The following is a 113,147-nucleotide window of genomic DNA, read 5'->3' on the forward strand; positions in this document are numbered from 1 at the left end:
CTCAGTTGGTTAGAGCACCACCTTGACATGGTGGGGGTCGTTGGTTCGAGTCCAATCGCGCCTACCAAACAAAATCCGCTCTGCTGGGCGGTCTGGAAGGGCTCACCGAAAGGTGGGCCCTTTTTTGTTGTCTGGAATTTGGGCAATAGCCATCCCTACACGGCTCAAGGCGTGTATTCAGGGGTTTGAACGCTCGATCAGCAGAACAGCGTAGCCACCGACAGCAGGCAAATTATCTGGACGAACACCTGGCAGCGTATTTCGCCAAACGTGGTCGCCATATCACTCATTTGTCCGGCATACATAGCGCGAGCCCTCATTGTCGGTATAACACCGTGAACGAACTGCAGGTACACACAGCTGCATGATGGAGTATAGGTTCTGATTGAGAATCTACACGGTTGAACGATTTTGAGCTCCTCATCAGGTTGGCTGCGCGACTTTCCCCTTGAGGCCTGGACGCTTTCTCCTGATAGCGCCCGACCGTCGGCGCCATCCCCCCACAAAATTTATTGGTGTGCAGCAACAATTTTTCTTGTTGGACACTCCCGGTCTCCAGACAGCAAAGTTGCCGCCACTGACGCTCGACCTTCCGGGTCAACAATAAAAAAACCGAGCCGACTGCACGCCACTTCCAAGCTGTGAGCCCTTTGCCCACATCCTGCTGTTATGGCGCCGCAGCGCGCACTAAAGGACCTCTGTGCCATGCAAACAGTTGTGAACCTATGGCCGCTGATCGGCGTGCTTGTCATCGTGGTCGGCTTTGTATTGCGCTTCAATCCGCTGTTGGTGGTCACCGCCGCCGCCATCGCCACCGGGCTTGCCGCCCAGTTCCCGCTGGAAAAAATTCTCGCCACCATGGGCGATGGTTTCCTTCAGACTCGTGCCCTGCAATTGATTCTTTTATTGCCGCTGGCGGTGATTGGCCTGTTGGAGCGCCATGGCCTGCGCCTGCACGCGCAGAACTGGATCGCGCGCTTTGAGCGGGCAACGGTCGGGCGCTTGTTGATCATTTATCTGTTTGTGCGTGAGTCCACGGCGGCCATGGGGCTGACCAGCCTGGGTGGGCATCCGCAAATGGTGCGGCCACTGTTGGCGCCGATGGCCGAAGGTGCAGCGGAAAAACGCTACGGCAAGCTGCCAGACAAGCTGCGCCACAAGGTCTTGGCCATGTGTGCGGCCACCGATAACGTCGGGCTGTTTTTTGGTGAGGATATTTTTGTCGCCTTCGGTGCGATTGCGTTGATGCACACCTTCCTGTTGGGCTCGGGGATTGATGTGGAGCCGCTGCACATCGCGGTGTGGGGCATTCCGACGGCGATTTGTGCGTTCATCATTCATGCGATCCGGCTGCATCGCTTTGATCGACGATTGACCCGCGAAATGAGTCCGGCCAACACGTCCGTGGAGGCTGCTCAATGATCATTTCCATTCAATACCTTTATTGGCTCGCCGGTGTTCTGTTGCTGATCACTGCGGGCATGATCCTGCTCGATCGCACCCATCCCAAACGCTGGTCCAGCGCGCTGTTCTGGTTGTTGTTCGCCATTCCGTTCCTGGTGGGGGAGCGTCTGCCCTCGGTGGCCATCGGCATCGGTGTGGTGGTGATGGCGTTGATCGCCGGCTTGGGTGGCGTTGGTCGCGGCCAGCACGCCGAATTGCACGTAAAGGCGTCCCGCGCCAGCGCCGGGCGCCTGGGCCACAAGTTGTTTATCCCGGCCTTGGCGATTCCGTTGACTACGGTGATTGGCTCGGTATTGCTCAAGCACACCGAAATTGGCGGTGTACCGTTGTTGGACCCGAAGAACACCACCTTCGTCTCGCTCGGCATCGGCTGCCTGATTGCTCTGGGCCTGGCCTGCTGGCTGACCCGCGATACGCCGGTACAAGCCCTGCGCGAATCCCGTCGCCTGACTGAAGCCCTGGGCTGGGCCATGGTGTTGCCGCAGATGCTGGCGATGCTCGGATTGTTGTTCAACGAGGCCGGGGTGGGCACGGCAGTCGCCCACGTCACCACCACCTACATCAACCTGGACTACAAGCTGGTGGCGGTGATGGTCTATGTACTGGGCATGGCCCTGTTTACGGTGATCATGGGCAATGGTTTTGCGGCTTTCCCTGTGATGACTGGCGGCGTCGGCGTGCCGGTGCTGGTAGGGATTTATGGCGGCAACCCTGCGGTGATGGCGGCGATCGGTATGTTTTCCGGTTACTGCGGCACGTTGATGACGCCGATGGCGGCCAACTTCAATATCGTGCCGGCGGCGTTGCTGGAGTTGCCCGACAAGAACGCGGTGATCAAGGCGCAGATACCCACGGCGCTGATGATGCTGGTGGTCAATATCGTGCTGCTTTATCTGTTGATGTGAGGTCACTATGCAAACCGTACTGTTGACGGGTTTCGAGCCCTTTGATAACGACCTTGTGAACCCGTCATGGGAAGCTGCACGCCAGTTGGATGGCGTGCAACTGGGCGAGGGTGTACGCATTGTCGCGCATTGCCTGCCCTGTGCATTTGCCACGGCGGGTGAACACCTGAGCCGATTGATCAGCGAGTTGAACCCGGCAATGGTGATTGCCACCGGCCTGGCGCCCGGGCGCAGCGAGATGTCTATCGAGCGTGTAGCGATCAATATCAATGACGCACGCATCCCCGACAACCTCGGGCAGCAACCGATTGATACGCCAGTGGTAGCCGGTGGCCCGGCTGCATACTTCTCGACATTGCCGATCAAGGCCATGGTCAAGGCACTGCGTGACGTGGGGGTGGCGGCTGCCGTTTCGCAAACGGCGGGCACGTTCGTGTGCAATCAGGTGTTCTACCTTTTGCAGCACCGGCTGGTCGAGGCCGGGGTGCGCAGTGGGTTTATCCATGTGCCGAGCGCGCCGCCGGCCGACCAGCCGCCTTTGGTTGAGGCCTTGCGACTGGCGGTCTCGACGGCCTGGCTAACCGAAACGGATGTGCGGGAAACAGGCGGGCAGGTGAGCTGACGGTCGGGCTGTGAATGGAGTCATTCGTGGGGCAACTTCGACTATAGTTCACAGGCGTATCCACCTTGGAAAACCATCATGATCAAGTACCCGAAGTTCGTATCTGTCGTGTTGTCCCTCGCGCTGTTTGCGGGTAGCGGTCTTGCCTTTGCCGATCCCGGTAACGGCAAGGGGCAGGGTAATAACCAAGGGGGGCAGGGCCAGGGTAACAAGGGCGGTCAGGGGCAGGGCAATAACAAAGGCAATAACCCCGCAGGGCAGGCCTACGACAAGCCCAAGGGCAAGGGCGGCTCAGGTGGTCACGGCCCCAGCGTTGACCGAGGGAGCGTATTGAATGTGCTCGTCGGTTATCGCGATTACTGGAGCCCGGGGCCTGCATTGCCGCCGGGGATCCAGAAGAACCTGGCGCGCGGCAAGCGGCTGCCGCCCGGTATCGCCAAGAAACTCGATGGTCGCCTGCTGGGGCGGCTGCCTCACTACGACGGTTATGAATGGCAGCAAGCGGGAACCGATTTGATTCTGGTCGCCATCGCCAGCGGCATCATCTACGAAGTACTCAATGGCGCCTTTGATTGAGCGGGATAACCCTCACGTCTCCTGTGCGGGGAAAAACAATTCAAAGCACGTCACGCCGTCTTCACTGCTGACGCCATACCGACCGTTATGCAGCTGCATGATGGTCGCCACAATCGACAATCCCAGTCCATTGGACTGGGATGAACATTCACGGGATTCATCCACCCGGTAAAAGCGTTCGAACAGCCTGGTCAAATGCTCCGCGGCAATGGTTGCACCCTGGTTGCTGACCTTGATGCAAGTGCCCTCGACCGTCGGGATGGCCTGGATATTCAGTTCGGTGTTCGGCGCGCCATACTTGATGGCATTGGCACACAGGTTCGCCAGGGCACGGCGCAGCAGCATCGGCTCCGCCCAGATCACACCTTTGCCCACGCCAACGATGTGCATACCCACATCACCGGCCAAGCCCTCGAAATAATCGGCGATGCGCTCCACTTCATCGGCTGCGTCCAGCGCCTGGCGCTGACGCAGGGCGCTGGCGGGGTCGGTGCGGGCCAGGAACAGCATGTTGTCGAGCATCCGTGCCAGGCGCTCAAGCTCTTCAACGTTAGAGGCCAGCAACTGCTGATAGTCTTCAATAGTGCGGCTCTGTTGCAGCGCGACCTGGGTTTCACCGAGCAAGTTATTGATGGGGGTGCGCAGTTCATGGGCCATATCGGTGGACACCTGGCCCAGTTGAATAAAACCTTTGGCCAGCCGTTCAAGCATGGTGTTGAAGGCGTCAATCATCGGCAGCAGCTCCTTGGGCGCGCCTTGGCTGCCCAGGCGCTCGGCCAGGTTGTTCACGCCGATGCCCTGTGCATGTCCGGCCAGGCGCCGCAAGGGCACCAGCCCACGGTGTACCAGCACATAACCAACCAAGGCGAGAATGACCGCCGCGATGCTGGCCAGGATAAAAACACTCAAGCGATAACTGGCAAGCATGGCTGTGCGTTCAGCCATCAGGCGCCCGACGGTGACTTGCAGGCTCCCCAGGTCACCGGTGTCGATGAAAGCCGCCACGGTGGCGAAGGGCACGCCATCTACGCCGGGCAAATGGTGTACGTCGGCGAGTCCAAGGGCGTGGTCTTTTGCCACGGCCGGCACGGCCGGTATTTGAATGTTGCCCGGGTTGACGAGCAATAACGGAGTCTGCCCAGGTGCAGCGATGCTCAGTACCGACTCACTGTTGCCCAGCATGTTCTGGAACAGCTGGGGCTTGGTCTTGATCAGCTCGCGGGTATTGCCGTCATTGAGCACGTTGCGCAGTTGGTTGGCGCGCGAGATCAGCGCGGCGTCGTCACGCTTGATCAGCTCACGCTCCAGCTCGTGGTATAGCGTCACGCCCAGGGTGGCCAGCAGGGCGAAGGCGAGCAGGGCAAAGATCAATGCCAGGCGCAGGGTCAGGGAATAATGGCGATCGCGCTTCATGGTTGGGTATCGAAGCGGTAGCCAATGCCCCGCACGCTGTGGATCAGTTTGAGCTGGAACGGGTCATCGATCTTCAGGCGCAGGCGGCGTACGGCAACATCGACCACATTGGTGTCGCTGTCGAAGTTCATGTCCCATACGCGTGAAGCGATCAGCGAGCGCGACAGCACCTGGTCCTGGTGGGTGGCGAACAGGTGCAGCAAGGCGAATTCCTTGTTGGTCAGGGTAATGCGCGTACCGGCGCGGGTCACACGGCGCTTGAGCACGTCAATGTGCAGGTCGGCGATGTGCAGCTGTTCTTCTTCGCGGCTCGGGCCACGTCGGTTGAGGGTGCGCAGGCGTGCAACCAGTTCGGCGAAGGAGAAGGGTTTGATCAGGTAGTCGTCGGCACCCAGTTCAAGGCCTTTGATGCGGTCGGCGATGTCATCGCGAGCGGTGAGGAACAGCACCGGTGTATCGGCCTCTTTGCGCAGGCGACGCAGCACTTCCCAACCATCCATTTTCGGCATCATCACGTCCAGCACGATCACGTCGAATGGTGTTTCCAGGGCCAAGTGCAAACCCTCTACGCCGTCGCGCGCCAGGCTCACCGAGTGGCCCAGCTCCTGCAAGCCATTGAGCAGGTAATTGCCGGCCTTGGGTTCGTCTTCGACTACGAGGATGTTCATGGAAAGTGTCCTGCTTCAATAAGTGGCGCAAGTGTAGCCCGATCAATTGTCACTGGCGCAACCGACGCCCTGGACCTGGTAATCGAGTAGGTGTTCGCGGCCCTGATGGTCCAGGTAGCGCAAGTGCGCCGGGACAATCCCGCATTGGCCAGAGATGTCGGTGCTCGATAGCACCTTGTCGACATCCAGGTGTAGGAAGAAGCCGGTTTTGTCGTGGATGACATCGCTGGCAGACGTTACGTCGGCAGCGAAGGCAGTACCGGTGGCGAGCAAGGCGGCAAAGCCCAGGGCGAACAGTTTCATGGCGGTCTCTCTCGTGGCTGGGGGCTGCCGGGTTGGCAGTGAGTTCACAGTAACCAGGCGACCCCAACAGCCAACCAACAGGATCATGACAAGTTCGTCATTCTTGGTTCGAGCCTGGCGCGTGGGCAATGAGTGTCCGGTCGAGGAGGCTCTACGTTTACAAGCGCCGAGGTGATCCGTAGATTGCAGGGGTCCAGCTCATGAGGAAGCCGCGCAGTGTCCATCCCAACTTCATCCGTGTTCAACCGGCGTTACCGCGCTTTCCTGTTCGATATGGATGGGACCCTGCTCAACTCCATCGCTGCGGCCGAACGTGTATGGAGCATCTGGGCCGAGCGCCATGGTCTGGATGTGGAAGCGTTTCTGCCTACCATTCATGGCGCGCGCGCGATTGATACGATCACCCGCCAGGCGTTGCCGGGTGTCGATCCAGAAGTTGAAGCCCAGTGGATTACCGACGCGGAGCTCAACGATGTCGACGGCGTTGTAGCGATTCCCGGCGCAGTGGCGTTTTTGAAAGGCGTGCCCGCGGATCAATGGGCACTGGTCACGTCTGCCCCCAAGGCGCTGGCGTTACGTCGACTGCAAGCGGCAGGCATTCCCGTGCCGGCCGTGTGGGTGACGGCCGAAGATGTGGCCAACGGTAAACCCGACCCTGCGTGCTATTTATTGGGCGCGAAACGCCTGGGGGTGTCGGTTGAGGACAGCCTGGTGTTCGAAGACGCCGCGGTGGGCATTCGAGCGGGTGAAGCAGCGGGGGCGGATGTTGTGGTTGTCACCTCGGCACACTTGGAGCCCATGGTGACTGCACACGCTTGCATCAACGACTACGGCGATTTATGCACCGAGCATGGCGCTGATGGCTTGTTGTCTTTGCGCAAGCTGGCGCCGTGATACGCAGCAGGTCCTCAGCGTGTGGTTTTCTGATGGGCACGATGCGCTGCGCGCTGGCATAGCTTGCGCAAGATAACTTTTTGGATGGGTTTGAGGCAGAACACCAGCAGGTAGCCGCAGAGAAGGAGCGCCAGGTCCAGCCAGGAATGGGCGTCGGGATCGGCGCCCTCGACTTCGACTCTCACCCCATACCCAAGCGCCAGGAAGGCCACCCCGATCAGCAGGGCGATCATCCAGGATCTGGAAACAAGAGGTGGCGTCGCGACTGGCCTCATCGACGTATTCCTGAATGCACACGGATGGCAGGATAAAATGTCAGAAATTGGGCTGCGAATACTTCAACAAGTTCCAGATGCCCAGATAGTTTCATCTTGCAGCGAAGGGGCATGCTCAAAGCGCACTGGTCAGGCTGGAAGACGCGAGCAGGCCGATTGGGTTTTCGCCAGCCATTACAGGGAACGAAAGGGCTGGCTACTGGAGGCGTTTCAAGGCGTCTGGTTTTTGTCGGGTGCAGTCAGGCCGGCCTGGATGCGCTGGTAAATCTCCTCGCGATGCACGGCAACGTCCTTGGGTGCGTTGATGCCGATTCGTACTTGCTGGCCGCTAACGCCCAGAATGGTGATCGTAATGTCATCACCGATGTTTATGCTTTCACCAACTTTGCGGGTGAGTATAAGCATGGACTTCTCCTTGATTACTTTTAAGGACACATGTGTCAGACAGGGCAGGTGTCGGATGTGTGTAGCTTACTGCGAAGCGCTTCCCTGTGGCTGCCTCTTTTAGGACGCATAGAGGCGACATTAATTCCCATGGCGGCATCATACAGGTCGCGATACATCATTCGCATTGTTTAAGCCAACGTTTATGACGGCCAGAATAGACAGTGAATGGTAAAGTCGCCTCTTTATCCTCAAAGGAGCAGGGCAGTGCGTAAAGTAGCGATGGCAATTGTGGTGTTGGCGTTGGCCGGATGCGGTGAAGGTAAATCGGTCGATGCGCCCAAGGCCAAACCTGCCGTGACCGAAAGCCTGCCACAAACCGGCGCGATTGCCGCTCAGGAATGGGATGTGCGCGTCGGCCCGCCAGACCACAAGCTGCAGGCGATCACCGACCTGACCGCCTGGTTGCTGGAGCATGGTTTCAATTTTTATATCGTGAAGGTCGACGGCAAGGATGAGGTGCTGTTGGGTCCGTTCGCAACCAAGGCCGAGGCCGAGGCCAAACAAGCCTTGCTCAACGAAAAGATGGCCCGCGCGAAGAAAACCGACACCGTGTCTGAAATTATCGAACACAACGCCGCGCAGTGACGTGCCAAGTGGGCGGCAACCCCGCCCACGTTCAACCGCAGGCTTTGAGATTCACCGGGCCGACAAACTCGTTGCCCCGTCCCATCACGCAAGCCACGGTCTGGTTGCGCTGGCGCTCCCAGGTTTGCACCGGGTAAGTCTTGTTCCAGGCTTCATACAGCTGGCGATCCTGCTTCGACAGGCGCAGGCCGTATTGCTTGCTCATATAAAAATACGTGCGTGCGATCATGCCGCGAATGGACGGGCGTGGCATGACCTTCTTGGCCTTGAAATCCACTTGGGTCAGGCACGAGCCGTACTGCCCACTTTGCACGGGCAGCCAGCCAAAGCTGAAGTTGTTACGGTCGCCATTCACTTCGCCGATGCTCGGCACCAGATTGTGCAGGTCCGCCTCGGCGCGCTTGAACACATCGTCGTGGCGCGTGCAGTTCTTTCGCCCGCCGTTTTGCCAGCATTGGCGCTGATGCCCGATTTGCCAGGCCGGCACGATGTGTTCCCACTCGATGCGCGCGGCGCGATTGGCGTTTTTGCGCGGGATGTAACCGCAGGCTTTCAAATTCACGCGGTTACCGGTGTATTTGCAGCCGCAATAGAATTCGGTCGATTGGGGGGCGTAAAGCTTCCAGGCGATTTTCTTGGCTTCGCTAAAGGTCCGAGGGGCTTGGGCGTTGGCGGTTACGCTTAAAAACAGACAGCACACAGCAATAAAACGGGCACTCACAATCAATCTTCCTTCGGCACAACCCAAAAAATCTGCACGCCACCGTCATCCCGATAGGCGAGGGTGACGTTGTCGTTTTCTGCAATTTCTTCCAGTAGACGTTGCCACACGTCTTCCGGCTCATCGGGTAAACGGAAGAGCAAGGCTGCCTTGGCTTTCTGTGCGTTGGTCGAATTGATGATCTTTTGCACGCGAATAGCCAGGCGCTGATAGGCATCAGGCGCTGCAGGTGCTGCGGAAGAGGGCTTTGCCACGGAGCATTCCTTAATTTGCTGTACGCACATACAGTATTTAACTGTAGGCGATTTCGCAACTGCTTAAATTTCAAGAAGTTCGTCTGACAGCGATTCGGGAAGTTTGTTGAGAAGGGGGAGCAATTGTGGGAGCGAGCAAGCTCGCTCCCACAGGTCGATCAGCAGTAATCAGTATTCCCAGAACATGCGTTGCAGTTCTTTGCTGTCCTGGGTCTTGGTCAGGGCTACCATGGCCAGGATGCGAGCTTTCTGCGGGTTCAGGTCCAGAGCCGCAACCCAGTCGTATTTGTCGTCTGGTTGTTCAGCGTTACGCAGAACCATACCGCCGGCGTTGACGTGGGAGGAGCGAATGATTTGTACGCCTTGCTTGCGCAATTCGACCAGCGCGGGAACGACTTTAGAGGATACCGAACCGTTACCGGTACCGGCGTGGATGATGGCCTTGGCGCCAGCTTGGGCCAGTGCTTTGTAGGCAGTGTCGCTCACGTTGCCATAGCCGTAGGCAATTTCAACGTCAGGCAGGCTCTTGATGGTCTTGATGTCGAATTCCGAATCCATGGTGTGACGCTTGGCCGGCAGGCGGAACCAGTAGGATTTGCCTTCAACGACCATGCCCAGCGGGCCCCACGGGCTCTTGAATGCCTCGGTCTTGATGTTGATCATCTTGCTGACGTCGCGACCCGATTGGATTTCGTCGTTCATGGTCACCAGCACGCCTTTGCCCCGCGCATCCTTGCTACCTGCGACAGCGACTGCGTTATACAGGTTGAGCATACCGTCAGCCGACATGGCGGTACCTGGACGCATGGAGCCGACCACGACGATAGGCTTGTCGGTTTTTTCTACCAGGTTCAGGAAGTAGGCAGTTTCTTCAAGGGTATCGGTGCCGTGAGTGATCACGATGCCATCCACGTCCTTGCTGTCAGCCAGTTCTGCGACGCGGCGACCCAGTTGCAGCAGGTTTTCGTTGTTGATGCTTTCCGAAGCAATTTGCATCACTTGTTCGCCGCGTACGTTGGCGATCTGGCTAAGCTCAGGAACGCCGGCGATCAGTTGTTCGATGCCGACTTTGGCTGCCTGGTACGTAGCACTGTTGGCCGCACTGGCACCGGCGCCAGCAATGGTGCCGCCTGTGGCAAGGATCACTACGTTGGACAGTTTGGTTTTGTTTTCGACTTCTTTTGCCTGTGCGGCAAGGGGGAACAGCAGCAGCAGGGCCATGGCGCCCGGGACAAAGTTCTTCAATGCAGATTTCATTATTTTTCTCTCTGGTTTTTGATGAGTGCTGTAGCCGGTTCATCTAGAACACCCGGGCGGTTCTGAACGCCGCGAGGTGCAGGGGAAAAGCAGGATTTGTACCAGGCCGAGTGTGTGGTTCTTCTTAAATTAACGTATTGATTTAAAACAACTTATGAGATTTTTTAAACTTGTTTTGAGTGAGTGGCGTCCGGCTTTCCGAACGGTTGAGGGGTAGTTTGTTCGGTTGTCCGACAGCCCTGTCACAAAATTCGAGTGCGATTAGCGTCAAAACCTGTCGTTTTAGAGAGTGCGAGAAAGAGGTGGCCTTAAACGTTTCAGTCCCCAAGGTTGGTTGGACCAGGCCGAGGGCATGGGATTGAAAGGCCAGTTTCTACCGTTGACAAATCCCGACAAGGTTCTCATAGTTTGCTCAACGCAAACGTTTGCGAGATGTTTCACGAGCGCTCCAGGAGTATCGTGACAGCTCGCATCAGCCGCCCGGGTGGGAAGGCCGCCGAAGAGGTCTTCGGTGCAAGCGTTGCTCACAATAATCATAAGATCGGAGTGAACCCATGAAGCTGCCATTCGCTGGACGTCTTCTTGCTGTCGCTGTGCTTGCCGCATCCGCTGCTTTGCCTCTCTCTTCTGCACTTGCTGATGACGCTGCCAAAACACCTACTGTTGGTTTGGTCATGAAGTCCCTGGCCAATGAGTTCTTCGTCACCATGACCGACGGTGCCAAGGACTACCAGAAAGCGCACCCAGCAGAGTTCAAGCTGATCTCCAACGGGATCAAGAACGAAACAGACACCAGTGCGCAGATCGCCATCGTCAACGAGATGATCAACTCCAAGGTAGACGCGCTTGTCATTGCTCCCGCCGACTCCAAGGCGCTCGCCAGTGTGCTGAAGAAGGCTGCTGATGCCGGTATCAAGGTCGTCAACATCGACAATCGCCTGGACCCGGAGGTACTCAAAAGCAAAAACCTCGATATCCCGTTCGTAGGTCCGGACAACCGCAAAGGCTCCAAGCTGGTGGGCGACTACCTGGCCAAGCAACTGGCCGCGGGTGACAAGGTTGGCATCATCGAAGGCGTACCCACCACGACTAACGCCCAGCAGCGCACCGCAGGCTTCAAGGATGCGATGGACGCAGCAGGCATGAAGATTGTTTCCACCCAATCCGGCAACTGGGAAATCGACCAGGGCAACAAGATTGCTGCAGCGATGCTGAGCGAAACGCCGGATATCAAGGCTCTGCTGGCCGGTAACGACAACATGGCCCTGGGCGCTGTCTCCGCCGTGCGTGCGGCAGGCAAGGCCGGCAAGGTATTGGTGGTGGGCTACGACAACATTGATGCGATCAAGCCAATGCTCAAGGATGGTCGTGTGTTGGCCACCGCTGACCAGGCTGCCGCGCAACAAGCGGTATTCGGTATCCAGAACGCACTGAAGCTGGTCAAGGGTGAGAAGGTCGATGCCAAAGATGGCGTGATCGAAACCCCGGTCGAACTCGTCATCAAGCAGTAATCCCGGCAGTACCCAACAGCGCTCGCTCGTCCTGAGCGGGCGCCTGGAGATTTTCCTATGTCATCTTCCGCCCCGAACGCTGTCCTCTCGGTCAGCGGTATCGGCAAGACCTATGCTCAGCCGGTTCTGTCCGACATCACCCTGACGCTCAATCGCGGGGAAGTGCTCGCGCTGACCGGTGAGAACGGCGCAGGCAAAAGTACCTTGTCGAAGATCATCGGCGGCCTGGTCACACCGACTACCGGGCACATGCAGTTCAACGGTCAGGAGTACTGCCCCGCCAGCCGCACCCAGGCCGAAGCCTTGGGCGTGCGCATGGTCATGCAGGAACTCAACCTGCTGCCGACCCTGACGGTGGCTGAAAACCTGTTTCTGGATAACCTGCCGAGCAACTGTGGCTGGATCAGCCGCAAGCAACTGCGCAAAGCCGCGATCGAGGCCATGGCTCAAGTTGGCCTGGATGCGATCGACCCCGACACCTTGGTTGGCAGCCTGGGCATTGGCCACCAGCAAATGGTCGAGATTGCGCGCAACCTGATCGGCGACTGCCACGTCCTGATTCTCGACGAACCCACGGCCATGCTCACCGCCCGTGAAGTCGAGATGCTGTTTGAGCAAATCACCCGTCTGCAGGCCCGGGGCGTGGCGATCATTTATATTTCACACCGGCTGGAAGAGCTGGCCCGTGTCGCCCAGCGCATTGCGGTACTGCGCGACGGCAAGCTGGTCTGCGTCGAGCCGATGGCCAATTACAACAGTGAGCAACTGGTGACCTTGATGGTCGGTCGCGAGCTGGGCGAACACATTGACCTGGGCCCGCGCACCATCGGCGAACCGGCCCTGACGGTGAAGGGCCTGAGCCGTTCGGACAAGGTTCGCGACGTGTCCTTTGAAGTGCGCGCCGGTGAGATCTACGGTATTTCCGGACTGATCGGCGCCGGCCGCACTGAGTTGCTGCGCCTGATCTTCGGTGCCGACCAGGCCGACAGCGGCACCGTGGCCCTGGGATCGCCGGCCAGGGTGGTCAGTATTCGCTCGCCAGTGGATGCGGTTGGTCATGGTATCGCCCTGATCACCGAGGACCGCAAGGGCGAGGGCCTGCTGCTGACCCAATCGATCAGCGCCAATATAGCCTTGGGCAACATGCCGGAAATTTCCGGCGGTGGCGTCGTCAATAGCCGCAACGAAACCGCCCTGGCCAAACGCCAGATCGACGCCATGCGTATCCGCAGTTCCAGCCCGGGGCAATTGGTGTCCGAGCTGTCGGGTGGCAACCAGCAAAAAGTAGTGATTGGCCGCTGGCTGGAGCGCGATTGCGCGGTGATGCTGTTCGATGAGCCCACCCGAGGCATCGACGTCGGCGCCAAGTTCGACATCTATGCGTTGCTTGGCGAACTGACTCGCCAGGGCAAAGCCTTGGTGGTGGTGTCCAGCGACCTGCGTGAACTGATGCTGATCTGTGATCGCATCGGGGTGTTGTCCGCGGGGCGCCTGATCGAGACCTTCGAGCGTGACAGCTGGACCCAGGACGAATTGCTCGCCGCCGCCTTTGCCGGCTATCAGAAACGTGATGCGCTGCTCAATGAGGCAGCGCCTAGGAATACCCCATGAAAACAAGCATTTCCTCCGGTAAAACTGGCGGCAACTTCTATGGCCTGGGTACTTACCTGGGGCTGGCGGGTGCCTTGCTGGCGATGATTGCGCTGTTCTCGGTACTCAGCGACCACTTCCTGTCCTACGACACCTTCAGCACCCTGGCCAACCAGATTCCGGACCTGATGGTGCTGGCGGTGGGCATGACCTTCATCCTGATCATCGGCGGTATCGACCTGTCGGTAGGTTCGGTGCTGGCATTGGCGGCATCGGCGGTCAGCGTGGCAATCCTGGGCTGGGGCTGGAGCGTGTTACCGGCTGCGCTACTGGGCATGGGCTGCGCTGCATTGGCCGGGACCATCACCGGCTCCATCACCGTGGCCTGGCGTATCCCGTCATTTATCGTGTCTTTGGGTGTGCTGGAGATGGCCCGGGGCGTGGCCTATCAAATGACGGGCTCGCGCACCGCTTATATCGGTGACTCGTTTGCCTGGCTGTCCAACCCGATTGCTTTCGGTATTTCCCCGTCGTTCATCATTGCGCTGCTGGTGATCATTGCGGCTCAGTTGGTGCTGACCCGCACTGTCTTCGGGCGCTACCTGATCGGCATCGGCACTAACGAAGAAGCAGTGCGCCTGGCTGGCATTAATCCCAAGCCATACAAGATTCTGGTGTTCAGCCTGATGGGCCTGTTGGCCGGTGTAGCTGCGCTGTTCCAGATCTCGCGCCTGGAGGCGGCAGACCCGAATGCTGGTTCAGGCCTGGAGCTGCAGGTAATCGCCGCGGTGGTAATCGGCGGCACCAGTCTGATGGGCGGGCGCGGTTCGGTCATCAGTACGTTCTTCGGTGTATTGATCATTTCGGTATTGGCGGCGGGGCTTGCGCAGATCGGCGCTACGGAACCCACCAAACGCATCATTACCGGTGCTGTGATCGTGATCGCCGTGGTCCTCGATACTTACCGCAGCCAGCGCGCCAGTCGGCGGGGCTGAGTCATGGCAACGATCAAGGATGTGGCAGCGCTTGCAGGTATTTCCTACACCACCGTGTCCCATGTGGTGAACAAGACGCGTCCGGTCAGCGAGCCGGTCCGCATCAAGGTCGAGGCGGCGATCAAACAGCTGGACTACGTGCCCAGCGCCGTGGCGCGTTCGCTCAAGGCCAAGACCACGGCCACCATTGGCCTGTTGGTGCCCAATAGCCTCAACCCGTATTTTGCCGAGCTTGCGCGGGGCATCGAGGATTATTGCGAGCGTAATGGCTACTGCGTGATCCTCTGCAACTCCGACGACGACGCGGAAAAACAGCGCAGTTATTTGCGCGTGTTGCTCGAAAAACGCGTCGACGGCTTGATCGTGACGTCGGTGGGCGGCGATGACAGCGGCTTGGCGGCGGGCTTGAGTGCAGTGCGCACGCCCATGGTGATTGTCGACAGGGCCCTGGATGGAATCGATGTCGACCTGGTGCGTATCGACCACGAACAGGGCGCCTACCTCGCGACCCGGCACTTGCTGGAGTTGGGCCATCGGGATATCGCCTGTATCGGCGGCCCGGGGCATACCCGCGTGGCACAAATGCGCCTGGCGGGTTACCAGCGTGCATTGCGCGAGGCGGGTGTCGAGGTGTTGGCCAGCCGGATCCTGGAAAGCGATTTCACCAGCACGGGGGGGCATGCCGCAGCCGTGCAATTGTTAGCGCAAAACCCGCCCAGCGCGATTTTCGCCAGCAACGATATGATTGGTTTCGGCGTGCTGCGCGCAGCCGCAGAACGCAGCATCCGCGTGCCGGCCGAGTTGTCGGTGATCGGTTTCGATGACATTCAGATGGGACGCTACGTCTATCCTGCGCTGACCACGGTTGGGCAGTCGATCCTGCAATTGGGCGAGACGGCGGCCGAATTATTATTGCAACGAATAGCAACACCCCAACGGTCGATCGATCAACGCATCGTGACGCCAAGTATCGTTTTGCGTGAGTCGACGGCGCCATTGGCCGGTGTGTTCGCCCAATACCGCTGAACCGAATTGATGAGTACTGATGTATGCCAGCAAAAGTAGTGGTAGTAGGCAGCTTGAACATGGACCTGGTCACCCGGGCCAGTCGCTTGCCGCGTGCCGGTGAGACCTTGATCGGCCAGAGCTTTTCCACCGTTGCGGGTGGCAAGGGCGCCAACCAGGCGGTGGCATCGGCGCGGCTGGGGGCCAGTGTTGCGATGATCGGATGCGTGGGCACCGATGCCTATGGCAGTCAATTGCGTGATGCACTGCTGGTGGAAGGGATCGATTGCCAGGCGGTCAGCACCGTAGAGGGCTCCAGTGGTGTGGCATTGATCGTGGTGGATGACAGCAGCCAGAATGCGATTGTCATTGTGGCCGGCAGCAACGGTGAGTTGACGCCCGCGTCTCTGCAAGCGTGCGACGCTGTGCTGCAGGCGGCAGACGTGATCATCTGCCAGCTTGAAGTGCCGATGGACACCGTTGGTCATGCGCTCAAGCGCGGCCGCGAACTGGGCAAGACAGTCATCCTCAATCCGGCGCCCGCGAGTGGGCCTTTGCCCGCTCAGTGGTATGCCTCGATCGATTACCTGATCCCCAATGAAAGTGAAGCCACCGCCCTGAGCGGCGTCACCGTCGACTCGCTCGACAGCGCCAAGGTCGCCGCAACAGCGCTGATCAAGGCGGGGGCGGGTAAAGTCATCATTACGCTTGGCGCCCAGGGGGCACTGTTTGCCGACGGTAGCAGCTTCGAGCATCTGTTGGCGCCGAAGGTCAAGGCGGTGGACACCACAGCCGCTGGCGATACCTTCGTCGGTGGCTTTGCCGCTGCACTGGCCGCTGGCAAGAGCGAAGCCGAGGCGATCCGTTTTGGCCAGGTAGCGGCGGCGTTGTCTGTGACCCGCGCCGGCGCTCAGCCTTCCATTCCTACGCTGCACGACGTACAAGGTTTTGTGCCCTCATGAAAAAGACACCTTTGCTCAATATCGCCCTGTCACGCGTGATCGCGTCCCTGGGTCATGGTGACGTGCTGGTCATCGGCGATGCCGGTTTGCCGGTGCCGCCCGGCGTGGAATTGATCGACCTGGCACTGACCCAGGGCATTCCGGATTTCATCAGCACGTTGCGCATTGTGCTCAGTGAGATGCAGGTTGAAAGCCACGTGCTCGCGGAGGAAATCCTGCTCAAGCAACCGCCGGCGCTGAGCGAGCTCAATGCGCTGACAGAGCAGGCAGCGCTGGGTGAGCGGCGGCTGCTCAGCCATGAAGAATTCAAGCAACTGAGCCGCACAGCACGCGCGGTTGTGCGTACCGGCGAGTGCCAGCCTTACTGCAATATCGCGCTGGTATCCGGCGTAACGTTTTAGCGTCCCCCCAATGACAAGGAGTGCTTTATGCAACGTGGTCTACCCATCCTGAAAAACCTGTTCCGGAGTGTTCTGCTTTTGTCCGCACTCACAGCTGCAAGCGCCCAGGCGGCGGAAAAAATCGACCTGATCATCGATACCGACCCTGGGGCCGATGACGTGGTGGCGCTGCTGTTCGCCATGGCCTCGCCGGAGGAGCTGAGCATTCGTGCGCTGACCACCGTCGCCGGTAATGTGCGCCTGGACAAGACCTCCCGCAATGCGCGTCTGGCGCGCGAGTGGGCAGGGCGTGAGGACATTCCGGTGTACGCAGGTGCGCCGGCGCCTCTGTTGCGCAAGCCGATCTACGCCGAGAATATCCATGGCAAAGAGGGCATCTCCGGCGTCACCGTGCACGAGCCGAAAAAAGGCCTGGCCGAAGGTAATGCCGTTGACTACCTGATCAAGACGCTGAGCACCGCCAAACCGCACAGCATCACCATCGCCATGCTCGGTCCGCAGACCAACCTCGCGCTGGCACTGACCCAGGCGCCGGAAATCACCCAGGGCATCAAGGAAGTGGTGGTGATGGGTGGTGCGCACTTCAATGGCGGTAATATCACGCCCGTGGCCGAGTTCAACCTGTTCGCCGATCCGGTGGCCGCTGAGATTGTGCTCAAAAGTGGAGTGAAGTTGACCTACCTGCCGTTGGACGTGACCCATAAAGTCCTCACCAGCGACGCCCGCCTGAAGAAGATTGCGGACCTGAACAACAACGCGAGCAAGGTCGTCAGCAGTATTCTGAATGAGTACGTCAAAGGCGACATGGAGCATTACGGCATTCCGGGTGGCCCGGTCCACGACGCTACCGTGGTTGCCTACCTGCTCAAACCATCGCTGTTCAGCGGTCGTCAGGCCAATATGGTCGTCGACAGCCGCGAAGGCCCAACCTTTGGCCAGACCATCGTCGATTGGTACGACGGCCTCAAGCAGGAGAAGAATGTGTTCTGGGTCGAGAACGGCGATGCCCAGGGCTTCTTCGATCTGCTGACCGAGCGTCTGGCGCGTTTGAAGTAATACGTTTTACCGGTCGGCGTTCGTCGGCCGGTTCTTATTCTTGTGCGCCCATGTAGTCGGCCGGGTATTTCTCAAATACCTGGCCGATGAACGCTTGTGCCGCCTGGGTTCCCAGTTCCTTGACCAACAGGTCGATACCAATGATCGCCAGTTCTTCGGGGCTGCCGGGGCTATAGGAGCTTTGCCCCTGGGGCCACTTGGCTTTGATATCGGCTTGGAGCGTTACGGTGGTCATGGAAATCTCACGGCTGAAAGTACTGGGCAATGCGCTGGAGCGCGGTTCCAGCGGCGCAGTTAACCATTTTGCGCGGCTTTTGGCACTGCTACTTAGGCATGAAGGAGGGGGTATGCGACACTGTTGGCTTGTTTAACAGCCGGGAAACACCGCGTGCAGATCGATCTGAACAAGCCTGAGAACCTGACGCTGGATGCCGTGCGCCAACTGCTTGCCCACGCCAGTGACGACGTACATACCCAGCTTCGGGTAACCAGGGCTGGTATTGCCTATATTTCTTCCGGCGTAGTCGGTGGAGCTCAGATAGATGGCCTGCTGTTTCGTCTGGAGACCTGGGCCAAGGGTTCTGGCTATGTCGGTATTGTGGCGGCCAGCGATGAGGTCTGGGTCATGCAGATCTTCAACGCGCTGAAACAGAACTGGCCATACCCACCATCTGACTACATCGACATCTACTGAGTGCGTTCATATCTAGTCACGATTGACTGGGCGATTGCCCCGCGCGAGTCAGGCAGACTTGCGCGCAGGCGATTAACGTCTTGAAACCAATCGTTCATATCGCTGTCGCACGATCTCTGTCCATTTTTTATCATAGGAGGCTTCATGCCTTGGAAGCTCGCTTCATTCGGTACTTTGTTGGCAGCACTCGCATTGGCGGGTTGCAGCACCCCGGGTGCCTCTGAGCCAGGCAAAGACGCCACCGTGACCGATGCCGGTCATAGCCGCTGTGAGTCGAAGGCCGCCGAGTTCGCAATCGGCCAGAAAGCCTCGCCGCAGTTGCTGGAGCAGGCTCGTACCCGTGCTGGCGCGCAGAATGCACGCATCCTCAAGCCCAACGATATGATTACCCTGGAATATCGTTCTGACCGCCTGAACCTCAACACTGACAACAACCTGGTGATCACGCGGGTCAATTGCGGCTGACAGCTTCGGCTTTTGCATCGCCCATAAAAAACCCCGTCACATGGACGGGGTTTTTTTTAGCTCAGCGGAGAATTACTCGCCGCGAACCTGTGCAGCTTGCATACCCTTTTGGCCTTTCTCAGCCACGAAGGAAACGGTTTGGCCTTCTTTCAGGCTTTTGAAACCGTCGCTTTCGATAGCTTTGAAGTGTACGAACAGGTCGTCACCGCCACCTTGAGGAGTGATGAAGCCGAAGCCTTTTTCATCGTTGAACCATTTAACGGTGCCGGTTTGGCGATTAGACATGGTGTATCTCCAAGAAACATATATTTTCAGTAGTGCTGTGCTGCTCAGGCCAACTGGGCACACTGGGCTATCATAGTCGAAATGTTCGACTTGGGAGCCCCCCCAAGGCATTGTTTGCTAATCAATCGCGTTGCATCTGATCCCTGGCTCGGCGCAAAGCCCCGATCTACGGGGCTTTGCGCTGAAATATCAACTGTTAAAAAAAGCCGTAAAACCTGCATAATTTGTGTGAAATGGCAGTTTTCAGGCCATTTTTCCAGCGATATGGTCGTCAGATCAGTGGTCAATCTTACTTTTTCTTCACGACTTTGCAGGACGAAATAGCCGCTACCGCTTTGTTCTTAAGCTCAGGGCTGGCGTTCTGATTGGTCATCAGTTCCTTGATCTCGGCAGTGCTCAATTCGGCATTGATCTTGTCAGCACCACATTCGCAGTGAGCTTTGGCAGTTTTGGCGTCTACGTTCTGACTCGCGGCGGCACTGCAGTCGCTCACAAAGCTGTCACGGGCGCCGGCTGGCCAGTTGGAAGGGGCTGCAGCCTGCGCGCCAAGGGAAAGGAGGCTCAGGGTAGCGGCGACAGCGAGGGTAGAGGTGAAACGCATCATGGGATGCTCCTTTGGGTCGAGGACGAACGGCGATTCTCAGTGGGTTGGAGGCCCGACGTACAGCTCAAGTTCACTTTGCAGCTATAAAGCCTTGAATTGCGCTATACACAAAGCTTCGTCGGCGCGATGACCGTTCATCTGTGCTAGCATCGTGGGCTTGGCTAGTTTCAGGCGCGTCAATTACCGCCTTGCCATGTTTCTTTTTAGCTCAATCCAGTCACTCTGGTTCGATTATCGGTTGGCCGAAAGGCTCCTGCCGCTGTAAGGCAGGCGTTCATCACTGAACGGCCTGGTGTTGGATCTTGTACTGGCTCATCCCAACCCACGTGACCTTTGGTAGGGGTCACCACTAGGAGAGGAGGCGCCATGCCAACTATTACTCTACCCGACGGCAGTCAACGTTCATTCGATCATTCGGTTTCCGTAGCCGAAGTCGCCGCATCCATTGGTGCAGGCTTGGCCAAGGCCACCGTGGCCGGCAAGGTCGACGGCAAACTGGTCGACGCCAGTGACCTGATCACTTGCGATGCCAGCCTGCAAATCATCACGCCCAAGGATCAAGAGGGGCTGGAGATCATTCGCCACTCTTGCGCGCACCTGATTGGCCATGCGGTCAAGCAGCTGTACCCAACCGCCAAGATGGTGATCGGCCCGGTAATCGAAGAAGGCTTCTATTACGACATCGCCTATGAGCGTCCTTTTACACCGGACGACTTGGCGGCCATCGAGCAGCGCATGCACGCGCTGATTGAAAAAGATTACGACGTCATCAAGAAAGTCACCCCGCGTGCCGAAGTGATCGACGTGTTTACCGCGCGTGGTGAAGATTACAAGCTGCGCCTGGTGGAAGACATGCCGGACGAGCAGGCCATGGGCTTGTACTACCACGAAGAATACGTCGACATGTGCCGTGGCCCACACGTGCCGAACACGCGTTTCCTCAAGTCGTTCAAGCTGACCAAGCTGTCCGGTGCCTACTGGCGCGGTGATGCCAAGAACGAACAGCTGCAACGGATCTACGGCACGGCCTGGGCTGACAAGAAACAGCTGGCCGCCTACATCCAGCGCATTGAAGAAGCTGAAAAGCGCGACCACCGCAAGATCGGCAAGCGCCTGAACCTGTTCCACCTTCAGGAAGAAGCGCCGGGCATGGTGTTCTGGCACCCGAATGGCTGGACCCTGTACCAGGTGCTTGAGCAGTACATGCGCAAGGTTCAGCGCGACAACGGTTACCTGGAGATCAAGACCCCGCAGGTCGTTGATCGCAGCCTGTGGGAGAAATCCGGGCACTGGGCCAACTACGCCGACAACATGTTCACCACTCAGTCGGAAAACCGCGACTACGCCATCAAGCCGATGAACTGCCCATGCCACGTGCAGGTGTTCAATCAAGGCCTGAAGAGCTACCGCGAGTTGCCGATGCGCCTGGCCGAGTTCGGTGCCTGCCACCGCAACGAGCCATCCGGTGCACTGCACGGCATCATGCGTGTGCGCGGTTTTACTCAGGACGACGCCCACATCTTCTGCACCGAAGAGCAGATGCAGGCTGAATCCGCCGCGTTCATCAAGCTGACCATGGACGTTTATCGCGATTTCGGGTTTACCGAAGTTGAAATGAAGCTGTCCACTCGTCCGGAAAAACGCGTTGGTTCCGACGAGCTGTGGGATCGCGCCGAAGCGGCACTGGCCGCAGCACTCGACAGTGCGGGCCTTGCGTACGACCTGCAGCCGGGGGAGGGCGCGTTCTACGGTCCGAAGATCGAGTTCTCGCTCAAAGATTGCCTTGGCCGTGTCTGGCAGTGTGGTACCCTGCAGCTCGATTTTAACCTGCCGATCCGTCTGGGAGCCGAATACGTCTCCGAAGACAACAGCCGTAAACACCCGGTTATGCTGCACCGGGCGATCCTCGGTTCGTTCGAGCGGTTCGTCGGTATCCTGATCGAGCACTACGAGGGAGCGTTCCCTGCGTGGCTGGCTCCGACCCAGGCAGTGATCATGAATATCACTGATAAACAGGCAGATTTTGCCGCCGAAGTTGAAAAAACTCTCAACGAAAGCGGATTTCGTGCCAAGTCCGACTTGAGAAATGAAAAGATCGGCTTTAAAATCCGCGAGCATACTTTGCTCAAGGTTCCCTATCTTTTGGTTATCGGAGATCGGGAAGTCGAGATGCAGACTGTCGCTGTGCGTACTCGTGAAGGTGCTGACCTGGGCTCGATGCCCGTCGCCCAGTTCGCTGAGTTCCTCGCGCAAGCGGTTTCCCGGCGTGGTCGCCCAGATTCGGAGTAATTATTATTAAGCGTGAAATGAGACAAGATAAACGAGCTGCACCGAAAGCCCCGATCAACGAGAATATCTCGGCACGCGAGGTTCGGTTAATTGGGGCTGAGGGTGAGCAGCTTGGGATTGTGTCAATTGAAGACGCGCTTCTTAAGGCTGAAGAAGCCAAGCTCGATTTGGTGGAAATTTCCGCCGATGCTGTACCGCCTGTCTGCAAGCTGATGGACTACGGCAAATCGATCTTCGAGAAGAAGAAGCAGATTGCCGCAGCCAAGAAAAACCAGAAGCAGATCCAGGTTAAAGAAATCAAGTTTCGTCCAGGGACGGAGGAAGGGGATTACCAGGTAAAACTGCGCAACCTGGTACGTTTCCTGAGTGATGGGGACAGGGCCAAGGTATCCTTGCGATTCCGCGGCCGTGAGATGGCCCACCAGGAGCTGGGGATGGAACTCCTCAAGCGGGTTGAAGCTGACCTGCTCGAGTACGGTTCGGTCGAACAGCATCCTAAGATGGAAGGACGCCAACTGATCATGGTCATCGCCCCGAAAAAGAAGAAGTAATCAACAGGGCACGGCAGGCCTTCTGATTATGTTTATCAACTGAATGCGGAGTATCCGAACATGCCAAAGATGAAGACTAAAAGTGGTGCTGCTAAGCGGTTTCTGAAAACTGCTAACGGTATCAAGCACAAGCACGCTTTCAAGAGCCACATCCTGACCAAAATGTCGACCAAGCGTAAGCGTCAACTGCGCGGTAGCAGCTTGCTGCATCCGTCTGACGTGGCAAAAGTCGAGCGCATGCTGCGCCTTCGTTAATTTTTGGATCAAGACTAGAGGAAGTAACTCATGGCTCGTGTAAAGCGTGGCGTCATTGCCCGTAAACGTCACAAAAAAATTCTGAAACTTGCTAAAGGCTACTACGGCGCGCGTTCACGCGTATTCCGTGTTGCCAAGCAAGCGGTAATCAAGGCAGGCCAGTACGCCTACCGTGACCGTCGTCAGAAAAAACGTCAGTTCCGCGCTCTGTGGATCGCTCGTATCAACGCTGGTGCACGTGTTAACGGTCTGTCCTACAGCCGTTTCATCGCTGGCCTGAAGAAAGCGTCCATCGAAATCGACCGTAAGGTTCTGGCTGAACTGGCCGTGAACGAAAAAGCGGTGTTTGCTGCGATTGTCGAGAAAGCTAAAGCCTCCTTGGCTTAAGTACCCCCGACAGTCATCCTGGGTTACTCCTGTAGCCCAAGGTGGTAAACGTCATAAATAGGGGAAGAGCCTTCAAGCTCTTCCCCTATTTTGTATCTGGAGTCTGTACATGGAAAACCTGGACGCGCTCGTTGCCCAAGCCCTTGAGGCCGTGCAAAGCGCTGAAGATGTAAATGCCCTGGAGCAAATCCGGGTTCACTACCTTGGCAAGAAAGGTGAATTGACTCAGGTGATGAAGACCCTGGGAAATTTGCCCGCTGAAGAACGTCCGCAAGTCGGTGCGTTGATCAACGTTGCCAAGGAACGTGTCACAGAGGTGCTCAATGCGCGCAAGGCGTCGCTCGAGGAGGCCGATCTAGCGGCCAAGCTCGCCGCCGAGTCCATTGACGTGACCTTGCCTGGCCGTGGTCAGGCCTCGGGCGGCCTGCATCCGATTACCCGGACTCTGGAACGTATCGAGCAGTTCTTCACCCACATCGGCTACGGCATTGCCGAAGGCCCTGAGGTAGAAGACGATTATCACAACTTCGAGGCGCTCAACATCCCAGGCCATCACCCGGCCCGGTCGATGCACGACACCTTCTATTTCAACGCGAACATGCTGTTGCGCACCCATACCTCGCCGGTACAGGTCCGCACCATGGAAGCGAACAAGCCGCCGATCCGCATTGTCTGCCCAGGCCGTGTGTACCGTAGCGACTCGGATATCACCCACTCGCCGATGTTCCACCAGGTCGAAGGCCTGCTGGTGGATCGCGATATCAATTTTGCCGACCTCAAGGGCACCATCGAAGAATTCCTGCGGGTGTTCTTCGAGAAAGAGCTGGCCGTGCGTTTCCGTCCATCGTTCTTCCCGTTCACCGAGCCGTCCGCTGAAGTCGACATGGAATGCGTGATGTGTAGCGGTAAAGGTTGCCGCGTCTGCAAGCAGACCGGTTGGCTGGAAGTCATGGGTTGCGGCATGGTCCACCCTAACGTGCTGCGCATGTCCGGGATCGATCCGGAAGAGTTCTCGGGCTTTGCCTTCGGCATGGGCGTTGAGCGTCTGGCCATGCTGCGTTACGGCGTGAACGACTTGCGTCTGTTCTTCGACAACGACTTGCGGTTCCTCGCGCAATTTCGCTAGTCGTAACGAATCTTTAGGAGAGCAGGATGAAATTCAGTGAACAATGGCTGCGTGGCTGGGTAAGCCCGCAGGTAGATCGCGACGCGCTGGTTGCGCGTCTGTCGATGGCCGGTCTTGAGGTCGATAGCGTTACCCCGGCCGCCGGTGTTTTCAGCGGCGTGGTAGTGGGCGAGGTGCTGAGCACCGAGCAACACCCTGATGCCGATAAATTGCGTGTGTGCCAGGTCAGTAACGGTTCGGAAACCTTTCAGGTCGTGTGCGGAGCGCCTAATGTGCGCCCGGGCCTGAAGATCCCGTTTGCCATGATCGGTGCCCAACTGCCTGGCGACTTCAAGATCAAGAAGGCCAAGCTGCGTGGTGTCGAGTCCAACGGCATGTTGTGCTCTCAGGCTGAGTTGCAGGTAGGCGAGGGCAATGATGGCCTGATGGAGCTGCCGGCAGACGCGCCTGTGGGTCAGGACATCCGGGTTTACCTGGAACTGGAAGACGCCAGCATCGAGGTCGACCTGACCCCGAACCGCGGCGACTGCCTGTCCCTGGCCGGTCTGGCCCGTGAAGTGGGCGCGCTGTACAACGCTCCCGTCACCCGTCCTACGGTTGCTGTTGTGCCGCCGGTGCATGACGAAGTTCGCTCCATCGAAGTGCTCGCGCCGAACGCCTGCCCACGTTACCTGGGGCGTGTGGTCCGTAACGTCGACCTGTCCAAGCCGACCCCGCTGTGGATGGTCGAGCGCCTGCGTCGCGCCGACGTGCGCAGCATCGACGCCGCGGTCGACATCACCAACTATGTGATGTTGGAGCTGGGTCAGCCGCTGCACGCCTTCGATCTCGCCGAAATCAACGGTGGCATCCGCGTGCGCATGGCCGAGGAAGGCGAAAAGCTGGTGCTGCTCGACGGTCAGGAAGTCAGCCTGCGTGCCGACACCCTGGTTATCGCCGACCACTCTCGCGCCCTGGCAATTGCCGGCGTGATGGGGGGCGAGCACAGCGGTGTATCCGCGACCACTCGTGACGTATTCCTTGAAAGCGCGTTCTTCGACCAGATCGCCATCGCAGGCAAGGCCCGTTCCTATGGCCTGCACACCGATGCTTCGCACCGCTATGAGCGTGGCGTGGACTGGAATCTCGCCCGTGAAGCCATGGAGCGCGCCACCGGCCTGCTGCTGGAAATCACCGGTGGCGAAGCGGGTCCGATCACCGAAACCGTCAGCGAGCAGCACCTGCCGTCGATTGCGCCGATCACCCTGCGTGCCAAAAGCGTTGAGCAAATGCTCGGGCTGGTCATTGTGCCGGCTGAAATCGAGCAACTGCTGTCCGCCCTCGGCCTGGGTATTTCCTCGAATGGGGAAGGGCAGTGGCAGGTTGCAGTTCCTAGCCATCGCTTCGACATCAGCCTGGAAGTCGACCTGATCGAAGAGCTGGCACGTCTGTATGGCTACAACCGCCTGCCGGTTCGCTACCCGCAAGCGCGCCTCGCGCCGCAACCCAAGGCCGAAGCGCGTGCGCACCTGCCTGAGCTGCGCCGCCTGCTGGTTGCTCGTGGTTACCAGGAAGCCGTGACGTATAGCTTCATCGATCCAAAACAATTTGAGCTGTTCAACCCGGGTGTTGAGCCGCTGTTGTTGGCCAACCCGATCTCCAACGACATGGCCGCCATGCGTTCGTCGCTGTGGCCGGGCCTGGTGAAAGCGCTTTCCCACAACCTGAACCGCCAGCAAGACCGCGTGCGCCTGTTCGAAAGCGGCCTGCGTTTCGTGGGTCAGCTCGATGGCCTCAAGCAAGAGCCGATGCTGGCTGGCGTGGTCTGCGGTAGCCGCCTGCCGGAAGGCTGGGCGCAGGGCCGCGACGTCGTAGACTTCTTCGACGTCAAGGCTGACGTGGAAGCGGTACTGGGCTTTGCCGGCGCGCTGGATGCCTTTACGTTTGTGCCGGGCAGTCACCCAGCCTTGCATCCAGGCCAGACTGCGCGTATCGAGCGCGAAGGTCGCCTGGTAGGTTTTGTGGGCGCCATTCACCCGGAACTGTCGAAAACGTTGGGGCTGGACCGTCCAGTCTTCGTGTTTGAGCTAGTCTTGGCTGAAGTGGCGTCGGGCAAGATGCCTAAATTCAGCGAGTTGTCGCGCTTTCCTGAAGTGCGTCGCGACCTGGCGCTGATCGCCGACCGTGACGTCGCCGCCACTGCCGTTCTGGATGTAATCCGTGAAAATGCAGGGGAATGGCTGACAGACCTCAGGCTATTTGACGTCTATCAGGGTAAAGGCATTGATCCGCATAGAAAAAGCCTCGCAGTCGGCTTGACCTGGCAGCATCCATCGCGCACTCTTAATGATGATGAGGTGAATACCACGACGCAAAATATCCTCACCTCGCTCGAACAAAGGTTGAACGCCACGTTAAGGAAGTGACGTATGGGGGCTTTGACGAAAGCTGAGATGGCGGAACGTCTGTACGAAGAGTTGGGTCTGAACAAGCGCGAGGCCAAGGAATTGGTCGAGCTGTTTTTTGAAGAGATCCGCCACGCTCTGGAAGACAACGAACAGGTCAAATTGTCCGGTTTCGGCAATTTTGACCTGCGGGACAAACGCCAGCGGCCTGGCCGCAATCCAAAAACGGGAGAAGAAATCCCGATCACGGCTCGCCGTGTGGTCACCTTTCGTCCAGGGCAGAAGTTGAAGGCCCGAGTTGAGGCTTATGCTGGAACCAAGTCATAACGACGAACTACCCGTCATCCCAGGCAAACGCTACTTCACCATTGGTGAAGTCAGCGAGCTGTGTGCCGTAAAACCGCACGTGCTGCGCTATTGGGAGCAGGAGTTTCCTCAACTTAACCCCGTCAAACGCACCGGGAACCGTCGGTATTATCAGCGCCAGGACGTGCTGATGATCCGACAGATCCGTGCATTGCTGTACGACCAGGGGTTCACCATCAGCGGCGCACGCCAGCGTATGTCCGGTGATGAAGCCAAAGACGACACCACCCAATACAAGCAACTGATCCGCCAGATGATCTCCGAACTGGAAGATGTGCTGGTGGTGCTGAAGAAATGATTCAAGCTTTAAAAATACTTCCACATTTCAAAAGCTTGCGGTATATTCCGGTTCGCTTCGTTAAGAAGCGAACCCAGTAACACGCCTAGTCGGGGCGTAGCGCAGTCCGGTAGCGCACTAGCATGGGGTGCTAGGGGTCGAGTGTTCGAATCACTCCGTCCCGACCATATTATTCAATGACTTAGCCCAATCTGAAAAGATTGGGCTTTTTCATGTCTGAAAAATACCCCCTACCGCGCCGTGGGCCGTTATGGGCCCGAGAGCCTGTTTCACCTTTGTGATCTGCCGGTGGGGTACAGCGAACATGCAATCGCTACGACACTCCCCTGAAATGACTGGCGTGACGTCGATAGGCGTTGTCGCGTGCATGTCGATAAGCCACTAGCACACCTGCCCTAATTGATCCTTGCACGAACCCGGCAGTAGAGTTTGAAGCGCAAGCCAATGTATTAACGATGGGAAGGGGAGTGAAGATGACTATAAAAAAATACGTCTATATGACGGCTGCAGCCTGCCTGTTAGCGACCTCAAGTGCGCATGCGTCTTTCGCCACCAGTTGCCAGGATTCTCAGCCGTGGTACCACTTCAGCATGATTGAGGCAGCAACCTGTTTGCTCTCTGGTCAATGGTAATCGGGTCGCCCCCGCTGCGGTTCGGCGGGGGAGAGCCCCAGTGATCCCGCTCAAGTCGTGCCTTTCGGGCATTGCCCTCGATTGCGCTGACTTGACTCATCAACATTTGCTTAAAACAGCTCGCTGCCTCACCTGGCCTGACGCTGCGAGCGAACCGTTGCGCCTGTGATCATGTCTGTGCGAATGGCCGACGGTTGCCCGGCGTTGTTGCGTGCATAACTGCATAACGTGACCGGCAGCTCTGCTATATCAAGGAATATGCCGTCCATGGCCAAGGTGTAGCGATCGTCGTCAATATCGCCACAGATGGTGCTGATCGCCGAGTTCACGCTGTAGTAATAATGCTGGCTAAAACCGTCCTGCTGGTTTTCCCAGGCGATGTGATAGCGGTGCTTGAGCTGCGGTGCCGGTGCCGGGTTGGTCAGGAATACCGAATGGGTGAACGCATTGCGCAGCAGCGCTTCGGTCAGCGGCTGTTCGGCCGTTTGCACCCCGAGTATGCATAACACATGCGGCCCCAGCACTGGACCGATGGGCTGGTTGATGTAGGCCTCGTCAGAAGCGGCAGCGACTTGGTAGCCGTGTGTGCGTGCGCAATCGCTGATGTGATTCACGGCTTTGAATCGGTAGAACGGTTCCTGGATCGAGAACCTCAGGTTCCAAGTCGGACGGGTAATTTGGTCGGTGGCGTCACGTTTTAAATGCACATAGGGCTTCAGGTTCCACGGCTCATCCAGCGTGATTTCAACCGCCTTGAGCTGACAGGTTGGGGTGTCGTTACGGAAAACACCGTCTACAAAGCAGTAGTACAAGTCGTTGACGGGGTAGCTGTAGTTGAATTTGGCGGCTTCGCACGCCGAGTTGTTCTGGCAGCTATTGAGAATGTCTTTCTGAATGGCAGACGCGACCTTGCTGATGATGCTGGTGATTTCATTGGTGTTCCGGTCCAGCATCGGACTGCCGGAGCTGCCTGGGCGCAGACCGTTGCAGCGGTTGCGCAAGGCGCTGGGGAACACGCCGGGATGTTCGGCAAAACTGTTGAGGGTCGATTCCACGCAGGCGCTCATGCGTAGGCCCTTTTTCAGAAAGCCAGTCGGCGCTCCCACGTTGATCACCTCTCGATCCGATGTCTGACGCTGGGAGGCCAGCTTGAGTGGCATGATCGCCTTGGCCACCAGCACCGCCAGTGACGTATCCAGTTCGAGCACGGCCAGGTCAGTGCCCGCCATGCTGCTCCAATGCGCCGTCTTGACGGCGTAGGTGATACGCCGTTCGGGTGTGTCATGAAAGTAGTTGAAGGTCACGTCGGCGGTGAGCGCCTGGTGGACGCGCGCTGTACCGTAGCTGTAGAACACACAATGCCCGGCGGTCAGCACATAAGCCGGCCCGATGGCCTTACCTTGGCGATTGCGCGTGTCGAGCAGAACGGCATTGCAGGTCTGGCCTAAGGCGTTTTCCAGTGAACCGATGCCGGTCCATTGCGGATAACGGTGGTTTTTATTTTCAAGGGCCACAGACGGTGACTGCTCGGTAAGGCCCTCGGCCAGATCTCTGGCATGGCTCGGCCAGACAGTGCTGAGCAACAGGAAATACAGGAAGATGCAGGCGGTGTGAGGAAGTGCCATAAGGGGCCTCGACAAGGAAGTCATTGATTGGCTGAAACTACTCAATCAGGCCAAGGCGGATGACATACAGGGCTACTGCGTGAGCCCTTGGCGGGATCCTCAGTCGCCGTTATGGCTGCTGGTGCTGGCGTCCTTACGCCCAACACTGTCTCGGGATCTTCCGTTCGTCCAAAGTTCGGCACTCCCTGTTACACGCCTGCTCCAATGGTTAAGTGCGTATTTGTCGCGCTTTAGAGCGGAGAGACAGCATGGAAATCAACGAGAACGCCCCAGGCAATATTTCACAGCAGGCAGTAACGCGTGGAACGGACAATGAGGCCGGTCATGATCCAAAGCGCGATGAGGATCATATCCCGCTGCCACCGGACGACGAGGCACCCCTCGAGGAAGATATGTCGGACGTGGACGCTGCCGATTCAGTAGCCAGTGAGCATCCTGACAACTGAGCATCAACGGACCCGGCCAAGCGCCGGGTTTTCATTTAAATGTCAGCGCAAGATAATTACGTTATTGTCGGCGTGATGCCCTTTTCCGAAAGGCCGAGAAGTTAAAGCAACCCAACTGCGGAGACGGATATGCGTGCCGAAGACGTTCTTGCCGACGACACAAACGAAGCAACATTTGAGGGAGTGACCGTACGTAAAGGGACGGTGGGTGCCTTTTTGGCAAACGTACGAGTTTGGAGTAATCCAAGTGCGAGCATGGATGATCAACTGCTGGCTGAGCGAGAAATTATTCAATCTCTGCCCGCTCTTAAGGCGATCGGGCTCCTCGACGTGTTTGAGCCTAAGGATTCCCGATTGCGTGAGTTGATCGCCAAGGCGGGCGCGCTACGGTGAGGGTATCCAGAGGGGGGCACGCTGAGCAGCAAGAGGCCGGCTTTGTCTTGATGCGCCACTGTTGTTGCTGATTATGGCTTTCACAACGTCCGCCTGTATGGGGGCCAGGCGTCGAGTGTTCGAATCCCTGCGTCCCACTCTATTTCTGATCAAGCCCAACCTGAATAGGTTGGGCTTTTTCATGCCGGGAATAAATGCCTTCCGGCGTGAACCATCTTCATCGCGAATCACACCTGCTCATTAGTTACGCGCCAAGGAAATTTCCCACACCTGATCAGTATTCCCGTGAGCAATACATCGGTTAACCCGGCGCGCAGTACTGGTGTGGCGTTGTTGCAGGGCGATTGGGCGATGGAGCCTTTCTGGTAGTCGATGCGCAAGGTTAATAGATCGGCCGCCCAGGCTGTCTGGGTCAGCAGCAGGGCCAGCAGCAGGGTGGGGATTTTCATGCTCGGGTCTCCTTGAAATGGTTGGCCGGGCGCGCCAGGCCGAGGTTTTCTCGCAGTGTGGTGCCGGTGTATTCGCGCCGAAACAAGCCACGCCGCTGTAACTCGGGAACGACCAGGCGGGCGAAATCCTCCAGCCCGCCCGGCAGGTGTGGCACCAGAATATTGAAGCCATCCGCCGCGCCTTCTTCGAACCAGCGCTGCAGCTCATCGGCGATCTGCACAGGCGTGCCGATCAAGCTGTAATGACCGCGTCCGCCGGCAATGCGTCGGCCCAGTTGCGCCAGTGTCAGCTGTTCGCGCTGGGCCAGTTCGCTCCGCAGTTGCTGGCGGCCGCGCTGGTGCTGACCAGTCGCTTCCATAGCCCAGGCATCGAAAAGATGATCGCCGAGGTGGACATCCCGGTGGTGGAAACCTGGGACTACGTGCTGGAGCGCCGTGATGGTTTTACTGCGACCCTCAGCGAGCTGGGTGTGCAGCCGTGGGTCTTCGTCCCCGACGCCGACCGTGCGCCTTTCGAGGCGGGCAAGCAGGCCATGGAGGCGCTGATGGGGGCGGTGACCAGGCCCGACGCGATTTTCTTTGCCAACGACAACCTGGCTGCCGGTGGTTTGCTCGCCGGTCAACGAGCGGGGCTGAACATCCCGCAGGACTGTGCCGTCTTGGGCTTTGGTGATTACCCCTTCGCACAGATGTTGCTGCCCAGCCTCAGCACGATCCAGCCACCGGCCCTGCAGATTGGTATATTAGCCGCCACCCGCGTTCTGCAAAGTCTGGGTGTATTACCGATCGAGGGTGAAGTTGCACGCTTGAATCTTTTGCACTGTCAGTTAATTGAAAGGGAAAGTACCTAGTCATTGCGGGGTATGGCTAAGTGCAACTAGTGGCTATTGGCTGCTAACGCTCTAAATCAGTGCATTTGGCAATGTTTTGTATTTAATTTTCCGCCAGCCGGAACTAGAGCTATAACTTCCAGTCGATACCCCCGGCTAACTCCTGCATCGGCTGTGGCGAACTAATGGCATTGTTCGGTAGTTCCAAATAGCCATACTTTTCGCAACGTTAGATATTCCTCAATGATGTCTTCAGCCCCCATCGATGCTTGCAAGATGCACATCCCGCACACCGACCAGGTGTGTGCGTGGCTGATGCAGCACGCCGGGCTTAAAACGCTGGATCTGGAACGCGCCCGGCGCTTATCCGATGACCCTCGCGACCTGCTGGGTTTACTCACGCGCCTGGGTCTGGTGTCCGAAATCGAACTGGCCCGCGCCTGGGCCGATCTGCTGGCTGCGCCATTGCTGGCGGCCGACGCTGCGCCGCCGTTGCTCGACCCATTACCTGCCGTGACCGAGCGTTTCCTGCGTCACTACCACCTGGTGCCCATGGGCTGGGACGAGGGCGGCCTGCGCGTGCTGGCCGCCAACCCGACGCAGCGGTACCCGTTCCAGGCCCTGGCGTATGCCTGCCAAGTTCCTGTATGGCTGGCCATCGGCGCGCATACCGACGTAGAGGGCCTGATCGAGCGTTACTACGGCCAGGGCCGTTCGGCCATGGGCACGCTGATCGAAAACCTCGATGAGCAGGGTGGTGCCCTCGAAGATATCGAGCACCTCAAGGACATGGCTTCCGAAGCGCCGGTGATTCGCCTGGTCAACCTGATCCTGCAACGCGCCGTGGAACAACGGGCGTCGGATATCCATATCGAACCCTTCGAAAACCAGCTCAAGGTGCGCTACCGCATCGATGGCGTGCTGCACGACGCCGAAGCACCGCCCGCCAGTTCGTCGGCGGCGGTGATCTCGCGAGTGAAGATCATGGCGCGCCTGGACATCGCCGAGCGGCGCCTGCCCCAGGATGGGCGCATCATGCTGCGCATCCAGGGCAAGGCGTTGGATTTGCGCGTGTCCACGGTGCCCACCAGCTTCGGCGAGTCGGTGGTGATGCGCCTGTTGGACCGGCAAACCGTGCAGTTCGACTTTCCAAGCCTGGGTTTTGATGGCCAGCGCCTGGCAGCCTTCCTTGATTTGCTTGAGCGGCCCCACGGCATCCTGCTGGTCACCGGGCCCACAGGCTCGGGTAAAACCACCACGCTGTACACCGCCTTGGCGCGGCTCAACACCGCCGAACGCAAGATCATCACCGTGGAAGACCCGGTGGAGTACCAGCTTGAAGGCATCAACCAGATCCAGGTCAAGCCCGCCATCGGCCTGGACTTTGCCGGAGCGCTGCGCGCCATCGTGCGCCAGGACCCGGACGTGATCATGATCGGTGAAATCCGCGACCTGGAAACGTGCCGCATCGCCGTCCAATCCTCACTTACCGGCCATCTGGTGCTCTCAACCCTGCACACCAACAGCGCCGCCGCCAGCATCACACGCTTGCTGGACATGGGCGTGGAAAGCTACCTGATCGCCTCCACCGTCAGCGGCATTCTCGCCCAACGCCTGGTGCGGCGCCTGGACCCGGCCACACGGGTCGCGTTCCAGGCGCCGCCGGCGTTGATCAAGGAACACGGCCTGGATCGCCTCACCGAGCAGCGCCCGATTCTGCTGTATCACGGCGACTACCACGGCCGCAGCGCCCTCACCGAATTGCTGGTGATGAACGATGAGTTGCGTGGCCTGCTGATGGCCCACGCCGACGCCGCCACCCTTGAGCAAGCCGCCCGTCGCGGCGGTTTGCGCACCTTGTATGAAGACGGCCTGCGTCAGGCGCTGGCGGGCGTCACGTCCCTGGAAGAAGTGTTGCGCGTCACCCGTGGAGAGGATGCGTGAGCCTGTTCAAGTTCCGTGCCCTGGACAGCCAGGGCGCCGCCCAGAGAGGCACGCTGCAAGCTGCCGACCAGGCCGCCGCCGTCGCCATCTTGCACAAGCGTGGCTGGTTGCTGCTGCATATCGAAACGACGGGCAGTGCCTCGTTACGTCGTGTACGCGGGCCGTTGAAGGGGGCTGCGCTGGTGAGTTTCACCCAGCAACTGGCGACGCTGCTCGGCGCCGGTCAGCCCCTTGAACGCTCGTTGAACTTGCTGCTCAAGCAACCCGGCCAACCCCAGGTGCGGGCCTTGATCGAGCGCATCCGTGACCAGGTCAAGGCCGGCAAGCCGCTGTCGGCTGCGCTTGAGGAAGAGGGCGATACGTTTTCTGCGCTGTACCTGAGCATGGTGCGCGCGGGCGAAGCCGGTGGTGCGCTGGAAGACACCCTGCGCCAGCTCAGCGACTACCTGGAGCGCAGCCAGCGACTGCGTGGCGAGGTGATCAACGCGCTGATCTACCCGGCGTTCCTGGTGGTGGGCGTACTGGGTTCCCTGGCGCTGTTGCTGGCCTATGTGGTGCCGCAATTCGTGCCGATTTTTCAGGATCTGGGCGTGCCGATTCCGTTGATCACCCAAGTGATCCTGGGGCTTGGCGAGTTTTTGTCGGCCTATGGCCTGGTGCTGTTGGCCGGGTTGGCGATCAGTGTCGGGCTCCTGGCGACGCGCCTGCGCGACCCCAGCCGCCGCGAACGCTACGACCGTCACCTGCTGGGCATCCGTGTGGTCGGCCCGCTGCTGCAACGGGTGCAAGCCGCACGCCTGACTCGCACCCTCGGCACCTTGCTCTGCAATGGCGTGGCATTGCTGCCCGCGCTGGTGATCGCCCGGCAGGTCTGCAGCAACCGTGCATTGCAGGCGCAAGTGGCGCTGGCGGCGCAACAGGTCAAAGGCGGCGGCACCCTGGCCGAGGCGTTTGGCAGTCAACCGCTGTTGCCGCAGTTGGCCCTGCAAATGATCGAGGTGGGCGAACACGCCGGTGAACTGCCCGGCATGTTGCTCAAGGTCGCCGACATCTTCGACGTCGAGGCCAAGCGTGCGATCGACCGTCTGCTCGCTGCGCTGGTGCCCTCGCTGACCGTGATCATGGCGGTGCTGGTGGCGGTAATCATGCTCGCGATCATGCTGCCGCTGATGAGCCTCACCAGCCATATATGAACCTTCATGGAGTGGAATCAATGAGAACCCGGCACCGCCAAAACGGCTTCACCCTGCTGGAAATGCTCGCGGTGATCGTGCTGCTGGGCATCGTCGCAACCATTGTCGTGCGCCAGGTCGGCGGCAATGTGGACAAGGGCAAATACGGCGCAGGCAAGGCGCAGTTGGCGAGCTTGAGCATGAAGATCGACAGCTACGCCCTGGATGTGGGGGCGCCGCCCAACACCCTGCAACAGCTGCTCGACAAGCCCGCCAATGCCTCCAGCTGGGCGGGCCCCTATGCCAAGCCTTCGGAGTTGAAGGACCCGTTCGGCCACGGGTTCGGTTATCGCTTCCCCGGGCAGCATGGCGCCTTCGACCTGATCTTCTACGGCCAGGACGGTCAACCGGGCGGCGAGGGCTACAGTGCCGATTTGGGTAACTGGGAGTAACCCGCCCATGGCCCAGCGCGGCTTTACCTTGCTGGAGATGCTGGTGGTCATTGTATTGATCGGCATCGCCGCCGGGTTGTTGGGGCTGGGTGTGCGCCAGGGGCTGCAAGTGGCTCAGGAGCGGCGGGTGGTGGGGCAGATGGTCGAGGCACTGCGCGCCACGCGGGCGGGGGCGATCGTCAGCGGCCGGGCGGCGCGCACCGAATTCGACCTGCAACGCCTGACGTTCCGGGCTCCAGGGCGTGCGCTGCACCATTGGCAGGCACCGTTGCAGGTGACGCTGCACAGTGCCGAGCAGGCGGGCGCCGCCGTGGTGTTCTACCCCGATGGCAGTTCCACCGGCGGCAACCTGCTGCTGACCAGCGGCGCCCGGCGTTGGCGTATCGACATTGGCTGGCTCACCGGCAGCGTGCAGTCCAGGGCGCTGCCATGAAGCATCAGGCCGGTTTTACCCTGCTGGAAATGCTCGCGGCCCTGACGTTGATGGCGGTGTGCAGCAGTGTGTTGCTGGTTGCCTTCGGCCAGAGTGCGCGCTCGTTGGCCCAGGTTGCCCACAGCGACCGGCTAACCCAGGCCGCGCTCACGCTGCTGGACCAGGAAGCGGCCGGCCCGCTGAGCGAGGGCACCTTGCAAGGCGAACTTGATGGTATCCATTGGCACTTGACCAGTACCCGGCAACAGCCCCATCTGTTTCGTCTCGACCTGAACCTGCGCGAAGGCGCGCATCAGGCCCGCTTCAGCACCTTGAAGGCCCGCCTGTGAGGCGCCGCGAGCAGGGCTTCACCTTACTGGAGATCCTGGTGGTGCTCAGCCTGCTTTCGATATTGTTATTGCTGGTGGGCGCTGCGTTGCTGGGCGCCAATCGGGCGGTGGCCAAGGCCCAAAGTTACACCGTGAGCCTGGATGAAATGCGCACCGCCCAACAGTTTCTACGCACCGCGATCAGCGAGGCGTTGCCCTTGAATATCATTGAAGACGACAGCCAGGCCGACGGTTTTTTTATCGGTACGGCAGAGCGCTTGCAGTTTGTGGCGACCTTGCCCGGCGTGCTCGGCGGGGGCATCCAGCGCTTTACCTTGCAACGGGTAGAACAGGATTTTCAGGTGGCGTTTTCGCAGTTGCAATCCGCTGCCAACGCCCAGCGCGCTGAACCGCAAGTGCTGCTGCATAACGTCGAGGCGCTGCAATTGAGTTATCGCGGCGTATCGCCCTTGGGCCAGCCCACCGGCTGGTTGAGCGCGTGGCCCTGGCCCCGGCGCTTGCCCGTCGCAGTACGCATCGACGCCAGCGTCAACGGGCCGGTGCCGTGGCTGACGCAAGTGATTGCCCTGCGCCTGAACCTCGGCAGCGCGAGCAGTGAACAATGAAGCGCCAACGCGGAGCGGCGTTGCTGCTGGTGCTGTGGGTGCTGGCTTTACTCAGCCTATTGCTCGGCGGTTTGGCTGCCTGGGTGCAACTGCAAAGTCGCCAGGCGCTGTGGTACCGCCAGCACACCCAGACGCTGTTGGCCGCCGAAGCCGGTATTGCCCAGGTCATGGCTGATCGGCACTGGGTGGCGGACGGGCGTGCCATCGCGCTGACCTTCGACGACGCCCGCCTACAGGTCCGCCTGCGCAGTGAGCGCGGCAAGCTGTACCTGGTCAACGCCGACCCCGATGACTTGCTGCACCTGGCCCTGGCTTGCGGCGCTACCCCGGCCCAGGCCCATCAGCTGGTCCAGGCGCTTGAGGCTCGGCGCCATCAGGGCCTGGCGCCGTTTCGGGTGCTGGAAGAAGTGCGGCAACTGCCCGGTATGACCCAGGCGCTGTACAGCCAGTTACTGCCGGAAATGACCTTGTGGAGCGACCTGGATCGACCCGATCCGGCATTTGCCAGCCCCTTGATGCGCAAGGCATTGAACCTGCCACGCCAAAACGCCGAGGGCGCCGACCCCGGCCAGGTGCTGGAAATCGACAGCCGTGCCGAGCGCCCCGGGGGCTATCAGGCACGCCTGCAACTCACCGTCTTATTGAGCCCCGCGGAGGACCGTGCACAACCCTATCGGGTGGTGCGGTGGCAAGAATGAATCGACTTGAACCTATCGCCCGCCAGTGGCGCGGCAGCCTGTTGCAACAAGGCTGGCGCCTCTGGCTCACCGAGCTGCGCGGCTGTGTGCCGAGCTGGCTGGCCCCGCAAGAGCCGCCTGAACAGATCCATCACTGGCCGCTGACGGCGCCGGTTATCCCCGGCAGCGCCTGCCAGGTGCTGATGCTCGGCCCTGACGTGGTGCTGCAGCAACGCCTGCAATTGCCCCTGGCGGCCGCGCGCAATCTCACGGCGGTGGTCGGCTATGAACTGGACCGCTACACCCCGTTCGACGCCGAGCAGTTGTACTTCGTGGCGCGTCAGGAGCAGCGCACACCCACCCACCTTGAGGTCACGCTGGTGGCGATCCTGCGCGAGCGTCTGGATCGGATTCTCAGCGACTGCGCTGCCCTCGGTCTGCATCCCCATCGCGTCGATGTGGCGGGCCTGGGCATCGACCTGCTGCCGGCACCGTTACGCTCGCGCCAACGCCGAAGGGGCAAGGATTTGCAGCGCAGCCTGCCATGGCTGTGCGGTGCCTTGCTGATCGCCGCCATGTTGCTGTGGCTCAACGACCGCCAGCGTGTACTCGACGCCATGCACGCCACCGTGCAGCAGCAAAAAGCCCAGGTCGCCCAGGTGCACGCCCTGCGCCAGCAACTGCTCAATACCCGCGGCGCGGCGCAGTACCTCACCCAGCGCAAACTGGCGCAACCGCCGCTGGCTGCACTGCTCAATGACTTGACCACTTGCCTGCCCGCCGACACTTGGCTCGACCAATTGGACGTCAAGGACGCTGAGGTGACCTTCTCCGGGCAAAGTGCCAAGGCCAGTGGCCTGATCACCCGCATCAAAGGCTGCCGGCGGTTGGACAACGCCCAGTTCGAAGGGGTGATTCAACCCGATGCGCGCACCGGTAAGGACCAGTTTGCCTTGCGCGCCCACTTACGCCCGGAGGCCGCCGATGCGCCGACCCCTCACACCCCGTGAACGTCGTGGCGGGGCCTTGTTGCTCCTGGCCGTGGTACTCGGTGCGGCCTATTGGTTGCTGATCGACAGCTGGTTCGCCGGCCCGTTGCGCACCATGGGCGAGCAAGCCCAGCAGTTGCGTGAGCAGCAGCAACGCTACGCCGCCGTGTTGCACCAGGGCGAGGCATTGCGCGAGCAGCTTGAGCTGGCGCGGCAAGACCCGGCCAGCAGCGCCAGCCTGTTGCCAGGCGATGACCCCGATGTGGTCGCCGCCGATCTGATGCAGCGTCTGGCCGACCTGATCAACAGCCACGCCAACCTGGGCGGCGGCTGCAACCTCACCCAGCGCAAACCCATCACCACTGAACAGGACAGCAGCGAGCCCTATCGGCAGGTCAAGGTCAGCCTTACGCTGAACTGCGCCATCGAACCGCTGACCGCGATCCTGCACGCGCTGGAATACCAGCCGCCGTTTCTGTTTGTCGATGAGTTGCGCATTCGCCGCAGCAAACAGGCACCGGCCACTGGCGGGGCGGGCAAGCTGGCGGTGCAACTGCTGGTGCGTGGCTACCTGCAACCGGCGCAGGTGGCGCCATGATCGGTGCACTGCGCCCCCTGGAGTGGGGCTTGCTCGGCTTGGCCGGGCTATTGGGCGTACTGATGGCGGTGATCCTCAGCAGCATCGGTGATCAACCGCGATGGTTGCCGCAGGCGCCTGCACCTGCGCAGCCCTCCGTCACTGTGCAGGCCGCACCGGCGCCGGCGTTGCAAGAGCTCGCGAGCACCTGGCAGACGCCGCTGTTCAGCCCCGATCGCCGCCCGGACAGCGTGGTCGGCAAGACCCAGGTGGCGAGCCTGGCCAACCTGACCCTCAGCGGCATCATGATCACCGGCAACCTGCAAATGGCCATGCTCAAGCAAGCCGGCGGCCCACCCCTGACGGTGCGCCTGGGCCAGACGCTGCCCAACGGCTGGCGCCTGGAACACCTGACCCCGCAATACGCCCGTTTCGCCCTCAACGGGCGTACCCAGACCCTGAGCCTTTACGGCAAGCGGTTACCCCTGATTTCCCATCCCCGCGAGCCCCTCCCTTGATCGATATGCGCACTTCGCTGTTTTGCCTGGCCACTGCCGTCTCCCTGGGCGGTTGTGGATCCTTACCCGACCGCCTTGATCCGGACGAACAGCTGCTGAACGAGGCGCTGCAAGGCACCGGTTCGCAACGCCCGCCGAATGCGGCGCCTGCGATGCAAAGCGCTCTGCCCGAGGCGAAGTCGCCGCCGCAGCGCCAGCTGATTCGTGGCAATCAGACGTTCGTGCGTAAACCCACTGCGCCGGTAAAAGCCCAGGAGGAGGGCGGCGACATCGTCTTCAACTTTCAGGGCCAGCCCATCGAAGCGGTGATCAACAGCGTAATGGGCGACTTGCTGCACGAGAACTACAGCATCGCCGAGGGCGTGAAGGGCAATGTCAGCTTCTCCACGTCAAAACCGGTGGACAAGCAGCAGGCTCTGTCGATCCTCGAAACCCTGCTGTCCTGGACCGACAACGCCATGATCAAGCAGGGCAGCCGCTACGTGATCCTGCCGGCCAGCCAGGCGGTGGCGGGCAAGCTGGTGCCGCAGATGCGCGTGACGCAGCCCTCCAGCGGGCTCTCGGCGCGACTCTTCCCGCTGCGCTATATCTCGGCCACCGAGATGCAGAAACTGCTCAAGCCGTTCGCCCGAGAGAATGCGTTTCTGCTGGTCGACCCGGCGCGCAATGTACTGAGCCTGGCCGGCACCCCGGAAGAGCTGGCCAACTACCAGGACACCATCGACACTTTCGATGTGGACTGGCTCAAGGGCATGTCCGTGGCGGTCTTCGGCCTGCAACGCGCCTCGGTGGCCGAACTGATGCCCGAGCTGCAAGCCATGTTCGGCGCCGACAGCGGCACGCCCCTGGCGGGTATGTTGCGATTTTTGCCGGTCGAGCGCACCAACTCGGTGGTGGCGATTTCGTCTCAGCCCGAGTACCTCAGCGAGGTGGGTGACTGGATTCGCACCATCGACGAGGGCGGCGGCAACGAGCCGCAGATGTATGTGTACGACGTGCGCAATATGAAGGCCGCCGACCTGGCCAAATACCTGCGGCAGATCTACGGCAATGGCGCGATCAAGGACGACGCACCGGCCAAGGTCGCGCCGGGGTTGCGTACCACCACCTTGTCCTCGTCCACCAGCGCTGGGCTGCAGGCCAATGTCCCAGCGCCTGCACCCGACGAACCCGAATCCGAACCTGCCGAAAATACCCAGGCGGCCCCCACCAGCGACCTCGAAGCCGGCACCCGCATCACCGCGCAAAAGAGCAGCAACCAGCTGCTGGTGCGCACCCGTCCGGCGCAATGGAAAGAGATCGAAGCGGCGATCAAGCGCCTGGACAACCCACCGCTGCAAGTGCAGATCGAGACCCGCATCCTGGAGGTCAAACTCACCGGTGAACTGGACCTGGGTGTGCAGTGGTATCTGGGCCGCCTGGCGGGCAATTCCACCAGCACCACGGTGGCCAACGCCTCCGGCAGCCAAGGCGCCCTGGGCGGTGGCGGGGCGGGGCTGGGGGCGGCGGATTCGTTGTTCTACTCCTTTGTCAGCTCCAACCTGCAAGTGGCTTTGCACGCGCTGGAAACCAACGGCCGCACCCAGGTGCTGTCGGCGCCGTCGCTGGTGGTGATGAACAATCAGCCGGCTCAGATTCAGGTGGGCGATAACATTCCCATCAGCCAGACCACCGTCAACACCGGTGACGCCGACACCACCTTGAGCAGTGTCGAATACGTGCAGACCGGGGTGATCCTGGATGTGGTGCCGCGCATCAATCCGGGCGGGCTGGTGTACATGGATATCCAGCAGCAGGTCAGTGATGCCCAGAACCCGGCGGGCAGCAGTGAGACGCCGGTGAACCCGCGCATTTCCACACGCTCGGTGTCGACTCAGGTGGCGGTGCAGAGTGGGCAGACGGTATTGCTTGGTGGGTTGATCAAACAGGACAACGCCGAGAGTGTCAGTGCCGTGCCTTATCTGGGGAAGATACCGGGGTTGCGGTGGTTGTTTGGCAATACTGGCAAGTCCAAGGACCGTACAGAGTTGATAGTGCTCATTACGCCAAGAGTCATTACCAGCAGCAGCCAGGCACGGCAGGTGACTGATGATTATCGCCAGCAGATGCAACTGTTGCGGCCGGCTCAATAATCCTGACTGCTCCGAGTACCAATGTGGGAGGGGGCTTGCTCCCGATGGCGGCTTGACTGCCAGCGACTACCTAAATGATGCGACGCGATCCAAATGTGGGAGCTGGCTTGCCTGCGATGACGGCCTGACAGCCGACACAGCTATACCGAGTACATATCCATTCCTGTGGTAACGGCCACTTAGGGTTCCGCCCTGACGGCGGCTAAACCGGCATCCCTGCCGGTTTACCCCCTAAATCCCTGTCGAATTCCGGCCAGCGTGGTTTAACGGGGCGCCTAGGATCAAAAGCAGATCAAGATCACGAGCGGCTCGCTTCGCATCGTGGTTACGGTTGGCGGCTGCAAAGTTGTGTAGATACCTATGCTATCGAGGGCAACCTCCCTAGCCCAGAATCTCTCTGCTGCTGATGGGTTAAACATTACCGTTATGAATAAAAATATTAAATAATAATGAAAGTAGAGAATATTAGCTTATGCCAAAACAGCATTATATTTTTGAAATTCATTCCGTTATGTTTGAGCTCAACAGCCTACCCCTGACCTCGGATGGTACCCAGCGTGATTCAGATTCTGCGCGCCTGACCGGGTGACTATCCCCCGCAGCAGAGTCGTTGGACGGGAGCTCAACGTATGTTGCCACTTCAAACCCCTCGCTTGCCCCACACCTAGCCCAAGCCGAAACGCCTTTTGAACACCGGTCACGCCGCGTCAGGCGCGTGCCTGCTCGATTTCGCGATTTGGAAAAAACCGGGAATGGATATGAAGCACGTTCTACAACCCACCGCCGCCCTGACGTTGTCCTTGCTGGCTGCAGCGACGCAAGCCCAGGACGACAGCACCCTGTCCACCGTCGTGGTCACTGGCAACCGTGGCGCCGAGCAGCGCACGGTCACCAGCAGCCCGGTGCCGATTGATGTGGTCAGCGCCAAGCAACTGCAAAGCACCGGCAAGCCCGGGTTGATGGAGGCGTTGAGCGCAGTGATCCCGTCGCTGACCTTGCCGGAAAAAACCGGCTGGGACGCCAGTGGCATTGCCCGGGCGCCGAACCTGCGGGGCCTGAGCGCCGCCGAAGTACTGGTGCTGGTCAACGGCAAGCGCCGCCACACCAGCGCCACCTTGAATATCAACGGCATCAACACTGGCGCGGCGCCGGCGGATCTGGACCTGATCCCCATCAGTGCCATCGACCATGTGGAAGTCCTGCGCGATGGCGCCGCGGCCCAATACGGTTCCGATGCCATCGCCGGGGTGATCAACGTGATCCTCAAGGCCGACACCAGCGGCACTTCGGTGACCAATGCCGGCCTTGGCTACGACGGTAAGAAACAGACGGTGCAGCAAAGCCTCAACAAGGGCTTCGAAATCGGCAACGGCGGCATCGTGCAGTTGGCTCTGGATGCGCGTAGCCAGAACGATGACAACAAGGCCAGCGCCAATGGCTACACCTACGAGCAGGCGTATGGCCTGGCAGGCAAGTCCACCTATGGCGGCTACGGCACGCCCAAGACCAACCTGCTGACCCTGGGCTACAACGCCGAGCTGCCGATCGATGACAGCCTCAGCCTGTACTCCTTCACCACCTACTCGCGACGCAAAGCAGAGCAGGGCCAGAACTTCCGCTTGCCGACCATCACCAACACCATCACTACCGGGCCCAACGGCTACCCGGCCGGGTACACCCCGACCTGGTACATCGACGAGGATGATTTCCAGGCGGCCTTCGGCGGCAAGGGCACCCTGGGTGAGTGGGACTGGGACCTGTCCACCACTTACGGGCGCAATGAAGCGGAGCAGGGCACCACCCACAACCAGAACCCGTCCCTGGGCGAGGCCACGCCGAACAGCTTTACCTCCGGCACGTGGATTTCTACCGAGTTGACCACCAACCTGGACTTCAAGCGCGGCTTTGATATCGGCCTGCAAAAACCCTTGGACCTGTCTTATGGCTTCGAGCATCGGCGCGATACCTACGAGGTACAGGCCGGTGACTACGGATCTTATGCCAACGGCGGCTACTGCGTGGCGCCGGGTAACTGTGCCTCGTCCGGAGCCCAGGTCACCAACGGTATTTCCCCGCAGGAAGAAAGCAGCGCTTCTCGCAACAGCCTGGCCAGTTATGTGGACGTGGGCTTCAACCCCTTGCCGGATTGGTATGTCGGCACTGCTTTGCGTTATGAGCATTACAACGAAGGCGTGGGTGCCACCCGCAGCGGCAAGCTGACCACCCGCTACGACTTCACGCCGCAGTTCGCGGTGCGTGCCACGGTGAGCAATGGCTTTCGGGCGCCGTCCCTGGCCAACAGTTTGTTCAGTGCGCGCTCCACCACCTATGGCGTGGTGGACGGCGTGTACCAGTCGATCAATTACGGCGTGCTGCCGGTGGGGGCGGCGGCGGCCAAGGCGCTGGGCGCCGAAGAGTTGAAGCCCGAACGCTCCACCAATTTCAGCCTCGGTTTCACCCTTACACCCACCGACCGCCTGAGCTTCACCGCCGATGCCTACGTGATCAATCTACGTGACCGCATCACCCTGACCGGCACCTTGCTGGGTCCTGAAGTCACCCAGGTACTGCAGAACAACGGCATCAACTCCACCTCCGGCGGCCAGTACTTTATCAATGGCGCCGACACCCGCACCAAGGGCCTGGACCTGGTCAGCAGCTACAACCAGGACCTGGGCGCGTTCGGCGCGCTGAAGTGGACCGCTGCGTTCAACTGGAACCAGACCAGAATCCAGAACTACAAGGCGTCCACCAGCATCCTTGGCCGGCCTTATGACCTGATGGATCGCGAGGCCCGCAACCTGATCACCGGCGTGCAGCCCAATACCAAGCTGATCCTTGGTGGCGACTGGAGCATCGAACGCTTCAATCTCAGCCTGGCCCTGACTCGCTACGGTTCCTACAAGGAGGTCAACTCATCGGCCAACCGCGACCTGGACCGGGTCTACAGCGCCAAATGGATCACCGACCTCGACCTTGGCTACAACCTCACCAAAGACCTGAACATCGCCATCGGCGCCAAGAACCTGTTCGACCAATACCCCAAGAAACAAGGGGTGCCGAGCAGCACCATGGTTGCCAGCTACGGCACTTATTCGCCCTACGGTTTTACCGGCGGGTACTACTACACCCGGCTGACTTACGCCTTCTAAGGCCTGCGAGGAATAGCACATGCCCATTGTCGCCAAACCCTACGACCTGCTTGATGAGGTCAGCGTACAACCGCTGCGTCAGCACCGCGTCTCCACGCCGATCAAGGCGCTGCAAGTGGTGCCCGCCCGGCATCCCTGGCACTGGGCCGGGTCGATCTTCGCCGCGCTGGTGCTGCTGGCCATCGTGCATTCCCTGGCCACCAACCCGCGGTGGGAGTGGGGGGTGTTCGGCCAGTGGTTCTTCTCGCCGTCAGTGCTGCGCGGCTTGGGGCAGACGCTGTTGCTGACGCTGCTGAGCACGGTGTTCAGCGTCATCCTTGGCACGGCGCTGGCGTTGGCGCGGCTGTCGGGCTCACCGTTGCTGGCCGCATTGGCCTGGGGCTATATCTGGTTTTTCCGCTCGATGCCGGCGCTGCTGGTGCTGATCATCCTCTACAACTTTGCCTACCTGTACGACCACATCGTGCTCGGTGTGCCGTTCACCGATCTGGTGTTCGCCGAGTGGTCGACGGTGGATGTGCTCAGTCAATTCACCGTGGCGGTGCTTGGCTTGAGCCTGATGCAGGCCGCCTACGCGGCAGAGATCATCCGCGGTGGCCTGATCGGTGTGGAGGCCGGCCAGCATGAAGCAGCCGCGGCCCTAGGGTTGCCGGCCTCGCGGCGCATCTTCCGCATCATCCTGCCCCAAGCGCTGCGCTCGATTTTGCCGTCTGGGTTCAACGAAATCATCGGCCTGGTCAAGGGTACTTCCATTGTCTACGTGCTGGCCCTGCCCGAGCTGTTCTACACCGTGCAAGTCATCTACAACCGCACCCAGGCGGTGATCCCGCTGCTGATCGTGGCCACTGTGTGGTACCTGATCATCACCACCGTGCTCACCAGCGCCCAGTACTACGTCGAGCGTCACTTTGCCCGCGGCACCGCGCGGGTGCTGCCGCCGACGCCGTTGCAGCGCCTGCGCCTGTGGCTCAAGGAGAAATCCCATGGCTGAAGCACGCGCCGGGCGCATCCAGATCCAGGGCGTGGGCAAGCGCTTTGGCAACCAGCAGGTGCTCGATAACATCGACCTGACCATCGACCCCGGCAAGGTCACAGTGATCCTCGGCCCGTCCGGCTCGGGCAAGTCCACCCTGCTGCGCACCATCAACCACCTGGAGAAAATCGACAGCGGGCATATCACCATCGACGGTGAATATGTCGGCTATCGACGCAAGGGCGACCTGCTATTCGAACTCAAGGAGCGCGAGATCCTCAAGCGTCGCATCGACGTCGGCTTTGTATTCCAGAACTTCAACCTGTTCCCGCACCTCACCGCCTGGGAAAACATCGCCGAAGCGCCGTTGGCCCACAAGCGCTGGAGCAAGGCCCAAGCGCACTTCAAGGCCGCCGAGTTGCTGGCCAAGGTCGGCCTGGCGGACAAGGCCGACGCCTATCCGCGCCAGCTCTCCGGTGGTCAGCAACAACGCGTCGCCATCGCCCGGGCCCTGGCGCTGGACCCCAAGGTGCTGCTGTTCGACGAGCCCACCTCGGCCCTCGACCCTGAGCTGGTAGGCGAGGTGCTGGACGTGATCAAGGGCCTGACCCGACTGGGCGTGACCCTCGTAATCGTCACCCACGAGATCGGCTTTGCCCGTGAAGTGGCCGACCACGTGGTGTTTCTCTGCGACGGTCAACTGATCGAAGAAGGCCCGCCCGAACAGATCTTCCGCCAACCCCGCCATCCCCGTACCCAGGCCTTTCTCGGCAAGGTGCTTTAGTTCAAGGAGTGACTGTCATGTTCATCCATACCACCCGCGTGGCCTTGCTGGCGCTTGCCGTCAGCACCGCGCAATACGCCTTCGCCGTGCAACAGGTTGATCTGAGCCCCGACCGCCCGCGCATCCATGTGCCGCGCAATGAAGCGGCCATCGCGCAGATCCCGCCGGGCTTCAAGTTCGCCCAGCCGGGCAAGTTCACTGTGGCGGTGTCCGGCGTAGCAGGGCCACCTCTGGCGCTGCTTGCCAGTGACGACAAGACCACCATCGGCAGCGAAGCCGACACCGCGCAATTGGTCGCCGACAGCCTCGGCCTGCAACTCAACGTGGTGCAGACCAGCTGGGAAGACTGGCCCCTGGGTGTCAGTTCGGGCAAATACGATGCGGTGATCAGCAACGTCACCGTCACCGAGGCACGCAAGAAGCGTTTTGACTTCGCCACCTACCGCCAGGACGTGCTCGGCTTTTACGTCAAGAGCACCAGCAAGATCAACGCGATCCAGCAAGCGGCGGACATTGCCGGGCTGAAGATCATCGTCGGCTCCGGCACCAACCAGGAAAAGGTCCTGCTGGCCTGGAACGAGGCCAATGAAAAAGCCGGCCTCAAGCCTGCGCTGTTGCAATACTTCGACGACCAGGCCGCCGCGCAACTGGCGGTACAGTCGGGGCGCAGCGATGCGCTGTTCGGGCCGAACTCGGTGTACGCCTATTCGGCGGCAATCACCGGCGGTATCAAGCGCGTCGGCACCGTCAACGGTGGGTGGCCGTTGCAGGCCGATATCGCCGTGACCACGCGCAAGGACAACGGCCTGGTCCAGCCTATCCACACCGCCCTAGAGGGCGCGATTGCCGGGGGCCAATACGAGCAGGTGCTGCAACGCTGGGGCCTGGATGTCGAACGCGTCGACAAGTCGCTGATCAACCCACCGGGCTTGCCGGACTAGGAGCATCGACATGGGACTGACACGACGTGAAGCGCTGTCGAGCATTGCCGCAGTGGGCGGTGAGAAGGCGGTCAAGGATGCACTGGCGGTGTTGGGTCTGGGCCCATCATCACACCGCCGTCCGCAACCGCTGAAACTCAAGGATGGCCTGGGGCAGGGCACCCGCGTGCTGGTGCTGGGCGCCGGGATTGCAGGATTGGTCACGGCCCTGGAACTGAGTCGCGCCGGCTTCAGCGTGCAGGTGCTGGAAGCCCGTGAGCGCGTAGGTGGTCGCACCTGGACCCTGCGCAACGGCGATCGCGTGGCCTACAAGGATGGTCGCTCGCAAACCGTGGGGTTTGATCCGGGCCAGTATTTCAACGCCGGCCCGGCGCGCATTCCCAGCCAGCACCGCACCATCCTCGACTATTGCAGTGAGCTGGGCGTGCCGTTGGAAGTGCTGGTCAACAGCAGCCATGGCGCTCAGGTGCGGCCGGACCTGAGCCAGCCGGCGTTCAGCGTCGGCCAGGCGCTCAACGACACCCGTGGGCACCTGTCCGGGCTGTTGGCCAAGGCGGTGCAGCGTGACGCCCTCGATGATCTACTGAGTGGCGAAGAGCGCACGCGCTTGCTGGGTTTCCTGCAGGTGTATGGCGACCTGTCCCAGGAGCTGGCCTTCGAGGGCACCCTGCGTTCGGGGCACCTTGAATCCGCCGCCCACCCTGGCGCCTTGCCCGCCCGCCACAAGCCGCTGGGGTTGGAGCGCTTGCTGCACCCGGAACTCTGGGGCGCTTTGTTGCACACCGAATTCCCGGAATTTTCAGCCACCATGTTCCAGCCGGTGGGCGGCATGGACCGCATCACCGACGCCCTCTACCGACGCGTGCATGAGCAGGTGCAACTGGGCGCCCAGGTGCGACAGATCCGTCAGTTGGAGGACGGCGTGGCGGTGACCTATCACGACCAGCACAGCGGCCGCGAACAGGTGGTGCGCGCCGATTACCTGGTCTCGACCTTGCCGCTGCCCCTTTTGGCCAGGCTGGACAGCAACTTCAGCGACCCGGTCAAGGCCGCGTTGCTCAGCACGCGCAGCGACCAGGCGACCAAGGTGGCGTGGCAATCCCCACGTTTCTGGGAAACCGATTACCGCACCTATGGCGGCCTGTCATGGGTCGAGCACCCGGCGCGCTTGCTGTGGTACCCCAGCAACGACCTCAACACCCGCGAGGGCGTGCTGGTGGCCGGTTACGTGACCGGGGAGGGCGCCGACGTGTTCGGCGCACAGCCACTCGAACAGCAGCACGCCGCCTCCCGACAAGCCGTAGAGCTGTTGCATCCAGGTTATTCCAAACATTTGCGTCATCCACTGGCGGTGTCCTGGGAACAGATCCCCTACAGCGAAGGCCCGTGGCTGCAACGCGAACACTTCCCCGCCCAGGCCCACGCCTTGCTGGAACGGCCCCATGGCCGGGTGTACTTCGCCGGCGACGGCCTGGTGCAAAGTGGCGTGGGCATCTGGCAGGAGTCGGCTGCCAACTCCGCGCGCCATGTGGTGGCGCAACTGGCCGAGCACATCACCCAACAACGACAGATCGCGGCTGTGGCCGCCTCTTGAGGAGCAATACCATGAGCGACAGCATTCAACGCACCAGCGTGGGCGATTTTCCCATCTCGCAAACCGTCACCGTGCCGGCCTCGGCCAGTCTGATATTCGTCAGCGGCACGCTGCCCGACCTCGCCGAACCAAATGTGCCTGGGGCTTATGGCGACACCGAAGTACAGACTGTTTCAGTGTTTAACAAGCTGCGCAAAATCCTCCAGCAGCAGGATCTGGACCTGGGCGATATCGTGCAGTTGCGGGTATTTCTGGTCGGCGCGGAAGAAACCGACGGCAAGCTGGATTTTGCCGGGTTGCAGCGGGGGTATACGCAGTTCTTCGGTACGCCCGAGCAGCCGCACAAGCCGGCGCGGACAGCGTTGCAAGTGGTGGCGCTGCCGTTGCCGGGGGCGTTGGTGGAAGTGGAGGCGATTGCTGCCCGGGCGGTGTGATGCCGCCCGTCACTCTGCGGCGTGGAGCCGTTGCTCTGTCGCCCGATCAATCAACGCCCGCAGCGCTTCGAACAAAGGGGCTGCATCTGTGTGTTTTTTGCCGTAGGCCAGGTTGAAGGCGTAATCGAAATCGGGCGGGTTCAGCCCTTGGGTGTGCTGCAGCAGGGTCTCCAGTTTGTCCATGGCCTTGACGGCTTTTGCTTCCGGCGAGCGCGCGTTCTCGTAGTCATCCCATAACGTCAGGATCTCGGCTTTCAGGGGGCTGTCCAGGGACTGCGCCAACAGCAGCAGGTCGAGTCGCTCCTGTTCGCCCTTGTTGGGAAAGGCCGCCTGGCTGACCGCCGGGATATCGCCGTGGATGGCTTCGCCCAAATCATGGATAACGCACATCTTGAGGATTTTCAGCAGGTCCAGGCCGGGCAATTGATCGGCGAACACCATCGCCATCAGACACAGGCGCCAACTGTGTTCGGCCGTGCTTTCAGTGCGGCCCGAAGCCGTGTGGGCACTTCTGAGCACATCCTTGAGTTTTTCCGCTTCGCGCAGAAAATCGAGACGGCCTTTGATTTTTTCCATGTCCATGATGCTGCCCCGCAAGGTCGGTTGTGCAGGTAAGCCTAGGTGCGCGAGCGCAGATCGTCCACGCATAAAATATGCGCGGTGGGCTTTCAGAGTGTCTCGACCAGGCGTGCTGCGCTGCCATCGCTCAGGGTCATGCGTGTCCAGCGACACAGGCTTGGGCGTATGGGCACGAGATTGGAGTCGTTGCTTCCAGTGGTGAATTCAAGGGCCGGTGGTGCCTGGGTTTCACGCCAGCCGGTATGCTCCAGGCTGGCTTCGATCAGCTGGATTTGCGGCGTTGCGAAGCGCCACAACGACTGGCCCATAAGCTCGGCGAGCGGGCTGCTGAACTGGCGTGCGCGGGAAGGCGAGCACGCGAGCAGGCGGTGCGTCAGGTCGCACACCAAGTGCATCGCTTGCGAACTCTCGCTGACCAGCCGGGCCAATGCCTGATCGGCGGCTGCATCAAGTCGGGCTGCCAACAACTGCTCAAGCTGTTGGTGCGCAGCCGGATCCATCGCTTGTACGCCACTTTCCCAGCGCGAAATAGTCGATTGCGTGACGTTGAACAACTGCGCTGCATGACTTTGCTTGATGCGGTGCAGCAAACGCCATCGCCGCAGCGCAACGCCGGGCAAGGCAGGCTTGAGCAAGGAGTGAGGCATCTGCGATTCCTGAGTCGACGGGTGGATGACGAGTGTGATGACAAGAGGGCAGCGGTGCAAATGAGTGGGATGAACGGCCCTCGGGTTGGCACACCAAGCCTCAGGGCTGAAGTGTTGATCGCTCCTGATACGCAGATCCAATGTGGGAGGGGGCTTGCTCCCGATAGCGGATTGTCAGTCACTGCATGTGTTGACTGAACCACTGCTATCGGGAGCAAGCCCCCTTCCACATGGCTACTCTTTATTGCTGCAACAACAAAGCCTGCTGCTTGAGCTTGCGCTTCTGGACAAACGGTAAGGTTTCATCATCCCCATACGGCGCGCTGTACCAATTGCCGTAGCTCGGGTTGGGCAGCAGGAACCAGCGCTGCCCCAGCCAGTTCACATAGGGTTCGACGGCCTTGCGCTGCGCAGCCAGGGTGTTGTGTTCGGCCTGCACGAAATCTCCCAGCGAGTCACCGGCCATCAACAACACGCGGGCTTGGCTGGCGACCCACTGGCGACGGCAGTTCTTGCCATAGCCAGCGCTTGCGCAGTGGCCGGTGGGGGTGCTGGCCGCCAGGATCTGTGCGTCGCTCTCTATCGGAAAACCGCGCAAACGCAGGTTTTTGGCGGTGGCCGCGACCTGGCTGTGCTCGCGGTTGGTGAGGTAATACACCTTGATGCCTTTTTGCCTGGCCGCTTGCAGGAACGCCACGGAACCCGGCAGCGCCTGAGCCTTGGCCTGCTCGACCCAGGTATTCCAGCGATCGTAGGAATAGACCTGATTGTTGATGATGTCGCGAGCGTTGAGCGGCACGTTGTCCAACAGGGTCTCGTCGATATCCACGATCACCGCCGGCGGCAAACCGGTCAGCTTGCGGGCAGGCAAAGGCAGGGCGTCCCAGCTGGGGTCGGCCAGTGCTACATCGAGTTGGCGGGTGGCGTTGGCGAAGAGCTGGCGGTAGATCAGCTCGTGTTCGATGGACGTCTGGGTCCAGAGCACGGCGTCGAGTTGGTCGTTGGCCGGGGGTGTTTGCTGGCAGCCTGCCAGGGCGGTGGTCAGCAGGCAGGCACTGGCAAGGAACAGGTTACGCATGGGCAAATCTCGCGGAGGATGGGTGCGTGGTCGGCACAGTAGCGCATTCCCCCACACAATCAAGGCGTACACACCAGTGCCTGGCGCTCGTAGTTCAGCGCCTTGTTCTGCGGTGGCAATGTATAGGCGGCACGACAATGCTGCTCACCCCACTTGATGATCAGCGTGCCCTGATCCTCTTCCACCAGCGCCAGGGCATTACCATTGGGATCTGCAATCGCCAACTGCTTGCCATTGGCGTCTTCCAGTGAGGCACCAAACGACAGCGGTTGATGCTGTGCATCAAACAACTCAAACAACACCCGCCGTCCGGTAGTGCCACTGTAATGCGCCACCACGATGGCGCCACGGCGCGGCACCAGTTGCTGGGTGGCGTTGGTGATTTCCACGTCGCCACCCAGATCGCGAGTGTCCAGGCTGATCCAGTTGACCCGGTAGGGTTGCGCAGTGGGCACCACCGCATAGCCGTTGTAGCCGGTTTCCACCCCGCTGTAGCTGCTGATCTTGGCTCCAGCGACGCCAGGCACCTCGGCCAGGGCGAAGGTCTCGCTGACGGTTTGCCCCAGGTTGACGCCGCCAGCATGGGCCACCACAGAACCGGCAAGGTTGAAGTTTTGTGAGTTGTAGCCCTGGCCCTGGCTGTAACCGAGGCTGACGTCTGCCACGGCGGTGCGGCTGTTGATGTTCACCGAGCCTGAGTCGCCGCTGGTGTCACTGTGGCCCGCCTGCACCGAATAGAAGGTGTCGCTGGTGTCGGCCACGTAGCCGTTGATGCCTGCCTGGGTGGTGGTGTCGCCACGTTGGTGGCTGGTGGTGACAAACGCCCGTGGCGCGCGGGCCTGGCTGCCCAGCGGGAAAGACACCGACAGGTTCACCTGCGTGTCGCTGCTCGGCTCGCCCCAGGTGACGATCTGCTTGGTGCGCGTCACGCCAAGGTTGTAGCTCAGGTCGCCCCAGTTGCCGGTGTAGCCCGCGGAAAAGCTCTGGGAGCCGCCGCGATTCCAGTAGCGTTGGTCGCTGGCGTTCACATACAGGCTGCCGAATTCGCTGTTGCGTCCGATGCTCTGGTTGATGGTCAGGTCGGTGCGGGTTTTCGAGTGGCCGGTGCGTACGCGCAGGTCTTCGCTGCTGTCTTCCACATGGTCGGTGAGGGTGCGATAGCCCTCGGTGGAGTAGCGATAGGCGGCCAGGGTGAAGTTGGTATCGGTGCCGGCAAAGGTCTTGGCGTACAAGGCGCGTACGCTGCTGCCCTGGGAGGTTCGCCCCTGGGCCTTGCTGGACGAATGGGTGGTATCCAGGGAGAACGCACCGAACGAGGTGTTCCGGCCGGCGCCGATCGACAGCGCGCTGTAGTCCTCACTGGCTTGCACACCGACAATCCCGCTGAGGTTGCTGGTCAAGCCGTAAGCCAGCGTACCGCTAAAAAAACGCGGGGTTGCCAGGCCATCGGCATTGCTTTTGAACGTGCCCGCCGAGACGCTGTATTTCACCTGGCCTTCGCGCACCATGATCGGCAGGCTGGAGAACGCCTGCATCGTCACCCGCCGCGTACCGTCGGCTTCGATCACGGTGATTTGCAGGTCACCGTTGGAGCCGCTGGGGTAGATATCGTTGATCTCGAACGGGCCTGGCGCGACGTTGGCGGTGTAGAGGATGTAGTCGTTCTGGCGGATCTCAACCGTCGCGTTGGTCTGCGCCACGCCGCGGATCACCGGCGCGTAGCCGCGCTCGCTGTCGGCGCGCATGCCATCATCCGAGGCGAGCTTGACCCCGCGATAGCGCACGCTGTCGAACAGGTCGGTGTCGGAGAAAATCTCACCGGCGCTGAACTGGCCCTTGATCGCGGTGACGTCATGCTGCAAGTAAGTGCGGTTGCTGGTGAAGGTGTTCGAGCGATCGGTGCCGCCGCTCAGGTTTGACTCGTTGCGCAGCCGCCAGGCGCCCAGGTTGATGCCATTGCGCAGGCCCAGGTTATTGGCGATGCGGGTCTTGTAGTCGCCGGCGGTGCGGCTGCTGTTGAGCTGGTAGTTGATGAAGGCGGCGGGCACACCGTCGTCCCACAACTGTGGGTCGACATACCCGCGCAAGCCACGCTGCATCGCCACCTGCGGGATACTTGCGAGCAGGCGCAGACGGCTGCTGTCGTAGCGCACGCTGGCGTCTTCGATCATGTCGGCAAGGGCGTAGCAGTCCTGCGGCTGCTGCGGGTCAAGTTTGCCCTCGGCCTGCAAACGGTGCAGGTCGATACCCAGTTGCTTGAGCAGTTCGAGGGTCAGGCAGGCTTCGACGCGGCCGTTTTTCGGGTTGCGCTTGAAGTCGATATCGCGCCGGCCCACCAGCACTTCGTTGCTGTACAGGTCGACGCGGTAAGTGCCCGGCAGCACGCTGTTTGCAGAGAGCAATTGCTGCAAGTCCACCGGTGACTGCGAGCCTTGCAGGAAGGTGGTATTGAAGGTTTCCGTAGCGTCATCGGCCATGACCAGGCCGGGCAGACTGGCGGCAATCGCCAGCGACAGCGTCTTCAACTTCAGTGCGCCACGTGCGGGCCTGTTGCTGGAAAGAAAAGACATGCGAAGACCTATGACATCCCTGATTGACGGACAGCCGGGCACGCAAACACGCACGCGAAGTGAGCCTGTGGGTTAGCGAAAAATGCTTAGGGGTTGAGGCGCGACTCAGTCGCATGCGCCGGTAGCGCAGTGCCGCTGGACAGCGGCGCGCTGTAGTGATTCTGCGCGCCGTAGTCATTGATGCTGGAAAACGACAACTGCACCGGCCCGCTGGCAACTGGAGCACTGAGCGCAAACTGTTTTTGTTCGCCTGGCGCAATCATGGTGGAGTCGCTGGCCAATACCGCCTGCACTTTGATGTCGGCCATGGACACGTGGTACAGCGTCGGGTTTTTCACCTGCAACAGGGTTTGGCTGCCGTGTTTGACCAGCGTCCATTCAAGCTGCGCAGGGGCTTGCAGCGCACTGCCGGTGAGGCCTGCAGGGCGGTAAAAAATCTTGATGCGTTGGCGTATAGCCAACTGCAAAGTGTTCTCGGCTTCGCTGGCCTTGGGGATTTCCTGCACGTTGAGCCACACCACCGACTCGCGGTCCGTGGGCATGCCGGTGCCTTCGTACAGGATTCGCAGCAGTTGTTGTTCCTTGGCAAATACCCGCGCCAGGGGCGGGGTGACGGCAAACGGCGCGCGGCTGGCGCGGGCATCGTTCATGTCGACCCAGGATTGAATCAATACATCCTGGTTACCGTTACGCACGGTAATGTTGGCTTCCTTGTGGTCACCGTCAAACACGATACGGGTGGCATTCAATGAAATGCTGGCGGCGGCCTGGGTAGCCATGAGCAAGCCCAGCAGCCCCAGACATGCGGCGATAGAACGAGGCGGCATGAGGGTTATCCGGTGTAATCAGAAGACAATGGCGAGGCCGCAAGGCCTCGCGCGTTCGGTGCCCGGGGCGCCGAATTATTCGTATTGCAGGATGAACGGCAGGGTGGCGTCACCGCGACCGGCGGTCGACGAGCCCGCCGCTGCGGTGGTGACGTAGGCGGCCGCGAAGCTCAGGGTGGCGTCGCCGCCTTCAGTACCGGCACCGTGCATGGTGCTTTCAATGCGTGCGGTGCTTGGCGAGCTGAGGTCAATCAGACCGCCCTTGCTGTCGAGCAGGGCAATACCGACGTTTTGTGCAGTGGCCGAACCCGGGTTCAGGGCCAGTACCTTTTTGCCGGTGACCAGGCCCGAACCGCCGTTGTTGGCGTCAAAGATCATGGCGACCTTGGTGCCCTGGTTGCAGTTGACGCTCAGGTTGAAGTCTTTAGCCGTTACGCGACCTGCGGTTGGGTTTTCCGCGGTGCCCATGTCCTTGATCGAAACGTTGCCCATGTCCACCGAAATGGTGCGGTCGGAGTTGGCGCCGTCCACCGAGCACGCGTCGTTGTTGATCACGCCGGTGAAGGTGATTTTACCGCTGCCGCCCAGGGTTGGCGTAGGAGCAGGATCCACGGCAAATGCACTGCCGGAAGCGGCGATAATGGCCGAGGCGATCACAGCCAGGGAAAACTTCTTCATGATGATGTCCGTAAGTGTTAGTTGAAAAGTTTGCTGTTGTTGAACTGCGAGCAAAGAGTAGGCGACGAGGCGGCGGGAGCGAATAAGACGATTCTTATAAGCGCTGGCGTGGGCAGGTTATTTGTGCTGTTGCAGCGGTGAAAGGCTTGAGAATAAAGGGCAAAGCCATTGTCCAGGAATGGCTTGCAAGTTATGCGTTAGTTGAAGATGTTACGTTCCAGGCAATAAGCAAGTAGATCCTGGTCGCTGCTGACTTCAAGTTTGCGCATGGCCGATATCTTTTGTGCGCTGATGGTCTTTGAACTTCGGTTCTGGCGGCGCGCAATGTCACTCACGCTCATGCCGGAAATAAACAGGCGCAGGATCTCGAACTCTTTGGGCGACAAACTGGTAAAGCGCTCGTCAATTGCCGTGAGGGTCTCTATCACCGAGGTCTTTGGCGGCTCCAGGCTGCGATAGTCGCTGTCCTGGGCGATCGCCTTGAGTGCCAGTTGAATCTCGGTATGCAACTGGCTTTTCTGGATGATGCCGACCACGCCCAGCTCTTGCAGGCGGGTGAGGATCAGGTGGTTGGAGATCATGGTCAGGATCAGGATCTGTACCTGCGGGAAGTGTCGTTTCAGGTACTCCACCAGCTTCAGGCCATCGCCATAAGGCGAGTCGCCCGGCATGTTGTAGTCGGTAATCACGATGTCAGCGCCTTGATGCTGCAACAGCTCGATCAGGCCGGCCGAACACACGGCCTCGCCGACGACTTGAAAGCGCATGTCACGCTCTACCAGTTCGCGAACGCCCAGCAACACGATCGGGTGATCGTCGGCGATTACCACGTTGAATTTTTTCATAAAGGGCCGTCCGTAGTGCCAGTTCAAGTGAGTGAAGAATGCCCGGGCTGGAGAGTCTCCAGAACGGCCGACAGACGCCGCATCACAGTCTTCACCTTGAGCTCAAGCGTTGTGTCGAGGCTGCCGCGGTCAAGGGCGCTTTCCAGTTCGATGCACGCCTGGGCCAGGCTGAGGGCCTGAACAGCACCCAGGGCGCCGGCGATCGAATGCAGCAATTGGCCGAGGTTGCGGGTATCACGCTGTGCCAGAGCCACACCGATGCGCTGTATGTCCTGCTGCACGCTGCTGATGAACAGCGGGCGCATCTTGTCCGACAGTTGCACACTGTCGTCGAATACCGACGCGGCAGGCTCAACCGGGGGCTGGACCTTGCACAGCTTGATCAACTGGCCACGCAGGGTTTGCAGGCTCAAGGGCTTGACGATCCAGGCGTTCATGCCCACCGCCAGGCAACGCACGCCTTCCTCACGCATCGCATTGGCGGTCACGCCGATAATCGGCAACTGAGGGTCATGTTCGCGCAGGATTCTGGCCAGCTCGTACCCATTCATCAACGGCATATTCACGTCGGTCAGTACCAGGTCGAAAGCCTGGGGTTGCCACAATTGCAACGCCTGCTCGCCGTTGGCGGCCAGGCTCACTGAGCAACCGAGTGCCTCCAGCTGCTCCTTGATGATCGCCTGGTTGACCGGGTTGTCCTCGGCCACCAGGATGCGCAGCCCCAACCGCCCCGCGCTTTGTGGTCGGGTCGGCGTCGGCTGCTCATGCTTGCCATGCTGCGCCAGTGACACGGTGGCGGCGAGGGCGCGTACGTCGTGCAGATCCACCACCCAGCCTTGCGCCGTGTGCAGCGGCGGGCTGTGCGCACCCGGCAGGCACAGCACGCGCTGGCCGACCCATGGCCTGGCGGGCTCCCTGGGCAACAGGTCCACCAGCACTGCATGGTGGTTGTCTTTGTCTTGGGTGGTCGCCGCCAGGGCGGCGGTAATGCCTAGGCGGTTGAGCCAGTCACTCATCGCCTGCGCCAGTTCGCGTACCGGTGCCTGTACGTATACCGGCGTCGGGCTGGGTTCGATCAGCGGCAGGTTGGTGAGTGTGCCGCCACACAGCGGCAGGCGCATTTTCAACGTAAAGCTGCTGCCCAGCCCAGGCTCGCTGACCACACGGATCTCGCCGTCCATCATCTGCGCCAGCCACCGGCAGATCGGTAGGCCAAGCCCGGCGCCACCTTCGCTGGCGGTGTCCGGCGCCTGGTAGAACACATCGAAGAGCTTGGCCTGCTGCGCCTCGGGGATGCCTACGCCCGAGTCGGTGACTTGCCATTGCAGGTCGACATGATTGGCGTCGCGCCCCGTCACCCTGGCACGAATCACCACGCGCCCGAAATCGGTGAATTTGATCGCGTTGCTGACCAGGTTATTGAGAATCTGGCGGATGCGCATCGGGTCGCCCATCACGCAGTCCGGCAACTGCGGGTCAATGCAGCTATAGAGCTGCAGCCCCTTGCGCTGGGCGAAAGCGGCGTAGGTGTGCAGGGTGTCTTCGAGCATGTCCAGCGGGCAGAACTCCACAGCTTCTATCGCCATTTGCCCGGACTCGATCTTCGAGACATCCAGCACATCGCTGATCAGTTGGAACAGCGTGGCGGACGAGCGCTGGATGGTGTGAAGGTAGGCCTTCTGGTGTGGGTCAAGGTTCGTCAGACCGAGTAATTCAAGGGTGCCGAGCACGCCATACAGCGGCGTGCGGATTTCATGGCTCATCGTTGCCAGGAACAACGTCTTGGCCTCGCTGGCCGCATCGGCGGCGTGACGCGCTTCCTCCAGGGACTGGGCATCTTCGATATGCCGGGTAATATCGTTGAAAGCGTACAGGCGCACGTTTTCAGCCTGATAGCGGGTCGACACAAAGCCGATCTGCAGGTGCCGGCCCTCGATCTCCAGATGCGTTTCTCCGCTCTCAGCCATGTCGTGCTTACCGGCCATGGCCGCCACCAAACGTGCGGTACCCGGCCATTGCTGGGCCCGCTGGTTTTCGATCAACACCTTGCCATCGCTGCGTCGCACCACGCATAACCCGGTGGGGGCGGTGTCGATGATCACGCGGCTGAATGCCACGCTTTCGGCAATGCGTTCGTGGGCCAGTTGCGCCGGCGTAATCACCTGGCGCCGATACCAGCGACTGCCGGCCCAACCCAGGGTGATCAGGCTGAACAGCAGCAAAGCCAAGGTGCTCAACGGCCACAATGCGGAGTGAAAGAAGTGCGAGTAGTTCAGGCCATAGACCGCGCTCCAGGGCTGGTCGCCGGCCTGGGTTATCTTGAATTCAATGCCGTTGGCCGTGAAGTGCACACCGTCGCTGAGCTGCGCCTGGATGGTAGGCCCGATCAACCGGCTGCCGTCAGGGCCAATCAGGGTGAAGCGATCAAACGCCGAGTGATTCAATGCGCGCTGTACATCGTCGACCTGCGACACGTCGAGCAGGGTGCCGATCACTGCCTGGCCCTGTGCGTCGAGTGGCAGGCCGATGTAGGCCAGCAAATATTCGGGTTCGGGTCCGGCCTGCCAATACACCCGATTCTGCTCAAGCGGCTGCGGTGTCTGTGCGAGGATTTGCTGCACAGCGTTGACTCGCGCCACGGGGTTGTCGGTATCCTCGGGGCTTTCCCGGTGCTGATAGCCCACGGACGGAACAGTGATGGTGTAGTTCGCCTGACGATTGAGCAGAAAGGTTTGCGGCGCCTCGTACGGCGACGAGGACCAGAAGGCGCTGTAGTAACTGGTCAGGTGCGCGCCCAGGGCAAAAATCGGCGGTCTGGCGGCGGCGCCGATCTGCTGTTCATCGAACTTGATGCTGAACGGTACCGAAAACGAATACTTCTGGCCTTCGTACAACGTGCGGCGGTTGTCGACCATGCGGCTCTTGAGGCTGATCTGCACGTGGGTGGCGTGCAGCAGTTCGGCCTGGATGCCGGGATGCGTCAGGCTCTTGAGGTAGGTTTGCTGATCTGAGAGATTTTCCATCAGTCGCGCAAAGTGAAAGCGCATGGCGCCGTACCGGATTTCGACGCCCCTTTGCAGAGACCAGTAATTGGTCAGTACCAGTAGCAAAGCAATTCCCATCAGGACCATCAAGCCCTTGTTCAGGCGCAATGAGCTGCGGGTAAAGGCTTCGAGGATCGCGTTGTTGTGCTTCATCAGGGGGTCCGCAGGCGCAGGAAAAATCGGCACTGGATGCTGCTTACTCCTTTAAAGGGCAAGTAATCCGGGGCCGCCAGCTAGTGAGATGTCGCGGGGCCATCATTGTTCAGTAGTTGCTGAAATTGGTCCGAAGACACGGCGTGAGAGATCAGGAAACCCTGCACCTGATTGCAGTCGATTTTGCGCAGCAGCGCCAATTGCTGCGGGGTTTCCACGCCCTCGGCGACCACCGTCAGACCCAACTTGCGGCCCAGCGCGATAATGCTCGCCAATGCCTGGGCGATGCCTTCGTTGTCGTGACTGCCCTGCACCAGTGCCTGGTCGATCTTCAGTTCGGTAAAGGGCGTGGACACCAGATTGAGGTAGGAGCTGTAGCCCTTGCCGAAATCATCCTGGGACAAACCGAACCCCTTGATCCGCAATCGGCAGGCGCCGGCGTAGAAGTTGCTGATGTCCTGCGGCACCGAACACTCCATCAACTCAAAGCAGATCATGCCCGGGATACCATTGTGGTGCAGCACGAACTCCAGCAAACGGTCTGCCAGGTCATGGCTGTTGAGCAAGTGGGTCGGCAGGTTGATCGACACTGGAATTTCATAGCCGCGCTGGCGCCAGTGTTCCTGGGCGTGGATCGCTTGCTTGAGCACCAGCCACAACAGCCGCTCCTCCAGTTCGAACGCCTTGATCGCCGGCAGGAACGCGGCAGGCAGCATCACGCCTTGCTCGGGGTGCATCCAGCGCACCAGGGCTTCGGCGGCGACGATACGGCCGTTGGCCAGGGATTTTTTCGGCTGGAACCAGGCCTGGAACTGGCCGCTGCTCATGGCCTGCACCAGCGTGTGACGGTCGATGTCCATGTGCTCGGGTAGTTCGGGGGCGGGCTTGCGCACCCTGTTTCTGAGTTGGTTGACCAGGGTGCGCAAGGCCTCGGCGTTCACGGGTTTGGAGATCAACCCGATCACTTCCACATCGAGGTTTTTCGCCACCAGGCTGGCTCCCATCAACATGCGCCGTGACGCCGCACTCATGATCGCCAACGCCGGTTTGCAGCGCAGGCTGGCCAGGCACTGGATAAACTGCACGCCGTCCATGCCGGGCATCAGCAGGTCGGTCAGTACCAGGTCGAAGTCCCGCTGGCGCAGGCGCTCCAGCGCTTCTTTGCCATCCTCGGCGGTTTCGAGCAGGAAATCTCCCAACTCGCTGAGCAGGTTCTGCAGGTAGATATGCTGCAGGGGATGGTCCTCGACAATCAGAATACTAAGGGGCTTCATGGGGGATCCGTGCATAAGGCGCCAGGGAGTTGAATAGAGCCCGCAACGCAAAGGGTTTGACCAGGCAATGGTTCATGCCGGCGGCCAGGCACAGGTCGGCCTCGCCGCGCATGGCGTTGGCGGTGGCCCCGATAATCGGCAACGTGCAGCCCTGTCGACGCAGTTCACGCGCCAGTTCATAGCCGTTGATATGGGGCATGTTCACATCCGTCAACACCACGTCGAAATTGCCGGCGGTGTAGAGCTGTAACGCTTGCTGACCGTCGGCCGCCAGCTCCACGGTGCAGCCGAGTTCTTCGAGTTGATCACGCAAAATCAGCTGGTTGATGATGTTGTCCTCGGCCACCAGCAGGTGCAGGTTGAGTTTGTTCAGGTCCCGCCGGTGCGTTTGCTCATCGGCGCGGGCCACCCATAGCCCTTGCGCCTGGCTCACGGCCTGATGAATAGCCCCCAGGTGGTTGAGGTTGACGTGCCAGGCGCCGGCGTCGGCTTCTACGCCGGGGCAGGCGTTGCTGCTTACGTGAATCACCGGCCCGGGCCACTCGGGCACCAGCAACGGGTCGACGCTGCCGGGGTGCACTTGCAACAGCAGATGCGTGTCCGCCAGCGTCGGCAAGCCGGCCTGGGCCCTTGCGCCCCAACGGCGCAACCAGCCGGCGATCGCGTTTGCCAGTTCCGGGATCGGCGAGGCCACGTAAATGGTCTCGGCCAGCAACGGTGTCATCGGTGCAACAGATGCTTCCTCCAACGGCAGGATCAGGCTGAAACTGCTACCCAGGCCGAGTTCGCTGACCATGCGGATATTGCCGTTCATCAACTCCGTCAGACGCTGGCAGATCGGCAGGCCCAGGCCGGTGCCGGCGACCACATTGGTATTGCCCTCACTCTGGTAAAACGGCTCGAAGATCATCGCCTGATCTTCCTGGGCGATACCTTTGCCGGTGTCTGAGACTTGCCACAACAGACTGGAGCGTTCCCCGTCGCGGCCCAGCACTTTGACCCGCAGCACCACGCGCCCATAGTCGGTGAATTTCACCGCGTTGTTGAGCAGGTTATTGAGAATCTGGCGGATGCGCGTTACGTCGCCGATCAGGCGTTCCGGCAGCTTGGGATCGAAGCAGGCATACAGCTGCAGGCCCTTGGCGTGGGCCGCTGCGGCGTAGCCCTGGATGATTTCATGCACAAGGTCCAGCGGCGAGAACTCGCTCATCTCCAGTGCCAGCTGCCCGGCTTCGATCTTTGATACGTCCAGCACATCGCAGATCAGTTGCAGCAAGGTCGACGATGAGCCTTCGATCGCCTGCAGGTAGTCCTTTTGTTGCGCATCCAGTTGCGTGCGCGCCAACAGTTCCAGGGTGCCTAGCACGCCATACAGCGGTGTACGGATTTCATGGCTCATGGTCGCCAGAAACAGGGTTTTCGCGGCATTAGCTGCGTCCGCCGATTGCCGCGCCTCTTCCAGCGCCGCCTCGACCTGCTTGCGCGCACTGATATCACTGAATGCGCAAAACAGGACGTCTTCGCCTTTGTAGCGGGTCGGTGCACTGCTCAGGTATAAGTGACGGCCGTCGATGGTTTCAAAGTAGTCACTGCGCTCGGAAGGGCCGTTTGCAAAGGCTTGCTCGATCCAGCCGGCGCGCAGCGCCTCGCGCTCCGGCCCGTTACCCAGCCATTGCTGGGCCAGGGTGTTTTCCAGTACCACCTGGCCGTCGGTGCGGCGCAGCACGCAGAGGGCCACGGGGGCGGTCTGGATCACATCGCGGCCGAAGGCTTCGCTTTCAATCAACGCCTGGATGCGATGGATCGACGGAATGATGAAACGCTGGTCGACGCGGCGCATCACCAGCCAGATCAGTGTCAGGCTGAACAGGCAGAATAGCAGCGAACCGAGCAGCTGTTTCCACAAGCCGGTGACCACCGCACGCAGGTCGATGGAGTACATCAACTGCCACTCGGAGGACTTCAGGTGTTTGCGAATCACCAGGTGGTCGGGTAGCCAGCCGTTGCCGACAAAACCGAAAAACTGTCTTCGCCGGGCCTCAGGTGTTGCTGGCTCAACTGTGTATCGGTGCTGTTGGTGAACACCAGCATGCCCTGGGAATTGAGCATCATGAACTCACCGGCGCTCTGGTCGCTGAGTGTCGAGGAGACTTCACGGCTATCCATCTCCAGGCCGAGCCAGCCGGAGTCGCGATCACGCTCGTCCAGGCGGATGAAGATATACAGGTGCGAGTGCTGTTCAGTCCTGTCGCTCAGCCAAAGTTCGTTAAGCGTGGCCGGGTCGGTGTGCTGCAGGGCCTTGAGGCGGTTGAGCATGCATTTGGAAATCGGCAATACCTGCGGGGTGGCGTCGTAAAGGCGCATCACTTGCGGGGTGGGGCCGGCGTTGACATAGAGCAGGTTAAGCTGTTTGGCCTTGAGGTAGTCGCGCATGCGTGCGGTCAGCCAGATGCTCCACTGGTTGCCTGATGTGTCGCCTAATTCCAGGTGTTGTTCTTCGGCCGAGGACGGATAGACCCTGGACTGCCTGCGCACTGCCGACAGGCTCAGGCTTTCGAGCAGGGCTTGGCGGTTGGTGAAAAAGGTATGGGCTTCGGCAATGGCGCTGCTCATGTAGCCGCGGCGCTGGGAGATGTCGTTGTTGAAGGTCGACAGCAAAAAGGTATAGACCCCGCTGAGGATGCCTACCAGCAGCACAGTCGCAAAAATACGAAGCAGCCTTCTGGCTGCTTCGGGTCGGGAGAGGACGGGGTTGATCTGGAGCAGATAACTTTTCAATCGCATCGGCAGACTTTACGTCTCGGCCTTTGCCGGTGGCATAAGACGATCCTTAAAAATCACCTACTTGTAGTACATATCCACCACCACGGCAGCGTCGAACGCTCCGGGAATCGGTAGGGTGCGCCACTTGAGGTCGGCGCGGAATTCATCGTGGCTCTGGCCCAGGCCCATCAGCTCCTGCAGCGTGAACCAGTTGTTGAAGGGCAGTTGCTGCTGGCTCTCGGCGCGAGACAGCGAGATGCCGACTGAGCTGTTGTTGTCCGGCACCAGCAGGCCATTGTTCACACTGCCGCCGCCCGGCGTGGTGGCGAAGCGTGCGCTGACGGTATAGGGCGTGTCGCAGCCCTTGCGCAGGTTCAGGCTGAAGTTCGCGCTGCTGGCGACTTCACCGATCGAGGCCTTGCGCGAGGGTGTGGGGAAGTTGACCACGCTGGGGCTGATGGTCAGTTCGGGAGTGCAAGGCACGAAGCGGATATCGTTCATGCCGGTGACCACATAATTGAAGTTGCTGTTGGGTCGTGAGTTGAGCCCGCGCACGCCGTCCAGTTGGAACACGCGGTAAGAGGTCAGCGTGCTGGCCTGGCCGCTCGGTGGCGTGGGGTCGTACTTCTCGATGAAGACGCTGAAATTGAGGGTGAAGCGCGCCTTGTCCCAGCCCACGCAGTTGGACAAATTGCAGCCTCGGTCGGAGAAGAAACCGGTACCGACCTTACCGGTGCTTTGGGTAATCGGTTGGTTGTTATAGCGAATGCCCACGCGAATCCCGGTGCCGATACTCACGCTGGCCGGGTTGACGTAGAAATACACTTCCTCGCGGCCGTGGAGGTAGTCGTCCTTGCAGATGACATTGGTCGAGCGCGGGCCGGATTCCCAAATGATGGTGCCGTTGGGTGCGTCGGCGGCGACTGCCAGCGCCGTGCCCAGCGCTTCCTGGGTGATGATCGAGTTGGTGCCGTCCTCGCGGCAGGCCAGTGCGTAGCTGGTGGCGGGCAAGACCGCGCAGGTCAACACCAGAAGCGGTAAACAGCGTTTGCTCAGTGACATCGGTTCAAATACCCCGTGATTTATCAGTTGAGCGCCGTGCTATGACGGGCTTGCAAACCGATATCGGTGATTTCGGTGAAGTGGAGAGTGGCGCCCTTGGGCACAGCGTCGTGCGCGGTCAGGGTTTTGCGTTCATGGGGCTTGAGCAGCAGGTAATCGCTGAGCGTCTGGCTGTCGGTTCGCAGGTTGACCAGCGACAGGTGGAAGGCGCTGGGGTTGTTGACGGTTACCGTGCGCCCGTCGCTGCTCCATACCAATTGCTGCACCGCCTCGGCTGAGCCGCCCTGGAGTGCGGGGGGCCGGTAGAACAGCTTGAGCCGCTGGCGGATCGCGAATTGCACGCTGTTGGGGTCTTCGGGCTTGAGCGGGATCTCCATGATATTGAGCCAGAACAGCGATTCGCGATCGCTGGGCAAGCCCTCACCGGCATACAGGATGCGCAGCTTGTGATGCTCCCCGGCGCCCAGTTGTACCAATGGCTCGGTGGCGGCAAAGGGCACGGTGCGGTCGGCTGATTCGTCCTCGCCGGTGATCCAGGTTTGCACCACCACTTCCCGCGAGGCCTGGTTGACCACGCTGATACCGGCGGCCTTGTCCTGGCCGAAATAGATCAGGCGGGTGCCTTCAATCTTCAGCGCCGCATCGGCAGGCGGGGGCGCAAGCACCAGCAGGCCGCAGGCGAGCAGCACCATTCTGAGTAGAAACATGAACACGGCAATTCCATGGTCGGGTAAGGGAACGCAGCTCATGGTAGGTGGCGAGTGGCGCGAAGGCTTTGAGGCGATTCTTAAAAGTACGGTGTGCCCCGGATTGCCGTTTCAGAATCGCCTTAAAGTCAGGGTTCACCCCTGACGGTTACTTTGCTCAGCGTTGAATGATCGACGCGGATGCCCAACTGTCAGGTTTACCCTATGTCCAATAAAGCGTTACGCCTTCTGATTGCCGATGCGGAGCTTTTGCAACGGATCAAGATCGAGAAAATGCTCAACCAGCTGGGCTATCACCGCATCGCGCCGTTGAGTTCGTTCGACGAGTTGCAGGCACTGACACGCTCGGGCGTTGTGGCGTTTGACCTGCTGATCATCAACACTGCGCTAGTGCACTCACGGCAGGTCAACCTGCTCAAGTACTGCCATGACAACCCGTTGATCCGCCATACGCTGATCTATGACGGGCAATGTGCGCAGCGCTCTGTGGTGTCGGTCTCGGTTAGCCAGACCCTGCACCTGTCGTTGTCACAATCGCCCGACGTCAACTCCCTGCGTCGCTGCATGGAAATTGTCGATCCGGCGCACAGTTCCCCGACCGTTGAGCGGCCGATACTGCGCACCGTGGACGGCCGGTCGCCCCAGCCTTCGATGAGCCCGCGGGCGGTCTACCAGGGCGACCCGACTGTGGTGGCATGTGCCGTGGGGTTGTTTCCCAAGCGCTGATCGTATCGCGCAGCATCAGTCACGCCAGACGGGCTGATCAGCAAGGCCCAGTGCCCAATAAGGTTGCCGTGGCCGCAGGCACACACCGCCGACCCAACGCTCATGGCTGGCGTGGTCCAGCCAGCAGGCATTGCCATCCAGCACCTGCTGCGCCAGTGGCGTCAGCGCCAATACGCGGCGCGGCCACTCCACGCCCGTTTCGGACTCGATCAGCAGCGGCGCCGCCCCATCAATCAATGGGCGCAGCAGCGCATGGAACATCATGTCGCCCAGGAAAGGCAGTGGCTCGCGCTTGGCCATCAACTCGGCAAACACCCGGCCGAAAGGCACAGGCCCGGCCTCGGCGATATACCTCAGGGACAAACGTTCAGTCAGCGACAAACCGTCCTCGATACCCGGCAACTCCTGTAGCTGGCGCCGTAACGCCGGTGCCAGAAAAGGCAGGGCAGGGTGATTGCCATGGGCCAGTTCCGCAAGCTTGAGCGGTGAGCTGTCGCAATAAGCCGACCAGGCCCGTTTGGCCAATTGCACTGCGTTGTCGTCGATCAAGCGCCGCTGCGGCCAGAGCCAGGCCAGCACATCGGGGGCCAATTGGCCTATGCCGATAAATCGCTCGACCCCGGGAATGCGGTCTGCCTCAATCAGCTCCAGCTTGCGCGGCGCCTGTTCCAGGCCGGCCAGGGCGCGGACCAGGAACAATTGATCGTAGGCGTCCGCCTCGCACCACAGCACACTGTGATCGGCATTGGCCAAGGTTTGTAGTTGGTCGTATTCATCGTTGACGCGATGCGCGACTTCAGTGGAGTCAAGGGCAAAGGCCTGACTGATAAAGGTACTGCGCATCGCGCGGAACGCTTGGCTGGGCAGTTCACGCACTGGCCCCATGCACAACGGGTCCGTGAGCATCCGGAACTGGCCCTTGAACCCGGCCAGTTGCAGGCTGTGGGCAATATCGTTGCCACAGCGCCAGTGGGTGGTGCGGGATTCATCGCTGGCCTCGAAACCAGGGTGGCGGGCGGCAAAGTCGAGGGCGTCGACGTGGGCCTTGAGCTTGGGCCAACTGGCGAAGCCCAGCTGTTTGGCGACCTGCCATTGAGCCTGGGACAAGGTTGCGCTGGGGTCTTGGCTTTTCAGACGCGACAACAGTTCCTTGGCGCGCTTGCGCTGCTGCTCAAGGTTGAGGCGGCCGTCGGTGTTTGAGGCGAAAGGGCGTTGCGACATACGAGCTCCTTGTTCGAACCTTTTCCGCTTTAAGGTTGGGAGTCGTAGAAATGAGGTAGAGCTGTGATGTCCTGGGCGCAGCCCTTTCCGCGGAAGGTGGCGTAGAGAGCGCCAGGCGGCAAATATAGGCAGCATTGCTATTCGGTGCAACCCGAAAATGTGGGCGCGGGCTTAAGGTTCTTTGTAGGCGCGAGCTTGCTTGCGAAAAACGCACAGGCGCCACGTTTAATCAGGAACCACGCGTTATCGATGACGTCTTTCGCGAGCAAGCTCGCTCCCACATTAAGGGCTGTGTTTACTTGTTCTTGCGCGCATCCATGGTCTTCTGGTGCTCGGCCAGGAACGGCTGTTCCGCAGGATCAAAACGATCAATCCCGGCCGTAAAGCGATGCCAATAGGGATACAACGGCTGACGCCGGGTGACCGCCTCGATGCGTGACGATTGTTCCTCGGTCAGCTTCAGTTCAGTCGCGGCAAGGTTATCGCGCAGGTGCTCTTCGGTACGCGCTCCGACGATCAGCGAGGTGATCCCCGGCCGATCCTTGAGCCAGGCCAGGCAGGTACGGGCGACCGAGACGCCATGCTCATCACCGACGGCGGCAAGGGTTTCGATAATGTCCAGGGCACGCTCCTGGTCATGCACATAGGGTTCCGGCCAGCCGCTGCCCTGGCGCGTATTTGCCGGCGGCTTATGCCCGCGTCGGGTCGAGCCGGTCAGCAAGCCTTCGCCCATCGGGCCCCATACCAAAGTACCGACGTGCTGGTCCAAGGCCAACGGCAGCAATTCGTACTCGGCTTCACGGGATTCCGGGGTGTAGTAGATCTGCTGGGTGATGGGCTTGAGCATGCCGTGCAGCTCAGCCTTGCCCAGGGTTTTCATCATCTGCCAGGCGGTGAAGTTGCTGGTGCCGAAGTAACGGATCTTTCCCGAGCCGACTAACAGACGCAGGGCTTCGAGGGTCTCTTCGATGGGCGTCATGCCGTCCCAGTTATGCAGTTGGTACAGGTCGATATGGTCGGTGCCCAAACGCTTCAAACTGGCTTCACAGGCGCGAATCAAGTGATAGCGCGATGAGCCGGAATTGTTCGGGTTCTGGTCCACCGGGCTGCGGCCCTTGGTCGCCAGCAGAATATCGTTGCGCTTGTCGCCCAAGGCTTTGCCGACGACCTCTTCGGCCAAGCCGTGGGAGTAAAGATCGGCGGTGTCGACCATATTCACCCCGGCATCGAACGCGATATCGAACATACGCTTGGCCAAGGGCACGTCCACTGCGCCGCATTTTTCGAACTCCGCACGACCGCCAAAGGGCACGGTGCCCAGGATGATTTCCGATACCAGCAGGCCGGAATGACCCAGTTGTCGGTATTGCATGTCGCCTCCTACTTAACGTTGCACGTGAAGGTGTGAACGATGGGAAGGGCGATAGTTTGAATTTTTTAATGAAAACTCGTCTGAGGGGGGCGCCGCACCATTGCGGCCACGGGATTTGGCAGGGCGCACTGCTATTGAAGATGGCGAGTCCCGTACGAAAAGTCTTTTTTGTACGTAATAAATTGCTAGTTATTACGTGGTTTATCTGCTGTTGTCGGGGCGTTCCTACATACATTTCCCTTAATGGATAGGTGGCCAAATGTTTTCTATTACCTATCCGTTCGGCTAGCTATTATTTGTCGAAATGATTTGCTAGCGTTTGAATTCATTGACGAGTCGCTGAGGCATGGAAATGGAGTTGGAAGATATTGGTAATACGCCGCTACTCGAATTGGCAACACTTTCTGTGAATGGAAATAGGGTTTTCTCTAAGTGTGAGTACTTGAATCCATCGGGAAGTCATAAGGATCGCACCTATTTAAATATTATCAATAAATTGGAGAAGGCAGGCGTCCTTAAACCTGGTATGACGCTAATTGACTGTTCTACTGGGAACGGAGGGGCTGCACTCGCTTGGATCGGCAGATTGAAGGGATACGGCGTAAAGATATTCATGCCTGAAGGTATGACCGAGGAGCGGAAAACACAAATACGTACCTATGGGGCGGATATAGTAGAGACTCCAAAAGAGTCTTTTTTGACGGGAGCAGTTCTCCAAGCAAAAGCGTATCTATCCGAGAACTCATCGGAAGAGTTTTATTATCTGGATCAGTCTAATAGCCTGTTGAATAAAGACAGTTGGCGGTGCTGTGGGAAAGAAATCGTGAAACAGTTGAGTGCACAAAATATCGTGCCGGATTTCTTCGTGTGCTCAATCGGTACGGGCGGCACTTTTTCTGGAATCGCTGAGGTATTGAAGCAAACGTACAGCGGGATTAAAACAATAGCGCTGGAGGTTAGCAACTCTGCGCCTCTGTTTGCGCAAAGAAATAATTTGGCGTTCAATCATCGCTCGCACAATTTGATGGGTTTGGGCGCCGGAAGTTTTAATTGAGGTCGCGCATAAAATCATCAAAGTCATGGAGCGTGACGTTTCGAAAATTGTCACCGAGGAAGATAAGGGGGCCGCGTTGGCAACCACGGTCTCATTGTTGACGGGTATACCTTTAGCCATGGCCAGGTGGTATTCCTACAGTCTTGGTGGTTTCAATGAGCAAGTGGTCGATATTGACTCCGAATACTACAAGGGACAGTTGTATCTCAACGGCGTCGAAGTTGGCGATCGAGTCATCATCATTGACGATACGCTAAGTTCCGGCGGTGCGGTAATTGCGCTGGTAGACGCTGTGAAAGGGGCGGGTGGTGAAGTGGCAGATGTTGTCTGCGCTGTAGAGAAGGTTGGGAATTTTGGGGTTGAGAATGTAGTAGGTGTGACTGGGATTACCGTTAAAACTATTTTGAAAGTGTTGGTGAGCGAAGATCGAGTAACGGTTGAATGAAAATGCGCGTGCGGGTGGCTAGATGTTGATGCAACGAACCGGGTTAATTATCGGCTTGGTGTTTTGCTTGATCAGTGCGGCATTCGATGTTTATGTTGCGTTGGTCACGCAGTCGATCAGCACGTTGAACGTTATTTTTTATTGTTTTACAACGTCAGCCTGTGTCTTTGGTGTTTGGGCGGTTTATCGAAATCCCAATTCATTGTGGTCAAAGCTCAGAACCCAATGGCGATTGATCGTTATCATCAATCTTGCGGTTCTGTGCAATTGGGGCGGGTTGTTTTACGCACTCCGGTATCTGGAGCCAGCAGTAGTGGGAGTCGCCTCCGTAGCCTGCGGCCCTGCACTCACGTTGATTGTCTCCCTGCTGACCAATCGTAGCGTGAAGGTGGCCGTAGTCGATGCGGTGGTTTCATGGCTGGTGCTCATCTCGGTAGCGATCATGTTGTTCAATTCCCTTGCGGGGGACAGCGGTGTAGTCACCACCACCGCTGTGCAGCGGGTGCTCGGTATCGTTAGCGTATTGACGTGCGCGTTGGGCACGGTCATGTACACGGTTTTTTCTAAAGAGATGTTCGCTCGTCAATGGTCGGTCTACGAGATTTTGGGTGTCAGAAACATCGCGATGGTGGGTGTCTGTGCCGTTGCGATTCCTGCTACAGGAGGCAGCTTTTTACTCGATAGTGGATGGGTTCTGCCTATGGCTATCTTGGTGATAGCCGGACATTTGCTGCCGATTTACCTGATTCAGAAAACCATCTATTACCTCACGCCTATTCACGTTTCCCTGGTATTGCTGACGCTTCCTGTGTTCGTTTTTTGTTCCAGTACCTGGATTCGAGAGTTGAGTTTTCTGTAGCCAGCCTCTCAGCCGTAACAGCCATCATCTTTTTGCTGTCGTTCAGGTCGTTGCATGCGCTGAAACGGGAGATCGTATGAAAATTGTGATAGTCGATGGGTTCTCATCGGGTAAATTTTTAGCGAAGCAATTGAACGACGATGGCTGCGTGCTGGTGCATGTGGCTTCATCAGCAACACTGGACGGCTATTATTATCAAGGTTTTGATTGCACGCTTTATGAGCAGATGATCGTCAATAGCGATTTTGGAATGACCTTGGCTGAAGTCCAACGCTTCATGCCACAGTTCATCCTCGCGGGTGCAGAAACGGGTGTGCTTCTGGCTGACGAGCTGAATGAGCAACTGCAGCTGCCTTATCGCAATGATTTCGACAAAACTAACGCACGTCGAAACAAGTACGAAATGATCCATTGCATTACCCAGGCGCAGTTGCCGGCCGCAAGGCAGTTCATTACTGATAGTTGGCGTCCTGCACAAGAGTGGATCGATGAACACGGACGTTTTCCTGTGGTCATCAAACCCCTCGAGAGCGCAGGCGCCGATGGGGTGTCTATTTGCGAGGATATGTGCGCGTGCAAAGCTGCTATGGAGCGCCTGTTAGGAACGACCAACAAGCTGAATATACCTAACACGCGGGTCCTGATTCAGGAATACCTGGCGGGATTGGAGTATGTGGTGAACATGGTATCGCTCGACGGGCAACAACTCGTCACTGAAGTCGTCCGTTATCGAAAGCAGCGAACGCCGACCGGCGGCGTACTCTATGACATTGACGAACTGATTGGGCCCGATTCGATGGTTTATCCGATTCTGGTCCAATACACACGAGCAGTGGTGCAGTGCCTGGGGATCCGAAATGGGCCTAGCCATGCGGAGATTATGTTTACTGAAGACGGTCCGAAACTGGTGGAAATTGCTGCCCGCACTGACGGCATTCTTCGGCCTGGGGTTTCAAAGGTAACTACTGGCCTTGGTCAGATCGATGCTGTGGTTTTATCCCTCATGCAGCCTGAGTTATTTGAACAACAACTGGCGAGGAAGATCAATTATCAGCGTCTGCAACATACCTACAATGTTTGCTTGATAAACCGCTCAGAGGGGCGTTTTGAAAAAGATGGGTTCTTGAGGGAGTTACTCAAGCTTGAGTCGTTTTTCGAAGCAGTGTTTTACGTTGAGGACGGCCAGCAGATCGGCGTGACGCAGGATGTTTTCAGTCAGCCGGGCACGGTGTATCTGGTACATGAAGACCCCGCCGTGCTCGAGGCAGATTACCACCAGATTCGCATACTTGAATGGCGGGGGGCTTATCTGGCGGAGAGGTAGCCGTTCGCCATGGATCACCTCATTGTTTCATTCTGTGAAATGCTGGATTGCACAATCTGGTGATTCCATCGCAGGGTTGCCCATAAGAAGATCGCTTCCCTCGACGCGAATACTCGGTCGACAACGATCTGGAGTCTTTCATGCCTGCTATCAAACTGTATGGTTTTCCCTTGTCTGGCCACTCCCACAGAGTCGAGCTGATGTTGTCCCTGTTGGATCTGCCGACTGAATTCATCCTCGTGGACCTCAAACAAGGCGCCCACAAAGCACCTGCGTTCATCGCCAACTTCAACAGCTTCGGACAGGTGCCGGTGATCGACGACGCCGGCACTGTGCTGGCCGACTCCAACGCGATTCTGGTCTACCTTGCCAAGGGCAGTGGCTGCCAAGCGATCCCCTCGGCCAAGCGCGGGTCCAACGCTGGCTCTCGGCCGCCGCCGGTCAACTCCATGCGGGGCCCGCCACGGCGCGCTTGGCCACAGTGTTTGGCGCCGAGGTGGACACTGTCAGCGCGATCAACCGTGCCCATGCCTTGCTGAGCGTGATGGAACAGCAACTGAGCCAAAGCCGTTTCCTCGCCAGCGATCAGCCAAGCATTGCCGATATCGCGTTCTATACCTACGTGGCCCATGCGCCGGAAGGCAACGTGTCGCTGGCCGACTACCCTGAGGTGCGTGCCTGGCTTGCCAGCATCGAAGCCTTGCCAGGGTTTGTCGCTATGCCGCGCACGGCGGTGGGGCTGCAATCACAGTAACGATCAAGGGATGCCGATGGACCGATTTCATGAGATGCAGGTATTCCTGGCGGTGGCCGAGGAGGAGGGTTTTGCGGCTGCTGCACGCCGCCTGAAGACCTCGCCACCCAGCGTCACCCGCGCCATTGCCGCTATGGAACAGCGCATCGGTACGCAACTGCTGGCGCGTACCACCCGCAGCCTGCACCTGACCGAAGCCGGCCAGCGTTACCTGGAAGATTGCCGGCGCATCCTTGCCGAGCTGGAGGAGGCTGAGGAAGCGGCCGCAGGCAGTTACTCCATCCCTGGCGGCCAGTTGACGGTGACCGCACCGGTGCTGTTTGGCGAGTTGTATGTGGCGCCTGTGCTGGGGGAGTACCTGGACCAGTTCCCCCTGGTGAACATCAGTGCCTTGCTGGTCGACCGTGTGGTCAATATGGCCGATGAAGGCGTCGATGTAGCGGTGCGTATCGGCCATCTGCACGAACCCGGGCAGCAGGCGATCAAGGTCGGCGAAGTGCGCCGGGTGGTGTGCGCATCGCCGGCTTATCTGGACCAACATGGGCGCCCGCAGCGACCTGAGCAATTGCGGGAAGCCAGGATCGTCTCCTCATCGTCCAGCCAACTAGTCAGTGAATGGACGTTCGTCGACGCCGGCCAGCCGCTGAAGATAGCCATTGAGCCGCGTCTGAGCGTTACGGCGAACAATGCCGCAATCAACCTGGCGCGCCTGGGCTGGGGCATGACCCGGGTGCTGTCGTATCAAGTCGCGGCAGCGGTGGCGGCGGGTGAGCTGGAGCTGGTGCTGGAGGCTTTCGAACCGGCGCCGCTGCCGATCCACGTGGTGTTCCAGCAAAACGGCCGCATACCGGCCAAGGTCAACACCTTTGTGGATTTCTTAAGCCAGCGCCTCGGACTGGACCCGGCCCTGAACCCGGCGACGAAGCGGCGCACCTGATGGAGCGCTTTCGCGATATGGAGCTGTTTGCCGCGCTGGCCGGGCAACCCAGCCTGGCGTCGGCGGCACGCCATGCAGAGGTTTCCGGCCCGACCCTGGTACGAGCGGTTGCGCGCCTGGAGGAACGCTTGCGGGTGGTGTTGCTGCAACGCAGCACACGTGGGGTCAACCTCACCGATGCAGGCCAGGCTTACCTTACCGACTGCGTGCGCTTGCTGGCAGCGGTGGACGCGGCCGAAGCCTCGGCCAACGGCGCCCATGTGCACGCCCAGGGCAACCTGCGGATATGCCTGCCGTTGCTGTTCAGCCGCTATGTGATGGCGCCACTGCTGGCTGGCTATATGGATCACTACCCGGCGGTGCGTGTCATCGCCCATTACCACGACTATTATCCCAACCTGCACGAAGAGGGGTTTGACGTGGCGGTGTGGGTGGGCCAATTGCCCAGCTCGTCGCTGATTGCACGGCAGGTTGGGCAAGTGCGCACCCTGCTGTGCGCCAGCCCCACGTATTTGGCGGCCAAAGGCGAGCCCCGGCATCCGACCGACCTCAAGCAACATCATCTGATTGCCAGCGCTGAAGCGGTGCACTGGGGATTCCCCTACTACACCCTCAAGGCCCGCGCACGCCTCAGTTGCGCCACGGTGCAAGGCGCGATCAATGCGGCGGTGCAGGGCGCGGGGGTGATTCGTTGCCTCAGTTATCCGGTTCATGATCACCTCATAAATGGCCAACTGCGTCGTGTCTTGCCGGCCTTTGAACTGCCGCCTCTGCCGGTGCATGTGATCTACCGCGAAGGCCGCCATGCGCCGATGCGCGTGCGCAGTTTTGTCGACTACTGCGTCACCGCGTTGCGCGAACATCCGGCATTTCAGCTGGCGTAATAGTGGATTGCCTGGGATGGGCATTCTCTGCAGGGTTGGGTAGGCGCAGCATTCGGTTACCCAACCAGAGGTGATCGCCATGAACTCGATCGAACAATCCCCTTGGCATGTCGGCGAACGGCAATTGCAGGAAAGTGCAGGCGTCGCCGAACGCATGGCCATGATCGGGCCGAAGGTCATTCGTGATTATTTGCCCGAGCAGCATCGTGATTTTTATCCGTTGTTGCCTTACCTCATTCTGGGTGTGGTGGACGAACAGGGTATCCCCTGGGCGACCATGCTGGAGGGCGCGCCAGGGTTTGCCCATTCACCGGATCCACAGGCGCTGCAAATCGACAGCCTGCCCGCCAGAAGCGACCCGGCCTGGGCTGGCATCACTCGTGGCGCGTCCGTTGGCCTGCTGGGCATCGACCTCGGCACCCGGCGTCGCAACCGCATGAACGGTCGGATCGGAGCGCTGGATCATGACGGCTTTGCGGTTGATGTGGTGCACACTTTCGGCAACTGCCCCAAGTACATCCAACTGCGGCCAGTCGCTGGGGTTGCGCGCCAACCTGGCGATACAGCCGAGCGCAGCATCAGCCTGGACGCCGCCGCCCAAACGCTGATCCGCAACGCTGACACCTTCTTCGTCGCCAGCTACGTGGACCAGCACGGCGAACGCTCGGTGGACGTTTCCCATCGCGGCGGCAACACGGGGTTTGTGCGGGTGGAAGGCAACGTGCTGACCATCCCTGATTTTGCCGGCAACCTGTTCTTCAACACCCTCGGTAACCTGCAAGCCAACCCGGTGGCGGGGTTGCTGTTTATTGATTTTGAGACGGGCGACGTGCTGCAAGTGGCGGGACGTACAACGTTGATTCTCAGCGGGTCGCCAGTGGCCGAGTTCGAGGGCGCGCAGCGCTTGTGGACGGTGACGGTGGAGAACGTGGTCCGCCGTCCGGCAGCATTGGCACTGCGGTGGCAGTTCGCAGAGTTTTCACCGCACAGCCTAGCAATGGGCACCTGGTAGCCTGGCACGCTCTCCCTGGCACAACTACCTCACTGATGCAGTGAGATCAAATGTGGGAGGGGCGGTGCGACGATTCGACTTGCCCCCGATGAGATAGTGTCAGTAGACACGTTTGTGACTGACCCACCGCCATCGGGAGCAAGCCCCCTCCCACATAGGAACGTCATTGCCTGTTGAGTTTGCGCTTGTTAATCAGGCCGCCGGGCATTCCCGGTTCAGCGCTTCATCGACCAGCAACTGCGCAATCTCAATCATCTGCACCACCGCCAGCACATGCTTGCGGCTCTGGCCGTCAAGCTGTTCGGCACAGTCGTAGGCACAGACAGTCGCTGACTCCAGCATTTCGCTGGCATTGCTCAAGGCGGCTTCAGTGCTGAGTCCGGGGCGGACGGTGAAAATGACATCGGGAGGTAGTTGCGGGTTGTCATCCGAGGGGGATGGCGGGGGATTGGGTGTGACTTTCTTCATGGCGAAGCTCCTATGAATGAGCACCTCCATTTCGCTACCACACGAAGTAAGGAGGCGACTGTACACGGGGTGGTAGACCGGTCATAGAAACCCGGCAGGCCGAAGCCTCCCATGCACAGCCGCCACAAAGCAGCCCGCACAAAAAAACGCCCTTGAGCGTTTTGGGGTCTATGAAAGAACTGGGCTACCACACCCATTCGCTGATTTTGCAGCGACCCGCGAAGGTTAGCGGCGAGGCTCATCGGACGCAACCCGAAGTTTGTGTAAGAGCGGTCTGATGAACTCACTCTTTGGATCAACGTCAGCGGGTGGTCGTTGCCGCAAGGTTGATCGAGATGGAGGCGCAGGCGCTGGGCGCTGAAAACGACAGCTATCTCACTGACGCAATGCGACCCAAATGTGGGAGGGGGCTTGCCCCCGATGACGGTGGGTCAGTCACAGATGTATTGATTGACACTACCTCATCGGGAGCAAGTCGAATCGTCGCACCGCCCCTCCCACAGTGGGACGTCATTGCTTGTTGAATTTGCGTTTATTCATCAGGCCACCGGACGTGCCCGGTTCAGCGCTTTATCCATGAACATGTTGCTGGATGTTGAACCGTCTGACTGAGCAGTTCCTTTGGGTTAGCCTTGTTTTCCTACTGCCAACAAGGACTCGTCATGCAACGAAAGGTCATTAATCCCACGACGGTATTCAATTCGCTGCAATACGGTTTCAGCCAGGCCATGGAAGTGCCGGATGGTCGGCGGATCATGCTTTCCTGGCAGGTGGGCGTGGATGCTCAAGAGTGCACTGTGGGCCCAGGCATTGCCGAGCAGACGGCCATGGCGTTGGACAATGTCGAGAAGGTGCTGGCTGAGGTAGGGGGCGATCTGTCCCATGTGATCATGCTGCGGTTGTATATCGTCGAGTCTGCCCGGGATCAGCAGGAACCGATTGCTGAAGCTCTGCGCCAGCGCTTCGCGCATAACCCGCCGCCGTCTTCGTGGATTATGGTCAGTGGGTTGTCGTTGCCGGATTGGTTGATCGAGGTTGAGGCGGAGGCGGTGGTTCCGTTCAGTTAGGCGAGCGCTTTTTTGAAAGCAGCAAGTAGTGGCTGACAAAGACAGCTATCTCACTGATGCAATCCGATCAAAATGTGGGATGGGCGGTGCGACGATTCGACTTGCCCCCGATGGCGGTGGGTCAGTCACAGATGTATTGATTGACACTACCTCATCGGGAGCAAGCCCCTTCCCACATAGGAACGTTATTGCTTGATGAATTTGCGTTTTTTCATCAGGCCACCGGGCATTCCCGGTTCAGCGCTTCATCGACCAGCAACTGCGCAATCTCGATCAGCTGCACCACCGCCAGCACGTGCTTGCGGCTCTGACCATCGAGCTGTTCGGCACAGTCGTAGGCACAGACAGTCGCTGACTCCAGCATTTCGCTGGCATTGCACAAGGCCGCTTCAGTGCTGAGTCCGGGGCGGACGGTGAAGATGACATCTGAGGGGAGCTGAGGGTTGTCATCCGAGGGGGATGGCGGGGGATTGGGTGTGACTTTTTTCATACGGTTGCTCCTGGAGTTAGAGGAGCCGCCACAATCACTTCCACATGATGGGGTGGCGACTGTACGCAGGTGTGGAAGACCGGACTCCAGGACCCCGGCGCACTCGAAAGTGCCCCGCGCACAGCCGCCATAACACTTTATAGCGAGCATGAAAAAAGCGCCCGCTAAGGCTATGGGCGCTTATACGCCTGGAGAGTTCGGGCTTCCACACCCGTTCGCTGATTTTGCAGCGACCCGCGAAGGTTAGCGGTGAGGCTCATCGGACGCAACCCGAAGTTTGTGTAAGAGCGGTCTGATGAACTCACTCCTTGGATCAACGTCGGCGGGTGGTAGTTGCCGGAAGGTTGATCGAGATGGAGGCGCAGGCGCTGGGGGCTGAAAACGACAGCTATCTCACTGACGCAATGCGACCCTAATGTGGGAGGGGGCTTGCCCCCGATGGCGGTGGGTCAGTCACAGATGTATTGATTGACACTACCTCATCGGGAGCAAGCCCCCTCCCACATTTGATCTGCGCTGCTTTGAGCATCATTTGTAGTCAAACCCCGATTCCCGCCGTACCATTCGCCCCCCTCGCAGTGACGCGAGGCGCAGCGCCAGGAAGGCTCATCCCATATTTGTCCTGACGGCTGCAGTGTACTTTTTGCCAGCGTTCAGGATTTGATATGTCTCGCTTCTCCCGGCCTTTGGCCTTGTTCTTGATCACTGCAGCCCTGACGGGTTGCGGTACTCAGCCGGCATCGCTGGTCAGCCAGCCGTTGCAACCTGGCCCCCTGGAGCCAGTCGCTTATGTTGTCGGGTCGATCGGCCCGCAGAGCCTCAGTGCGTCCCCCGCGCCTAATCAGCGTCTGCTGTTTCGCAAGCGTGGTTCGGAGTTTGGTGCCGCGGCGATATGGGTCGGTGCAGGGCGCCAAACCCCTCAGGATGTGAAAGATGCGGCCGGTGCCGCCAGTGTATTTGTGCTGGCGCTCAAGCCTGGGGATTATGAGTTTTATGATTTTCAGTTTTTCTCCAGCAGTTACTCACCGACTCTGGGGACCACCTACACCTCGGTGCAGGCGCGAGAGAAGTTCAACCTGCCACTGCGTCTGAAGGCCGGCAACGCCTATTACCTCGGAGAATTTCGCTCGTTATGCCTTGGCGCCTCCCTGTGTGCCTTCCGCTGGCGCGATCAGCAAACTCGTGACGAGCCGCTTGCGCGCCACTATGTCCCGGGCCTGCCGACCCTGGATTTGCTGCCCCTGGATTATCGCAGCGCCGCCCCTTACATCATCGCGCCTCTACCAGCCGGCGCGGGCCAGAACACCCTTCACGAGACACGTCCATGAACCGCTTTATGACTATCGGCGCCCTGGCGCTGCTGACCGGGTGTGCAACCACCCATACGCTGCCTGAGCGTGCATTGCCGGATGGCAAGGAATACCTCAAGCCGATCCACGTCATGATCGATGATCCGCTCAATGCCGCACTCATCCGTAATCAGTTGCGCGAGACCGGGGTGTTTCGCAGTGTCGAAACCGGCAGGGGCAACCCGGGGGATTATTCGGTGTGGGTGCGCTACAACATCCAGCGTGATATGCCGCCTTTCCCCTTGGTATTGCTGAGTGCGGCAACCCTGTTTCTAATGCCCCTTTCAGTGACCGTCGACACCACAACCGAGTTTTCCCTGCAGCACAATGGAAAGCAGCTCAAGCAGTACAGCTACCGCAACGTCACCCACAAATACTCCTGGTTGCTGGATGGCCCTGGCGGGATGGAGTTACAGAACGGTCATCGTGTCGCACGTGCTTTTGCCGAGGATGTACAACGCGACGGCTTGCTACCCGAGGAGCACGCACAATGATCAGGACTACGCTACTGGCTGCCGTGCTGTTGCTTGGCGGTTGCGGTACCGCCCTCAAGCCGTTGGACTACAAGGCAGAGCGTGCCTATGTGCCGATGAGTGTCACAATGCCGTCGCCCACGTCGAGATTTGAACAGCAGACGCAGCGCGAGGTCATCCAGCTGTTGCGTGACACAGGTGCCTTCAGTTTTATGGATGGCGGTTTCAGCAAGACCGGCTACAGCTTGTTGGTCGATCAACGCGGCGGTAAAGGTGCCGGTGCGTTCCCGGCGATACTCGGCGCGCTGACGCTGCTGACCGTGCCGGTGCCCTACACCTACGAGCGCCAGTTGCACGGCTCGCTGTACAAGGACGGGCAACTGCTCAAAACCTATGCCTACAAACGCGGTGGCTGGACGGCCACGACCTGGTATATCCCCATGACCGAGCCCCGCAGTGAAAGCGAAATGTTGAGCGATTTGATGCGGGATCTGGACCACGATCGCTTGATTCCTTATCAGTGACAGTTGGGTGTTTTAATTAGTCTTAATAGAGGAGTTCACGGATGAATTACGCGTTGTTGTTTGGCTTGGATGTGCAACTGGGCTTTTTGGTGATGGCCTTTGTGTTGGTGATGGCGGTGATTGGTTTCATTCTTGACAAAGACACCACGCCGCAAGTTGTCGTGGCGACCGGCGTTGCGCTGATTTCGATTGCCGCATGTGCCGTGGTCTCTATCGACGCATTCAATGGGCTGGCGCACTCACTACACGAAAAAGGCAAAATCAGCGGTGATCTGTTTGACCAAGTGAAACACCGTTCCAACCTGTTCCTGTTTGTATTCCCGTTTGTAACCGCCGCCATCGGCACGAACCTGATTTCCGACGTGCTGACCAAGAAGTTGCATTATGAAAAAACCTTGGGCCCTGTGGATTTGCTGCAAGGGTGCTGGGAGCTTCTGAAAATCCTGTTCGGTGTGGTTATTCTTCCGTTTGTTGCGATTGGCTTGGTGCCCTTCCTGCTGGTCGATACGTGGAAGCGCCACGTCACCCGTTATATGGAAGTCGTTGGCGCAGTAAACCGTCATCTGCAACTCAAGATGCTGAAGGCCGACATCATTTCCAGAAATCTGTTTCGTGGCCCACCAGCCAAACCTGAGCCCTGATTCCGGTCGCCGGCACTCAGTCCTCAATACCGAATCATCACCGACTTAAGCTCGGTGTAATCCTCAATAAATGCACTGCCAAACTCCCGCCCAACCCCCGAAGACCGGCACCCACCAAACGGCACTGCCGGGTCGAGCAAGGTGTGCATGTTCACCCACAAGGTGCCTGCCTTGATCGCCGGGATCATGCGCAGGGCCTTGCCCAAATCGTTGGTCCACAGGCTGGCGCTCAGCCCGTAGGGCCCGTGGTTCATCAGCGCCAGCAGTTCGTCTTCGTCATCGTAGGGCAGGAAGGTGGCGATGGGGCCGAAGGTTTCCTCATTGAGCAGGGTGTCGTGCAGGTGGTTGGCGAGGATCACCGTGGGTTCGACGTAGCAGCCGGGGCGGTCGATAAGGTGGCCGCCGTGGATGATCGTGTTGTTTTCGGCGCGGGCCTGGTTGAAGTAGCCGAGCAGTTTGTGCTGGTGCTGCTGGTGCGTGACCGGGCCGAATTCGGTGTGTTCGTCCAGCGGTGAGCCGATGTTCAGGCGGCCGAGGCGCGTCTTGAGTTTTTCCAGCACGGCGTCGATTTGCGAGCGGTGCACGAAAAAGCGTTCGGCCGCCGCGCAGATTTGCCCCGAGTGCAAGAAGCCCGCTTCGATGATGCCGTCCACTGCCTTGTCCACGTCCATATCGGGCAGGAAGCCGGCGGCATTCTTGCCACCCAGTTCCAGGGTTGCACGGGTGAGGCCGGCGCCCATGGCGCTGCGGCCGACGGCGATGCCGGTGGGCACTGAGCCGGTGAATGAAACCTTGTGCGTGCCGGGGTGTTCCACCAGCCCCTTGCCGACATGGCCGCCGCCGGTCAGCACATTGAGCACACCCGCCGGCAGCCCGGCGTCGATGGCCAGTTCAGCGATGCGCAGCAGGGTCAGAGGCGTGAATTCGCTGGGCTTGATGATGATGCTGCAGCCGGTCACCAGTGCCGAGGCGAGTTTCCAGATGGCGATCATGGTCGAGAAATTCCACGGCACGATGCCAACCACCACGCCCACCGGCTCGCGCAGGGTAAAGGCGGTGTAGCGCTCGCCATTGAACGACGGCAGGGATGGGGTCAGGGTCTGGCCGCTGAGCTTGGTGGCCCAGCCAGCGTAGTAGCGCAGAAAGTGCGCGGCCTGGTCGACCTCGAAAGCGCGGGAGATCTGGATGATCTTGCCCGACTGGCACGTTTCGATCTGCGCCAGTTCTTCACGGTGCTGTTCCAGCAGATCGGCCAATTTGAGTAGCACGTTGCCGCGGATCGCGGGCGCGGCCTGGGACCATCGCTGGAAACCACGGTTGGCGCAAGCGACCGCGGCATCGATATCCGCCAGGTCAGCGTCGGCCACTTCGGCGATTACCTGCCCGGTGGCAGGGTTGATGACGTTCAGGGTTTGATCGGCGTGGCTGCGCACGCTGACACCGTCGATAAACAGCCCATGGCGGCGACGCAAAAAGGCTTCGACTTGAGGCAGCAACGGGATATCGCTCATGGCAGGTTCCTGGCAGTTCACAAAAAGAAAACCCGAGGGTAACCAACGCACCAATAAGCGGCTTGACTGTGCCTGCCAGGTTTTATGCCTGTGCCTGCCGCGCCTGTGAAAAGTACAAGCTTGCCTGCCGAACGTGCATTTCCCGCCAGCACGGCCCGTTCGATACTGGCCCTGCATCCAGCGCCGTTCCGCAATCCGGAACGCCTGTCGGACTTCCAATAATAAGCAGGGCCGTCCATGAAAAAGCCAAACCCGCTCCTTGAAGACCTCAAACCCCTTTTGCCGGCCATTGCCGCGAATGCCAGCCGTGCCGAGCAACTGCGCCAGGTACCGGATGAAAATATCGCCCTGCTCAAAAGCATCGGCCTGCACCGTGCCTTTCAGCCCAAGGCCTTCGGCGGCCTGGAGCTGACGCTGCCCGAGTTCGCCGACTGCATCGCCTTGCTCGCCGGTAGTTGCGCCAGTACCGCCTGGGCGATGAGCTTGTTGTGTACTCACAGCCACCAACTGGCGCTGTTCTCGACCCAGTTGCAGCAGGAAATCTGGGGTGCCAACCCGGATGCCACGGCCAGCAGCAGTATTGCGCCGTTCGGTCGGGTGACCGAGGGCGAGGGCGGGGTGTACTTCAGCGGTGAGATGGGCTGGAGCAGCGGCTGTGACCATGGCGAGTGGGCGATTGTCGGCTGCCGTCGCCAGAACGCCGAAGGCACCCAGGATTACTGCTTTGCTGTGTTACCGCGCAGTGACTATCAGATTCGCGACGACTGGTTTGCGGCCGGCATGAAAGGCAGCGGCACCAAGACCCTGATCATCGACAACGCCTGGGTGCCCGAACACCGTATCCAGAAGGCCAAGGACATGATGGAGGGCAAGTCCGCAGGCTTTGGCCTCTACCCTGACAGCCAGATTTTCTACGCGCCGTATCGGCCATATTTTGCCAGTGGCTTCTCCACCGTCAGCCTCGGTGTGGCCGAGCGTATGCTTGAGGTGTTTCGCGAAAAAACCAGGACGCGGGTGCGCGCCTACACCGGTGCCGCCGTCGGCGCAGCCACCCCGGCGTTGATGCGCCTGGCCGAGTCCACCCACCAGGTCGCCGCCGCCCGAGCGTTCCTGGAAAAAACCTGGCAGGAACACGCCGAACACAGCGCCGCCCACCGTTACCCCACGCGGGAAACCCTGGCGTTCTGGCGCACCAATCAGGGTTACGCCACCAAGATGTGCATCGAAGCGGTAGACCGCCTGTTCGCCGCTGCGGGCGGGAATGCCTGGTTCGAGCACAACGAGATGCAGCGCCTGTTCCGCGATTCCCATATGACAGGCGCCCATGCCTATACCGACTACGACGTGTGCGCGCAAATCCTCGGCCGTGAGCTGATGGGTCTGGAACCCGACCCGAGCATGGTGTAGCCGCGCCTATCACCCATAACAATAAGGGCGGCCACGAGCGGCCACCCGGGAGTCTTGCATGTCTGACGTTTTCGACCCACGGGCCTTTCGCCGCGCCCTCGGCAACTTCGCCACCGGTGTGACGGTGGTTACTGCCGCCACCGCTTCCGGGCAAAAGGTCGGCGTGACCGCCAACAGTTTCAACTCGGTGTCCCTCGACCCGCCGCTGGTGCTGTGGAGCATCGACAAGCGCTCCAACAGCCATGCAGTGTTCGAGGAGGCCAGTCATTTTGCGGTGAATGTGCTGGCGGCGGACCAGGTGCACCTGTCCAACAACTTTGCGCGCCCCCGTGAAGACCGCTTCGCCCTCATCGAGTACGAGCCGGGTGAGGGCGGCTCGCCAGTGTTCGCCGATTGCTCGGCGCGCTTTCACTGCGAGAAGTACCAGCAGATCGATGGCGGCGATCACTGGATCATGATCGGCAAGGTGGTGGCCTTCGACGACTTTGGCCGTGCGCCGTTGCTCTACCACCAGGGCGCCTACGCCGAGGTCCGGGCGCTGCCTCCCTGCGCGCCCGAGGTGGTTCAGAACGGCACGGCCACCACCAGCTGACTGTAGACATTGGTGCCGTTGCCGCCGACCTGGTTACCGCCGGTGTCGGCCGCTTTATCGGGTTTGTACAGGCCCAGCAGCGGCGTGATGATCAGGTGCTCGTTCACCGCCCATTCGGCGTACAGGTCCAGTTCGCGGCCATCCAGGTTCAACTGGCCGCGGGTGCTGACGGTGTTGTAGTCAAAGAACAGTGCGCCGAGGGTGATGTTGCCCAGCGGCTTGACCTTGAGCGCTACGTGCTGCACCGCCGTGTTGCTGTTGAATGGGCCTGAATAGTTGCCCGCCACTTCGCCCTGCACCCAGGTGCCGTAGCCACGGTTGAAGCCTGAGAACATGCCATCCCAGTTTTTCGAATAACGTGCGTAGCGGTAGGTCAGGTCCGGTGACCAGGGCAGGTGGGCAAAGGTGTAGCCGGCTTCGACGTAACCGGCGTTTTGCTGGCTGTCGCGCCTGTCCTGGCGGGCCAGTTCGAAAGCCAGGTGCGCGTTGTCGATACCTGCATTGCCGGCGCCGCGCAGGCTATAGAGGTTCATGCCTTTGCGCTGGCGCTGCAGGTCGGTGGCGAAGCGCTCGTCCACATCGATGCCGTGAATGTAAGTCAGCCCCAAGGTGCCCGGCGCGGCGCTGTACTCCAGGGTGCCGGCGGCCATCTCGGTCAGGGCCTGGGCGCGGTTGTCGGATTTGATCCGCATCAGGCTGCCATGCACGCCGTCCTTGCCACCCAGGCGAATCACCGCAGTCTTGTCGAAGGCATGGCGCGCGGCAATGTAGTAGGCGCCGCCGCGATTGAACTCGCCGTCGCCTACGCCATTGCCGAGGTTGGGGCCGTCGTCGTTGATGATGAAGCCGTCGCCCAACATGATGATCTGGCGGCCAAACGACAGGTCTACCCCATCCTTGCCCAGCGCCGGGAACAGCTCGCCGGAGCGCCAGCCCGCGAAGGCTTCGTCAAACTTGGTGGTGCGCTCGGTGCCGTTGGTCAACCCCGACGCATCGCCGTCGCCCCAGGTGCCGGAACTCACCAGGTTCGCCGTGCCGTATACGCCGCCCAGGTTGCCCAGGCTCTGCTCGACGCTCAGGCCGTACTTGATGAACCCCTCGCGCCAGGTTGAGCCGCCGCTGCGGCCATCGTAGTTCTTCGGGCTGTTGAACAGGCCGTAGACGGCGAGGAAGTTGCCGGTGACCTGGGTGTCGGTATCGGCATACAACTCAATGGCCTGGGCCTGGCCGAACAGCAGTGCTATGCCCAGGCCGACCGCCTGGCGCAGGCGGCGGTTTTTCAGTGTGTGCTCCATTGTTATTGTCCCCATCTTGGTTAAGAGTGAGGGCGCATTAGGGCGAGCGGTCGCAGGCCAAGTCTTTCATATGCGTGCCAGGCAGTTGACCCTGGCCGCCAGGCGATACGCCGTGGCAGGCAGCAACAAAACCTTCGGCAGACAGGGGCAAGACGATCGAGCCAGGTGGGGCGCAGAGTGCCGACACACTAAAAAAACCGCTTTCGAGGACCCCACCATGTCGATCAACGACCGACTCACCGCGCACCTCAACCGGGGCACGGTAGGTTTCCCCACCGCGTTGGCCAGCACCATCGGGCTGATCATGGCAAGCCCGGTGATCCTCACCGCCACCATGGGTTTTGGCATTGGCGGCAGCGCCTTTGCCCTGGCGATGCTGCTCGCCGTGGTGATGATGCTGGCCCAGGCGACGACCTTCGCCGAGGCCGCCTCGATACTGCCCACCACGGGCTCGGTGTACGACTACATCAACTGCGGCATGGGCCGGTTCTTTGCGATTACCGGCACTTTGTCGGCGTATCTGATCGTGCATGTGTTCGCCGGTACCGCCGAAACCATCCTCGCCGGGGTCATGGCCCTGGTGAACTTCGAACACCTCAATACCCTGGCAGAATCGGCCGGCGGCTCGTGGTTGCTGGGCGTGGGGTTCGTGCTGGTGTTCGGGGTGCTGAATGCTTTCGGGGTCAGCGCCTTTGGCCGCGCAGAGATCATCCTTACGTTCGGCATGTGGACCACCCTGATGGTGTTCGGCGTGCTGGGCTTGATCGCCGCGCCAGCGGTGCAACTGGACGGCTGGTTCGGGGAATCGCTGGTGGGCACTGACCTGGTCACCGTGTTGTCGCTGGTGGGCATGGCGATGTTCATGTTCGTCGGCTGCGAGTTCGTCACCCCGCTGGCGCCGGACCTGCGCCAGTCGGCCAAGGTGATGCCACGGGCGATGATGCTCGGGCTGATGGGCGTGGCGACGTGCATGTTTATCTATGGCGCCGCGATGAAGCGCCAGGTGGAAAACGTGGTGCTCGACGCCGCCTCCGGCGTGCACCTGTTGGACACACCCATGGCTATCCCACGGTTCGCTGAACAGGTGATGGGGCAGATCGGCCCGTTGTGGCTGGGCATTGGCTTCCTGTTCGCCGGCGCTGCAACCATCAATACCCTGATGGCTGGCGTACCGCGCATCCTCTATGGCATGGCGGTGGATGGCGCGTTACCGAAGGTGTTCACCTACCTGCACCCGCGCTTCAAGACACCGCTGTTGTGCATCCTGGTGGCCATGCTGATCCCGTGCCTGCATGCGCTGTACCTGGGCGGCAACACCGACAACATCATGCATCTGGTGCTGGCGGCGGTGTGCGCGTGGAGTTTTGCCTACCTGCTGGTGACGTTGTCGGTGGTGATCCTGCGCATTCGCCGTCCGGATTTGCCCCGGGCGTACCGTTCGCCGTGGTTCCCGCTGCCGCAGATCGTCTCCAGCATCGGCATCCTGCTGGGCATGTGGTTTATCACCCCGCCAGGTATGAACCCGGCCGACATTTATGTGCCGTTTGGGGTGATGCTCGGCGTGACCGCCACCTATGCGTTGTTCTGGACCCTGGTGGTGCAGAAGGTCAACCCCTTCAAGCCCGCCTGCGTTGAGGAGGTGTTGGCCAAGGAATTCAGCCACGAACCGGGGCCTGCCCATGACGGTTATAACGACTTTGCGGCAAAAACTGTATGAGCTGTTCAGCGCAGACCGTGCACCGAGCGGTTATCGACCTGGGGTGACCCTGGCGCGCTTGCGGCGTGATCTGGGCCTGGCGACGCTTGAAGTGGACGGTGTGAACTTCGAGATTGTCGAGCGCACCGAGTCGCAGTTGTTGATGCACCTGGTGCTGACCGAGTGCGTCCTGCGCGTACCTGCTTCAGCGAGTGGCGCTGGCAGCTTCGAGGTGCACCATGGCGGCGCTATTCGGCGCAACGGCATCCGCGTGCGCCGGCGCTCCGGCAGCCAGGCTCTGGCGTGTGAGCTACAGGCGCGTTTGCTGGCCGACAGCGGGTTGTTCCAGTCGCTGATGCCGCTGGATTTCAAGCGCCTGCGCATTGATCTCAAGGACCGGCAATGGTGTGTGCGCCTGGAGCATATGGGCGGCAGTGAGGTGGTCAACCGGATGCCTGCGTTTCGGCGTTACATTGCTGTAAGCCCTGAGCAACGCAACCATTTACTGGCGGTGTTGGCGGGTATCAAGCGGGCGCTGTCGACGCTGTGATTGGCATCATTAGTGCTTCTGCAAAGGGCAAACAGGTTGTTGTTGCGTGCATATAGATAACATGTTAACTATTGCATCAGAACAACAAAAAGAACGCCACTGCGGAGACACCCCCATGAGCATCCCACAGCATGCACCCGACGGGCTCGACAGCTGGAACCGCGAACTGCGCGCCGCGTGCGGCCACTTCGATACCGAACTGGCCTTCAACCGTTCGCTGTTTATTGGCGAGATCCACAATTTGCCCCGTGGCTTGGCCATCCTGCGCACCAATGCCGGGCTGATCAAACGCCCGACGCACCACGCCGATCACGATAATGACCAGGAGTGCTTCCTGGTCAGCCAGCGCAGCGGCTATTCGCAGATCTCCCAAAACGAGCAGACCGTGCAACTGGCGCCCGGCGAGATGCTGTTGATGGACTCGGTGGGCTCCATCGAAATCACCCCTTTTGGTTTGATCGAACATGCCTCGCTGTCGTTGCCGCGCACCGAGGTGTGCAAGCACCTGGGCGGCCAGGCGCGGGCGTTCGGCAAGATCTCCTCGACCAAAGCCTGTGGGCGCATGTTGCATGTGCTGATGGATCAACTGTGCAAGGACGACACTGACGACGACGCCACGCAAGTGGACGCGCTGCAGGCGGCCTTTGTGTCGCTGCTGGGCTCGGCGCTGGAGCAGGGCGATGAGTGCCGCGAGGGCGTTGCTGCGTTGCAGGGCAATAATCTGCGCAGCTATGTGCAAAAGGTCATTGATGAGTCATTGGGCCAGCCTGGCCTGAGCCCGATTGGCCTGGCCAACCGCCTGAATATCTCGGTGCGGCACCTGTACCGTTTGTTCGAGGAACAGGACGACAGCGTCTGCCGCTACATTCAGCGGGCGCGGCTCAAACGCAGTGCGGACGACTTGACCAACCCGTTCCTGCGTAGCGAGTCGATCACCTCGATTGCCTACAAGTGGGGCTTTACCGACTCGGCGCACTTCAGCCGTTCGTTCAAGAAGCAGTTCGAGGTGTCGCCCAAGGATTTTCGCTCCAGCCGGTTGCAGGCGGTGGGGGCATAAACAGGTCCTTCAGGCTGCAGGAGATCCAATGTGGGAGGGGCGGTGCGACGATTCGACTTGCTCCCGATAGCAGTGTGTCAGCCATTGGATATTTGACTGAACCATCGCTATCGGGAGCAAGCCCCCTCCCACATGGGTCCCCGTTATTCGGGCAGGGTGGAGCCACCATCGACCACCAAGGTCTGCCCGGTGATATAGCCAGCCAGGTCAGAAGCCAGAAACAGCATCGCGCCGGCGATATCCGCAGCCGCGCCCAAACGCCCCAGTGGCACACGGCTGGCGATGCTCTCATTCAGCGCGGCATCGCCCAGGTTGCTCATCGCCGGCGTGGCGATCATGCCCGGTTCCACGCCATTGACCCGCACATTCAACGGCGCCAGCTCCAGCGCCGCATTGCGGATAAACCCATTCACCCCAGCCTTTGACGCCGCATAGTGGCTCAGCCCCGGATAACCCACCCGGTTGCCGGTGACCGAAGACGTCACCAGCACGCAACCCCGGCCTTGCTCACGAAACATCGGTAACGCCGCCTGGGTCAGCCAGAACAGCGCCGAAAGGTTTACCGCCAAGGTGCGTTGCAAGATCGCCGGGGTGATGTCGGCAAAGGCTGTCAGAGGGAAATACCCGGCGTTGTGCACCACAATATCCAGCTGCGCCAACCCTTTAACGCAGGCGAATACCGCCTCGGCTTGCGCCAGGTCAACGCCCACGGCCTCGACCTGATAGCCCTGCGCGCACAACCCAGCGGCCACCCTTTCAGCTTGTTCCAGCAGGCGATCAGCAATCACCACCCGCGCACCGCGTTCGGCAAAGGCCTGGACGATACCCAGGCCAATCCCCTGGGCGCCGCCGGTGACCAGCACGACTTGGTCGCTGAAATCCAGATCATTGGGCATTAGCAGGCTCCAGGCGCGTAAACGCCAGTGTCGGCACGTCGACGATGCTGGACCCACCGTCCGCCACCAAGGTGGCCCCGGTAATGATCGATGCGTCGTCGCTGGCCAGGAAGCGGCACACCTTGGCGATCTCTTCGGCCCGGGCGGCACGGCGCAGCGGCACATCGGCACACACGCGCTCGTACGCCTGCTGCAAGGTGTCGCCGTACGCCTCCATCAACGGCTGCATCTCGGCATCGGCCATCGGCGTGTGCACCCAGCCCGGGCACACCGCGTTCACGCGCACGCCGTGGGGGCCGTAGTCCCGTGCCAGCGAGCGATTGAGCCCGAGCAACGCATGTTTGGCCGTGGTGTAGCCGCACACTTCGGGCCCCGCCGCGAGCGAGGCGATGGAGCCGATCAGCACGACACTGCCGGCGCTTTCCTGCAACAGCGGCAGGCAGGCGCGGGCACTGTAGAACGCGCTGTCCAGGTTGCTGCGCAGCGCCGCTTCCCACGTAGACGGGCTGGTCTGGGTCGCGCTGCCCAGGCCATGACCGCCGGCACACGCCAGCAGTACATCGATACGCCCGTAGTGGGCGTGAATCTCGCGGATAAAGCCCTCCCAGGTGTCGGGGCAGGCGGCATCGCCCACCAGGATCAGGCCGCCGCTGGCCTGCGCCGCCTGTTCCAGTGGCTCGCGGCGCCGGCCGATCAGTACCAGCCGTGCGCCTTCCTGCGCGTACAGCCGGGCACAGGCGGCGCCGATGCCGGTGCCGGCCCCGGTTATCACCACCGTGCGCGCCTCAGTCACGGGGGTACTCCGTGCGGTTGAGCACCTGGCAATAGGAACTGATCGGGAAGTTCGACAGCGCGTCGAAGGATGCCCCCGCATAGCCGAAGATCTTGCCGTCGCTGCGGTGTTGTTGCAGGTCGATCAGCACCAGGCCGAGGGTGGGCACGATCTTCTCCTGCCAGACGAACAGGTACAGCTGCTCGGCGATCTTGTAGTAATGGCAGCGGTCGGTGTCGCACAAGCCTTTCTCCACACCCTCAAGGCATTGCCAGGCATAGAACCGCGGGTTGAGGTAGATGTGCTCGTAGACCTCGCTGGGGCTGTAGCGGTAGTGGTTGCGCAAGCCCACCAGTTCCTCGGTGGGGGCGTGCAGGCAATGGCCCTCCTGCCACGGCCGGTCGAGGCTGCCGTGGAGGAACTCGGCGTGCACCGAGGTCAGCGGTTTGCCGGCCAGGGCGCGGTGGTAAAGACCTTCGTGGGTCTCTGCCGGCTCCGGCATACGGCCAATCACCGCGGTAAAGGAGGAAGTTGGCGTGTCCAGCACCAGGCTGATCGACCAGCTTTGCCCGGCCTCATGCTTGATGAAGTCCACCAGGTACAGGCCCGGGCGAATCGAGCTGGCGCGGTAGGCTGCACTGCCGCTGGAGTGACCGTCGGCGGCGTGCCAGGCCAGGCGCTCCTGTTCGAAGCGATGCTCGATCTGCCAGCCATTGGCAAAGTGCAGAGTGAAGGTCTGGCCAGCCAGGTCGGCGAGGTTCGGCAGGATGAACGCTTCGGGTGCAAAACCGTCGGCCAGGGCGCCCACGGTGATCCAGTCAGAAGAAGTGCTCATGGCAAGGCTCCTTACACGACGGCGAAGTAGTGTTTGACGAAACTCTCGCTGACCACTTCCCACAGCACCGGCGTGCCCTTGGTCACAAACCAGCTGTCACCGGCCTTGTAGCGGGTGGACTGGCCGGTGGACTCATCGGTGAGGACCACCTCGCCGGTCACCACGGTAGCTTGTTCGGCGAAGGGGTAGACCATGCGGAATTTGCCCTGGGTGGTGCCGAAGTAGGCGCTGCTGACCGCATCGGTAGGTGCGCCGAATGTCATCTTGCCGAAGGCGCGCACCTCGCCTTCAAGGATCTGTGAGCCGAGGTCGGCCACGGTGCCCCAGGCATCGAGTTCCGACAGCTGGACGTTATGTTTGACGGTGGTGAGGGTCATGGCAGTGGTTCCTGATGAGTGAAAAAAAGCGAATCAACGACGTCCGTTCCAGTAGCCGGACAATTGGTGCCAGGATTTGCCCGCCGTCAGCAGCAGAGGGCGAATTGCGTCCTTGCCGATGATGGTCGGGCGGCGGATCGAGCTGACCAGGTCATAGCGCGCCGAGCCTTCGCTCATGCCTTCGGCCAGGACCTTGCAGATGATGTGGCTGGGCGTGACGCCAAAGCCTGAATAGCCCTGCACGAAAAACGCATTGCTGCGCCCCGGCAAGGTGCCGATCTGCGGGAACAGATTCGGGCTGCACGCCATCGGGCCGCCCCAGGCCAGGTCGATTTTCACGTCCTTGAGGTAGGGGAAAATCTTCAGCATCAGGTGGCGGTTCCAGGCTTTCAGGTCGCCGGGAATATGCTCGACCAAAGGCGTCGCGGCGCCGAACAGCAGGCGGTTTTCATTGGTGACGCGGTAGTAGTCGATCACTGGGCGGATGTCGCTGTAGGCGCCACGGATCGGGCTGATGCGCTGGATCAATTCTTCGGACAACGGCTCGGTCATCATCTGGAACGCGTAGGTGTTGATGGTCGAGCGGTGCAGTTCTGGTTCGAGCTTGTTGAGAAAGCTGTCACAGGCCCACAGCAACTTGCCGGCGCGTACCGAACCGCGCCCGGTGCGCACGGTGATGCGTTCGCCGTAGCTGACCTCCAGGGCCGGGCTGTTCTCAAAGATCTTTACCCCATGGCCGGCCAGCGCGGTGGCCTCGCCCAGCAGCAGGTTCAGCGAATGCACATGCCCGCCGCCCATGTGCAGCAGCGCACTGGTGTAGGCGTTGGAACCGATGATCTGCTGCACATCCGAGCCGCCGAGAAAGCGGATTTCATGCTGGCTGTTGACCGACTTGAAGTCCTTCTCCCAGGCGCGCAGAGTTTTTTCCTGGCGGGCGTTGAAGCCCATATAGCCGTAGCCGTGGCAGAAATCGGCATCGATGTTGTACTTGGCGATGCGGTTCTTGATGATGTCGGCGCCCAGGTCGCTGATCTCGAACACCTGGCGCAGCCCGTCTTCGCCCACGTCCTTCTTGATCTTCTCCAGGTCATGGCCGATGCCCGCCATGATCTGCCCGCCGTTGCGGCCGGTGCCGCCAAAGCCCAGGTAGCGCGCTTCAAGCACCACGATATTGGTGATGCCTTTTTCCGCCAGTTCCAGCGCGGTGTTGATCCCGGAAAAGCCGCCACCGATCACCACGACGTCCGCGTCGATGTCTTGCTCCAGGGTGGGGAAGCTGAGGTTGTATTTCTTGGTGGCGGTGTAATAAGTAGGGGTTTCGATGTTGATCATGGCGCAGCCTGAAAAAGTGAAGGAAGGCGCTAAAGCGGATGCCTCCATTAGGGCCCCTGACTGGCTGGAAGTCTTGATCCTGCGTGCCCGGGTTTTTGATTCAGCGCGCCACGGGCGAGGGCACACACAAGTTATAGCGCGCTCGCTGGCGGGGAATGTTAGAGTTTCGTTAAATTATTAACTAAATACTTCGTGACCCTGATCCTATGTCCAAACCTCGACAATCCCTGACCCTGGCCTTGCTGCAAGCGCGTGAGGCCGCGATGAGTTTTTTCCGCCCGTCGCTGAATGAACACGGCCTGACCGAACAGCAATGGCGCATCATCCGCATCCTCGAACAGCACGGTGAGCTGGAGATTTACCAACTGGCGGAACTGGCGTGCATCCTAAAGCCGAGCATGACCGGCGTGCTGGTGCGCATGGAAGCCGCCGGCATGGTGCACCGACGCAAGGCCGAACAGGACCAGCGCCGGGTGCTTATCACCCTGGCAGACAAGGGCAAGGCGAGTTTCGAGTCCATGAGCCAGTGCATGGAGGCCAACTACCAGCGTTTGCAGGATCAGCTTGGCGAAGAGAAATTCCAGACCTTGCTGGGGTTGCTGGATGACTTGAAGAACATCAAGCGCTGAACTAATGACTGAACCACCGCCGGTCAACTGTGGGAGCTGGCTTGCCTGCGATAGCGTCGGGTCAGCTGGCTTATTTGTCGCTGATACACCGCTATCGCAGGCAAGCCAGCTCCCACATTGGATCTCAGTAGACACCACCGGTATTGGCAGCCACCGGTACGTCTTTGAACTTCCCGGCCAGGCTTTGCAACCCGCGCATCAACACGGTGGTATCCACTCCCACCGCCACGAACGTTGCGCCCAGTTCGATATAGCGCCGCGCCAGGCGTTCATCCGCACTGAGAATCCCTGCCGCCTTGCCCGCTCGAACAATGCGCACGATGGCGTCCTCTATCGCCGCCTGCACTTCAGGATGCCCGGGGTTACCGCGATGCCCCATGGCCGCACTCAAGTCCGCGGGGCCGATGAACACACCGTCCACGCCTTCGACGGCGGTGATAGCGTCCAGATTGGCCAGGCCCTCGCGGTTTTCAATCTGCACCAGCAGGCACATCTGCGCGTCGGCCTGGTCGAGGTAGTCGGTGATGCTGTTCCAGCGCGAAGCACGGGCCAGGGCACTGCCGACGCCGCGAATACCCTGGGGCGGGTAGTGCAGGGCGCGCACCAGTTCTTGGGCCTGGGCAGCGCTTTCGACCATGGGCACCAGCAGCGTCTGCGCGCCGATATCGAGCAGTTGCTTGATCAATGCCGTGTCGCCGACCACCGGGCGAATCAGCGCCTGGCTGGGGTAGGGCGCGATGGCCTGCAATTGCGCAAGCATCCCCGGCAGGTGGTTGGGCGCATGTTCGCCGTCGATCAACAGCCAGTCGAAACCGGCATTGGCGGCCAACTCGGCGCTATAGGCATTGGCGAGGCCAAGCCACAGACCGATCTGCACCTCGCCGTTGTGAAGGCGTTGTTTGAAGCGGTTGACAGGCATGTCCATGACAATCCTCCAGTGTTCAGACGAAGCGACAGGCGATCGAACCGAGCAGGTCGTAGTCGACGTGGAAGGTATCCCCGGGGCGGGCGGCCACCGGACGGGTAAACGAGCCGCCGAGAATCACCTGGCCCGGCAGTAAGGTGACGTCATGCGCCGCCAGCTTGTTGGCCAGCCACGCCACGCCCTTGGCCGGGTGGTTGAGCACTGCCGCCGAAACGCCGGACTCTTCGATCACGCCATTGCGATACAGCACCGCCGGCACTTTGCGCAGGTCGATCTCGGTGGGGCGCACAGCCCGGCCACCGAGTACCACGCCGGCATTGGCGGCGTTGTCGGAGATGGTGTCGAACACCTTGCGGGTGGCGTTGGTCTGTGGGTCGACCTGTTGGATGCGTGCGTCGATGATTTCCAGCGCCGGGATCACCCATTCGGTCGCGTCGAGCACATCGAACACCGTGCAGTTTGGGCCCTTGAGCGGCTTGCCAAGGATGAACGCCAGTTCCACTTCCACACGCGGCACGATGAAGCGTTCGAAGGGAATATCACTGCCTTCGTCGAAAAACATGTCATCGAGCAGGGCGCCGTAGTCGGGCTCGGTGATGTTCGAAGAAACCTGCATGGCCCGTGAAGTGAGGCCTATCTTGTGGCCCTTGAGCGTGCGCCCGTTCTTGATCTTTTGCGCAACCCATTCGCGCTGGATGGCGTACGCATCCTCGAGGGTGATGCCGGGGTAGTCGAGGGAAAACTGACGCACCTGTTCGCGGCTGCGTTCGGCGCGGTCCAGGTGGGCGGCGGCCGCGAGGATTTGCTGGGAGTCGAGCATGGCAACGGTCTCTAGTGTGGGTTGACGATGGCGGCCTGAGTGCGCAGCACCAGCAGGCCACCGAGGGCGATAAACAGGGCGAGTACGTACAGGGCCAGGCTGGCGCTCTGGGTGGCGTCGCGCATCCAGCCGATCAGGTAGGGCGCGAGGAACGCGGCGATGCTGCCGAACGAGCTGATCATGGCGATGCCCGCCGCCTGAGTGGTATTGGAAAGAAACGCCGGCGGCAGTTGCCAGAACATCGGCAGCGCCGCGCTGGCGCCCATGCCGGCGACCACCAACCCGCTCATCACCAGCAGCGCATTGCCGGGCGCCAGGCCCGCGACGGCAATGCCGACAGCGGCCATCAGCAGGGGCACGCATAAATGCCAGCGACGCTCGCGCTGGCGATCGGACGAGCGCCCGCAGCCGAGCATGAAGAAGCAGCCGGCCAGGTACGGCACGGCGCTGAGCAAGCCGACCTGACTGTCGCGGCCGATGCCGGCGCCGTGGATCAGGGTCGGCATCCAGAACGCCAGGGTGTTGACCGCCAGCATAACCGCAAAGTACACGGCCACCAGCAGCCACACTTGCGGGTCCCGCAGGATGCCGCTGAACGAGGTGATGGTCTTGCGCTGTTCTTCGTTGCTCAACTGGGTGCGCAGTTGCTGTTTTTGTTCGCTGCTCAACCAGTGCACCACTTCGAAACTGTCCGGCAAGCACTTGAGCACCACCAGCCCCAGCAGTACCACGGGCGCACCTTCGATCAGGAACATCCATTGCCAGCCGCGCAGGCTGCCGACGGCGTGGAAATTCTCCAGGATCGCCCCGGAAATCGGCCCGCCCAACACCCCGGCCATGGGCACGGCAATGGCAAACAAGGCGGTGACCTGGGCACGTCGCCGCGCCGGGTACCAGCGGTTGAGAAACACCAGAATCCCCGGGAAAAATCCGGCTTCGGCCACCCCCAGCAAAAAGCGCAGCACGTAGAAGCCCCTAGCACTTTCCACCCACAACATGCCGGTGGAGAGCAGGCCCCACACCACCATCAGGCAGGCGATCCAGCGCCGTGGTCCGACCCGGTCCAGGGCCATGTTGCTGGGCACGCCGAACAGCGCATAGGCAATGAAGAACAGCCCGGCGCCGAAGCCGTACACCGTGTCGCTGAACTGCAGGTCGTGGCTCATCTGCATCTTGGCGAAGCCGATGTTGATACGGTCCAGGTGGGCGAACAGGTAACACACCAGCAACAAGGGCATCAGGCGCCAGGTCACCAAACGATGGGTGCGGTCGTGCTCGGCAAGCCGCAGGCTTGCAGTGGAGTGGGCTGTGCTCATGATGTTGTACTTTTTGTCTGAGTGGCCGTGAGGGGAGGGCAGGTTTTTATCCCGCCGCGTTATTCAGAAACGCATGCACATTGTTCTGCTTGAAGTTGAGCTGTGGGTGCAACTCGACCATCTCGAACGACAGCGCCAACAACCGCTGCGCCTGCAATTGGGCGAAGTGCGCGGTGATCACCGCGAACACGGCTTCGGCCACCGCCTGGCGCGTGGCCAGGTCGCGGCCGTGGCCGACCTTGAGGGTCATGTGCACGAAGGCGTAGTCATGCTTGCCGTCGGCCATGCGCCAGGTGTCCAGGCGCACACCACGGCTACGGATGCCGCCCAACGGAAACACGCCACTGTCGCCCAGCACGCGGTGGATTTTTTCAAACAGGCCAGGCAAATCGGCCTGAGGTTCAAGGTTGTCGGTGTACTCAGCGATAAAGTGCGGCATAGGTTTCTCCCAAAGCTACAGCGGGAAAATTGCGTTGATCTGGCCAGTGCCCGAACTGCCGAACGGCGGTGTGATGATCTCGGCCGGCTGGGCATAGTCCGGCCCACCCAGCAGGCCCAGGAGCATGGCGGTGTCGTGCATCTTGCCTTCGCCAAAGCAGTGTTCGGCATAGTCCGGCAGCATCGCGCAGAACTCTTTGAAGCGACCTTGTTTCCACATGTCCACCACATGCAGGTCCATCTGCTTATCGAATTCGCGGGTCCAGTTGTGGATATTCGCTTCAGCCTGGCGGTCATCCGAGAACCGATGGGACAGTGAGCCGGAGGCCAGCACCAGCACTTTGCGGTCACTCTTTTCGATGGCCCGGCGCACAGCGGCGCCGAAGGCAAAGCTGTCTTCCAGGCGATGCCAGGCGCACCAGGCAGCGATGGAAATCACCTTGAGTTTTTGATCCTCGGGCACGCCCATGTGCATGTAGCGCATGGGCACCAGCGTGCCGTATTCCAGCTCCAGGCTCGGGATGTTATGGGCCATGCTGCGCACGCCGGCCAGGTTGGCTTCGGCGGCGATCAGTTCGCCCAACTCGGGGCAGCCGGGGTAGGCGTAATCCATGTTCTTGATGAAGTGCGGCAGCTCGTTGCTGGTGTAGGTGCCCTGGAACTGCTCGCCACAGTTGACGTGATAACCGCTGTTGACCAGCCAGTGCACGTCGAACACCACGGCGGTGTCGGCCCCCAGTTCGCGGGCGCGCCGGCCGATTTCCTTGTGCCCGGCAATCGCCGCTTCGCGACAGCCGTGATGCTTGCCGGGCAGTTCCGACAGGTACATCGACGGTACGTGGCAGATCTTCGCTGCCAGAACCACTTCGCCCATGATGATTCTCCTGAATAATTATTCTTGTAAGGCTTGTGAGGTCCCTGTGGGAGCTGGCTTGCCTGCGATTGCATCGACTCGGTACGGCTGAAGGACCGCGGTGTCTGCATCGCGGGCAAGCCCGGCTCCCACAGGAGGCTTGTTTGATCCTGGGCTACACACCCCAGCGCGGAATGTGATGACTGCCCATGGAAATACACACGTTCTTGATCTCGGCAAACACTTCAAAGCTGTACTGGCCACCCTCGCGCCCGGTGCCCGAGCCTTTCACCCCGCCAAAGGGCTGACGCAAATCGCGCACGTTCTGGCTGTTGATAAATACCATGCCCGCCTCAATACCGCGCGCCAGCCGATGGGCCTTACCGATGTCCTGGGTCCAGATATAGGACGCCAGCCCGTATTCGGTGTCGTTGGCCAGTTGCAGCGCTTCGGCTTCGTCCTTGAACGGGATCAGGCACACCACCGGACCAAAGATTTCTTCCTGGGCGATGCGCATCCGGTTGTTCACATCGGCAAACACCGTCGGCTGGATAAACTGGCCGCGGCTCAGGTGCGCCGGCAAGTTGGCCGGGCGCTCCAGGCCGCCGGCCAGCAGCGTGGCGCCTTCCTCCAGGCCGATCTTGATGTAGCCGGTGACCTTGTCGTAATGGGCCTGGGTGATCATCGAGCCGACCTGGGTCTTGGGGTCCTGCGGGTCGCCCACGATCAGGCGCTTGGCCCGCGCCGCGAACTCGGCGACAAATTGCGGGTAGACGCTTTCCTGAATAAAGATCCGGCTACCGGCGGTGCACCGCTCGCCGTTCAGGGAGAAGATCGTGAATAGCGCGGCGTCGAGGGCGCGCTCCAGGTCGGCGTCTTCAAAAATCAGCACCGGCGACTTGCCGCCCAGTTCCATGGAGTACTTTTTCAGGCCGGCGGTCTGCATGATTTTCTTGCCAGTGGCAGTGCCGCCGGTAAAGGAAATCGCCCGTACATCCGGATGGCGTACCAGTGCATCACCAGCGGTCGCGCCGTAGCCCTGGATCACATTGAGCACGCCGTTGGGGATCCCGGCTTCCACCGCCAGGCGTCCCAGTTCATTGGCGGTCAGTGGCGACAGCTCCGACATTTTCAATACGGCGGTATTGCCCAGCGCCAGGCACGGTGCGGTCTTCCAGGTGGCGGTCATGAACGGCACGTTCCATGGCGACACCAACCCGCACACGCCTACCGGCTGGTACAGGGTGTAGTTGAGCATCTGGTCATCCACCGGATAACTGTGGCCGTCCATGCGGGTGCAGACTTCGGCGAAAAAGTCGAAGTTGTGCGAGGCCCGTGGGATCAGCACGTTTTTGGTCTGGTGGATCGGCAAACCGGTGTCGAGGGTTTCCAGTTCGGCCAGGCGTGGCACGTTCTGTTCAATCAATTCGCCGAGCTTGCGCATCAAGCGTGCGCGCTCTCTGGCCGGGGTGTTGGCCCACTTGGGAAACGCCTCCTTGGCCGCCGCCACGGCTTGTGCGACTTCATCAGCACCACCGCTGGCGACTTCGCCGATGGCCTCGCCGGTGGCCGGGTTGTAGTTGATGAATACGTCTTTGCTCTCGACCTCACGGCCGTTGATCCAGTGTTTGATCATGTTGTTCAAGCCTCTTTGCGCACGGAGAAAAACTCCGTCTCACTGACAATACGGTTGACCAGGCGGCCCACGCCTTCGACTTCCACCACCACTTCATCGCCCGGCACCACATCGGCCAGGCCCTCGGGCGTGCCGGTGGCGATCATGTCGCCGGGTTGCAGGGTCATGAAGCTGGACAGGTATTCGATGAGGTAGGGGATATCGAAAATCATGTCTTTAGTGCTGCCTTCCTGGCGCAGCTCGCCGTTGATCCAGGTGCGCAATTTCAGGTTGCCTGGGTCGGGCACATCGGCCACGTCGACGATCCACGGGCCCACCGGGGTGGTGGCGTCGCGGTTTTTAACCCGCAGGTTGGGGCGGTAGTAGTTTTCCAGGTAGTCGCGGATCGCGTAGTCGTTGCACACCGTGTAACCGGCCAGGTAATCCAGGGCGTCGGCGCGCTTGACGTTGCGCGCGGTCTTGCCGATCACCGCCACCAGTTCGCACTCGTAGTGCATGTAGGCGACGTTGTCCGGGCGCCAGGTGACTTGGCGGTGACCGGTGTAGGTGCCGACCGACTTGATAAAGGCCAGCGGTTCGGTCGGCGGTGTGAAGGCCAGTTCGGCGGCGTGATCGGCGTAGTTCAAGCCCAGGGCGAACATATTGCCGGTGGCGGGCGGCAGCCATTGCACCTGATCTTCGGCAAGCCGCCGGCCATCGCTGAGGCGCACGCTGTGATCGTCGTCTACCTGCACGGCATGGATCTGACCTTCAAAACGGATACGTGCGCGCTTCATGCCAGTGCCTCCGCCTGAACGATATTGAGCAGGCGGCCGACGCCAGTGATTTCAACTTCAACACGATCACCCGGCTGCACATCCACGCGGCCCTCCGGTGTACCGGTGATCAGCACATCACCGGGGTGCAGGGTCATGAACTCGCTGATCTCGGCGATCAATTGTGGGATGTCGCGCACCCAATGGGCGGTGGAGTTTTGCTGGCGCAGCTCGCCATTGACGAAGAGCTTGAGGGCCAGCTCGTTGGGGTTGGCCACTTGATCCCGCTCAATCACTTGCGGGCCCAAGGCGCAAAACCCATCGCGGCATTTGGCTTTGACGGCAGGGCGGTAATAGCTGTCTTCCGGCAGGCTGAATTCGTTGACCACCACATACCCGGCGACATGGGCCATGGCATTGTCCAGGCTGACGCGGCTGGCGCGCTGGCCGATCACCACGCCCAGCGCCGGGCCCGGTTGCAGGCGCTCGCCTGCAGGCTGCAACACCACGCCGCCATGGGCATTACGGGTGTTGGGCGTCTTGATGAACAACACTGGCTTGGTTGGCGGCTTCTGGTAGGGCGCCTGCTCGAAGGCGGCGAGATGTTGGTCCAGCAGGCCCTGGTAGTTCAGCGCAACGCCGAACAGGGTGCCGCTGGCAACATCATGCAGGGTACGGCTCATGCGTTTCTCCTGGCGGTGACGACGGCTGCATAGGCAGTTCGTTAAGTTGTTAACGTTATAATTAATATGTTAACTACCGTCAAGCGTGGCACACTCCGATGGCATCACAACAACAAGAGGAGGGCGACGTGCAGCCGATTCCCAACATCAACCTCGGGCAGGTCTACGACCAGCGTTACAGCGACGCCGAGGTGCATTACGACAAGCTGGGCAACCTGGCAGGTTTTTTCGGGCGCAATATGGCCGTGCATCGCCATGACCGATTTTTCCAGGTGCATTACGTCAAGAGTGGCGCGGTGCGGGTGTATCTGGACGACCGCCAGTACGTCGAAGCAGGGCCGATGTTTTTTCTCACGCCGCCCACGGTGGCCCACGCCTTCGTCACCGAAGCCGATGCCGACGGGCATGTGCTGACGGTGCGCCAGCAGCTGGTGTGGGGCTTGATCGACGCCGACCCCAGCCTCGCCTCCGGGGCTGCGTGTGTCGCGCTGGGCGCCAACGCCGAAGGGCTGGACCAGCTTTTCGAAGAACTGTGCGGCGAGATCAACGCCGAACGGGCAGGCCGCGCAGCCGCCCTCGACAGCCTGACGCGCTTGATCATGATCCGCCTGCTGCGCCTGTGCGCCCACGCCCTGCCGGCACGGCCGACGGCCCATGAAGACCTGCGGATTTTTCACCGCTTCAACGAACTGATCGAAGCCCATTACCTGGAGCATTGGCCGCTGGCGCGTTATGCCCAGGCCATCGGCGTGACCCAGGCACGCCTCAATGAGGTGTGCCGACGCATCGCCGACCTGCCCTCCAAGCGCCTGATCCTTGAGCGCCTGATGCAAGAGGCCAAACGCCTGCTGTTGTTTACCGGCAGCTCCGCAAATGAAATCTGCTACCAGCTGGGGTTCAAGGACCCGGCGTATTTCAGCCGGTTTTTCCTGCGGTATGCGCAGATGACGCCGGGGGAGTATCGGTTGCGGCAGTCGGCGTTGCGTTGACGCGCCACGCTCCACCCAACGCCGTATACAAGTTCACCTCCGCCACCAGCTGCGCCAGCCTGTCCACGATCAACGCCTGTTGCGAGCTGAACAACGCCCGCTGCGCATCGAGGAACGTCAGGTTGCTGTCCACGCCGCTGCGGTAGCGGTGCTGGGCCAGGTCGTAATAGTTCTGGTTGGCGGCAACGAAATCCCGTTGCGCATCCAGTTGGTCGTTGAAGGTCTGGCGAGCGGCAAGGCCGTCGGCCACTTCCTGGAAGGCGCTCTGGATGGACTTTTCGTACTGGGCCACCGTGATGTCCTTCTGCAACTTGGCGTAATCGAGGCTGGCACGCAGGCTGCCGGCGTTGAAGATCGGCAGGTTGATTTGCGGCTGGAAGGTCCAGGTGCCCGAGCCGCCCTTGAACAGACCCGACAGCTCCTTGCTGGTGCTGCCGGCATTGGCCGTGAGGGTCACGGACGGAAAGAACGCAGCACGGGCGGCGCCGATATTGGCGTTGGCCGCCTGCAACTGGTATTCGGCCTGGAGGATATCCGGGCGGCGTTGCAGCAGGTCGGAGGGCAACCCGGCGGGGACGCGGGCGACCAGATCATCGGCCAGCGGGCGAGCGGGCAGATGCTCATCCACCGGGCCGCCCACCAGCAGCACGAGGTTGTTAAAGTCCTGGGCGACCTGGCGTTCATAGCGTGCGACGCTGGCGCGGGTGCTTTCCACTGCGGTACGGGCTTGCACCACCTCCAGCGCCGAAGCTTTGCCTGCGTTTTTGCTGCGGGTGGTCAGTTGCCAGCTGTGGTCGTTGGCCACCAGGGTTTGCTCGGCCAGGGCCAGTAGTTCCTGATCGGCGCGCCAGGTCAGGTAGGCGTTGGCCACGTTCGCCACCAGGCTCAATTGCGCACTGCGCCGGGCTTCTTCGGTGCCCAGGTAAGTCAGCAACGCCTGTTCGCTGAGGCTGCGCACGCGGCCGAACAGGTCCAGCTCATAAGCGCTCAGGCCCAAGGTGGCGGAATAGTTGGAGGTGATCGCCGATTTGCCGGTGCCTGTCACGTTACCCGGCAATTTCTGACGCTTGCCGGCACCGCTGGCGGAGATCGCCGGGAACAGGTCGGCGCGCTGTATACGATACTGCGCCTGGAACGCCTCTACATTCAGGGCGGCTACCCGCAGGTCGCGGTTGTTGACCAGGGCATCGGCAATCAACCGTTGCAGCGCCGGGTCGTGGAACAGCTGCTGCCAATCCGGATTCTGCGTCAGGTCGCCGGCCTGCGCCAGGCTGTACACGCCGCCTTGAGGAAACTGCGCAGGCGTCGGCGCTGCTGGCCGCTGATACGCGGGGATCAGCGAACAGCCACTGAGCGTCCACGCCACCCCGACGCAGCAAAGCATCCGTTTGTTCATCAGGCACCCACCATCCATTTGGCCAGGCCATGCCGGCCGCTCACGCCCAGCTTGGCGGCGGCGCGCTTGAGGTAGGTTTCGATCGAGCTGTTTTTTACACTGAGTTTTTCCGCGATCTGCGGCACGGTGCCGCCGGTCAACAGGCCGAGGCACACTTCCTGCTCACGCGCCGAAAGGGTGATATCGCTCAGAGCCAGGCGCTTGTAGAACTCGCGCTGCAATTGCGATTGTTCCAGCAGGGTGTGGGCCGGCTCAATCTCGGCGTGCGGCACCTGGCGCAGCAGTTGCGCGTGCCGCTCCATCAACGGCAACAGGGTGTCCGACAAGCACTTGAGAAACGACAACTCAGCCAGGGAAAACCCACGCTGAGTTGGCGGCCGGTAGAACGAAATCACACAGCGTCGGTTCCCTTGGCGCGATACCAGGTTGCACTGGTGCGAACTGCCCAATGGGTGCGCGCTGTTGGCCTTGGCTTTCATCTGGATCAACAACGGGTCTTGCATGCGCAGCATTTCGCGCATCAGCGGGTGGTCGTTCAACGGGTGCAGTGTCTGGGGTACAGACAACTCCTTTTTCAGCCCGGCGCTGCCCAGCAGCTTGATGTCGAGCACGCGGTCGCGCAGCTCATCGAGCGTCCATTCGCTGAGGTCCACCAGGTGAATCGGCACCCATTTGTCTACCAGGTGCAACATGTCTGCGGCGAAGCGTTCATGGCCGCTGTTTGAAATCAACTCGCCCATTTCGGCATAAAAATGCGGGCCCTGTGTGTCGCCAATACTGCGGGTCAGACTCATAGCCATTTCATCCTTGATGTCGAAAACCGTCTGCGGAGGCTCCGGGCTGCGGCGGGGCGATCCGTACTGCTTGAACGTAACTCGGCGTTCGAGATTTTATTTAGCCATATGGATTTGTCCTACGTATGTAGCGGAAACGAGGGACACAAGCTGCCATAAAATCTGCGTCATTATTCCGACGTTTCTGGTCAATAAAACCGGCAACGAACGCTCGCAAGGTATTTTTAGGTTTAAGTAACTGGATGATATTTAAAGTAAAAGTCTAAATTCTTGCAGAGGTTCAAAGTGCCAGCATCGGCCATGTATAGCCAATTTCCTACAGCGCTTTAATCGTTTCAGCAGTGAACGACCCACCAAGCCCGTTCCATCCATTTGAATGTCCGGGTTTCGGGTGACAGACGCCTGCGGCCCCCCCATGCTCAAATCCGGCAAATTCGGCGTAATGGGCCACCCTGCGCGGCCAGTGCCTGACCTCCATGAGAAGGATCTTATGCAGTATTCCTCCCGCCAGCCGGCCAGCTTCCCCCTCACTGCCGCCCAACAGGACATTTGGCTTGATCAGATGCGCGTGGGCGATTCGCCGCTGTATAACATTGGCGGCTATCTGGATGTTGCCGGCCCAGTGATGCCCGAGCGCATCCAGCAGGCCGTAGCGCAGCTGGTGTCCAGACACGATGCGTTGCGCATTCAATTGCATACCGACGCCGAAGGGCTGGCGCGGCAAACCTTCGCTTCGGCACTGCCGGTGGACGTGGCCTTGCATGACTTCGCGGCGTTACCCGACCCGTGCGCCGCGAGCCGGGCCCTGATGCAGGCGCAAATGGCCCGACCGTTCATGATGAGCGGCGCGCCGCTGGTGCGCGTCCTGCTGGTCAAACTCGACGACGACCACTACCACCTCGGTATCCAGGCTCACCACCTGATTCTCGACGGCTGGGGCTTCGGCCAGTTGGTGCAGTCCCTCGCGCGGTTGTATACCGCCCTGGAGCAAGGCCGGCACGTGGAGCCGTTCGCACCGTCCTATATCGACTTTATCGACACCGACCAGCACTACCTGCACTCGGCCCGTTACGCCCGTGACCGCGACTATTGGCTGGATAAGTTCCAGGTACTGCCCGAGCCACTGCTGACGCCGAAGCAAACCACCAAGGCGTCGAGCAACACCTTCCTGGAAGGGTTTGCGGTGGCGCTGCTCAACCGTATGGAGCAGGTCGCCAACCGCTGCCAGGCGTCGGCTTTTCATGTGTTGCTGGCGGCGATGTACGTGTATTTCAGCCGCACCAGTCAACGCCAGGAATGGGTAGTGGGGCTGCCGATTCTCAACCGCTCCAACGCGCGTTTTCGCGCCACCGTCGGCATGTTTGCCCAGGTCAGTGCGGTGCGTTTTCAGTTCAGCGAGGGGTTGCCTTTTGGTGAGCTGGTGCGCGGCATACGCGATCAGCTCAAGCAGGATTTCCGCCATCAGCGCTTCCCGTTAAGCGAGATGAACCGCGAGCTGGGCCTGCGACGAACCGATCGCGGGCAGTTGTTCGACCTGTCGGTGTCGTTCGAGCAGGACGACCATGACCTGCGTTTTGGTCAGGTGCAGGCGCGTGCCATCAAGGTGTCCAACCACCATGAGGCATTGCCGATTTCCATTCACCTGCGCAGCAACCGCTACCAGGACAGCGCGTGGCTGCATTGCGTCTACAACGAGGCGTACTTCCAGCACGACGAAGTCCAGGCGATGGCGCGCGGCTTCACCTGGCTGTTGGAGCAAGGGCTGGAAGACCCCTCGTTGCCAGTGGGTGAGTTTTCCATGCTGGCGCCTGAAGCTCAGGCTCGGCTGCTGCACTGGAACGCCACCGCGCAACCCAACGCACTGCCGCTAACCTTGCACCGGCGGATTGAAGCGCAAGCCGCACACACGCCCGACGCCATTGCCGCGGTGTATCAGGGCCATCAGCTGACCTACGCCCACCTCAACCGTCAGGCCAATGCCCTGGCGCATCAACTGTTGGCACACGGCGTACAGCCGGATGATCGCGTGGCCGTGCTGGCCCGACGCGGGCTGGACACGTTGGCGGGGTTGTTGGCAGTGCTCAAATCCGGCGCCTGCTACGTGCCGCTGGATCCGGCCCATCCGGCTGAACGCCTGGACTACCTGCTGCAAGACAGTGCGCCTGTGGCAATCCTGACCCAGCAGGATTTGCGCCAGCGCCTGCCTGTCTCCACGGTGCCAGTGATCGTGCTGGAGCAGGTCACCTCGCACATCGACAGTAACCCCCAGGTTGCGGTCTCGCCGTCGAACCTGGCCTATGTGATTTACACCTCCGGCTCCACCGGCTTGCCCAAGGGTGTGATGGTGGAGCACCACAGCGTATCGAACCTGGTGGACTGGCACTGCCGGGCGTTCGACCTGCACGCGGGCAGCCATACCGCCAGCGTCGCCGGGTTTGGTTTTGATGCCATGGCCTGGGAAGTCTGGCCTGCGTTATGCGTGGGTGCAACGCTGCACCTGCCACCGGCGCACGACGGCGCGGAAAATATCGATGCGTTGCTCGACTGGTGGCGCGCGCAGCCACTGGACGTGTGTTTCCTGCCCACGCCTGTGGCCGAATACGCCTTCAGCCAGCAGCGTGGGCATCCCACCTTGCGCACCTTGCTGATTGGCGGCGATCGCCTGCGCACGTTCACCCAGGCGCAGACGTTTGCACTGATCAACAACTACGGCCCTACCGAAGCCACTGTGGTTGCCACCTCCGGAGCCATTGAGGTGGGCCAGCCGCTGCACATCGGCGCGCCGGTCGCCAACGCCCAGGTTTATCTGCTGGATGCGCAACAACGCCCGGTGCCGATTGGCGCAGTGGGGGAGTTGTATGTGGGCGGCAAGGGCGTGGCGCGGGGGTATCTGAACCGTCCTGAACTGAATGCCGAACGCTTCCTGGACGATCCTTTCAACGGCGCGCGTATGTACCGCACCGGCGATCTGGCGCGCTGGCTGCCGGACGGCAATCTTGAGTACCTGGGACGCAACGACGACCAGGTAAAAATCCGCGGTGTACGCATCGAGCTGGGGGAAATCGAATCGGCCTTGGCCGCCCACCCGGCGATCAAGGACGCGGTAGTGCAGTTTCGCCAAGGGCAATTGCTGGCCTGGTTTATCCCGCGCGAGCCAGTCGATATCCAAACCCTGCGCGCCCATCTGCAGGCCTCGTTACCTGACTACATGGTGCCGGCGGCCTATGTCCGCCTTGAGGCGTTGCCCCTGACCGCCAATGGCAAGCTCGACCGCAAAGCCTTGCCCGCACCCAGCCAGGAAGCTTTTGTCACTCGCCGCTTCGAAGCTGCGCAGGCGGGTGTGGAAGCTACCCTTGCGCAGATCTGGGCCGAGTTGCTGCACGTGCAGCAAGTAGGGCGCCACGACCATTTCTTCGAGTTGGGCGGGCATTCGCTGTTGGCGGTGCAACTGGTGCAGCGCATGCGCCAGGCCGGCCTGCGTGCCGATGTGCAGGTGCTGTTCGGCCAGCCAACGTTGGCGGCGCTGGCGGCAGCGTGTGGCGGTAATGAAATGGCGGTGCCAGACAATCGAATCCCGCCAGGCTGTACGCATATCACTACCGATCTGCTCGCCTTGGCCGAGCTGGATCAAGCCAGCCTCGACCACATCGTCGCAAGCATCCCTGGTGGCGCAGCGAATGTGCAGGAAATCTACCCGCTGGCGCCGTTGCAGGAAGGCTTGCTTTATCACCACATCACCGATGCGCACGACCCGTATCAGCAACAGGCTCTGTTCAGCTTTGCGCGCCGCGAGCAACTGGATGCCTTCGCCCACGCCCTGCAACAAGTGATCGACCGCCATGACATCCTGCGCACCAGCCTGGTGTGGGATGCCCTTGAACAACCGATGCAGGTGGTGTGGCGAAAAGCGCGGTTGCGGGTCGAACCGCTGCGCGAGCCGGCTCAACCGCTGGACTTGCGCCAGGCGCCGCTGATGGCCCTGGACTACGCCGAAGAACCTCACCATCAGCGCTGGATCGCCAGGCTGCGCTTTCATCACCTGGTCAACGACGCCACCTCGACCACCCTGTTGGTGGACGAGATCCGCGCCCATCTGCTCGGCCAACAGGCGCAACTGCCCGTGCCGGTGCCGTATCGCAATGTGGTGGCGCAAGCCCGATCAGCCGTGCGCCAGGCTGCGCACGAGGCGTTCTTTCGCCAGCAGTTGGCAGAGGTGGATGAGCCGACCCTGGCGTTTGGCGTGCAGGAGCGCCAGGCCAAGCGTGCCGAGACCGAAGAAGCCGAACGCCTGCTCAGTGACGCGCTCAACCTGCGCCTGCGCAGCCAGGCCCGCGTTCTTGGCGTGAGCGCCGCGAGCCTGTTCCACCTGGCCTGGGCCCAGGTACTCAGCCGGGTGGCGAGCCGCGACGATGTGGTGTTCGGCACCGTACTGCTTGGCCGCTTGCAAGCCGGCGAGGGGGCCGAGCGGGCGTTGGGCATGTTCATCAACACCTTGCCGCTGCGCCTGCGCCTGGTCGGGCAAAACGTGGTGGATGCACTGCACGACACCCACACACAACTGAGCGCCTTGCTCGCTCATGAACAAGCCTCCCTGGCGTTGGCCCAGCGTTGCAGCGGCGTGTCACCGTTGTTCAACAGCCTGCTCAATTACCGCCACACCTCGGCCGATCCCGAACTGAAACTGGTACCGGGCATGGCCTTGCTCAACAGTGAAGATATCCTCAGTTACCCGCTGATGTTGACGGTGGATGACGTGGCCAGCGGTTTCCGGCTCAAAGCCAAGGCGCCGTGCACAGTCGGTGCCGAGCGGGTGCTGAGCTACCTCGACACGGTGCTCAATGGCCTGGTGGATGCGCTTGAGCAGGCGCCGAAAATGCCGCTTGGCGACATACAGGTGTTGCCCGCCAGCGAGTTGCACACCCAGTTGTCAGGCTTCAACGCCACCGCCACGGACTACCCGCAAACCCTCACTGTCCAGGCGCTGTTCGAAGCCCATGCGCGGGACATTCCCGATGCCATCGCGGTGCAGGCCGGCGAGCAGCAATTGACCTACCGCGAACTCAACGAACGCGCCAACCAGTTGGCCTTTCACTTGCGCGAGCATGGTGTACGGCCCGACTCGCGGGTGGCACTGTGTGTGGAGCGCGGGTTGGAGCTGGTGGTGGGGTTATTGGCAATTCTCAAGGCGGGCGGTGCCTATGTGCCCCTCGACCCGGGCTACCCACGCGAACGCCTGGCCTACATGCTCGCCGACAGCCAGCCGGTGGCGCTGCTGGTACACGGCGCTACCCGCGAAGTGCCGGGCGAGGTTGCAATCCCCGTGATCGACTTCGACCACTGCATCTGGAGCCAGGCACCGACCGACAATCCGTCGGTACCGGGTTTGAGCGTCGCCAACCTGGCCTACGTGATGTACACCTCGGGCTCCACCGGCACCCCCAAGGGCGTGATGATCGAACATCGCGGCCTGGGTAACCTGCTGCACTGGGGCTCGCAATTGTGCCCCGACGCCGCAGGCGGCGCCTTGTTGCAGCGCGCGCCATTCAGCTTTGACGGTTCGGTGTGGGAACTGTTCTGGCCATTGAGCAACGGTATGCGCCTGGTGCTGGCGCGGCCCGATGGTCATCGTGAACCTGCGTACCTGGCCCAGTTGATTCGCGAGCAGCAGATCAGCGTGATCAAGTTTGTGCCGGCGATGTTGCAGCAGTTTCTTGAGCTGGACGAGTCGGCCCTGTGCACCAGCCTCACCGATGTGTTGTGCGGCGGCGGCGAACTGACCGAAGCCCTGGCCCGTGGCGTACAGGCGCGCTTGCCCAAGGTGCGCTTGCACAACGTCTACGGCCCCACCGAAGCCACGGTCGACAGCAGCGCCTGGACCCTCGAACCCGGCGCGCCAGTACCCGCGGTGCAACTGCCGATTGGCCGGCCGATCAACAATACCCGCTTGTACGTGTTGGATGCCCATGACGCACCGGTACCCATAGGCATCAGCGGTCAACTGCATATCGGTGGTGTGGGAGTAGCCCGCGGCTACCTGGGGTTGGAGCAGATGACCGCCGAGCGGTTTATCGACAGCCCCTTCGTTGTCGGTGACCGCCTGTATCGCACGGGCGACCTGGTGCGCTACCTGCCGGACGGCAATCTGGAATTCCTCGGGCGCAATGATTTCCAGGTCAAACTGCGCGGTGTGCGCCTGGAGTTGGGAGAAATCGAAGCACGCCTGAGTGCACACCCGGCGTTGCGTGAAGTGGCGGTGCTGATTCGCGATGAGCGCCTGGTCGCCTACTTCACCCTGCGCGGCCAGGCGCCGAGTTTGGAAGCCTTGCGCAGCCATGTGCTGGAGCAACTGCCGGAAGTCATGGTGCCGGCCGCCTTTGTACAACTCGACGCACTGCCCCTGAACCCCGCCGGCAAACTCGACCGCAAGGCCCTGCCGGAGCCGGGCCTGGACGCGGTGCTCAGCCGTGCCTACGAAGCGCCCCAGGGCGAAGTGGAAACCTTGATGTCCGGCATCTGGGCCGACGTACTGAAACTGGAGCGGGTAGGGCGCCACGACCACTTCTTCGAACTGGGCGGGCACTCGCTGCTGGCAGTCAACCTGGTGGCCCGCCTGCGCAAGGCCGGGCTGGAAGTGGACGCACGCACCTTGTTTAGCCAGCCAACCCTGGCGCAACTCGCCGCCAGGACCGTGGCGAAGGTCCAGCGCGTTGAAGTGCCGCAAACCGCCATTCCCGCCCTCAACCGCCGCCGCAGGATCTGAGGATTGGAATGCATTCAATCTGGGAGGGGGCTTGCCCCCTCCCACATTCTACGGTGCTGCCTTCAAGGGCTTCATGCACTCGATAGAGCGATCCACTGTGGTTCTGGCGATCTCCAGCAAATGCCACACCGCCAGAATCTTCGCCCGCACGGGGCTGTCCAGCAGCTCGCTACAATCGAGTGCTGTCGCTGAGGCACTGTCGAGCAGGCTGGCGGTGTACAGCAACGCATCTTCAAAACTCAGATCGTCGTTGACGCTGTGAAAACCCTGCCTGGGCAGGTAATGGTCAATGGCGCGGTTGAACGCGGCACGGGTTTTTGCGGGGTCGAAGGGTGGGTCGGGTAAGACTTTATTCATGGTGTAGCTCCAACTGGTAGATAAGGAGCCGACCCCTTCGCGACTAAACGGAGGGTGGCGGCTGTACGCAGGTTAGTCGACCGGCCAGTTGGATCCGGCGCACGCTAAGGTGCCCTGCGCACAGCCACCATGAACAGGGTGACAGCTTGCGCACAACTGGAATCCGGGCGACTAAACCCGATCACTGATGAGCAGTGACGGATCGCAGACTAGCCACCGATTCCAACCGGCACAAGGCGGCGGGGATTGTCTCGGAAATGTCCTGCAATTTAAAGAGAGATGGCTTGCTGGCCTTTTAAAATTGTTTCGAGAATAAGAGCTGGCCGGACCGTTTGTCGGATTAGTTACCTACTTTCTTGGGTTTCACGTTGTTTCCTACGCAGAGTCCGTTCGCAGTTAATTTTCATATCAGAAAAATGATGATTTATAAGGCGTTAATTTCGCTAGGGATTATCACGGTGTGAAAGTTTGAATCATTCTTTTCTTCTTTGAGGAACTATTGGTGGTCCGATTTTAATGAGTGAAATTTCCTAGTTGGAAGTAATGCTTTTCCTAAGGGTAGAGTTTACTTTTCTTGCGTGATTTTCTACTTCTACTAAATTGTGGGAGTTGCTTAAATTAAGTGGATTACCATTAATTCTGAGGGGTTTGAAAGTGAAAGAGTCAGAGGAGGATGGTGCCATTTCCATGAGGTGAGCCATGTATATCTATCCCTTATCTAAACCGATTTTACTATCGATGCTTTTTGTTAAGGAGCAGTTAAAGGAACCCGTTGCAGTGCTCTGGATAGTGATATCCCCCGCAGTCACCTTCTACTTGATAACTTACGCCAGAATCTCTGGTGAGGAAGCAACCCGTGACTACGCGTCTGCCACTTCATGGTTCTACGCTTTCATTTCTTCAAGCGTCGCGTTGTTTGGATTGGCTTTTTATATAGTGGGGCGCAGGGAAAGTGGTTTT

108 protein-coding genes, 2 tRNA genes and 6 pseudogenes (2 of these 116 only partly in view) are annotated in these 113,147 nt (G+C 60.3%); 69 read left to right on the forward strand and 47 right to left on the reverse strand.

Going from position 1 to position 113,147, the window contains the following annotated elements; translation table 11 throughout:
* The 5 genes from JH25_RS03530 to JH25_RS03510 form a co-directional block, all read left to right on the forward strand.
* Positions 1-67: transfer RNA gene (locus tag JH25_RS03530), tRNA-Val, on the forward strand (it extends 10 nt beyond the left edge of the window).
* A gap of 638 nt (positions 68-705) precedes the next feature.
* Positions 706-1,422, forward strand: coding sequence for a DUF969 domain-containing protein (locus JH25_RS03525; protein ID WP_032880264.1), 717 nt, complete (start codon positions 706-708; stop codon positions 1,420-1,422).
* A complete protein-coding gene (locus JH25_RS03520; protein WP_032880266.1) occupies positions 1,419-2,369 on the forward strand; it encodes a DUF979 domain-containing protein in 951 nt (316 codons plus the stop codon). The genes JH25_RS03525 and JH25_RS03520 overlap by 4 nt, the downstream gene beginning before the upstream one ends.
* 7 nt (positions 2,370-2,376) lie before the next feature.
* Complete coding sequence (pcp, locus tag JH25_RS03515; protein WP_032880268.1) at positions 2,377-2,991, forward strand: pyroglutamyl-peptidase I; 615 nt, start codon at positions 2,377-2,379, stop codon at positions 2,989-2,991.
* Positions 2,992-3,069: 78 nt separating this feature from the next.
* Positions 3,070-3,567, forward strand: a complete 498-nt coding sequence (locus JH25_RS03510) for an anti-virulence regulator CigR family protein (protein WP_032880269.1) — start codon at positions 3,070-3,072, stop codon at positions 3,565-3,567.
* 12 nt (positions 3,568-3,579) lie between these two features.
* Here JH25_RS03510 and JH25_RS03505 read toward each other — a convergent pair whose 3' ends face one another.
* Genes JH25_RS03505 through JH25_RS03495 form a run of 3 tightly spaced genes read right to left on the reverse strand, consistent with a single transcriptional unit; the run spans position 3,580 to position 5,951 of the window.
* Entirely contained in the window at positions 3,580-4,980 is a 1,401-nt protein-coding gene (locus tag JH25_RS03505; protein ID WP_032880270.1) for a heavy metal sensor histidine kinase, read from the reverse strand.
* A complete protein-coding gene (locus tag JH25_RS03500) occupies positions 4,977-5,648 on the reverse strand; it encodes a heavy metal response regulator transcription factor (RefSeq protein ID WP_032880272.1) in 672 nt (223 codons plus the stop codon). The genes JH25_RS03505 and JH25_RS03500 overlap by 4 nt, the downstream gene beginning before the upstream one ends.
* A 42-nt stretch (positions 5,649-5,690) precedes the next feature.
* Complete coding sequence (locus JH25_RS03495; protein WP_032880274.1) at positions 5,691-5,951, reverse strand: DUF2790 domain-containing protein; 261 nt, start codon at positions 5,949-5,951, stop codon at positions 5,691-5,693.
* A gap of 216 nt (positions 5,952-6,167) precedes the next feature.
* On the opposite strand from JH25_RS03495, the gene JH25_RS03490 reads away from it, so the two are divergent.
* Complete coding sequence (locus JH25_RS03490) at positions 6,168-6,845, forward strand: HAD-IA family hydrolase (RefSeq protein WP_032880275.1); 678 nt, start codon at positions 6,168-6,170, stop codon at positions 6,843-6,845.
* A gap of 14 nt (positions 6,846-6,859) precedes the next feature.
* On the opposite strand, the gene JH25_RS03485 is transcribed toward JH25_RS03490, so the two are convergent.
* Both JH25_RS03485 and csrA read right to left on the reverse strand, forming a co-directional pair.
* Positions 6,860-7,120, reverse strand: a complete 261-nt coding sequence (locus JH25_RS03485) for a hypothetical protein (RefSeq protein WP_032880277.1) — start codon at positions 7,118-7,120, stop codon at positions 6,860-6,862.
* A 210-nt stretch (positions 7,121-7,330) separates the two neighbouring features.
* Positions 7,331-7,525, reverse strand: coding sequence for a carbon storage regulator CsrA (gene csrA / locus JH25_RS03480; protein WP_003192511.1), 195 nt, complete (start codon positions 7,523-7,525; stop codon positions 7,331-7,333).
* A gap of 261 nt (positions 7,526-7,786) precedes the next feature.
* On the opposite strand from csrA, the gene JH25_RS03475 reads away from it, so the two are divergent.
* Positions 7,787-8,152, forward strand: coding sequence for an SPOR domain-containing protein (locus JH25_RS03475; protein WP_032880279.1), 366 nt, complete (start codon positions 7,787-7,789; stop codon positions 8,150-8,152).
* A 31-nt stretch (positions 8,153-8,183) separates the two neighbouring features.
* Here the strand turns inward: JH25_RS03475 and JH25_RS03470 are convergent, their stop codons facing one another.
* From JH25_RS03470 to JH25_RS03460, 3 genes are all read right to left on the reverse strand, one after another.
* Positions 8,184-8,873 carry an endonuclease gene (locus tag JH25_RS03470; protein ID WP_005789706.1) on the reverse strand — a complete coding sequence of 230 codons (690 nt, stop codon included), beginning with the start codon at positions 8,871-8,873 and terminating at the stop codon, positions 8,184-8,186.
* A 2-nt stretch (positions 8,874-8,875) separates the two neighbouring features.
* Positions 8,876-9,127, reverse strand: coding sequence for a DUF1654 domain-containing protein (locus tag JH25_RS03465; RefSeq protein WP_005789704.1), 252 nt, complete (start codon positions 9,125-9,127; stop codon positions 8,876-8,878).
* A 168-nt stretch (positions 9,128-9,295) separates the two neighbouring features.
* A complete protein-coding gene (locus JH25_RS03460) occupies positions 9,296-10,384 on the reverse strand; it encodes an asparaginase (protein WP_005789702.1) in 1,089 nt (362 codons plus the stop codon).
* A gap of 554 nt (positions 10,385-10,938) precedes the next feature.
* On the opposite strand from JH25_RS03460, the gene JH25_RS03455 reads away from it, so the two are divergent.
* From JH25_RS03455 to JH25_RS03425, 7 genes are read left to right on the forward strand one after another with little or no spacing between them, the layout of a single operon-like run.
* Positions 10,939-11,895: a sugar ABC transporter substrate-binding protein gene (locus JH25_RS03455; RefSeq protein WP_032880281.1), complete on the forward strand. Its 957-nt coding sequence runs from the start codon at positions 10,939-10,941 to the stop codon at positions 11,893-11,895.
* A gap of 57 nt (positions 11,896-11,952) precedes the next feature.
* Positions 11,953-13,506, forward strand: coding sequence for a sugar ABC transporter ATP-binding protein (locus JH25_RS03450; RefSeq protein WP_005789698.1), 1,554 nt, complete (start codon positions 11,953-11,955; stop codon positions 13,504-13,506).
* On the forward strand, positions 13,503-14,480 hold the full coding sequence (locus JH25_RS03445; protein WP_032880283.1) for an ABC transporter permease: 978 nt from the start codon (positions 13,503-13,505) through the stop codon (positions 14,478-14,480). Before JH25_RS03450 ends, JH25_RS03445 begins: the two co-directional genes overlap by 4 nt.
* Positions 14,481-14,483: 3 nt before the next feature.
* A complete protein-coding gene (locus JH25_RS03440) occupies positions 14,484-15,506 on the forward strand; it encodes a LacI family DNA-binding transcriptional regulator (RefSeq protein ID WP_032880284.1) in 1,023 nt (340 codons plus the stop codon).
* Between the two features lie 23 nt (positions 15,507-15,529).
* A complete protein-coding gene (gene rbsK, locus JH25_RS03435; protein ID WP_005789694.1) occupies positions 15,530-16,447 on the forward strand; it encodes a ribokinase in 918 nt (305 codons plus the stop codon).
* Positions 16,444-16,848 carry a D-ribose pyranase gene (rbsD, locus tag JH25_RS03430; RefSeq protein ID WP_032880285.1) on the forward strand — a complete coding sequence of 135 codons (405 nt, stop codon included), beginning with the start codon at positions 16,444-16,446 and terminating at the stop codon, positions 16,846-16,848. The genes rbsK and rbsD overlap by 4 nt, the downstream gene beginning before the upstream one ends.
* A 27-nt stretch (positions 16,849-16,875) precedes the next feature.
* A complete protein-coding gene (locus tag JH25_RS03425; RefSeq protein ID WP_032880287.1) occupies positions 16,876-17,904 on the forward strand; it encodes a nucleoside hydrolase in 1,029 nt (342 codons plus the stop codon).
* Between the two features lie 34 nt (positions 17,905-17,938).
* Here JH25_RS03425 and JH25_RS03420 read toward each other — a convergent pair whose 3' ends face one another.
* Complete coding sequence (locus JH25_RS03420; RefSeq protein WP_032880288.1) at positions 17,939-18,139, reverse strand: hypothetical protein; 201 nt, start codon at positions 18,137-18,139, stop codon at positions 17,939-17,941.
* Positions 18,140-18,292: 153 nt separating this feature from the next.
* Between JH25_RS03420 and JH25_RS03415 the strand changes: the two genes are divergently transcribed.
* Positions 18,293-18,598, forward strand: coding sequence for a hypothetical protein (locus tag JH25_RS03415; RefSeq protein ID WP_032880289.1), 306 nt, complete (start codon positions 18,293-18,295; stop codon positions 18,596-18,598).
* Positions 18,599-18,742: 144 nt separating this feature from the next.
* Positions 18,743-19,063 (forward strand): I78 family peptidase inhibitor, encoded by a 321-nt coding sequence (locus tag JH25_RS03410; RefSeq protein ID WP_032880290.1) that lies wholly within the window; start codon positions 18,743-18,745, stop codon positions 19,061-19,063.
* 72 nt (positions 19,064-19,135) lie between these two features.
* Here the strand turns inward: JH25_RS03410 and JH25_RS03405 are convergent, their stop codons facing one another.
* Together JH25_RS03405 and JH25_RS03400 are read right to left on the reverse strand one after the other, a co-directional pair.
* Positions 19,136-19,348, reverse strand: coding sequence for a cold-shock protein (locus JH25_RS03405; protein WP_003234260.1), 213 nt, complete (start codon positions 19,346-19,348; stop codon positions 19,136-19,138).
* Between the two features lie 289 nt (positions 19,349-19,637).
* On the reverse strand, positions 19,638-19,952 hold the full coding sequence (locus JH25_RS03400) for a hypothetical protein (protein WP_078821838.1): 315 nt from the start codon (positions 19,950-19,952) through the stop codon (positions 19,638-19,640).
* 366 nt (positions 19,953-20,318) lie between these two features.
* Here JH25_RS03400 and thrS point away from each other — a divergent pair, with 366 nt between their 5' ends.
* The 9 genes from thrS to JH25_RS03355 all read left to right on the forward strand — a co-directional run bounded on the left by thrS (position 20,319) and on the right by JH25_RS03355 (position 27,775).
* Positions 20,319-22,241 carry a threonine--tRNA ligase gene (gene thrS / locus JH25_RS03395; RefSeq protein ID WP_005789682.1) on the forward strand — a complete coding sequence of 641 codons (1,923 nt, stop codon included), beginning with the start codon at positions 20,319-20,321 and terminating at the stop codon, positions 22,239-22,241.
* On the forward strand, positions 22,241-22,792 hold the full coding sequence (gene infC, locus JH25_RS03390; protein WP_169851780.1) for a translation initiation factor IF-3: 552 nt from the start codon (positions 22,241-22,243) through the stop codon (positions 22,790-22,792). The genes thrS and infC overlap by 1 nt, the downstream gene beginning before the upstream one ends.
* Before the next feature lie 60 nt (positions 22,793-22,852).
* Entirely contained in the window at positions 22,853-23,047 is a 195-nt protein-coding gene (rpmI, locus tag JH25_RS03385; protein ID WP_002553160.1) for a 50S ribosomal protein L35, read from the forward strand.
* Between the two features lie 30 nt (positions 23,048-23,077).
* Entirely contained in the window at positions 23,078-23,434 is a 357-nt protein-coding gene (gene rplT / locus JH25_RS03380) for a 50S ribosomal protein L20 (protein ID WP_005789679.1), read from the forward strand.
* Between the two features lie 109 nt (positions 23,435-23,543).
* On the forward strand, positions 23,544-24,560 hold the full coding sequence (gene pheS / locus JH25_RS03375) for a phenylalanine--tRNA ligase subunit alpha (protein ID WP_003192486.1): 1,017 nt from the start codon (positions 23,544-23,546) through the stop codon (positions 24,558-24,560).
* 26 nt (positions 24,561-24,586) lie between these two features.
* Positions 24,587-26,965 (forward strand): phenylalanine--tRNA ligase subunit beta, encoded by a 2,379-nt coding sequence (pheT, locus tag JH25_RS03370; protein ID WP_032880291.1) that lies wholly within the window; start codon positions 24,587-24,589, stop codon positions 26,963-26,965.
* A gap of 3 nt (positions 26,966-26,968) precedes the next feature.
* Complete coding sequence (gene ihfA / locus JH25_RS03365) at positions 26,969-27,271, forward strand: integration host factor subunit alpha (RefSeq protein ID WP_002553164.1); 303 nt, start codon at positions 26,969-26,971, stop codon at positions 27,269-27,271.
* Positions 27,252-27,608, forward strand: coding sequence for a MerR family transcriptional regulator (locus JH25_RS03360; RefSeq protein WP_003174972.1), 357 nt, complete (start codon positions 27,252-27,254; stop codon positions 27,606-27,608). The genes ihfA and JH25_RS03360 overlap by 20 nt, the downstream gene beginning before the upstream one ends.
* A 90-nt stretch (positions 27,609-27,698) precedes the next feature.
* Positions 27,699-27,775, forward strand: a tRNA-Pro gene (locus tag JH25_RS03355).
* Between the two features lie 593 nt (positions 27,776-28,368).
* Here the strand turns inward: JH25_RS03355 and JH25_RS03350 are convergent.
* Positions 28,369-29,865, reverse strand: a complete 1,497-nt coding sequence (locus JH25_RS03350; protein WP_050549407.1) for a trypsin-like serine peptidase — start codon at positions 29,863-29,865, stop codon at positions 28,369-28,371.
* A gap of 248 nt (positions 29,866-30,113) precedes the next feature.
* Here JH25_RS03350 and JH25_RS03345 point away from each other — a divergent pair, with 248 nt between their 5' ends.
* The 3 genes and pseudogenes from JH25_RS03345 to JH25_RS28350 all read left to right on the forward strand — a co-directional run.
* Positions 30,114-30,311: a hypothetical protein gene (locus tag JH25_RS03345; protein ID WP_032880294.1), complete on the forward strand. Its 198-nt coding sequence runs from the start codon at positions 30,114-30,116 to the stop codon at positions 30,309-30,311.
* A 129-nt stretch (positions 30,312-30,440) separates the two neighbouring features.
* Positions 30,441-30,704 carry a hypothetical protein gene (locus tag JH25_RS03340; protein ID WP_032880295.1) on the forward strand — a complete coding sequence of 88 codons (264 nt, stop codon included), beginning with the start codon at positions 30,441-30,443 and terminating at the stop codon, positions 30,702-30,704.
* Positions 30,705-30,971: 267 nt separating this feature from the next.
* Positions 30,972-31,070: pseudogene (locus JH25_RS28350) on the forward strand (aquaporin); the annotation flags it as partial.
* Between the two features lie 79 nt (positions 31,071-31,149).
* Here JH25_RS28350 and JH25_RS27680 read toward each other — a convergent pair.
* Positions 31,150-31,503, reverse strand: a pseudogene (locus JH25_RS27680) (nitrilotriacetate monooxygenase); the annotation flags it as partial.
* Here JH25_RS27680 and JH25_RS0127385 point away from each other — a divergent pair.
* The 18 genes and pseudogenes from JH25_RS0127385 to JH25_RS03250 form a co-directional block, all read left to right on the forward strand.
* Positions 31,483-32,004 (forward strand): annotated as a pseudogene (locus JH25_RS0127385) (substrate-binding domain-containing protein); the annotation flags it as partial. The pseudogenes JH25_RS27680 and JH25_RS0127385 sit on opposite strands and share 21 nt — an antisense overlap.
* 255 nt (positions 32,005-32,259) lie before the next feature.
* Positions 32,260-33,927, forward strand: coding sequence for a GspE/PulE family protein (locus JH25_RS03330; RefSeq protein ID WP_442961460.1), 1,668 nt, complete (start codon positions 32,260-32,262; stop codon positions 33,925-33,927).
* A complete protein-coding gene (gene gspF, locus JH25_RS03325) occupies positions 33,924-35,120 on the forward strand; it encodes a type II secretion system inner membrane protein GspF (protein WP_032880299.1) in 1,197 nt (398 codons plus the stop codon). Before JH25_RS03330 ends, gspF begins: the two co-directional genes overlap by 4 nt.
* 20 nt (positions 35,121-35,140) lie before the next feature.
* Positions 35,141-35,551: a type II secretion system major pseudopilin GspG gene (gspG, locus tag JH25_RS03320; protein ID WP_087945255.1), complete on the forward strand. Its 411-nt coding sequence runs from the start codon at positions 35,141-35,143 to the stop codon at positions 35,549-35,551.
* A gap of 7 nt (positions 35,552-35,558) precedes the next feature.
* A complete protein-coding gene (locus JH25_RS03315) occupies positions 35,559-35,984 on the forward strand; it encodes a type II secretion system protein (protein ID WP_032880301.1) in 426 nt (141 codons plus the stop codon).
* On the forward strand, positions 35,981-36,313 hold the full coding sequence (locus JH25_RS03310; protein ID WP_032880303.1) for a type II secretion system protein: 333 nt from the start codon (positions 35,981-35,983) through the stop codon (positions 36,311-36,313). The genes JH25_RS03315 and JH25_RS03310 overlap by 4 nt, the downstream gene beginning before the upstream one ends.
* Positions 36,310-36,918 (forward strand): prepilin-type N-terminal cleavage/methylation domain-containing protein, encoded by a 609-nt coding sequence (locus JH25_RS03305; protein ID WP_032880305.1) that lies wholly within the window; start codon positions 36,310-36,312, stop codon positions 36,916-36,918. The genes JH25_RS03310 and JH25_RS03305 overlap by 4 nt, the downstream gene beginning before the upstream one ends.
* Positions 36,915-37,616: a hypothetical protein gene (locus JH25_RS03300; protein WP_032880306.1), complete on the forward strand. Its 702-nt coding sequence runs from the start codon at positions 36,915-36,917 to the stop codon at positions 37,614-37,616. The genes JH25_RS03305 and JH25_RS03300 overlap by 4 nt, the downstream gene beginning before the upstream one ends.
* The gene (locus JH25_RS03295) at positions 37,613-38,605 is read left to right on the forward strand and encodes a PilN domain-containing protein (RefSeq protein WP_032880308.1); all 993 of its coding nucleotides are present in this window, start codon (positions 37,613-37,615) and stop codon (positions 38,603-38,605) included. Before JH25_RS03300 ends, JH25_RS03295 begins: the two co-directional genes overlap by 4 nt.
* Entirely contained in the window at positions 38,580-39,182 is a 603-nt protein-coding gene (gene gspM, locus JH25_RS03290; RefSeq protein ID WP_032880310.1) for a type II secretion system protein GspM, read from the forward strand. The genes JH25_RS03295 and gspM overlap by 26 nt, the downstream gene beginning before the upstream one ends.
* Positions 39,179-39,679 carry a general secretion pathway protein GspN gene (locus JH25_RS03285; protein WP_032880312.1) on the forward strand — a complete coding sequence of 167 codons (501 nt, stop codon included), beginning with the start codon at positions 39,179-39,181 and terminating at the stop codon, positions 39,677-39,679. Before gspM ends, JH25_RS03285 begins: the two co-directional genes overlap by 4 nt.
* Positions 39,680-39,684: 5 nt before the next feature.
* Complete coding sequence (gspD, locus tag JH25_RS03280) at positions 39,685-41,811, forward strand: type II secretion system secretin GspD (RefSeq protein ID WP_032880315.1); 2,127 nt, start codon at positions 39,685-39,687, stop codon at positions 41,809-41,811.
* 758 nt (positions 41,812-42,569) lie between these two features.
* On the forward strand, positions 42,570-44,963 hold the full coding sequence (locus JH25_RS03275; RefSeq protein ID WP_032881280.1) for a TonB-dependent receptor plug domain-containing protein: 2,394 nt from the start codon (positions 42,570-42,572) through the stop codon (positions 44,961-44,963).
* Positions 44,964-44,982: 19 nt separating this feature from the next.
* Positions 44,983-45,954 (forward strand): amino acid ABC transporter permease, encoded by a 972-nt coding sequence (locus JH25_RS03270; RefSeq protein WP_032880316.1) that lies wholly within the window; start codon positions 44,983-44,985, stop codon positions 45,952-45,954.
* Positions 45,947-46,720, forward strand: coding sequence for an amino acid ABC transporter ATP-binding protein (locus JH25_RS03265; RefSeq protein ID WP_032880317.1), 774 nt, complete (start codon positions 45,947-45,949; stop codon positions 46,718-46,720). The genes JH25_RS03270 and JH25_RS03265 overlap by 8 nt, the downstream gene beginning before the upstream one ends.
* Before the next feature lie 17 nt (positions 46,721-46,737).
* Positions 46,738-47,661, forward strand: coding sequence for an ABC transporter substrate-binding protein (locus JH25_RS03260; protein WP_032880318.1), 924 nt, complete (start codon positions 46,738-46,740; stop codon positions 47,659-47,661).
* A 10-nt stretch (positions 47,662-47,671) separates the two neighbouring features.
* The gene (locus tag JH25_RS03255; RefSeq protein ID WP_032880319.1) at positions 47,672-49,255 is read left to right on the forward strand and encodes a flavin monoamine oxidase family protein; all 1,584 of its coding nucleotides are present in this window, start codon (positions 47,672-47,674) and stop codon (positions 49,253-49,255) included.
* An 11-nt stretch (positions 49,256-49,266) separates the two neighbouring features.
* Positions 49,267-49,689 carry a RidA family protein gene (locus tag JH25_RS03250; protein ID WP_032880321.1) on the forward strand — a complete coding sequence of 141 codons (423 nt, stop codon included), beginning with the start codon at positions 49,267-49,269 and terminating at the stop codon, positions 49,687-49,689.
* Between the two features lie 9 nt (positions 49,690-49,698).
* On the opposite strand, the gene JH25_RS03245 is transcribed toward JH25_RS03250, so the two are convergent.
* From JH25_RS03245 to JH25_RS03195, 12 genes and pseudogenes are all read right to left on the reverse strand, one after another.
* A complete protein-coding gene (locus JH25_RS03245; protein WP_032880322.1) occupies positions 49,699-50,271 on the reverse strand; it encodes an HD domain-containing protein in 573 nt (190 codons plus the stop codon).
* An 86-nt stretch (positions 50,272-50,357) separates the two neighbouring features.
* The gene (locus JH25_RS03240; RefSeq protein WP_005789603.1) at positions 50,358-50,915 is read right to left on the reverse strand and encodes a helix-turn-helix domain-containing protein; all 558 of its coding nucleotides are present in this window, start codon (positions 50,913-50,915) and stop codon (positions 50,358-50,360) included.
* 241 nt (positions 50,916-51,156) lie between these two features.
* Positions 51,157-51,993 (reverse strand): 5'-nucleotidase, lipoprotein e(P4) family, encoded by an 837-nt coding sequence (locus JH25_RS03235; RefSeq protein WP_032880323.1) that lies wholly within the window; start codon positions 51,991-51,993, stop codon positions 51,157-51,159.
* 59 nt (positions 51,994-52,052) lie between these two features.
* Positions 52,053-54,563, reverse strand: a complete 2,511-nt coding sequence (locus JH25_RS03230) for a fimbria/pilus outer membrane usher protein (RefSeq protein WP_032880324.1) — start codon at positions 54,561-54,563, stop codon at positions 52,053-52,055.
* A gap of 86 nt (positions 54,564-54,649) precedes the next feature.
* Positions 54,650-55,390 (reverse strand): fimbrial biogenesis chaperone, encoded by a 741-nt coding sequence (locus JH25_RS03225; protein WP_032880326.1) that lies wholly within the window; start codon positions 55,388-55,390, stop codon positions 54,650-54,652.
* A 75-nt stretch (positions 55,391-55,465) separates the two neighbouring features.
* Positions 55,466-56,068: a fimbrial protein gene (locus JH25_RS03220; RefSeq protein WP_032880327.1), complete on the reverse strand. Its 603-nt coding sequence runs from the start codon at positions 56,066-56,068 to the stop codon at positions 55,466-55,468.
* Between the two features lie 197 nt (positions 56,069-56,265).
* Positions 56,266-56,913: a response regulator gene (locus tag JH25_RS03215; RefSeq protein WP_032880328.1), complete on the reverse strand. Its 648-nt coding sequence runs from the start codon at positions 56,911-56,913 to the stop codon at positions 56,266-56,268.
* A 23-nt stretch (positions 56,914-56,936) separates the two neighbouring features.
* Positions 56,937-60,110, reverse strand: a complete 3,174-nt coding sequence (locus JH25_RS03210; protein ID WP_032881282.1) for a hybrid sensor histidine kinase/response regulator — start codon at positions 60,108-60,110, stop codon at positions 56,937-56,939.
* Positions 60,111-60,190: 80 nt separating this feature from the next.
* Positions 60,191-61,384, reverse strand: coding sequence for an EAL domain-containing response regulator (locus JH25_RS03205; protein ID WP_032880329.1), 1,194 nt, complete (start codon positions 61,382-61,384; stop codon positions 60,191-60,193).
* A pseudogene (locus JH25_RS0127390) lies at positions 61,371-64,168 on the reverse strand (ATP-binding protein). The gene JH25_RS03205 and the pseudogene JH25_RS0127390 overlap by 14 nt, the downstream one beginning before the upstream one ends.
* Positions 64,169-64,225: 57 nt before the next feature.
* The gene (locus tag JH25_RS03200) at positions 64,226-65,209 is read right to left on the reverse strand and encodes a fimbrial protein (protein ID WP_032880334.1); all 984 of its coding nucleotides are present in this window, start codon (positions 65,207-65,209) and stop codon (positions 64,226-64,228) included.
* Between the two features lie 23 nt (positions 65,210-65,232).
* Positions 65,233-65,922, reverse strand: a complete 690-nt coding sequence (locus JH25_RS03195; protein ID WP_032880336.1) for a fimbrial biogenesis chaperone — start codon at positions 65,920-65,922, stop codon at positions 65,233-65,235.
* 198 nt (positions 65,923-66,120) lie between these two features.
* Between JH25_RS03195 and JH25_RS03190 the strand changes: the two genes are divergently transcribed.
* Entirely contained in the window at positions 66,121-66,642 is a 522-nt protein-coding gene (locus JH25_RS03190; RefSeq protein WP_032880339.1) for a hypothetical protein, read from the forward strand.
* 15 nt (positions 66,643-66,657) lie between these two features.
* On the opposite strand, the gene JH25_RS03185 is transcribed toward JH25_RS03190, so the two are convergent.
* Positions 66,658-67,863, reverse strand: a complete 1,206-nt coding sequence (locus tag JH25_RS03185) for a DUF1835 domain-containing protein (protein ID WP_032880342.1) — start codon at positions 67,861-67,863, stop codon at positions 66,658-66,660.
* Positions 67,864-68,158: 295 nt separating this feature from the next.
* Positions 68,159-69,235 carry an aldo/keto reductase gene (locus JH25_RS03180; protein ID WP_005789580.1) on the reverse strand — a complete coding sequence of 359 codons (1,077 nt, stop codon included), beginning with the start codon at positions 69,233-69,235 and terminating at the stop codon, positions 68,159-68,161.
* Positions 69,236-69,581: 346 nt separating this feature from the next.
* Between JH25_RS03180 and JH25_RS28790 the strand changes: the two genes are divergently transcribed.
* From JH25_RS28790 to JH25_RS03160, 8 genes and pseudogenes are all read left to right on the forward strand, one after another.
* Positions 69,582-70,289, forward strand: coding sequence for a cysteine synthase family protein (locus JH25_RS28790; protein ID WP_050549409.1), 708 nt, complete (start codon positions 69,582-69,584; stop codon positions 70,287-70,289).
* A gap of 25 nt (positions 70,290-70,314) precedes the next feature.
* Positions 70,315-70,734, forward strand: a complete 420-nt coding sequence (locus JH25_RS0127400; protein ID WP_236648071.1) for a phosphoribosyltransferase family protein — start codon at positions 70,315-70,317, stop codon at positions 70,732-70,734.
* A 22-nt stretch (positions 70,735-70,756) separates the two neighbouring features.
* Positions 70,757-71,593: a DMT family transporter gene (locus JH25_RS0127405; RefSeq protein WP_236648073.1), complete on the forward strand. Its 837-nt coding sequence runs from the start codon at positions 70,757-70,759 to the stop codon at positions 71,591-71,593.
* A gap of 76 nt (positions 71,594-71,669) precedes the next feature.
* Positions 71,670-72,917 carry an ATP-grasp domain-containing protein gene (locus tag JH25_RS03175; RefSeq protein ID WP_032880344.1) on the forward strand — a complete coding sequence of 416 codons (1,248 nt, stop codon included), beginning with the start codon at positions 71,670-71,672 and terminating at the stop codon, positions 72,915-72,917.
* 140 nt (positions 72,918-73,057) lie between these two features.
* Positions 73,058-73,671 (forward strand): annotated as a pseudogene (locus tag JH25_RS0127410) (glutathione S-transferase family protein).
* 16 nt (positions 73,672-73,687) lie between these two features.
* The gene (locus JH25_RS03170; RefSeq protein WP_032881288.1) at positions 73,688-74,608 is read left to right on the forward strand and encodes a LysR family transcriptional regulator; all 921 of its coding nucleotides are present in this window, start codon (positions 73,688-73,690) and stop codon (positions 74,606-74,608) included.
* The gene (locus tag JH25_RS03165; protein ID WP_032880345.1) at positions 74,608-75,492 is read left to right on the forward strand and encodes a LysR family transcriptional regulator; all 885 of its coding nucleotides are present in this window, start codon (positions 74,608-74,610) and stop codon (positions 75,490-75,492) included. Before JH25_RS03170 ends, JH25_RS03165 begins: the two co-directional genes overlap by 1 nt.
* Positions 75,493-75,571: 79 nt before the next feature.
* Entirely contained in the window at positions 75,572-76,504 is a 933-nt protein-coding gene (locus tag JH25_RS03160) for a pyridoxamine 5'-phosphate oxidase family protein (RefSeq protein WP_032880347.1), read from the forward strand.
* A gap of 192 nt (positions 76,505-76,696) precedes the next feature.
* Here the strand turns inward: JH25_RS03160 and JH25_RS03155 are convergent, their stop codons facing one another.
* Positions 76,697-76,972, reverse strand: coding sequence for a DUF6124 family protein (locus tag JH25_RS03155; protein ID WP_032880349.1), 276 nt, complete (start codon positions 76,970-76,972; stop codon positions 76,697-76,699).
* 662 nt (positions 76,973-77,634) lie between these two features.
* On the opposite strand from JH25_RS03155, the gene JH25_RS03150 reads away from it, so the two are divergent.
* Positions 77,635-78,039, forward strand: coding sequence for a RidA family protein (locus tag JH25_RS03150; RefSeq protein ID WP_032880350.1), 405 nt, complete (start codon positions 77,635-77,637; stop codon positions 78,037-78,039).
* A 214-nt stretch (positions 78,040-78,253) separates the two neighbouring features.
* On the opposite strand, the gene JH25_RS03145 is transcribed toward JH25_RS03150, so the two are convergent.
* Positions 78,254-78,529: a DUF6124 family protein gene (locus JH25_RS03145; protein ID WP_032880351.1), complete on the reverse strand. Its 276-nt coding sequence runs from the start codon at positions 78,527-78,529 to the stop codon at positions 78,254-78,256.
* 665 nt (positions 78,530-79,194) lie between these two features.
* Between JH25_RS03145 and JH25_RS03140 the strand changes: the two genes are divergently transcribed.
* The 4 genes from JH25_RS03140 to JH25_RS03125 all read left to right on the forward strand — a co-directional run bounded on the left by JH25_RS03140 (position 79,195) and on the right by JH25_RS03125 (position 81,516).
* Positions 79,195-79,857 carry a hypothetical protein gene (locus JH25_RS03140; RefSeq protein WP_032880353.1) on the forward strand — a complete coding sequence of 221 codons (663 nt, stop codon included), beginning with the start codon at positions 79,195-79,197 and terminating at the stop codon, positions 79,855-79,857.
* Entirely contained in the window at positions 79,854-80,372 is a 519-nt protein-coding gene (locus JH25_RS03135) for a hypothetical protein (RefSeq protein ID WP_032880355.1), read from the forward strand. The genes JH25_RS03140 and JH25_RS03135 overlap by 4 nt, the downstream gene beginning before the upstream one ends.
* A complete protein-coding gene (locus tag JH25_RS03130) occupies positions 80,369-80,875 on the forward strand; it encodes a hypothetical protein (protein WP_032880356.1) in 507 nt (168 codons plus the stop codon). Before JH25_RS03135 ends, JH25_RS03130 begins: the two co-directional genes overlap by 4 nt.
* Before the next feature lie 65 nt (positions 80,876-80,940).
* Positions 80,941-81,516: a hypothetical protein gene (locus tag JH25_RS03125; protein ID WP_177327415.1), complete on the forward strand. Its 576-nt coding sequence runs from the start codon at positions 80,941-80,943 to the stop codon at positions 81,514-81,516.
* A gap of 23 nt (positions 81,517-81,539) precedes the next feature.
* Here the strand turns inward: JH25_RS03125 and JH25_RS03120 are convergent, their stop codons facing one another.
* A complete protein-coding gene (locus JH25_RS03120) occupies positions 81,540-83,027 on the reverse strand; it encodes an aldehyde dehydrogenase family protein (RefSeq protein WP_032880359.1) in 1,488 nt (495 codons plus the stop codon).
* 237 nt (positions 83,028-83,264) lie between these two features.
* Here JH25_RS03120 and JH25_RS03115 point away from each other — a divergent pair, with 237 nt between their 5' ends.
* Positions 83,265-84,434: a p-hydroxyphenylacetate 3-hydroxylase oxygenase component gene (locus JH25_RS03115; RefSeq protein ID WP_032880360.1), complete on the forward strand. Its 1,170-nt coding sequence runs from the start codon at positions 83,265-83,267 to the stop codon at positions 84,432-84,434.
* A gap of 58 nt (positions 84,435-84,492) precedes the next feature.
* Positions 84,493-84,966: pseudogene (locus tag JH25_RS03110) on the forward strand (flavin reductase family protein); the annotation flags it as partial.
* 32 nt (positions 84,967-84,998) lie between these two features.
* On the opposite strand, the gene JH25_RS03105 reads toward JH25_RS03110, so the two are convergent.
* Complete coding sequence (locus tag JH25_RS03105; RefSeq protein WP_032880364.1) at positions 84,999-86,321, reverse strand: hypothetical protein; 1,323 nt, start codon at positions 86,319-86,321, stop codon at positions 84,999-85,001.
* Between the two features lie 217 nt (positions 86,322-86,538).
* On the opposite strand from JH25_RS03105, the gene JH25_RS03100 reads away from it, so the two are divergent.
* From JH25_RS03100 to feaR, 3 genes are all read left to right on the forward strand, one after another.
* Positions 86,539-88,038, forward strand: coding sequence for an APC family permease (locus tag JH25_RS03100; RefSeq protein WP_032880365.1), 1,500 nt, complete (start codon positions 86,539-86,541; stop codon positions 88,036-88,038).
* Positions 88,001-88,567 carry a DUF3156 family protein gene (locus tag JH25_RS03095; RefSeq protein WP_032880366.1) on the forward strand — a complete coding sequence of 189 codons (567 nt, stop codon included), beginning with the start codon at positions 88,001-88,003 and terminating at the stop codon, positions 88,565-88,567. Before JH25_RS03100 ends, JH25_RS03095 begins: the two co-directional genes overlap by 38 nt.
* 115 nt (positions 88,568-88,682) lie before the next feature.
* A complete protein-coding gene (gene feaR / locus JH25_RS03090) occupies positions 88,683-89,624 on the forward strand; it encodes a transcriptional regulator FeaR (RefSeq protein WP_032880367.1) in 942 nt (313 codons plus the stop codon).
* Positions 89,625-89,767: 143 nt separating this feature from the next.
* Here feaR and JH25_RS03085 read toward each other — a convergent pair whose 3' ends face one another.
* Genes JH25_RS03085 through JH25_RS03065 form a run of 5 tightly spaced genes read right to left on the reverse strand, consistent with a single transcriptional unit; the run spans position 89,768 to position 93,836 of the window.
* On the reverse strand, positions 89,768-90,520 hold the full coding sequence (locus JH25_RS03085; protein WP_032880369.1) for an SDR family oxidoreductase: 753 nt from the start codon (positions 90,518-90,520) through the stop codon (positions 89,768-89,770).
* Positions 90,510-91,313 carry an SDR family NAD(P)-dependent oxidoreductase gene (locus tag JH25_RS03080; RefSeq protein ID WP_032880371.1) on the reverse strand — a complete coding sequence of 268 codons (804 nt, stop codon included), beginning with the start codon at positions 91,311-91,313 and terminating at the stop codon, positions 90,510-90,512. The genes JH25_RS03085 and JH25_RS03080 overlap by 11 nt, the downstream gene beginning before the upstream one ends.
* Positions 91,306-92,127 carry a molybdenum cofactor biosynthesis F family protein gene (locus tag JH25_RS03075; RefSeq protein WP_032880372.1) on the reverse strand — a complete coding sequence of 274 codons (822 nt, stop codon included), beginning with the start codon at positions 92,125-92,127 and terminating at the stop codon, positions 91,306-91,308. Before JH25_RS03075 ends, JH25_RS03080 begins: the two co-directional genes overlap by 8 nt.
* An 11-nt stretch (positions 92,128-92,138) precedes the next feature.
* Positions 92,139-92,504, reverse strand: coding sequence for a cupin domain-containing protein (locus JH25_RS03070; RefSeq protein ID WP_032880373.1), 366 nt, complete (start codon positions 92,502-92,504; stop codon positions 92,139-92,141).
* A 33-nt stretch (positions 92,505-92,537) separates the two neighbouring features.
* A complete protein-coding gene (locus JH25_RS03065; protein ID WP_032880375.1) occupies positions 92,538-93,836 on the reverse strand; it encodes an NAD(P)/FAD-dependent oxidoreductase in 1,299 nt (432 codons plus the stop codon).
* A gap of 206 nt (positions 93,837-94,042) precedes the next feature.
* Between JH25_RS03065 and hpaR the strand changes: the two genes are divergently transcribed.
* Positions 94,043-94,465, forward strand: coding sequence for a homoprotocatechuate degradation operon regulator HpaR (gene hpaR / locus JH25_RS03060; RefSeq protein ID WP_005789546.1), 423 nt, complete (start codon positions 94,043-94,045; stop codon positions 94,463-94,465).
* A 124-nt stretch (positions 94,466-94,589) separates the two neighbouring features.
* Here hpaR and hpaI read toward each other — a convergent pair whose 3' ends face one another.
* The 8 genes from hpaI to JH25_RS03020 all read right to left on the reverse strand — a co-directional run bounded on the left by hpaI (position 94,590) and on the right by JH25_RS03020 (position 101,891).
* Entirely contained in the window at positions 94,590-95,390 is an 801-nt protein-coding gene (gene hpaI / locus JH25_RS03055) for a 4-hydroxy-2-oxoheptanedioate aldolase (protein ID WP_032880376.1), read from the reverse strand.
* A gap of 16 nt (positions 95,391-95,406) precedes the next feature.
* Positions 95,407-96,210 carry a 2-oxo-hept-4-ene-1,7-dioate hydratase gene (gene hpaH / locus JH25_RS03050; RefSeq protein ID WP_032880377.1) on the reverse strand — a complete coding sequence of 268 codons (804 nt, stop codon included), beginning with the start codon at positions 96,208-96,210 and terminating at the stop codon, positions 95,407-95,409.
* 11 nt (positions 96,211-96,221) lie between these two features.
* The gene (locus JH25_RS03045) at positions 96,222-97,526 is read right to left on the reverse strand and encodes an MFS transporter (protein WP_032880378.1); all 1,305 of its coding nucleotides are present in this window, start codon (positions 97,524-97,526) and stop codon (positions 96,222-96,224) included.
* 46 nt (positions 97,527-97,572) lie between these two features.
* Positions 97,573-97,965 (reverse strand): 5-carboxymethyl-2-hydroxymuconate Delta-isomerase, encoded by a 393-nt coding sequence (locus JH25_RS03040; RefSeq protein WP_005789539.1) that lies wholly within the window; start codon positions 97,963-97,965, stop codon positions 97,573-97,575.
* A 15-nt stretch (positions 97,966-97,980) separates the two neighbouring features.
* Positions 97,981-98,838: a 3,4-dihydroxyphenylacetate 2,3-dioxygenase gene (hpaD, locus tag JH25_RS03035; RefSeq protein WP_032880380.1), complete on the reverse strand. Its 858-nt coding sequence runs from the start codon at positions 98,836-98,838 to the stop codon at positions 97,981-97,983.
* A gap of 154 nt (positions 98,839-98,992) precedes the next feature.
* The gene (gene hpaE / locus JH25_RS03030) at positions 98,993-100,453 is read right to left on the reverse strand and encodes a 5-carboxymethyl-2-hydroxymuconate semialdehyde dehydrogenase (RefSeq protein ID WP_032880382.1); all 1,461 of its coding nucleotides are present in this window, start codon (positions 100,451-100,453) and stop codon (positions 98,993-98,995) included.
* A gap of 5 nt (positions 100,454-100,458) precedes the next feature.
* A complete protein-coding gene (locus JH25_RS03025) occupies positions 100,459-101,229 on the reverse strand; it encodes a fumarylacetoacetate hydrolase family protein (protein ID WP_032880384.1) in 771 nt (256 codons plus the stop codon).
* Positions 101,226-101,891 (reverse strand): fumarylacetoacetate hydrolase family protein, encoded by a 666-nt coding sequence (locus JH25_RS03020; RefSeq protein ID WP_032880387.1) that lies wholly within the window; start codon positions 101,889-101,891, stop codon positions 101,226-101,228. The genes JH25_RS03025 and JH25_RS03020 overlap by 4 nt, the downstream gene beginning before the upstream one ends.
* Positions 101,892-101,989: 98 nt before the next feature.
* On the opposite strand from JH25_RS03020, the gene hpaA reads away from it, so the two are divergent.
* Positions 101,990-102,880, forward strand: a complete 891-nt coding sequence (gene hpaA, locus JH25_RS03015; protein ID WP_164699538.1) for a 4-hydroxyphenylacetate catabolism regulatory protein HpaA — start codon at positions 101,990-101,992, stop codon at positions 102,878-102,880.
* Here the strand turns inward: hpaA and JH25_RS03010 are convergent.
* The gene (locus tag JH25_RS03010) at positions 102,807-104,276 is read right to left on the reverse strand and encodes an efflux transporter outer membrane subunit (protein WP_032880389.1); all 1,470 of its coding nucleotides are present in this window, start codon (positions 104,274-104,276) and stop codon (positions 102,807-102,809) included. The two genes, hpaA and JH25_RS03010, sit on opposite strands and share 74 nt — an antisense overlap.
* On the reverse strand, positions 104,276-105,070 hold the full coding sequence (locus JH25_RS03005; protein ID WP_032880390.1) for a helix-turn-helix transcriptional regulator: 795 nt from the start codon (positions 105,068-105,070) through the stop codon (positions 104,276-104,278). The genes JH25_RS03010 and JH25_RS03005 overlap by 1 nt, the downstream gene beginning before the upstream one ends.
* 490 nt (positions 105,071-105,560) lie before the next feature.
* Between JH25_RS03005 and JH25_RS03000 the strand changes: the two genes are divergently transcribed.
* Entirely contained in the window at positions 105,561-111,830 is a 6,270-nt protein-coding gene (locus tag JH25_RS03000; RefSeq protein ID WP_032880392.1) for a non-ribosomal peptide synthetase, read from the forward strand.
* A gap of 48 nt (positions 111,831-111,878) precedes the next feature.
* Here JH25_RS03000 and JH25_RS02995 read toward each other — a convergent pair whose 3' ends face one another.
* Positions 111,879-112,187 carry a DUF6124 family protein gene (locus JH25_RS02995; protein WP_005789528.1) on the reverse strand — a complete coding sequence of 103 codons (309 nt, stop codon included), beginning with the start codon at positions 112,185-112,187 and terminating at the stop codon, positions 111,879-111,881.
* 699 nt (positions 112,188-112,886) lie between these two features.
* Between JH25_RS02995 and JH25_RS02990 the strand changes: the two genes are divergently transcribed.
* A protein-coding gene (locus JH25_RS02990) for a hypothetical protein (RefSeq protein ID WP_005789527.1) crosses the window boundary here: on the forward strand, positions 112,887-113,147 show its 5' portion. 483 nt of this gene lie beyond the right edge of the window; the window shows 261 of its 744 coding nt (coding positions 1-261); the start codon lies at positions 112,887-112,889; the stop codon falls past the right edge of the window.

It is taken from the genome of Pseudomonas sp. BRG-100 (assembly GCF_000737955.1).
Taxonomy (GTDB): domain Bacteria; phylum Pseudomonadota; class Gammaproteobacteria; order Pseudomonadales; family Pseudomonadaceae; genus Aquipseudomonas; species Aquipseudomonas synxantha_A.

Bases quoted from the DNA above. Each gene is read 5' to 3' on its own strand.
- JH25_RS03525 (WP_032880264.1), top strand. From the start codon at position 706: ATGCAAACAGTTGTGAACCTATGGCCGCTGATCGGCGTGCTTGTCATC.
- JH25_RS03520 (WP_032880266.1), top strand. From the start codon at position 1,419: ATGATCATTTCCATTCAATACCTTTATTGGCTCGCCGGTGTTCTGTTG.
- pcp (WP_032880268.1), top strand. From the start codon at position 2,377: ATGCAAACCGTACTGTTGACGGGTTTCGAGCCCTTTGATAACGACCTT.
- JH25_RS03510 (WP_032880269.1), top strand. From the start codon at position 3,070: ATGATCAAGTACCCGAAGTTCGTATCTGTCGTGTTGTCCCTCGCGCTG.
- JH25_RS03505 (WP_032880270.1), bottom strand. From the start codon at position 4,980: ATGAAGCGCGATCGCCATTATTCCCTGACCCTGCGCCTGGCATTGATC.
- JH25_RS03500 (WP_032880272.1), bottom strand. From the start codon at position 5,648: ATGAACATCCTCGTAGTCGAAGACGAACCCAAGGCCGGCAATTACCTG.
- JH25_RS03495 (WP_032880274.1), bottom strand. From the start codon at position 5,951: ATGAAACTGTTCGCCCTGGGCTTTGCCGCCTTGCTCGCCACCGGTACT.
- JH25_RS03485 (WP_032880277.1), bottom strand. From the start codon at position 7,120: ATGAGGCCAGTCGCGACGCCACCTCTTGTTTCCAGATCCTGGATGATC.
- csrA (WP_003192511.1), bottom strand. From the start codon at position 7,525: ATGCTTATACTCACCCGCAAAGTTGGTGAAAGCATAAACATCGGTGAT.
- JH25_RS03475 (WP_032880279.1), top strand. From the start codon at position 7,787: ATGGCAATTGTGGTGTTGGCGTTGGCCGGATGCGGTGAAGGTAAATCG.
- JH25_RS03460 (WP_005789702.1), bottom strand. From the start codon at position 10,384: ATGAAATCTGCATTGAAGAACTTTGTCCCGGGCGCCATGGCCCTGCTG.
- JH25_RS03455 (WP_032880281.1), top strand. From the start codon at position 10,939: ATGAAGCTGCCATTCGCTGGACGTCTTCTTGCTGTCGCTGTGCTTGCC.
- JH25_RS03450 (WP_005789698.1), top strand. From the start codon at position 11,953: ATGTCATCTTCCGCCCCGAACGCTGTCCTCTCGGTCAGCGGTATCGGC.
- JH25_RS03445 (WP_032880283.1), top strand. From the start codon at position 13,503: ATGAAAACAAGCATTTCCTCCGGTAAAACTGGCGGCAACTTCTATGGC.
- JH25_RS03440 (WP_032880284.1), top strand. From the start codon at position 14,484: ATGGCAACGATCAAGGATGTGGCAGCGCTTGCAGGTATTTCCTACACC.
- rbsK (WP_005789694.1), top strand. From the start codon at position 15,530: ATGCCAGCAAAAGTAGTGGTAGTAGGCAGCTTGAACATGGACCTGGTC.
- rbsD (WP_032880285.1), top strand. From the start codon at position 16,444: ATGAAAAAGACACCTTTGCTCAATATCGCCCTGTCACGCGTGATCGCG.
- JH25_RS03425 (WP_032880287.1), top strand. From the start codon at position 16,876: ATGCAACGTGGTCTACCCATCCTGAAAAACCTGTTCCGGAGTGTTCTG.
- JH25_RS03420 (WP_032880288.1), bottom strand. From the start codon at position 18,139: ATGACCACCGTAACGCTCCAAGCCGATATCAAAGCCAAGTGGCCCCAG.
- JH25_RS03410 (WP_032880290.1), top strand. From the start codon at position 18,743: ATGCCTTGGAAGCTCGCTTCATTCGGTACTTTGTTGGCAGCACTCGCA.
- JH25_RS03405 (WP_003234260.1), bottom strand. From the start codon at position 19,348: ATGTCTAATCGCCAAACCGGCACCGTTAAATGGTTCAACGATGAAAAA.
- JH25_RS03400 (WP_078821838.1), bottom strand. From the start codon at position 19,952: ATGATGCGTTTCACCTCTACCCTCGCTGTCGCCGCTACCCTGAGCCTC.
- thrS (WP_005789682.1), top strand. From the start codon at position 20,319: ATGCCAACTATTACTCTACCCGACGGCAGTCAACGTTCATTCGATCAT.
- rpmI (WP_002553160.1), top strand. From the start codon at position 22,853: ATGCCAAAGATGAAGACTAAAAGTGGTGCTGCTAAGCGGTTTCTGAAA.
- rplT (WP_005789679.1), top strand. From the start codon at position 23,078: ATGGCTCGTGTAAAGCGTGGCGTCATTGCCCGTAAACGTCACAAAAAA.
- pheS (WP_003192486.1), top strand. From the start codon at position 23,544: ATGGAAAACCTGGACGCGCTCGTTGCCCAAGCCCTTGAGGCCGTGCAA.
- pheT (WP_032880291.1), top strand. From the start codon at position 24,587: ATGAAATTCAGTGAACAATGGCTGCGTGGCTGGGTAAGCCCGCAGGTA.
- ihfA (WP_002553164.1), top strand. From the start codon at position 26,969: ATGGGGGCTTTGACGAAAGCTGAGATGGCGGAACGTCTGTACGAAGAG.
- JH25_RS03360 (WP_003174972.1), top strand. From the start codon at position 27,252: ATGCTGGAACCAAGTCATAACGACGAACTACCCGTCATCCCAGGCAAA.
- JH25_RS03350 (WP_050549407.1), bottom strand. From the start codon at position 29,865: ATGGCACTTCCTCACACCGCCTGCATCTTCCTGTATTTCCTGTTGCTC.
- JH25_RS03345 (WP_032880294.1), top strand. From the start codon at position 30,114: ATGGAAATCAACGAGAACGCCCCAGGCAATATTTCACAGCAGGCAGTA.
- JH25_RS03340 (WP_032880295.1), top strand. From the start codon at position 30,441: ATGCGTGCCGAAGACGTTCTTGCCGACGACACAAACGAAGCAACATTT.
- JH25_RS03330 (WP_442961460.1), top strand. From the start codon at position 32,260: ATGCACATCCCGCACACCGACCAGGTGTGTGCGTGGCTGATGCAGCAC.
- gspG (WP_087945255.1), top strand. From the start codon at position 35,141: ATGAGAACCCGGCACCGCCAAAACGGCTTCACCCTGCTGGAAATGCTC.
- JH25_RS03315 (WP_032880301.1), top strand. From the start codon at position 35,559: ATGGCCCAGCGCGGCTTTACCTTGCTGGAGATGCTGGTGGTCATTGTA.
- JH25_RS03310 (WP_032880303.1), top strand. From the start codon at position 35,981: ATGAAGCATCAGGCCGGTTTTACCCTGCTGGAAATGCTCGCGGCCCTG.
- JH25_RS03300 (WP_032880306.1), top strand. From the start codon at position 36,915: ATGAAGCGCCAACGCGGAGCGGCGTTGCTGCTGGTGCTGTGGGTGCTG.
- JH25_RS03295 (WP_032880308.1), top strand. From the start codon at position 37,613: ATGAATCGACTTGAACCTATCGCCCGCCAGTGGCGCGGCAGCCTGTTG.
- gspM (WP_032880310.1), top strand. From the start codon at position 38,580: ATGCGCCGACCCCTCACACCCCGTGAACGTCGTGGCGGGGCCTTGTTG.
- JH25_RS03285 (WP_032880312.1), top strand. From the start codon at position 39,179: ATGATCGGTGCACTGCGCCCCCTGGAGTGGGGCTTGCTCGGCTTGGCC.
- gspD (WP_032880315.1), top strand. From the start codon at position 39,685: ATGCGCACTTCGCTGTTTTGCCTGGCCACTGCCGTCTCCCTGGGCGGT.
- JH25_RS03275 (WP_032881280.1), top strand. From the start codon at position 42,570: ATGAAGCACGTTCTACAACCCACCGCCGCCCTGACGTTGTCCTTGCTG.
- JH25_RS03270 (WP_032880316.1), top strand. From the start codon at position 44,983: ATGCCCATTGTCGCCAAACCCTACGACCTGCTTGATGAGGTCAGCGTA.
- JH25_RS03265 (WP_032880317.1), top strand. From the start codon at position 45,947: ATGGCTGAAGCACGCGCCGGGCGCATCCAGATCCAGGGCGTGGGCAAG.
- JH25_RS03260 (WP_032880318.1), top strand. From the start codon at position 46,738: ATGTTCATCCATACCACCCGCGTGGCCTTGCTGGCGCTTGCCGTCAGC.
- JH25_RS03255 (WP_032880319.1), top strand. From the start codon at position 47,672: ATGGGACTGACACGACGTGAAGCGCTGTCGAGCATTGCCGCAGTGGGC.
- JH25_RS03250 (WP_032880321.1), top strand. From the start codon at position 49,267: ATGAGCGACAGCATTCAACGCACCAGCGTGGGCGATTTTCCCATCTCG.
- JH25_RS03245 (WP_032880322.1), bottom strand. From the start codon at position 50,271: ATGGACATGGAAAAAATCAAAGGCCGTCTCGATTTTCTGCGCGAAGCG.
- JH25_RS03240 (WP_005789603.1), bottom strand. From the start codon at position 50,915: ATGCCTCACTCCTTGCTCAAGCCTGCCTTGCCCGGCGTTGCGCTGCGG.
- JH25_RS03235 (WP_032880323.1), bottom strand. From the start codon at position 51,993: ATGCGTAACCTGTTCCTTGCCAGTGCCTGCCTGCTGACCACCGCCCTG.
- JH25_RS03230 (WP_032880324.1), bottom strand. From the start codon at position 54,563: ATGTCTTTTCTTTCCAGCAACAGGCCCGCACGTGGCGCACTGAAGTTG.
- JH25_RS03225 (WP_032880326.1), bottom strand. From the start codon at position 55,390: ATGCCGCCTCGTTCTATCGCCGCATGTCTGGGGCTGCTGGGCTTGCTC.
- JH25_RS03220 (WP_032880327.1), bottom strand. From the start codon at position 56,068: ATGAAGAAGTTTTCCCTGGCTGTGATCGCCTCGGCCATTATCGCCGCT.
- JH25_RS03215 (WP_032880328.1), bottom strand. From the start codon at position 56,913: ATGAAAAAATTCAACGTGGTAATCGCCGACGATCACCCGATCGTGTTG.
- JH25_RS03210 (WP_032881282.1), bottom strand. From the start codon at position 60,110: ATGAAGCACAACAACGCGATCCTCGAAGCCTTTACCCGCAGCTCATTG.
- JH25_RS03205 (WP_032880329.1), bottom strand. From the start codon at position 61,384: ATGAAGCCCCTTAGTATTCTGATTGTCGAGGACCATCCCCTGCAGCAT.
- JH25_RS03200 (WP_032880334.1), bottom strand. From the start codon at position 65,209: ATGTCACTGAGCAAACGCTGTTTACCGCTTCTGGTGTTGACCTGCGCG.
- JH25_RS03190 (WP_032880339.1), top strand. From the start codon at position 66,121: ATGTCCAATAAAGCGTTACGCCTTCTGATTGCCGATGCGGAGCTTTTG.
- JH25_RS03185 (WP_032880342.1), bottom strand. From the start codon at position 67,863: ATGTCGCAACGCCCTTTCGCCTCAAACACCGACGGCCGCCTCAACCTT.
- JH25_RS03180 (WP_005789580.1), bottom strand. From the start codon at position 69,235: ATGCAATACCGACAACTGGGTCATTCCGGCCTGCTGGTATCGGAAATC.
- JH25_RS28790 (WP_050549409.1), top strand. From the start codon at position 69,582: ATGGAAATGGAGTTGGAAGATATTGGTAATACGCCGCTACTCGAATTG.
- JH25_RS0127400 (WP_236648071.1), top strand. From the start codon at position 70,315: ATGGAGCGTGACGTTTCGAAAATTGTCACCGAGGAAGATAAGGGGGCC.
- JH25_RS0127405 (WP_236648073.1), top strand. From the start codon at position 70,757: ATGTTGATGCAACGAACCGGGTTAATTATCGGCTTGGTGTTTTGCTTG.
- JH25_RS03175 (WP_032880344.1), top strand. From the start codon at position 71,670: ATGAAAATTGTGATAGTCGATGGGTTCTCATCGGGTAAATTTTTAGCG.
- JH25_RS03170 (WP_032881288.1), top strand. From the start codon at position 73,688: ATGGACCGATTTCATGAGATGCAGGTATTCCTGGCGGTGGCCGAGGAG.
- JH25_RS03165 (WP_032880345.1), top strand. From the start codon at position 74,608: ATGGAGCGCTTTCGCGATATGGAGCTGTTTGCCGCGCTGGCCGGGCAA.
- JH25_RS03160 (WP_032880347.1), top strand. From the start codon at position 75,572: ATGAACTCGATCGAACAATCCCCTTGGCATGTCGGCGAACGGCAATTG.
- JH25_RS03155 (WP_032880349.1), bottom strand. From the start codon at position 76,972: ATGAAGAAAGTCACACCCAATCCCCCGCCATCCCCCTCGGATGACAAC.
- JH25_RS03150 (WP_032880350.1), top strand. From the start codon at position 77,635: ATGCAACGAAAGGTCATTAATCCCACGACGGTATTCAATTCGCTGCAA.
- JH25_RS03145 (WP_032880351.1), bottom strand. From the start codon at position 78,529: ATGAAAAAAGTCACACCCAATCCCCCGCCATCCCCCTCGGATGACAAC.
- JH25_RS03140 (WP_032880353.1), top strand. From the start codon at position 79,195: ATGTCTCGCTTCTCCCGGCCTTTGGCCTTGTTCTTGATCACTGCAGCC.
- JH25_RS03135 (WP_032880355.1), top strand. From the start codon at position 79,854: ATGAACCGCTTTATGACTATCGGCGCCCTGGCGCTGCTGACCGGGTGT.
- JH25_RS03130 (WP_032880356.1), top strand. From the start codon at position 80,369: ATGATCAGGACTACGCTACTGGCTGCCGTGCTGTTGCTTGGCGGTTGC.
- JH25_RS03120 (WP_032880359.1), bottom strand. From the start codon at position 83,027: ATGAGCGATATCCCGTTGCTGCCTCAAGTCGAAGCCTTTTTGCGTCGC.
- JH25_RS03115 (WP_032880360.1), top strand. From the start codon at position 83,265: ATGAAAAAGCCAAACCCGCTCCTTGAAGACCTCAAACCCCTTTTGCCG.
- JH25_RS03105 (WP_032880364.1), bottom strand. From the start codon at position 86,321: ATGGAGCACACACTGAAAAACCGCCGCCTGCGCCAGGCGGTCGGCCTG.
- JH25_RS03100 (WP_032880365.1), top strand. From the start codon at position 86,539: ATGTCGATCAACGACCGACTCACCGCGCACCTCAACCGGGGCACGGTA.
- JH25_RS03095 (WP_032880366.1), top strand. From the start codon at position 88,001: ATGACGGTTATAACGACTTTGCGGCAAAAACTGTATGAGCTGTTCAGC.
- feaR (WP_032880367.1), top strand. From the start codon at position 88,683: ATGAGCATCCCACAGCATGCACCCGACGGGCTCGACAGCTGGAACCGC.
- JH25_RS03085 (WP_032880369.1), bottom strand. From the start codon at position 90,520: ATGCCCAATGATCTGGATTTCAGCGACCAAGTCGTGCTGGTCACCGGC.
- JH25_RS03075 (WP_032880372.1), bottom strand. From the start codon at position 92,127: ATGAGCACTTCTTCTGACTGGATCACCGTGGGCGCCCTGGCCGACGGT.
- JH25_RS03070 (WP_032880373.1), bottom strand. From the start codon at position 92,504: ATGACCCTCACCACCGTCAAACATAACGTCCAGCTGTCGGAACTCGAT.
- JH25_RS03065 (WP_032880375.1), bottom strand. From the start codon at position 93,836: ATGATCAACATCGAAACCCCTACTTATTACACCGCCACCAAGAAATAC.
- hpaR (WP_005789546.1), top strand. From the start codon at position 94,043: ATGTCCAAACCTCGACAATCCCTGACCCTGGCCTTGCTGCAAGCGCGT.
- hpaI (WP_032880376.1), bottom strand. From the start codon at position 95,390: ATGGACATGCCTGTCAACCGCTTCAAACAACGCCTTCACAACGGCGAG.
- hpaH (WP_032880377.1), bottom strand. From the start codon at position 96,210: ATGCTCGACTCCCAGCAAATCCTCGCGGCCGCCGCCCACCTGGACCGC.
- JH25_RS03045 (WP_032880378.1), bottom strand. From the start codon at position 97,526: ATGAGCACAGCCCACTCCACTGCAAGCCTGCGGCTTGCCGAGCACGAC.
- JH25_RS03040 (WP_005789539.1), bottom strand. From the start codon at position 97,965: ATGCCGCACTTTATCGCTGAGTACACCGACAACCTTGAACCTCAGGCC.
- hpaD (WP_032880380.1), bottom strand. From the start codon at position 98,838: ATGGGCGAAGTGGTTCTGGCAGCGAAGATCTGCCACGTACCGTCGATG.
- hpaE (WP_032880382.1), bottom strand. From the start codon at position 100,453: ATGATCAAACACTGGATCAACGGCCGTGAGGTCGAGAGCAAAGACGTA.
- JH25_RS03025 (WP_032880384.1), bottom strand. From the start codon at position 101,229: ATGAAGCGCGCACGTATCCGTTTTGAAGGTCAGATCCATGCCGTGCAG.
- JH25_RS03020 (WP_032880387.1), bottom strand. From the start codon at position 101,891: ATGAGCCGTACCCTGCATGATGTTGCCAGCGGCACCCTGTTCGGCGTT.
- hpaA (WP_164699538.1), top strand. From the start codon at position 101,990: ATGGCATCACAACAACAAGAGGAGGGCGACGTGCAGCCGATTCCCAAC.
- JH25_RS03010 (WP_032880389.1), bottom strand. From the start codon at position 104,276: ATGAACAAACGGATGCTTTGCTGCGTCGGGGTGGCGTGGACGCTCAGT.
- JH25_RS03005 (WP_032880390.1), bottom strand. From the start codon at position 105,070: ATGAGTCTGACCCGCAGTATTGGCGACACACAGGGCCCGCATTTTTAT.
- JH25_RS03000 (WP_032880392.1), top strand. From the start codon at position 105,561: ATGCAGTATTCCTCCCGCCAGCCGGCCAGCTTCCCCCTCACTGCCGCC.
- JH25_RS02995 (WP_005789528.1), bottom strand. From the start codon at position 112,187: ATGAATAAAGTCTTACCCGACCCACCCTTCGACCCCGCAAAAACCCGT.